Genomic DNA, 106,882 nt, shown 5'->3' on the forward strand with positions numbered 1-106,882 from the left:
CTCCTTGATGTCGTTAGGTCAGCCGTCTTGACGGTTGTCCAAATTATTGCGCCAACCCTCGTCCAGGAACTTGACACTTGTCAAGCCTGAATTTGACAAGTGTCAAAGAGGATGATTGTGAAGAGATGGAGTGCGCTGCGGTTCGCGCGGTATAAGTTGCTGCAGGGAAGAGACAGGAAAGGCACCAGATGGCGCGGCAAGCGACAGGAGCGGCCCAACGCGTGGCGGTGGCGGCCGAGACGCTGCGCGACGAGAAGTTCAACGCACGACGCGTCGAGCTTGCGGAGGCCGCGCTGGAAACACTCGGCGAGCTCGGCTTCGCGCGCACCAGCCTGCGCGAGATCGCGCAGAACTCCGCGTTCACGCACGGCGTGTTTCACTACTACTTCAGCGACAAGCTCGATCTGATCTGCTGCTGCGTCCGTCACTACAAGGCGAAATGCGTGACGCGCTACGACGAGGTGGTGACGACGGCACGAAGCCGCGACGAATTGACCGAAGGCTTCCTCGCCAAGCTCGCGGCGACGTTGCAGGACGAAGCCCGCATGCACCGGCTCTGGTATGACCTGCGCTCGCAGGCGATGTTCGAGCCCGCGTTTCGCAAGGACGTGCTCGAGATAGACAAGAGCCTGGAAGCGATGATCTGGCGCATCGCCACGCGCTACGCCGAGTTGGGCAACAGGAAGCCGGCATCGTCTCCGGCTGCGCTCTACGCGCTATTCGACGGCCTGTTCCAGAGCGCGCTGCTCAGGCACCTCGCCAGCGACGAGAAGGCGATCCCCGATCTGCTCGACGAAGTCCGCCGTCTGCTGCCGACGATCTGTTGAGAGACTTGCGAACGCTTCGTAGCCCGGATGGAGCGCAGCGAAATCCGGGATCCGTACCGACGGCGAGATTCCCGGATTGCGCTTCGCTTCATCGGGGCTACGGACCTGATGGCGACGCATATTGCCGATGCGCAAGCGCGCAACAGCCGACAACTGCTCAGATGATAATCGCGCGCCGAGTGATTACGCCGCGCTCGCCGGCGGCAGCGCGAGCACCGAGTAGATCGCCTGCGCGTCGCGCGAGGCACGCAGCTTCTTGGCGACGTCCTGGTCGCGCAGCAGGCGGGCGATGCGCGCCAGCGCCTTGAGGTGATCGGCGCCGGCGCCTTCGGGCGCCAGCAGCAGGAAGATCAGATCGACCGGCTGGCCGTCCATCGCCTCGAAATCGATCGGGCGCTCGAGACGGGCGAAGAAGCCGAACAGCTTCTCCAGCTTGGGCAGCTTGCCGTGCGGAATGGCGACGCCATAGCCGACCGCCGTGGTGCCCAGCTTCTCGCGCTGCAGCAGCACCTCGAAGATCGCGCGTTCGTTCTGCCCGGTCAAAGCGGACGCACGCGCGGCGAGTTCCTGCAGCGCCTGCTTCTTGCTGATGACTTTCAAAGCCGGGAGAATCGCCTCGGGTGCGACCAAATCGGTAATCGGCATTGGGACGTTCCGAGGTGAATGAACCGTCAGGTTGCGAAATAGGCTTTACAGCGGCGGCGTCAAGAAGTTGAGGTGGGATGCGGGCTTAGCCCGGGTCCAGCTGGCAGGGCTTCTACTCCAACGTATCGGCGGTGCCAACACCTGCGAACCCTGTTCCGCCCCCTTATTGCTGGAGGCGGCGGACCATAAGCAGGGCTGGCTTCGGACGTCAATGCCATGGGCCATATATCCTCAGGGGCTCACCGCCGGCGGGTCGACCCAGCCGACATTGCCGTCCGTACGGCGGTATATGATGTTCAACCGGCCACTGCCGCCATGCTGGAATACCAGGCAGGAGGCGCCGGTCAGATCGAGCTCCATGACGGCTTCGCTGACCGACAGCCGTTTCAGCGCAGTGGTTGCCTCGGCAATGATCACCGGGCTGTATTCGGTGACCTCATCCTCGTTCTCGGGCGCCTCGATGACGTAGCTCGGCGCGTCGAGCCCGACGCCGTTCAATTCGGCAAACGCAGCGTTCGCGGTGTAGGTCTTGCGGGCCGAGCGGTCCTTGAGCCGGCTCTTGTAGCGGCGCAGGCGCTTCTCGATCATCAAGAGCGCGGCGTCCGCGCTGGCATAGGCGTCGGCGGCGTTGGATTCGGCTTCCAGCGTGATGCCGGAATCCAGATGCAGCGAGCAGTCGGTTCGGAAGCCGAAGCCATCCTTGCTCAGCGTGATGTGACCGGAATAGTTGCCATCAAAATACTTTCGCAGGACCTCGTCGGTGCGCTCGCTGACGCGCGCGCGAAGCGCCTCGCCGATGCTGATGCTCTTTCCCGAGATTCGAAGGGTCATTTGATGCCTCAATTGCTGGATGCCTCGATCACTCTTGCAGGAGCATGATGCTTGCTGGGCTTCCGGTCACCTCCCTTGCTGGACGACGCTTCGCCAGGAAAGATTGAGACTATCGCGATTTGACGCGAACGCAACGAGGGCATGATCCTGCCCGTACTCGGACGGGGTCATCCTGACAAAGTAACCTAAACGGGGGCTGTATCGCGCGAGCGGTCGGGCGAGGAGGCAGGAGCCGAAAGGGCATTACCGAGCATGCTCTGTTTGTCACGGCGGCGCTGCACCGAGGATGGTATCCGCATCGCCTCGCGGTACTTCGCGACGGTGCGGCGGGCAATATCAATGCCCGAAGCGCGCAAACGTTCCACGATCGTGTCGTCGGACAGAATCGCCGACGCCGCCTCGCCGTCGATCAATTGCTTGATGTGGTGACGCACCGCTTCGGCCGAATGCGCCTCGCCGCCGTCGGCGGAGGCGATCGACGCGGTGAAAAAATACTTCAATTCAAAACTGCCGCGATTGGTCGCCATGTATTTGTTGGCGGTGACGCGCGACACCGTCGATTCATGCATCTGGATCGCATCCGCCACCGCCTTCAGATTGAGCGGACGTAAGTGCGCGACGCCATAGGTGAAGAATCCGTCCTGCTGGCGGACGATTTCGGTTGCGACCTTCAGGATGGTGCGGGCGCGCTGATCGAGCGCGCGGACCAGCCAGGTCGCGTTCTGCAGGCAGTCGGTGAAGTACGACTTGTCACCGTCCTTGCGGATCGTCTTCGACAGCTCAGAGTAATAGGTCTGGTTGACGAGGACGCGCGGCAGAGTGTCGCTGTTGAGCTCGACATGCCAGCCGCCGTCGGGGCCCGGACGCACGTAAACGTCGGGCACCATGGTCTGCGTCCGCGCGGTGCCGAACTTCAACCCCGGCTTCGGATCGAGCCGGCGGATCTCCGCGATCATGTCGGTGATGTCTTCGTCGTCGACGCCGCACAGCTTTCGCAAGGCCGCGATGTCGCGCTTGGCGAGCAGATCGAGGTGCTCGACCAGCGCCTGCATCGCCGGATCGTAGCGATCGAGCTCGCGCAGCTGGATCGCCAGGCACTCGCTCAGGTTTCGCGCGCACACGCCCGGCGGATCGAACTTCTGCAGCACCGCGACGACCTCGTCGACCGCTTGCTGCGACGCTCCGAGCCGCTCGGCGGCCTGGCCGAGATCGGCCGGCAGGTAGCCGGCGTCGTCGACCAGGTCGATCAGATACTGCCCGATCATGCGCTGCGCCGGCGCCGAGAACGCCACCGCGAGCTGTTCGGCGAGATGGTCGGCGAGCGTCAGCTCAGCGGCCACGAAGGCTTCGAGATTGTATTCGTCGTCGCTGGAGGCGCCGCCACCCCATTCGGTATAGACCGACGGCGGCGCGTCCTGCGCGGCCCGCGCGGCGGCTTCGGCCGGCTCTTCGGAAAACACGTTGTCGAGCCCGGTATCGAGCGTCTGCTCGATCTCGGCGCGGGTGCCGAGGTCGCGGTTCAGCCACTCCTCCTGGCCGGGCTCAAAGCCGGCTTCGCCGCTGGAGCCTGCGGTCATGTCGGACGCCTCGCCCTCGTCTCCGTAGCTCGAGGAACCATCGGAATCGCCGTAGTCCGGCCGCTCCATCGCCGGCTCGCCCGCCACCGGCGGTTCCGGCCCGTCGGCGGCCCGCTCGAGCAGCGGGTTGCGCTCCAGCTCTTCCTCGACAAAGGCCGACAGATCCAGGTTCGACAGTTGCAGCAGCTTGATCGCCTGCATCAGCTGCGGCGTCATTACCAGCGACTGCGACTGGCGGAACTCTAGTCTTTGCGTCAGCGCCATGGAGGCAAGATCGATCCTAAAAATTGGCTCGATTCTTGCTTATCTTAGTCCGCTTGGGATGTACACGGCTTGACGGATGCAAAATTTGGGCTACAGGCGGAATTCCTCGCCAAGGTAAAGCCTGCGTACATCCGGGTCGTTAACGATCTCCTCCGGGCTGCCCTCAGTCAAGATTTCACCGGCATAGACGATATAGGCACGGTCGGTGAGGCCGAGCGTCTCGCGGACGTTGTGGTCGGTGATGAGCACGCCGATGCCGCGGTTGGTGAGATGGCGCACGAGGTCCTGGATGTCGCCGACCGCGATCGGGTCGATGCCGGCGAACGGCTCGTCAAGCAGCATGTAGTTCGGGCGCGTCGCCAGCGCGCGCGCAATCTCGACGCGGCGGCGCTCGCCGCCGGACAGCGCGATCGACGGGCTCTTGCGCAGCCGCGTGATGTTGAACTCGTCGAGCAGCGAATCCAGCTCGTGCTCGCGCTTCTTCTTCGAGGGCTCGACGACCTCGAGCACCGCGCGGATGTTCTGCTCGACCGTCAGGCCGCGGAAGATCGAAGCTTCCTGCGGCAGATAGCCGATGCCGAGTCGCGCGCGCTGATACATCGGCAGCTTGGTGACGTCGTGGCCGTCGAGCTCGATAGCGCCGCGATCGGCCTTGATCAGGCCGGTGATCATGTAGAACACGGTGGTCTTGCCGGCCCCATTCGGCCCAAGCAGGCCGACCGCCTCGCCGCGGCGCACATAGATGCTGACGCCGCGCACGACCTGGCGGCTGCCAAAACTCTTTTCCACGCTATGCACAGCCAGGTAGCCCGGCCGCTTGATAAGCTGCGGCGCCGAAGCGGCGTTGTTCTTAGCCGGATTCCTGGCCGGCCTCGCCCGCGCCGGGGCGGGTGCTGCTGCGGGTTGGGATCGCGGCAGCTCGACGGCGGGAACCGGAGCGGCGCGCGCCATCGGCGGCGCGTCGCGCACCGGTGACGTCAGCATCTCGCCGAACTGATCGCCGAGCGCCGTGATGTCGTCATGCGCGCGCGCAAATCCGGAACTGCGTTTCGCAGGGCGCCGCCGGAACATGCCGAGAAAATCCACCATCCCCGCTTCGCTTCAGCCTTTCACGGTGATCCCGCGACCTTGCCTGCGCACCAATCGATTCGCACGGCAAAGCGCCAGCATGCGCCTTGAATGAATGGATGCCCCTGTCCCGGCCAACATAACTCCCCCTCAAAGGCACATCGTCCGGCCGGGCCGCTGGAGTAGATACAGTCTCGTCCCGCGCGCTTCAACCTCGCGGTCGCAAAATATTATCTAACTTATTGATTCTACTTCACCTTACGTGAAGCTTACTTTGTGAAGCCTATTTCGACTTGCTACCCGGAAGCAGTTGAAGCGGCGACGGGGCTGCTGGGGCCGCACCGGGGGCAGCCGGCGCGCCGCAGCCGCCCTTGCCGTTCTGTCCGCCCTGCGACTGGATGAACAGGCCCTGCACCTTGCCGCTGTCGGATTCCACCCGCGAGACGCCGGTGGTCATGTCGACCAGCAGACGGTCGCCGCGCAGCACGTTCTGGCACTGGGTCAGCACCACCTGGCCGCCACCGCCGCCGAGCATGGTGATCAGGTTGGTCTTGGTGTCGAAGATCGCGGTCTCGCCGGTGACGACCTGATCCTTCTGGGTGACGACGACATTGCCCTTCGCCTCCAGGCGCTTGATCGAGGACGCGCCGCCGGGGCCGGGCGTTGCCGATTGGATCGGCGCGCCTTTCTGAGCGGCGGCAGCCTTGGTGCCGCCCGCAGCCGGCGCCGGCGTCTGGGTCGACTTATCCTCGTAGAACACGACCAGCACCTTCGAGGTCATGGTGGTGTCGCCCTGCACGACCTTCACATTGCCGGCGAAGGTCGCCTCCTTCTTCTTGTCGCGCATTTCGAGCGAGGCGGCCTCGATCTGGATCGGCTGGTCGCGGTTCTGCGAAAATCCCTGCATGGCGTTGGGAACGCCACTCATCGAGCCCTGCGCGGACGCAGCGCCGGCTGCGAACAGCGTGAGCAGAAAGGCCGCAATTGCGATGCCGTGCGGAAAACGTCTCATCATCAAATTCATTTCGGGTTGGCGGACTTGCGCGGCTTCGGTGGCGGCGGAGGTGGCGCGGGCTCGGCGGGCGGGCTCGGATTGTTGTCGCCAAGCTTGTCCAGGTTCATCACGACATTGCCTTCGAACCGCACGAGCTCGCCGCTGTTGTAGATCCTGAGGCGGTCGGCGGTCAGCGTGCCTTCGAGCAGCTTGACATCGACATGCTCGTCCGACGACACGTTGCCCTTGTTGATGTCAACGAAGGCCTGCGTCAGCTTGGCCTCATAGCCGGTGGACGATTGCAGGAAGATATCCTCGCGCAGGTCGAGCAGCTGCTTCTTGTTGTCGAAGAAGCCGGTGCGCGCATCCATCGTCACCGTCGACTGATCCTGCTGCGCCACCTTGGCGCGGATCGTCTTCAGCTCGACATGATCAGGATCGGTGACGTCCTGGATCGCCGCCTTGGCCCACATCTCATAGGGCCGGCCTTCGGCCGAGAAGCCGGCGATATGCGGCGATTCCATCGTGATCTTGGTGCCTGACACCACGAGGTTGTCCATCTCGACCGGCAGCTTGGGGATCATCTCGCGGAATGGATTGTAGACCGAGACGAAGATGATCGAGGCCATCGACAGCCCGACCACCGCGGGCACCGCGATCCGGAGGATCCGCACCATGCGGCTGTGCCGCGCGGCGGCGGCAAAGCGCGCCTCGAGGCCCGTGACATAGCCGGGATTCTGGGCTGGATTCTGAACCGAATTCACCTGAGCTCCAGAGGCGCGAAATTGCCCCTATTCTAGCCGGAGCCGCCCCAATATGCAGCCCGGACCTCGCGTCGCGCCCCCCAAGCCGACTTCAAGGCGGACCACGCGTGAACAGTTTGGCCGAAACGGGGCGGAACCGGCCCCGCTGCGACGAATTCGGCGCCCATCATGAACGGGCGAAATCACGAATGGGCGAAGATGTCCTCGGCCTCCCAGCCGTCGAGATCGAGCCTGGCGCGGGCGGGGAGGAAATCGAAGCAGGCCTTCGCGAGATCCGTGCGTCCCTCGCGCGCCAGCATGACATTCAACTTGTCGCGCAGCGCATGCAGATGCAGAACGTCAGAGGCGGCATAGGCGAGCTGAGCCTCGCTGAGGCTTTGCGCACCCCAGTCGCTCGACTGCTGCTGCTTCGACAATTCGACGTTCAGCACCTCGCGCACCAGATCCTTCAGGCCATGGCGATCGGTATAGGTGCGCGACAGGCGCGAGGCGATCTTGGTGCAATAGACCGGCGCCGGCATCACGCCGAACGTGTTGTAGAGCACCGCGACGTCGAACCGGGCGAAATGGAAGATCTTGGTGATCGCAGGATTGGCGAGCAGCGCCTTCAGGTTCGGCGAGTCGGTGTGCCCCTTCGGAATCTGGATCACGTCGGCGGTGCCATCACCGTTCGACATCTGCACCACGCAGAGCCGGTCACGGTGCGGATGCAGTCCCATGGTCTCGGTGTCGATTGCCACGGAATCGGTGTAGCGGGACAGATCAGGCAGGTCGCCGCGATGCAGGCGGATGGTCATGCTGTCAAAAACCTCGTCGAATCGCTCTCGGGACAAGCTATCGTTCAATTCCCCGACAGGCGAGCGTGCATCAAGCCTCGTTGTCCAAGCCTTGGCTTGCGTCTCGGCGTCAAAGCCCGTCAAGGGCGGAGCGCCGGCAACGCGAACCTCATTGTGCACGCACAGATGGTTCAGGGTTTAGCGCCATTGTGCAGCGGAGACAATGGCTTGGGCAGTCCACAGCGCCCACGCAAGTGCGCCATTATTGCCAGCTGACGCGCAGTCCGAACCGGCCGGTGATGTCGTCACGGCGGGTGCTGTCCACCGACGTCGTGTAACCCGCGCTCGCATAGGCGCTGATCGTGCGATTGAGCTGCGCGGTAACACCGGCGCCGATCTCGACGGCGGTGCCGCGGCTTTGCACGCCGATCAGGTCGGTGGTCGCGAAGGCGATGCTGCGGTCATTCGCAGCCGTGTGCCAGAGATTGGCTTCGAGATAGGGACGCAGTTCGGCGGTGCCGACAATGAAGGTCGCGGGAACGCGCACGCCGAGCCGGCCGGTCAGCGTATCGGCGCTGCCGGGCGCGACGCTGGAGAAGATGTCGTTGAAGCTGTCGAACGACTGGCGCTGCCAGATCAGTTGCGCCTGCGGCTCGATCGCGAGAAAGCGGTTCAGCGGGATCGGCACGCCGGCTTCCAGCGACGCGGCGACGCCGGTGCCCGACACAAGCGCGCCGACCTGACGATCCGACTGCGGGCTTGCACCGTAGAAGCTGCCCATCAGCACGGCGTCGACGTACCAGCCTGAGGGACCGATATGGGTCCAGTAGCCGCCGACATTCTGGCTGTCGATCGAGAGCGTGCCGGTGCGGACGTTGTTCATGCCGAGCGCGAAGCCGTTGATGGTGCCGCTGGCCCAGCCATACGCATAGAACAAGCCCGCGCGATCATGATGCCCGGGCGCCGATTCAAAGCGCAGGATATCGACGCCGACCTGCACGCCGGCCATGGTGCCGTCGAAGGACGGGCTGACCGTGCCAGCCCAGCTCTGCGAGCTATGCGAACCGTACGCGCGCGCCCACGCCGCCGGCTGTTCGCCGCCGGCGGTCAGCATGGCCTGATCGCCCTGGCGCTGATGGAAGGTGCCGAGCGTTGCGAGCCCGAGCTTCTGCGCGACCTGAGGCAACGCCGAATAGACCGCGACTTCCTCGCGGTAGAACTCGACGGGTGCGGCGCCTGCCGGCGGCGGCGTCAGCGACGACAGGTCCTCGGCGGGCAGCATCGCGGGCGGCGGCACCACGTTGGGCGAGGCCGGCGGCGTTGGTGCGGGTGCAGCCGGCGGCGCCGGCGACGAGGTGCCGGGCAATAGCTGCGAGCGCAGATACCAGTTGTCGGCGCTGCCGGCCGAGACGCCGCCGCGAAACAGCAGATATTCGTGCGCGCCGGCCACGACGGCGTTGGAGAGGCCGAATGCACCGGGGGCCGTGCTTCCGCCGTTGACCGCTTGCACCACCATGATGCCGTCCGCGGTGGTCAGCGCGCCAGCGCCGCCGGCATTGGTGACGGTCACCGCGGTCGAGCCCGACGCAGTGCCGCCGGAGATGACGAGCCGATCCGACGGTGAGCCGTCGCCACCGAGCACGGTGCGCAGATAAAGCCCGCCGCCATTGCCGACATAGTTGCCTGCGATCGTCAGGCTGTTCGCTGCGGTGGCGCCGCCATTGGTGAGATTGATGACGCCGGCGTTGGTGACGGTGATCGGCGGCCCGCCCGGAAACGACGTGATCGACGGATTGGCGCCGTTGCCGGCCAGCAGGCTGGTCCCCGCCGCAATCGACACATTGCCGGTCAGCGAGGTCTGCAGCGTCAGCGAACCGCTGTTGATGAAGGTGTTGGCGAAGGTGCCGGTGCCGGCCCAGGTCCAGTCAGTGCCCTCCATCGTCAACGTCTGGAAGCGCGCGAACGCATTGTCGGCCGTGCCGCTGCCTTGCAGCCGCACCTGGTTGTTGCCGCCGCCGCCATCGGCAAGGCCTGATATCTGCGAGCCGGTTTGCAGGATCATCGTCACCGCGCCGCCGCCGCCCGCGAGCGCCGTGCCGCTGTTGCCGGCGATCAGGCCGGCATTGACGATGGTGGTGGCGCCGTTGAGCGTGCGGATCGCGGGCCCGTTCTGGCTGATGATCTTGCCGCCGGCGAGGTTCTCGATGCGCGCGGTGAACGACGAACCGGCGGTGTTGGAGAACACACCGTCGGCATTGACGCCACGCGCCTCGATGGTGCCGCTGTTACGCAGGACGGCGGCATTGCCTTGCATGAAGACGGTGTTGTTGGCGGTGCCGCCGGCATCACCGCCGGTCGTCAGCAGCGTGCCGGTGTTGGTGATGGTCATGAATTGTCCGGCGGAGAAGATCGCACGCGCACCGGCGCCGGCCGTGGTGATGGTGCCGCTATTGGTGAAGCTGTTGCTGTCGCCGGTCTGCACATAGAGGCCGTGCGACTGCGGGCCCTGGGTCGTGATGGTCCCGGTATTGATCAGCGTATTGTTGTTGTGCTGCGTGAGACCGGTGATGGCAAGCCCGCGCGAGGTGCCGTTCTGCGTCGTGATCGTGCCGTTGTTGATCAGCGTGTTGCCGTTGCTGCTGGCGGCGATCGCATTGCTGCCGGCGCCCGTGGTCGTGATCACGCCCGACGCAGCATTGGTGAAGACATTGCCGTCGCCGCTGCCGAGGATTCCGGTGCCGCCGCCGCTGATGGTCAACGTGCCGTTGTTGGTGGCGGCGCTGCTGGAGACAAGGCCGATCGCGGTCGCACCGGCGCCTGGCGTGATGCCGGCGCCCTGCAGCACGTTCACGGTGACGTTCGAGCTGCCGGCTGCGGCCTGCACGCCTGCGGGCGAGGGATTCGGCGTCGTGGTCGAGCATGTCACCGTCTGACCGCTCACCGGCGCAAGACTGTCGCAGGCGGCAAACGCCTGCGAGACCGATAGAAGACAGCCGCCACCCAGAGTGCACGACAGGATCGCCGCAAGCCGCGATGAAACCATGCCCTTACTCCAACCTCGGCGCGAACCCGACCCCGGCCTCACGCCACCTGTACCCCCTGCCCCGCTCTCAGCGTCGGCTGATCCGCTCCGTTCAAGCTTGAGACGTTTTGTGACGATCTGTTGCTGGATCGCCACAGACGGAACCTTCAGCTGTATTACTTCGATTCACATCCTTTGCGTGCATACGCTTTCATGTCCATGATGTACAGAGCGCCCGCGTTGCAGGCCTCCCCGGCCACAACGCGGTACGCGCTTCAACTCTCGCGAAGCCGCTCGGACACAGATTTGCTCGCGCGACGGCCCGTCGACCGGGCCGCTTCCGGTGGAACTTGTGATGTGCAGCCCCGTGAAATCATCCCAAGCGCTCCCTATTTGTTGCCAGCCCGCACTTACCCTTCAGTGAAATGAGCCTCATGTCGGAACAGACCATCGCCGCGCCGATCGACGAGCCGCAGGAACGCGGCTTTTCGCGCTATCAATCGCTCCTGATCGCGCTGCTTGCCTTCACGCAGTTCACCCTGATCCTCGACTTCATCATCATGTCACCGCTCGGCGCCATCCTGATGCCGTCGCTCAACATCACGGCCGGCCAGTTCGGCGTCGCGGTCTCGGCCTATGCGTTCGCGGCGGGCATTTCCGGCATCCTCGCCGCCGGCTTTGCCGATCGCTTCGACCGCAAGCGGCTCTTGCTGTTCTTCTATGTCGGCTTCACGTTCGGCACCGTGCTGTGCGCACTGGCGCAGAATTTCCATATCTTGCTGCTCGGCCGCATCGTCACCGGCCTGTTCGGCGGGGTGATCGGCTCCGTCGTGCTCGCCATCGTCACCGACCTGTTTCCGCTGCATCTGCGCGGCCGGGTGATGGGCTTCATCCAGACCGCGTTCGCCGCGAGCCAGGTGCTCGGCGTGCCCGCCGGACTTTTCCTGGCCAATCACTGGAACTGGCACGTCTGCTTCGTCGCTATCGTCGGCCTGTCGATCGCGGCGATCGCCACCATCGCGCTGGTGATGGAGCCGGTCGACGGGCATCTCAAGCTGCAGCACGACCGCAACCCGTTCCAGCATTTGATCTCAACCGTCGCGCAGCCGCGCTACACGCTGGCCTTTTTGGTCACGACGCTGCTGGCGACCGGCGGCTTCATGCTGATGCCGTTCGGCAGCGCCTTCACCGTGCACAATCTCGGCATCGATATCGTCCATCTGCCGACGATCTATCTGGTCTCCGGGCTGTTCAGCATCCTGATGGGACCGCTGGTCGGCCGCGCCAGCGATGCGTTCGGCAAATATCCGACCTTCATCTTCGGCTGCATGGTGTCGGCCATCATGGTGCTGATCTACACCCACCTCGGCCACGTCTCGCTGCTGACCGCGATCATCGTCAATGTGCTGATGTTCGTCGGCATCTTCTCGCGCATGATCCCGTCGCAGGCGCTGATGTCGGCGATTCCGGACGCCAGCCAGCGCGGCTCGTTCAGCGCGGTCTCAGCGTCGGTGCAGCAATTGTCGGGCGGGCTCGGCTCGGTGGCGGCAGCCGCGATCGTCGCCGAAAATCCGGACGGCTCGCTGCTGCATTTCGACCGCATCGGCTATGTCGTGGTAGCGAGCTCGATGATCTCGCTGATCGCGATGTATTTTGTGCAGCGGCCGATCGCAAAGCGCGCGGGGCGGCGGGTGGTGTGATGGGCGGTCGCGGATCTGGAGGTATGGCGGCCGGGACGAGCTTGAATCGGCCAGCGCGGACCAATTGGTGGCGCGGGCTGGCCGTCTCGTCCGATTGGTCTTGTCGATACTGGATTGATCTCGTTAGGCAGCGACGCAACGATCCGCTTACTTCTAAGATCAGTGCTGCCTGAAGCCCAAACGCCCTCGTCGGTGGCGGGTCACGGCTTCGCCTAACCCGCCCCACGAACGTTAGCGATTTCAATCGCTTAAAAAGGGGGTGGTGCCCAGGAAAGGACTCGAACCTTCACGGCCGTTAAGCCACTGGCACCTGAAGCCAGCGCGTCTACCAATTCCGCCACCTGGGCATGTGGAGCGGCTTAGTAAGGATCGGTTACGCGCTTGTCAAATTCGCGATTGGAAATTCAAATAGCCTGTACAGGATTGGGCTGATGGCGTATCGCGAGAAGCGCTAAATACGCCCAATCGCTCTCGAATCCGGCAGGAATGGACCTCATGGCATCGAACCTGGAAACGCTCGTCACGGTCTTCGGCGGATCGGGTTTTCTGGGACGGAACGTGGTCCGGGCGCTCTGCAAGCGCGATTACCGCGTGCGAGTCGCGGTGCGGCGGCCTGAGCTGGCCGGCCACCTGCAGCCGCTCGGCCGCGTCGGGCAGATTCATGCCGTCCAGGCCAATGTGCGCTACCCGGCCTCGGTCGAGGCGGCGATGCGTGATTCGCATATCGCCATCAACCTGGTCGGCATCCTGGCCGAGGGCGGCGGGCAGAGCTTTGACGCGGTGCAGGTGAAGGGCGCCGAGACCATCGCCAAGGCGGCCGCTACAGCAGGCGCCAAGATGGTCCACGTCTCGGCGATCGGGGCCGATAAGGATTCGCTGTCGGGCTATTACCGCGCCAAGGCGGAAGGCGAGCAGGCGGTGCAGGCGGCCCTGCCGCAGGCCACCATCATGCGGCCGTCGCTGCTGTTCGGGCCCGAGGATCAATTCACCAACCGCTTTGCGGCGCTGGCGCGGATGTCGCCGGTGCTGCCGCTGGTCGGCGGTGGCGTCAACAAGGTGCAGCCGGCCTATGTCGCCGACGTCGCGGACGCCGTGGCCGATGCCGTCGACGGCAAGGCGAAGCCGGGCGCGACCTACGAGCTCGGCGGCCCGGAAGTGCTGACCATGCGCGAGGTGATGCAGATCATCCTTCAGATCACCCAGCGCGACCGCATGCTGGCGCCGCTGCCGTTCGGCCTCGCCAAGCTGCAGTCGTATGTCCTGCAATTCGCGCCGGGGCCGTTCACGTTGACCCCGGATCAGGTCGCGATGCTGCGCTCGGACAATGTGGTGTCCGACGCCGCCAAGGCCGCCGGTCTGACCTTCGCCGGCCTCGGCATCACGCCCGATTCGATGGAAGCGATCGCCCCGCAATATCTCTGGCGCTTCCGCGCGACGGGGCAGTTCCAGAAGAAGAGCGCGTAAGCACTCTCCACCCGCCGTCCCGGCGAAGGCCGGGACCCATAGCCACAAATGTCCGCTTTGTGCGGAGCTGTGGCCCCATCGCGCGTAACCAACAAAGACTTGGGGTTATCGGCCCCTGCTTTCGCAGGGACGACAGCGGAGCGCGCCTTACCGTCCCATCGCCAACGCGATCAGGCCGAGCGTGCCGACGATCACGCGCCACCAGGCGAAGAAGGTGAAGCCGTGGCGGGTGACGTAGTTGAGGAACGTCTTCACCACGACCATTGCAACGATGAAGGAGACCACGAAACCGACCGCGATGACGCTGAGATTGTCCGAGGTGAAGTCGGCGCGGTTCTTGTAGAAATCATAGGCGAACGCGCCGATCATGGTCGGGATCGCGAGGAAGAACGAGAACTCCGCCGCCGAGCGCTTGTCGGCGCCGAGCAGCATCGCCGCCACGATGCTGGCGCCGGAGCGCGACACGCCGGGGATCATCGCCAGGCACTGCGCGACGCCGATCCAGAAATACATCAACAGCGGGAACCGGGTCGCATCGTCCTCGTACACTTTGAGATCGAGCTGATCGACCCAGAGCAGGACGGCGCCGCCGACGATCAGCGTGAAGCAGACCACCCACGGATTGAACAGGAATTCCTTGATGTATTTGCCGGCGATCAGGCCGATCACGACGGCGGGCAGGAACGCCACCAGCACGCCGATCACGAAGCGGCGGTCGTCGGGGTTGGAGAACATGCCGAGCGCGACGCGCCACAATCTGGTGAAGTAGAGCACGAGGATCGCGAGGATCGCACCAAGCTGAATCAGGATCGCGAAACTCTTCCAGAAATTGCCTTCGCCGAGATTGAAGAAGCGTTCCGCGAGCAGCAGGTGGCCTGTCGAAGAAACCGGCAGGAACTCTGTGACGCCCTCGACGATGCCGAGAATCACCGCCCGCAGCATATCCGTCATCATGATCTGATCTGCCCTGTGTGGAAAACCGAATTCTTCTCGCTTATTCGCACATAGGCCGCAATCGCAAAGAATCGTCAAACAATGGGTTACCCGGCCGATTTGCTGGGCTATAGCGTTTTTGTGACCCGCACCATCTGCGGGGGTGGCTACCGGTTTGCGTGCCGACGCGACATAGAGACGAGCGGAACTGGTCTGGCCAAATCACAGGTTCAGGTCACACAGGTTGATGGTTTCTTAAGCGCCACGACACTACCAAGGGCTTCATGTATACGCTGTATCACCATCCGTTCTGTCCGCATTCGCGCTTCATTCGCCTCGTGCTCGGCGAGTATGGCCTCGATCTGCGCCTGGTGGAGGAACGGGTCTGGGAGCGGCGCGAGGCGTACCTCGCGCTCAATCCGGCGGCAACCACGCCGGTGCTGATCGCCGAGGGCTTTCCGCCGATCCCGGGGGCGCCTGTGATCGCCGAATATGTCGACGAGACGCATGGCCTCGATGCCGGCGAACGTCGGCTGCTGCCGACGTCTTCGGCCGAGCGCGTCGAGGTGCGCCGGCTGATGGCGTGGTTCAACGAGAAATTCTTCGAGGAAGCCTCCAACCCGCTGGTGACCGAGCGGATCTACAAACGCTTCATGAGCGAGGATAATGGCGGCGGTCCGCCGGCCCCCGACATCATGCGCGCCGCCAAGGTCAATGTGCGCTATCATCTGAACTATATCGGCTGGCTGGCGAAGACGCGGAACTATCTCGCCGGTGACCGCCTGACCTACGCGGATCTCGCCGCCGCGGCGCATCTCTCGGCGATCGACTATCTGGGCGACGTGCCATGGAGCGAGGACGACGCGGCAAAGTCGTGGTACGCGCGGGTGAAATCCCGCCCGTCGTTCCGCCCGCTGCTCAGCGAATGGCTGGCGGGGGTGCCGGCATCGCGCACCTATGTGGACCTCGACTTCTGAACCAGGCGGTCAGGCTCTCTCCGTCCGATCTCAAGGCCGCACTTGCGCGCGAGGCGCGCGCGCTCGGCTTCGATGCCATCGGCTTTACCGATCCGGATGCGACGCGCGCGGCCGGACAATATTTTTTGGAATTCCTCGGCTCCGGCGGCCATGGCGAGATGGACTGGCTCGCGGCCAATCCGGAGCGGCGCACGGACCCACGCGTGCTGTGGGGTGGCGTGCGCTCGATCATCATGCTCGGCGTCAATTACGGGCCCGACGACAATCCGCTCAACATTCTCGCGCGCCGATCGCATGGCGCGATCTCGGTCTATGCGCAAGGCGACGACTATCACGACGTGATCAAGAAGCGGCTGAAGATTCTGGCGCGCTGGCTCGCAACGATGACCGGCGATGAAGTGAAAGTGTTCGTCGACACCGCCGCGGTCATGGAAAAGCCGCTCGCGCAAGCCGCCGGCATCGGCTGGCAGGGCAAGCACACCAATCTGGTGTCGCGCGAGTTCGGCTCGTGGCTGTTTCTCGGCGCGATCTATTCCGCGACCGAGCTGCCGAGCGATGAGCGCGAAGCCGATCATTGCGGCAGTTGCCGCGCCTGCCAGGACATCTGCCCGACCGCGGCGTTTCCCGCCCCCTACAAGCTCGATGCGCGGCGCTGCATCTCGTATCTGACGATCGAGAACAAGGGTCCGATCCCGCACGAATTCCGCAAGGCCATCGGCAACCGCATCTATGGCTGCGACGACTGCCTCGCGGTGTGTCCGTGGAACAAGTTCGCGATGGCGGGACGCGAGCAGAAGCTTGCGGCGCGCGACGCGTTACGCGCGCCCGCGCTCGCCGATCTCGCACGCCTCGACGATGCCGCGTTTCGCGCGCTGTTCACGAAATCGCCGGTCAAGCGCATCGGCCGCGACCGCTTGATCCGCAATGTGCTGATCGCGATCGGCAATTCTGGCGATGCAAGCCTCGCCGGTGAGGCGCAGCGGCTGCTCGACGATGCAAGCCCGCTGGTGCGCGGCGCCGCGGTGTGGGCGCTGTCGCAACTGATCGCCCGCGATGCGTTCGCGGCGCTGGCGTCACGGGCCGGTGGCGAGCCCGATGCCAGTGTGCAGCTGGAGTGGCGCGCGGCAGCCGCCTCTTGATTTCATCGCGCCGTTCCCGTCATGGTCGACAACCATGACAAACCAGCCCTTCTTCACCAGACATGGCGACGGCTTCATGCCGACGTCAGTTGCCAACGGACCGTGGAGCCCGGAATCGATGCACGGCCGCGTCGTGATCGGCCTGCTCGGCTTCGTCATCGAGGAGCGCCACAGCTCCGCTGATTTCGTCCCCGCACGGCTCACGGTCGACATGTTTCGACTGCCCAACATCACGACACCGGTCGAGGTGACGACGAAGCTCGTGCGCGATGGGCTCCGCATCAAGGTGATCGAGGCCGAGTTTATCTCCGGCGGCACCAGCATGGCGCGCGCCTCCTGCCAATTGTTGCGCAGGACGGAAAATGCGCCCGGCAATGTGTGGTCGCCGCCGAACTGGAAGGTGCCGGCGCCCGCGGAGATCCCGAAGCCGGCCGATCCGAGGCTCGGCATGAACGGCAAATGGGAGACGCGGCCGATCATCGGCCATATGGGCTCGCTCGGCGAGCGCAGGCTCTGGATGAGTGAAGTCCGCGAGCTCGTCGCGGGCGTGAAGATGACGCCGTTCGTCCATGTCGCGACCGGCGCGGATTTCGCCAGCCCGTTCGCAAACGCCGGCGACCAGGGCCTCGGCTACATCAACAGCGACGTCACGATCTATCTGCACCGTTTGCCGGTGAGCAACTGGATCGGCTTCGAGGTCGTCAACCATCACGCCACCGACGGCATCGCGATCGGCGAATGCTGGCTCTATGACGAGCAGGGCCCGATCGGCGCCTCCACCGTCGCGGCGCTCGCCCAGCGCAAGCCGATGACCAATCCGCCGCCGCCGTAGGTCCTCTTCACCGTCATCATTCCGGGGCGCGCCCCTTGGCGCGAGCCCGGAATCCATACTCACGATCGTGGTTATGGATTCCGGGCCTGCGCCTGGCGGCGCATCCCGGAATGACGACAGAGAAATTGCGGCTTCGATCAATCCAAATGCCGCTTCATCTCCGGCCGGGCCCTCAGCGCGGCGCCCTGCTTGCCGACGATCTTCGCGATCCGCTCCGGCGCGAAGTTCAGATCGACGAAGGCCGGCGCCGTGTTGGCGACCTCGTGATAACACGTGATCTTACCGTCGCGCAGCCGCATGATCGCGACGCCCTCGAACATCGCACGCGCGCCGTTGGCTTCCGGCAAGGTCGAGCGGTAGCTGAACGTGTAGCGCGCGTAGAGCGTCGTGCCGTCGCTGACCGGATCGTGCATCACCCAGCGGAAATCGGTCGCGGTCCGGTAGAACCAGTCGTCGATCATCTCGGCGATTCTGGCGCGCCCCTCGAACGCGCCATAGAACACATCGTGATAGACGCCGTCCTCGGTGAAGAGGCTCGCGAAGGCCTTGCCGTTGCGCTGCTCGACCGCGTCGCAGAATGCGCGCAGCATGCTTGTTGTATTATCCATTGGCTTCTCCCTTTACGGAGAGCCTAGCCGATCTCCGCCACCGCGGCGATGATCCGCGCGATGTCCTGCGGACGCGACAATCGGTGGTCGCCGTCCTGGATCATGGTCAGCACCACGTCCTCGGCCGGCAGCCGATGCACCAGCGCGAACGCATGCTTCCACGGCACGTCGGGATCCTGCGCGCCCTGCAGGATGCGCACCGGGCAGCCGACGTCGATCTGGCTGCCGAGCAGCAAGTGGTTGCGGCCGTCCTCGATCAGATTGCGGGTGATCGGATAGGGCGAGCCGTCGCCATATTCGGATGGCCTGAGCCAGACGCCCTTGGTCTCGATCTCGGCGCGGATCTCCGGCGAGAAGCCCTTCCACATCAATTCCTCGGTGAAGTCGGGCGCCGGTGCGATCAGCACGAGACCGGCGAGCCGGGCTGTGCCGTCGCCGCCCGCACTGGCACGTCTGGCGATCTCGCGGGCCAGCAGCAGCGCCATCCAGCCGCCCATCGAGGACCCGATCACGACCTGCGGCCCGCGGCAGAACTGCGAGAACACCGCGACGCTCTCCTCGAGCCAGCGGCCGATCGTTCCGTCGGCGAAGTCGCCGCCGGATTCGCCATGGCCGGAATAGTCGAACCTGACCGAACTGCGGCCATGCTCGGCGGCCCATGCATCGAGCGCGATCGCCTTGGTGCCGGTCATGTCGGACTTGAAGCCGCCGAGCCAGAACAGGCCGGGATTGCTGCCAGCCCGGGCGCGCACCGCGATCCGGCGAGCCGAACTGCCCTCGCCGACCTCGATGAAGGCGGGTTCCTGCTCGGATGTGGCGGTTTGGCTCATGGTTTGGTCACTCGCGTGTCAGATATCCGCTTTTCAATCGTCGCGCGGCAGCGGTCAACGACAGCACGCCCGTCTTGCAGAGCAGGCGCGCCCGCAATATGTGCCGGGCGTGGCCAAAATGCCTCGCAATTGACGGTTTTGCCGCGTAAAAGAGCGAGTTCGCTTGCCCGTCGCAGCGTCTTGCTTCAAAATATCCGCCTTCCCTTTCACAACTTTGGAGAGTTACCCATTCGCCGTCCCAATAGAGCCCCGCCCACAGTCGCAAAAGACGGGCCGCGCACCAATGATGAGATTCGCAACGCGCAGATCCAGCTGATTGATTCAGATGGTGTCAACCAGGGCACCGTCGAAACCATGGTGGCCATCAAGATGGCCATGGAAGCCGGCATGGATCTCGTCGAGATTTCGCCGAACGTCAGTCCCCCGGTCTGCAAGATCATGGACTACGGCAAGTACAAATATTCCGCGCAGAAGAAGGCCGCCGAAGCTCGCAAGAAGCAGAAGGTCGTCGAGATCAAGGAGATCAAGCTCCGCCCGATGATCGACGATCACGACTATGACGTGAAGATGCGCGCGATGCAGCGCTTCTTCGAAGAAGGCGACAAGGTCAAGATCACCTTGCGCTACCGCGGTCGTGAGATGGCGCACCAGGAGATCGGCACCAAGCTCTTGGACAAGGTGAAGGCCGACGTTGCCGAGTTCGCCAAGGTCGAGCAGGACGCGAGGTTCGAAGGCCGCCAGGTCGTGATGGTACTGGCGCCGCGCTAATTCGAATTCGTCGCTTTGCTGAAAATGGAGCAGCCCGTCAGACCTCTGGCGGGCCGTTTCTTTCCAGTAGCCCGGATGGAGCGGAGCGCAATCCGGGGCAGGTCGAGCCGCTGATGCACCGTCCCGGATTTCGCTGCGCTCCATCCGGGCTACGGGCCTCCCTCCTCCTGTGGCGTCTGCGGCTGACCCCATCCCGACCTTCCCCTTTTAGGGAGAAGGAGCAGGCCGAGCTCGGCCCGGTTCCGCCGTCTCAAACGTTGCAAAACCGCCGATCCTCTGTCATAAGCCGGGCCTTCGCCGCCCGGCTGATCAAGGGCTGCCGTGGCGACGTTCAGTGCAGGTTCTTTCAATTCGGAAAAAACCATAGCACTTTCAACGCTCTAACGAGCATTTTAGCCGGCCGAACGCCTCTTTGGGCGATATTCGTGTTGGGCGACAGGAGAGCTAAATGCCCAAGTTGAAGACCAAGTCGGGCGCTAAAAAGCGCTTCAAGGTGACCGCCACTGGCAAAGTCATGCACGCCCAGCGCGGCAAGCGCCACGGCATGATCAAGCGGACGAAGAAGCAGATCCGTCAGCTCCGTGGCACCCGCGTGCTGTTCAAGACCGACGGCGACAACGTCAAGAAGTACTTCTTGCCGAACGCCTGATCGCGCTCATCTGCTTGAACCCGGCCGCGCGTGGCGCGGCGCCCCGTCACTTCTTCTAGATCTCAAGGATTTCCGTCATGTCTCGCGTCAAACGCGGTGTGACCTCTCACGCCAAGCACAAGAAAGTCTTCAAGGCCGCCAAGGGCTATTACGGCCGCCGCAAGAACACGATCCGCACTGCCAAGCAGGCTGTCGAAAAGGCCGGCCAGTACGCCTTCCGCGACCGCAAGCGCAAGAAGCGCACCTTCCGCGCGCTCTGGATCCAGCGCATCAACGCTGCGGTCCGCCCGTTCGGCATGACCTACAGCGTGTTCATCAACGGCCTCTCCAAGTCGGGCGTCGTGGTCGACCGCAAGGTGCTGTCGGATCTCGCGATCCACGAGCCGGTTGCGTTCCAGGCGATCGCCGAAAAGGCCAAGGCCGCGCTGGCAGCCTGATCCTAGCGGGCTGTGGAGCCCGCTTTCAGCGCCTTCTGCGAATAGCGCTGGGCGACCTGCGCCCGGCAGAACGCCGTAAACGAGATGTACATGGTGCCGGATTCATTCCGGTACTTGCGGTCGCAGACCTGCATCTCGTGCCGGTACGCCCGCTTCGGCGCGCCCTTGAGGCCGGACAGGAAGTCCGCCTCGCATTTCTTCTCGACCACCGCACCGAACTGGACGTCTCCGCTGGCGCCGTATTCGCACGCCTCGAAGATCTTCATCGCGCGGTTACAGTTCGGCGCCTTCTCCAGCACCGCGATGATGTCGTCCATCTGGGTCGATTTGGCGGGACATTCCTCGGTCGCGGCCTGCGCCGTGGCAAGCATGAACAGCACCGCCGGCACGGCCAGGCAAGATCGCAGCAACATCGCGTGGGTCTCCTTGCACTCCCCTTGGGTAGCCCGGTCTCTGCGCGGGGTTCAATGCTGCCGGCCACAAGCCCGAAATGACCGGCTTTTTGCTTGACGTTACGGCCTTCGGGCGGCGACAACCCAGCCGAATTTTGGCGCATGGTTCGGAAGCCGGCTCTTCCCACCGGATCATGCTCAGCGCAGGAATTGACCGTGTCCAACCTCGCAACGCTCGAAACATCCATCCTCGACCAGATCGCCTCCGCCGCTGACGAGGCCGCCCTCGAGGCGGTGCGCGTCTCGGCGCTCGGCAAGAAGGGTTCGATCTCGGCGCTCCTTGCGACCCTTGGAAAAATGTCGCCGGAGGAGCGCAAGACCGAGGGCGCAAGGATCAACCTCGCCAAGGATGCGGTGACGCAGGCGCTCGCGGCCAAGCGCGATGTGCTGAAAGCGGCCGCGCTCGATGCGCGCCTCGCCGCCGAGACCATCGACGTCACGCTGCCGCTGCGCGAGGCACCCGCGGAGACCGGCCGCATCCATCCGCTGAGCCAAGTCTGGGACGAACTCACCACGATCTTCGCCGACATGGGCTTTGCGGTCGCCGAAGGTCCCGACATCGAGACCGACGACTACAACTTCACAAAACTGAACTTCCCGGTCGGCCATCCCGCCCGCGAGATGCACGACACCTTCTTCTTCAATCCGAAGGCGGACGGCTCGCGCATGCTGCTGCGGACCCACACCTCGCCGGTGCAGGTGCGCACGATGCTGAGCCAGAAGCCGCCGATCCGCGTGATCTGCCCGGGCCGCACCTATCGCATCGACTCCGACGCGACCCACACGCCGCAATTCCACCAGGTCGAAGGCCTCGTGATCGACAAGGGCTCGCATCTCGGCCACCTCAAATGGATCCTGCACGAGTTCTGCAAGGCGTTCTTCGAGGTCGACCACATCAACATGCGATTCCGGCCGTCGTTCTTCCCGTTCACCGAGCCGTCGCTCGAGGTCGACATCCAGTGTCGCCGCGACAAGGGCGAGATCCGCTTCGGCGAGGGCGAGGACTGGATGGAGATCCTCGGCTGCGGCATGGTGCATCCGAACGTGCTGCGTGCCTGCGGCATCGATCCCGACGTCTACCAGGGCTTTGCCTGGGGCATGGGCATCGACCGCATCGCGATGCTGAAATACGGCATCGCCGATCTCCGCCAGCTGTTCGAGAACGACATCCGCTGGCTCAACCACTACGGCTTCAAGCCGCTCGACATCCCGACGATCGCTGGCGGGCTCAGCACGTGATGTCCGCGCGTGAGCGCGACATTGTGAAACGAGCGACCAAGATAATCTAGTCAACACCAACAAGAACCGAGGCATGCAGCCGTGAAGTTCACCCTCTCCTGGCTGAAGGAACATCTCGAGACCGACGAGCCGCTCGACAAGCTCGCCGACAAGCTCACCATGATCGGGCTTGAGGTCGAGAACATCGAGGACAAGGCGAGGGCGCTCGCGCCGTTCACCATCGCGCGCGTGATCTCGGCCGAGCAGCACCCGAATGCCGACCGGCTGCGCGTCTGCATGGTCGACACCGGCGACGGCGGTGCGCCGGTGCAGGTGGTGTGCGGTGCGCCGAATGCGCGTGCCGGGCTGATCAGCGTGTTCTCGCCGCCCGGCACCTACATCCCGGGCAAGGACATCACGCTCGGCGTCGGCACCATCCGCGGCGTCGAGAGCCGCGGCATGCTGTGCTCGGCGGCCGAATTGCAGATCTCGGAAGACCACGACGGCATCATGGAGCTGCCGGCCGACGCGCCGCTCGGCAAGGGCTATGCCGACTGGGCCGGGCTCGGCGATCCCGTCATCGAGATCAATTTGACGCCGAACCGGCAGGACTGCACCGGCGTGCACGGCATCGCGCGCGATCTGTCCGCCGCCGACATGGGCAAGTTCAAGGACCCGGGCATCAGGCCGATCAAGGGCGAATTCCCCTGCCCGGCTCAGGTGAAGGTGGAAGACGCCGCGCTGTGTCCGGGCTTCGCGCTGCGACTGGTGCGCGGCGTGAAGAACGGTCCGTCGCCGGAATGGCTGCAGAAGCGGCTGACCTCGATCGGCCTGCGCCCGATCAACGCGCTGGTCGACATCACCAACTTCATGACCTACGACCGCGCGCGTCCGCTGCACGTGTTCGACGCCAAGAAGGTCAAGGGCAACCTCACCGTCCGCCGCGCCAAGGACGGCGAGACCCTGCTCGCGCTCGACGGCCGCACCTACACGCTCGACAGCAACGTCTGCGTGATCGCCGACGAGCACGGCGTCGAATCGCTCGCCGGCATCATGGGCGGCGAGGCCTCGGGCTGCGGCGACAACACGACTGACGTGCTGATCGAATCGGCGCTGTGGAACGAGATCAACATCGCGCAGACCGGCCGCAAGCTCGGCATCAATTCGGATGCGCGCTACCGCTTCGAGCGCGGTGTCGATCCGGCCTTCATGGTGCCCGGGCTCGAGCTCGCGACCAAGCTGGTGCTGGAGCTGTGCGGCGGCACGCCGTCCGAGAACGTCGTGGTCGGCAAGCAGTTCGGCGAGGATCGCGTCGTCGACTTCCCGCTCAGCGAGGTCAAGCGCCTCGCCGGCATCGAGGTGCCGTTGGTCGAGGTGAAGCTGATCCTGACCCGGCTCGGCTTCATGCTGGCCGGCAACGGCCCTGTCGTGAAGATCGCGATCCCGTCCTGGCGCACCGACGTGCAGGGCAAGGCCGACATCGTCGAAGAGATCGTGCGTATCGTCGGCGTCGACAAGGTGCCGATGACGCCGTTCGATCGTGGCGAGGAGCCGCGCAAGCCGGTGCTGACGCCGATGCAGCAGCGCACCCGCCGCGCCAAGCGCGCGCTCGGCGCCCGCGGCATGGTGGAGGCCGTGACCTGGTCGTTCATCACCAATGACGCGGCAAAACTGTTCGGCGGCGGCCAGAGCGAGCTCGTGCTCGCCAACCCGATCGCAGCCGATCTCTCCGACATGCGGCCGAGCCTGCTGCCCGGCCTCGTCGCGGCGGCTCAGGCCAACATCAACCGCGGCTATCCCGACGTCGCGCTGTTCGAGGTCGGCCAGGTGTTCCGCGGCGACCGACCCGAGGACCAGCTCGTGGCTGCCTCCGGCGTCCGCCATGGCTACGCCTCGTCGAAGGGGATCGGGCGGCACTGGACCGGCTCGGCCACGGCGGACGCGATGGATGCCAAGGCCGATGCCTTCGCTGTGCTGGCGGCCGCTGGCGCGCCGATGCAGGCGCTGCAGATTGTCCCGGGAGGTCCGGCGTGGCTGCATCCGGGGCGCTCCGGCACCATCCAGATCGGCTCGCAGAACGTGCTCGGCACTTTCGGCGAATTGCATCCGCGTGCCGCCGAGGCGCTCGGCGCCGACGGCCCGATGATCGTGTTCGAGGTGATCCTCGATCGTGTCCCGCAAGGCAAGCAGAGGGCGACCCGCGCCAAGCCGATGCTGGAGCTCTCGGCGTTCCAGCCGGTGTCACGCGACTTCGCCTTCATCGTCGATCGCAGCGTCAAGGCGGGCGACATCGTCCGCGCGGCGCAGAATGTCGACAAGAAGCTGATCACTGACGTGACCGTGTTTGACGTCTATGAAGGCAAGGGCATCGATCCCGACAAGAAGTCGATCGCGATCGCGGTGACGATCCAGCCGCGCGAGAAGACGATGACCGACCAGGAGATCGACGCGATCGCCGCCAAGGTCGTCGCCGAGGTGACCAAGAAGACCGGCGGCACGCTGCGGGCCTGATCGGGCTGCGCACACCGTATTGAAATCGTCACCCTGAGGAGGCCGCGTAGCGGCCGTCTCGAAGGGTCGACGGCCCGACTGCGGCCGTTCATCCTTCGAGGCTCGCTCCGCTCGCACCTCAGGATGACGGTCTGACAGAGGTGCAGTTGCGTTAGAACCGTAGTGCGAGCGCGCGCACCGAACAGCAGATCGAACCTCACTCCCAGCCCCGCATGACCTCCCCCTCCCTCATCCCGTCCGACATCAGCACGAACATCGCGCTTGCGATCTGCGCGATCGCTTTCGTGTCGGGCACAGCGCGCGGCTTCTCGGGCTTCGGCTCGGCGCTGATCTTCATGCCGCTCGCGAGCAGCGTGGCGGCGCCTCGGCTGGTGGCGGCGCTGCTGCTGATCATCGACTTCGTCGCCGCCGCGCCGCTGCTGCCCAACGCCTGGACCCATGCCGATCGCAAGGCGACCGCGGTCATGGTCGCCGGCGCGTTGGTCGGCGTTCCCATCGGCACCTATTTCCTGACGGTGCTCGAGCCCGTGACCACACGCTGGATCATCTCCTGCTTCGTCGCGGCGCTGCTCGCGCTGCTGCTGTCGGGCTGGCGCTATCACGGCAAGGATCACGCCGCGCTCTCGATCGGCGTCGGCGGCCTCTCCGGCTTCTGCAGCGGCCTTGCGCAGACCGGCGGCCCGCCGATCGTCGCCTACTGGCTGGGACGCCCGATCTCGTCGGTGATCTCGCGCGCCAACATCGTGCTGTTCTTCGGCGCCTCGGATTTCTTCTCGCTGGTCAGCTACTGGTTCACCGGATTGATCACGATCGAGTCGATCAAGTTCTCGCTGATCGTCGGCCCCGTCTACGGCATCGGCGTCTGGTTCGGCGCGTCGCTGTTCGGCAAGGCAAGCGAGCAGGTGTTTCGCGCGATCTGCTACGCGCTGATCGCGGCGGCCGTCATCGTCGGCCTGCCGGCGCTTGATGGCATTTTGCGCGGCGGCTAGGCGGACGCTGAACCACCTCGCCCCGCTTGCGGGGAGAGGTCGGATTGCGTAGCAATCCGGGTGAGGGGGCTCTCCGCATACTGACGTCTTTCGAATTTGCGGCGCCACCCCTCACTCCTCCCTCTCCCCGCAAGCGCGGGGCGAGGGAGAAGAAAAGGGGAGGAACACCATGATCGATCGCCGCAATGCATTGAAACTGGCGCTCGGCAGCGCCGCTCTGCTCGCAGCGCCGGCGGTGCGCGCGCAGGGCGCAAAGCCGCGCACGCGGATCGTGTTCCTCGGCACCAAGGGCGGCCCACGGGTCGGCAACGGCGCCTCCAATCCGGCCAATCTCGTCGTCGTCAACGACACGCCGTTCGTGATCGATTGCGGCATGGGAGTCAGCCGGCAGCTGGTCAACGCCGGCGTGCCGATCCCTTCCGTGAAGTACATCTTCATCAGCCACCACCATTCCGATCACAATCTGGAATACGGCAATCTGTTCTACAACGCCTGGGCAGCCGGCCTGTCGACGCCGATCCATTCGTTCGGTCCCAAGGGGATCGAGGCGATGACCAGGGAATATTGGGAGCTGAACAAGTTCGACGTCGAGACCCGGATCGCGGACGAAGGCCGGCCCGATCCGCGCAAGCTGCTGATCGCCAAGGACATCACCGACGACGGTGTGGTGCTGAAGACGCCTGACGTCACCGTCACCGCGTTCCGCACGCCGCATCCGCCCATCACGGACAACTTCGCCTACAAGTTCGAGACCCCGGACGGCACGATCGTGTTCTCCAGCGACACCGCCTACAATCCGAAGCTGGCCGAGTTCGCCAAGGGCGCCGACGTGCTGGTGCACGAATGCCTCTACATTCCCGCGGTCGATCGGCTGGTGGCGAAGACCAAGAACGGCGCGACCTTGAAGAAGCATCTGCTCGACAGCCACACCTCGACCGAAGACGTCGGCCGCATCGCAGCCGCCGCTGGCGTGAAGACATTGGTGCTGAGCCATTTCGTCCCCGGCGACGACCCTGATGTCACCGACGACGACTGGACCAGAGACGTGAAGACGAATTTCAAGGGCCGCATCGTGGTCGCCAAGGATCTGATGGAGCTGAAGCTGCCGGTGTGAGCCGGCGAAACGCTCTGCACTCGTCATTCCGGGGCTCGTGCTTCGCACGCCCCGGAATGACGAGAGAGAGAGAGAGAGTCGCCACCCCTAACCACTGAGTTGCCCGACGGCGCAAGCCCCGCAGCAATATTTCGGTTTACCGGAGGCCAAATCATGTCGCCAGAATGCGGATGTATGACTCTCAGGTCGTGAAACAAATTCCGCGTCGTCCCGGGCAAGCGTAGCGCGACCCGGGACCCATAAACACCGATGGTCATTGCGACGCCACGCTGGGGCTCCAGCTCACTTCGATAACATGGTTCGGTGGTTATGGGTCCCGGCTTTCGCCGGGACGACACCTGTTGCTCGGCGACCTCGTTCTGCCAGCCTGTCAGATCGCGATGCCTGATCTCACACAGCCATCAATTCATCGGCCCGGCAGAACGCGGCGCGCGGCGCTTGTGTTTTGCAGCGGGCGCTGCGGGCTCCGGTGTCGCATCCTTCGCCCCGCCGATCCTGCGCAGCGCGGCGTCGGCGGCGCGCTCGCCGCTTTCCCAGGCGCCGTCGACCGTGCCCCACAGCGTCTCGTGCGTGGCCTCGCCCGCGAGATACATCGCGCCGATCGGCTCGGACAGGATCCTGCGGGAAAGTTGCGCGCCGGGGACAGCCGCCGACATCGCGCCGAGGATGAAGGGCTGTGCATTCCAGCGCGTCGCGCTGGTCTTCTTCACGGCAGCGCCGACCTCGCTGCCATAGAGCTTGGTCAGCCATTCCACCGCGAAGGCGGACATCGCCTTCTCGCCCTGCGCCGACAGGTCGCGGCCGAACGAGCCCGCGACGTCGAGCGTGCACAGCGAGGAGCCCGCGATATTGCCGTAGAGCAGCGCCGTCCTGGTCGAATTGCTCTGCTCGATGATGACGTCGTCGCGCGACAGCCCGAGCGGATTGCCGGGAATCTGCAACGCGATGCGATCGTAGCTGCCGAGGCCGAGCTTGGCGGCGGCGTCGAGCGTGCGCTTCGGGATCTCAGGCGCAAACTTGATATTGCCGCTCGCCAGCACGTTGCTCGACACCGTGACGATGGCGGCGCGCGCGGTGATCTTGCCGGAAGGCGTCTCGACCATCACGTCGCGATTGCTCCAGAGGATGCGCTGCGCCGGTGTCGACAGCGCCAGCGGAAGCTGCTCGCCGAGCTTCGCGATCAGCGCGCCGAGCCCCTGCCGGCAGGCGATCGCGGTGTTGCGATCCTGCGCACGCACCTTGTCGACGGCCGAAAGGTCCTTCAGATCCTTGCCGCTGAAATTGGCGCCGAGCAGGAATTCCGCAGTGCCGGCCCAATCGCCGAGATCCTTCGGCATTGCCGCGGCGCAGGCGATATCGGCCTTGCGCGAGGCGTCGTCGATGGCGCGATTGGCGCGCACCAGCGCCGCCAGAAACTCCTCGGTCTCGCCGGGGCGGGCGTAGCGCCGGCCGATGCGAATCTTCTGCCCTGCAGGCGCGGTGACGATGTCGAGGCCCACGGAGCGCGCCAGCCGGATCATCGGATTGGTTTCGGGATTGTGCATCCAGCGCGCGCCGCGGTCGAACGGCACCTCGAAGGTCGATGCATCGGTCTGGCAGCGGCCGCCGACCTGCCCGGACGCCTCCACCACGATCACCTTGCGGTTCGCAGCGGCGATCCGTCGCGCCGCGGCAATGCCCGCCGCACCCGCGCCGATCACGACGATGTCGGCCTCGCGCGGCAGCGGCGCAGCGACAACCCGGCCGCCCAGCACGGGCGCCAGCGCCAGAGCTGCGGACGCCGACAGGAAATCGCGGCGGGTCACTGTCATGACATAGCTTCTGGCATGGTTTCCGAGGACTTGCAGAGAATGGGAACGCTTCGCGAACTGTGCCGCATCTCACCGACCGCAGCAACCATCATGGTAAATCAATCATGATTGATCCGCCGATGGCATGAACTAAATTGCAACGGCTTGCGACCATGATTAAGTGAACAGAAGCGGTCGTAGAACCGCTGGGGGGAATCCATGGGCGTAATGCTCGATACCGTCGGTAAATGGATCGCGGGGTACCTGCAGAAGGAGGTCCCCGGTTACGAGCCATTCACGCCGAGCGACCCGGACCATCTGCGGGGCATCATGCAGCCCGGCGATGTGTTGCTGGTCGAGGGCAACAACCGGATCTCCGGCATCATCAAATACCTCACGCAATCGACCTGGTCGCATGCCGCGCTTTTCGTTGGACCGATCGACGGCGCGTTCGAGCCTGACGGCGAACAGCATGTGCTGATCGAGGCCAATATCGGCGACGGCGTGACCTCCGCGCCGCTGTCGAAATACCTGTCCTATCACACCCGCCTCTGCCGTCCGGTCGGGCTGTCCTTCGAGGACCGCACCACGGTGTGCCGCTACGCCATCAACCGCATCGGCTTCGGCTACGACACCAAGAACATCGTCGATCTCGCGCGCTATCTGTTTCCGCTGCCGATCCCGCAGCGCTGGCGGCGCCGCATGATCGCGTTCGGCTCCGGCGATCCGACCAAGATCATCTGTTCGGCGCTGATCGCGCAGGCGTTCGACGCCGTGCGCTATCCGATCCTGCCCAAGATCACGCGTGCTGCCAGCCGCAAGGCGCGCCGCGAGATCCTGCACATCCGCGATTCCTCGCTCTACATGCCGCGCGACTTCGACATCTCGCCCTATTTCGAAATCGTCAAACCCACCATCGTGCACGGTTTCGACTACACGGCCCTGCACTGGGCCGACAAGCAGAAGCCGCTCCAGGAGGTAGCGGGCGAATTCAGTGTGTTTCCAGAGTACAAGTCGCCGCCGCTTGCTCCTGAAGCGATTGACGAAGAGGCGACGCTTCCGGCTGCGGAAGTGACGGCGGCAGAAACCGCACCGGTGTGATGGCCGCAGGCGTCAGGCTCGACACGTCGAGCGCTGGCCGCCTCAACCCCGATCTGGAATTCGTCTCGTCATCGGGCTTCGTCGTTGAGTTCTCGCGCTCGTATCACTAGGGTGCGCGCGCTTCACGCCTGCTTTCATTCGGTAGTTTTACGGTGCTTTCGCTTATCAATTTCTCGGCGATGGCTGCCGCGTCGGACAAGGATCCGGCGCGCTGGCGCCGTCCATTGATCAAATGGCTGGAGGGAATCGAGACCGGGTGGTCGATCCCGATTCTGCTCGTCCTCTTTATCGCGACCTGGACCACGTATCTCGTCATCGCCTATCTCGGCGCCGGCCTGCATCCGGACGTGCTCGAGACTTGGACGCTCGGCCGGCACCTCGCATGGGGATACCCCAAGCATCCGCCGTTGATGGGCTGGATCACACGGGGATGGACGGCGATCTTCCCCCTGACCGACTGGTCGCTGCAGCTGATGGCGATGGTCAATGCGGCCGTGGCGCTGTGGGCGGTCGACCTTATTGCCCGCCGCTTTGTCCGTGGCGAGAAGCGGGCGATCGTGCTGCTGCTGCTGATGCTGCTGCCGGTCTATCAATTCCACGCCCAGCGCTTCAATGCGAACACCGTGCTGCTAGCAGTCTGGCCGCTGGCGACTTATTGCTGCCTGCGTGCGTTCGAGGCGCCTAGGCAGCTCGGCTGGGCGATCGCGGCGGGCGCGGCGTGCGCACTGGCGATGCTCGGCAAATATTATTCGATCTTCCTGGTCGCGAGCTTCGTCTTCGCAGCCGTGCTGCATCCGGACCGCCGCCGCTATCTGCTGTCGGCCTCGCCCTGGATCTCGGCGTTGGCTGGCACGCTCGTGCTTGGCCCGCATCTGCACTGGCTCGCCACCACAGGAGCAACGCCGTTCGACTATGCGCTCGCGCATGCCGGCGCCGATCTCGTCGCCGCGTTGTGGGAAGTCACCTACTTCATCACGGGCCTGATCGCGGCCCTTTCGGTCGCGGCGGTGACATGGGTGTTCATTGCCGGCCCGCGGCTGGCGCGGCTGCCGGCCGATTTCCGCGCGATGAACCCAGGGCTCCGTTTGTTGCTGCTGGTCGCAATTGGGACCATCCTGTTTCCGGTGATCGTCTCGCTTGCGATCGGCACCGACCTGCCGTCACTCTGGGCGGTGCAGGGTCTCTTCCTGTTCGTGGTTCTGATCGTGTGCGCAACGAGGTACCCGATCGAGCGCTTCTACGCGGTCAACCTGACCGTCATGGTGGTCGGGATCGCCATTCTCGCCGTCGTCGTCGGCGCTCCGATCCATGCCCTCTATCGCAACGCTTACGGCTATAAGGAAGGCCGCGACTTCTATCGCGCCGCCGCGGCGGAGCTCACCGCGCGATGGCACGACGCGGCGGAGACGCCGCTCGTCGCCGTCAGTGGCGACGACGCGCTCGCCTTCGCTGCCGCCTTCTACAGCCCGGATCATCCGTTCTATGCCCGGCCGTTCGCCTATCAGTACACCTGGGGCTTGCCGCGCAAGACCACGCTCGATCGCGGCTGGGCTGCATTGTGCTTCGCCGACCAGTCGGACTGCCTGAGCTGGATGGAGCGCACGACGTTGCGCGCGACCGACGTCTTTCGCTCCGAGTTTGATGCCCAGGCGACGCTGCTGGGCAGGGCCAGCCGGACACGGCGGGTCGTGATGCTGATCGTACCGCCCTATCGCGAAACACCCCCGGTGCAGCCCGATGTCGAGGATTTCAGCTCAAGCCGCCGCGCGCGCGACTGATCAGAACGTCGCCGCCAGCGTCAGGCGCACGGCAAGCGGCTCGGCGGGATGCAAATGACGGTCGGCGACGCCGTCGATCGGTTCGCCCGGCAGCCGCGACAGATAGTCATATTCGATCTGGTTGGTTTGCGCGTTGAGGAGATTGAGGACGTCGAGCTGCAGCCGCACGCCGTTGTCGAATTTGTAACCCGCGCGGGCGTTGACGATGAAGGACGACAGCGAACGGACGCTGTCGTCCTCGATCAGCGGACGCGGACCGAAATAGCGGGCGCGCAGGCTGCCGAACCAGCCGGTGTCGCGACCGAAGGTGACGCCGCCGCTGGCGACCCAGGCCGGTGCGCCGGGAATGAAGTTGCCGACCGGATCATAATCGGTGAAGCGGGCGCGGGTATAGGCGAGGTCGAAATCGAGGCTCATCCACGGCAGCAGTTTGTACTGGTTGGTCCACTCGACGCCGACCCGCCGGCTCGGCCGGCTGGGCTCGGTGGTGCCGGCATCGCCGACGAACAGCAGCTCGGAATCGAAGTCGAGCACGAAGACCGCAAGCGACGAGGTGAGGCCGTCGATTGCCTTGGTGCGGATGCCGAGCTCGGCACCCTTCGAGCGCACCAGCAGCGGCACGCGATCGAGCGGCGTCACCTTGTCGTTGGGATCGACGGTGATGGTCGCGCCGCGGATATCATTGGAGTGCAGGCCGAAGCCGGCATTGCCGTAGAACTCGGTCTTGGACCAGGGACCGAGCACGATGCCGGCCTTCGGGCTCGTCATCGCCGCCTGCGCGTTGCCGGAATTCTGCGGCATGTCGCTCAGCACGTGGCCGGCAAAATAATCCTCGCGGATGCCGACGGTGGTGCGCAGCCAGTCGGTCCAGCGCGCGGTGGTATCGGCCCATAGCGCGACACTGCCCTCCTGCACCTGGTCATTGCGCACGGTGGACAGGATCTCGCGCTGCGCGGTCTTGAACAGGCCGACATTGATGTTGTCGTAGCGGGTCTGCGCGCCGACCCGCGCCTGTGTGTCGATGCCGGCGATGCGGACATCGGCGGCGTGGCTGGCATCGAAGCCATAGACGGTGCGCTTGTCGGCCTGGCTGAACTGGTCGCCATTGACGGGGTCGTCGAGGAAATAAGTAAAGTCGTTGTAGAGCTGCAACGACGAGCGGATCACATAGGCGTTGAGCCTGGTCTGCCCGTAGTCGCTGGACTGCGCCCAATTGCCCGACAGGCTGAAGCGGCTGGACGTGCCGCCGTCGGTCGGATCGAGCGAACCGTAACGGCCGATCAGGCCCTGATCGATGGTGCGCTGCGCGACCTGGTCGGTCGAATTCCAGCCGTTGGAATAGACCATCGCAGTCAGCGAGAAGCCGTCGGTCGCGGTGCCCTGGCTGTAGCGCACGACGCCGTTCAGCTTGTGGATGTCGTCCGGCACGTCCCACGGGCCGTTGTATCTGTTGGCCTCGAAGGCTGCGAGCAGCGTGCCATCACCGACCCTGGTCGAACCCGCGGCCATCGCGCGCCGATAGCCGAAGCTGCCCGCGGTCAGCTCCACGATGTTCTTGGAAAGCGGGTCGAGATAGTTGATATCGACGGCGCCGGCGGACGCGAAGTCGCCCTTGTCGGCGTAGTACGGACCCTTGCGGACATCCATCGACTGGATCAACTCCGGGATCAGGAAATTGATGTCGGCATAGCCCTGGCCGTGACCATGGGTCGGCATGTTGACCGGCATGCCGTCGACAGTGATGGCGAGATCGGTGCCGTGGTCGAGATTGAAGCCGCGCAGAAAATACTGGTTGGCTTTGCCCTCGCCGGAATGCTGGGTGACGATCAGCCCCGGCACCGCCTCCAGCACTTCGCCGACGCGCGAAACCGGTCGCGCATTCAATTCCTCGCCGCTGATCTGCCGCGCGCTGGCGGCGGTCGGTTGGAGATTGGATGCGGCTACGTTCGCGGAACCGCCGGTGATTCCGCTGGCCGCAGAGATGGGCTGACTCGGTTGCGGCGCGGCCGGCCGGTCGTGATTCGCGGCGACGTGCCGTGGACGCTGCAACGGCTTGGCGCGTTTGGGCGGAGCATGATCGGGCGACGTCACCGTCACCGGCGGCAGCTGATCGGTCGCGGCGGGAAGCGTCTGCGCGTCGGCGACCGGCGCCCATGCCGCAATGGATGCGGCGGCGGGAAATATCCGCCATACAATACGACGCAACGCCCATGCCCCAGCATGATACCTGCTACAGTCACGCGGCGACCGCACCAGCCCAACCAATCCCGGCACGCCAACGCTAGCAAGCGCGGTATGACGTTACAATAGAAATATCATACTGGCGCTCAGCAACACGGATAGTCCATGCAACGCATCACCATCACCATCGAGGATGATCTGCTCGCGGAGATCGACGCCGCCGCCGAGGCGCGCGGCTATCAGAACCGCTCCGAGATCATCCGCGACCTCGCGCGCGCCGGCCTGCAACAGAGCGCGGAGGCGGCGCCGTCAGGGCAATGCGTCGCGGCGCTGGTCTATGTCTATGATCACGCCGCGCGCGACCTGTCGAAGCGGCTGGTACAGAATTTCCACGGCCATCACGATTTGTCGCTGGCGACGCTGCATGTGCATCTCGACGACGACAGCTGCATGGAGGTGACGGCGCTGAAGGGCCCGAGCGGCGAGGTCCGCCATCTCGCCGATCACATCATCGCCGAGCGCGGCGTGCGCTACGGCCGCGTCGTGATGATCCCGACCGCGGCGGACAATAAGCCGCGCAAGCGGGGGCACCGGCACGATTGAGGTCTCGTAGCCCGGATGGAGCGTAGCGAAATCCGGGACGGTCCACCCGCGAACGCAAGACCCCGGATTTCGCTTCATCCGGGCTACGCAATTGAATTCGCTACGCCGCCTTCGCCTTGGCGCCACGCGGCAGGCCGGCGCGGGCGAGGCCGCCATAGAGCTGCTCGTTCGGCATCTCGGACTTCAGGATCGCGCGCACCTCGATGAGGCGGTCGAGATCGATGCCGGTCGGAAATCCCTTGCTCTCGCAGAGGAAGACGAGATCCTCGAACACGACATTGCCGGTGGCGCCCGGTGCGAACGGGCAGCCGCCGAGGCCACCGAGCGAGCCGTCGAGCACACGGGCGCCTTCATCGAGCGCGGCGGAGGCGTTCGCGATGCCCATGCCGCGGGTGTCGTGCAGATGGACACAGACCGGCTTGGAGCCGGCGATCTTCACCGCGCCGCGCGTCAGCTCACCGACCTGCTTCGGCCCGGCATAGCCGACGGTATCGGCAATCGCGACCATGTCGACGCCGACCTCATAGAGCTTCTCGGTGAGGCGCAGCACCTCCTTCGGGTCGACCGCGCCCACAATCGAGCAGCCCAGCCCCATCGAGATCGCGGCATTGACCAGCGGCTTGTGCGCGCTGGCGTCGCGCAATTCACAGAGGCGCTTGATGTTCTCGATCGCCGACTCACGCGAGCGGTTGGCATTGGCCTGGCTGTGCTCCTCGGTCGCCGACACCACCGAGGCGATCTCGGCGACACCCGAGGCCAGCGCTTCGTTGACGCCGCGCTCGTTCAGCGCCAGCGCGACACCATGCGCGCCGGGCAGCGCAGCAATGGTTGCGATGACATCGCGGACATCGACGAATTGCGGGAAAGTCTTGGCCGGCAGGAACGAGCCGACCTCGAAATGCCTGACGCCGGCGGCATATTCGTCGCGCACCCAGCGCTGCTTCGCGGCGGTCGACGGGAATGTCTTCACGAGCTGCAGGCCGTCGCGCAGACCGACTTCGCGCAAGCTTACCTTGTCGTTGGGATAGATATCGTGGACGCGGGTCATGTCAGCCTCACGCAGCGTTTCCGGTTGGTGAAATCTTCTGTTGTGCGAGCTCGGCGCGGACCGCATCGGTATCGGCGCCAAGCACCGGCACTTTCAGGCCTTCGCCGATATGGCTGCCGTTCCATTCGACCGGAAGCGCCGGAACGCGGAACGGCTTGCCGTCGGTGTTGACATTGTTGACGAGCCCGCCGGGCCGCAGCACATGCGGGTCCTGCAGCAGATCCTCCGGCCGGTTGATCGGCGAGAAGCAGATGTTGAGCGCGTCGAGCCTGGCCGAGAGGTCGGCGACGTTCCAGCCTTTGATCACCTCGGCGACGCGAGGAATGATCCGGTCACGCGCCATGATGCGATCCGTGGTCGAGCGCAGCGTCGGATCGTCGGCGAACTCCTGCAGGCCGAACTCGCGGCAAAAACTCTGCCAATGGCCTTCGGTGACGACCCCGATGAAGATGCGCTCGCCGCCGGCGGCATCGAAGATGTCGTAGATCGGCCAGGCATGCTCGCGCTCCGGCATGGAGCGCGGCTTGCGCCCGGTCATCTCGTACTCGACCATGTGCTGGGCGACCAGGAACAGGCAGTTCTCGAACAGGCCGATGCGGATGTCGGCACCGTTCCCGTTGCCGCCACGCTTCTGATAGAGCGCAGCGAGGATCGAGATCACACCGAACATGCCGCCCATGATGTCGTTGGCGGAAGAGCCGACGCGCTGCGGCTTGTCGCGCGTGCCGGTCATCGCCGCGAGCCCCGACATCATCTGCACGACCTCGTCGAGCGCCGGGCGATGATCGTAGGGGCCAGAGAGAAATCCCTTGTGGCCGGCGATGATCAGATGCGGATATTTCGCGCGCAGCTCCTCAGGCCCAAGGCCTTGCTTGTCGAGCTGGCCGTCACGAAAATTCTCCAGGAACACGTCGGCGCCGGCGAGCAGCCGATGCATTGTGTCGCGGTCCTCGGGCCTGGCGAAATCGAGCACGACGCTGCGCTTGCCGCGGTTGAACAGCGGGAAGAACGAGACGCCCATGCCGCCAAGCGAGCGGGTCTTGTCGCCCGCGGGAGGCTCGACCTTGATCACCTCGGCGCCGAGTTGCGCCAGGATCATCCCGCAGGTCGGCCCCATCACCATGTGGGTCATCTCGACGACCCTCACGCCTTCCAGCGGCAGTCCGCTCCCGGTCATCGGTTTCTCCGTGCTCGTTGCGCTCTTTGTTCAGACGCGTTTTCTTCACGCGAACCGGTACCCACTTCGCTCGAAAACGCTTTGTGATCGGCGCAGGTTAGGCTTCCGCACGCTATCTGAAAAATATAATCTGTCGAATAGTGCATTCGTCGTTCTAGAACGCAGAACCCTCATGGATTCGCGCCAGCTTCGCTATTTCATCGCGGTTTACGAGCAACGCAACTTGTCGCGGGCGGCGGATCAGGCCAATGTCGCGCAATCCGCGCTTAGCCACCACATCGCCAATCTCGAGGCGGAATTCGCGACGCCGCTGTTCGAGCGCAAGCCGCGCGGCATGGAACCGACCGCGGCGGGCGAGCGGCTCTACGAGCATGCCCGCATCATCCTGCGCGCGATGGCGGCGGCCGAGCGCGAGATCAAGGAAGGCGGCAGCGCGATTGCCGGTGAGATCTCGATCGGGATGGCCAATTCCGGGATGAAGGCGATCGGCGTGCCGCTGATGCGGACCGTGCTGGCGAAGTATCCGAACCTGAAGCTGTCGCTGACCGAGAGTCTCTCCGGCGCGACGCTGCTGCATTTGATGAGCTCCGATGTCGACCTCGCGCTGGTTTACAATCCGCCGTCGGAAAAGGACCTGATCGCCGAGCCGGTGCTCGAGGAGCAGATGTTCTGCGTCGGCACCGAGAAGCTGATCGGCAAGAAGGGACCGATCACGTTCGAGCAGGTGGCCCAGCTGCCGCTGATCCTGCTGCGGCACGGGCTGTCGGCCCGCGCACTGCTGGACGACCCCGTGCCGCTGAAGCGGCTGGAGGCCAATGCAATCCTGCACCTCAATTCAACCAGCGGCATGATCGGTGCCTTGACCGCGGGCCTCGGCTGCACGATCGCGACGACGCATTTCGTCAGCGAGCCATTGAAAGCGCGCCTGCTGGTCGCACGCGAGGTGATCGAACCCAGGCTGAGCCGCACGCTCTATCTCTGCCGCTTGCGCAACCGGCCAATGACCTATGCCATGGAGGAGATGTGCCGGCTGATCCGCTCCCTGATCGCCGAACAGGTCGGGCGCGGCGCGTGGGAGGCAACGCTGCTGATCTGAAGCGCTTTCAAGCGCATCAGAAACGGCCCTATCGAAAATATCGAACGATCCCTTCGATATGTTCGTCTGGATTTCTGGCACCCGGCTGCCAAACATGCCTAGCCGGCACGCCTTCGCAAGAAAGGCGGCCGTTGAACCATTCGGGGAGGACCATCATGAGCGCTGTCGAACTCGGCTCGGTTGCCGATCTTGCCAACACGACAAGCGGGCCGGACGAGATTTCGCGGCGGCTCGAAGCGCTGCCCACCTCCGGCTACGTCTGGCGGCTGGTGATCCTGCTCTCGCTCGGCGGCTGCTTCGAAATCTACGATCTGTTCTTCACCGGCTATATCGCGCCGGGCCTCGCCCGTAGCGGGCTGATGACCACGACGACACAGGCCTTTTTCGGCTTCTCCGGGATCGGCGCCTTCGTCGCGGCGACTTTCGCCGGACTGTTCATCGGCACCTTCTGCCTCGGCTTCCTCGCCGATCGCTACGGGCGCAAGGCCGTCTTCACCTATTCGCTGCTGTTCTACAGCGCGGCGTCGGTGATCATGGCGTGCCAGACCACCCCCGGCGGCGTGCTGCTGTGGCGCTTCATCGCCGGAATCGGGATCGGCATCGAGGTCATCACCATCGACGCCTACATCACCGAGCTGGTGCCGAGCTGGATGCGCGGCCGGGCGTTTGCGATCAACCAGGCGGTGATGCTTTCGGCGGTGCCGATCGTCGCCGCGCTGTCGTGGTGGCTGGTGCCGCTCTCGCCTTACGGCATCGACGGCTGGCGCTGGGTGGTTCTGATCGGCGCCGCCGCCAGCATGATCATCTGGGTGCTGCGGCTCTACGTGCCGGAAAGCCCGCTCTGGCTGGCCCGCCATGGCCGCCTTGCCGAGGCCGAGACAATCATGCGGACGCTCGAGGCCTCATCGCCTGCGGCCGCGCCGCGCTCTGCCGTTAAAGCCGCGATGGCGCCGGCACGTGCGCCGGTCGAGACCGGCTATGCCGATTTGTTCCGGCCGCCCTACGCCTCGCTCGTCGTGCTCTTCATGATCTTCAATCTCTGCCAGGCGTTCGGCGTCTACGGCTTCTCCAACTGGGTTCCGGCGCTGCTGGTCGAGAAGGGCATCAACGTCACCAAGAGCCTGCAATATTCCTTCATCATCGCCTTCGCCTATCCGCTGGCGCCGCTGCTGGCCGCAACCTTCGCCGACCGCTTCGAGCGCAAATGGATCATTTGCGGCGCGGCGGCCGCGATCTCGGTGTTCGGCCTCGCCTTCGCGCAGCTCACCGAGCCGGTTCTGCTGATCGCCAGTGGCGTGCTGGTGACGGGCGCCAACATGACGCTGTCCTACGCCTATCACGCCTATCAGACCGAGGTGTTCCCGACCGCGATCCGGGCGCGCGCGGCGGGCCTCGTCTATTCGATGAGCCGGCTCAGCGCGACCTTCTCCGGCTTCATCGTGGCGTTCATGTTGAAGGAGGCCGGCGTCAGCGGGGTGTTCGGCCTGATCACCGCGGCGATGGTGATCGTAATTGTTACGATCGGTGTCTGGGGGCCCAACGTCCGCGGCAAGCCGCTCGACGCCTAAAGCGTTTCTTGGCGCGAACCGGCGTCGACCCAGCATCACCTGCGGGGCAGGCTTCGCTCGAAATGGCTGTGACCGCGGCACGAGCGGCACTTGCCGAAGCCATATTGGGTGGCTACCTCTCGCTCGTCATTTTGCAGAGGTAACCCAGTCATGTTCGACGCCGCCGTCAAGGCGCTTTCGCAAATCCTGTCGCCGCCGATGCGCACGATCCTGTGGCGTTCGATCGGACTTGCGCTGGTGCTGATCACCGTGCTCGCAATCGGATTGCAGCGGCTGCTGAGCTGGTTTGCCGACACCGGCGAGGTCTGGGCCGAGGGCATGCTCGGCCCCAACTTCCATTCCACGCTGCACGTGCTGTCGTGGATCATCTCGATCTCGGCGGGCCTCGGTGTCGTGCTCGGTGGCATCTTCCTGATGCCCGCGATCACCTCGCTGGTGGCGAGCCTGTTTGTCGACGACGTCGCTGACCATGTCGAGCGCGAGCACTATCCGGCCGACCATCCCGGCACGGCGCTGCCGGTGACGCTCGCGACCATCGAAGGCGTCAAGACGGCGCTGCTGACGGTCCTGGTTTATTTGGTCGCGCTGCCGTTCGTGCTGTTCGCGGGCGCGGGCTTTATCATCTTCTTCATCGCGACCGCCTGGCTGCTCGGCCGCGAATATTTCGAGCTCGCCGCGATGCGCTTCCGTTCGCCAGAGGATGCCAAGGCGATGCGCAAGGAGAATGCGGCGACCGTGTTCACCGCCGGCCTGTTCATCGCGGCCTTCGTGTCGATCCCGATCGTCAATTTGGCGACGCCGCTGTTCGGCATGGCTTTCATGGTGCACATGTACAAGCGGCTGTCCGGCCCGCGGCGCGAGCTGATCGAACCGGCGCGGCGAAGCAACGTACCCTCAGTCTAGGCCGCGTCCCGAGGCACCGGCAGTGGTGCAGGCGCCCGATCGCGCGCCAATGGCACCAGCAGAAGCCCAACGACGGCCACGCAAGAGAGCATCGCCCATGCCTCGTTGACGCTGAGTGCGAGCGACGCCCGCTCGACCAGCGGCCGGATGAACGCCACCGTCACTTCGTCCGGCGGACCCGGCGGACGGTTGATCAGCAGCATTGGATCGAGGCCGATCGCCTGTGCTGCGTTGAGATCACCTGCCAGCAGGCGTGCACGAAAATCCTCACCATAAATTGGGCTTCGGCCGTAGAGGATGGTGTCGATCAAGGCGATCCCGATCGCGCCACCCAGATTGCGCAGCAGGTTGAACAATCCGCTGGCGTCGGCAACCTCCGCTTCCGGCAGGGTGCCCAGCGCAACGCGCGTCGGCGGCAGCAAGCAGAACATGATCGCGACCCCGCGCACGATCTGCGGCCAGATCATCTCGCCGAAATCAGCGGTGCGCGGCTGAAAGGCGCTCAAGCCAAGACCGAGCGCGAACAAGGCGAAGCCCGTAGCAGTCAATACGAGCGCGCCGACGCGGCTTTCGAGGATTGCCGCCAGCGGCGCCGCGATCAGTTGCGCAACCCCCGTGACCAGCATGATGGTGCCGATCTCGAAGGCATCATGGCGGCGGACGAAGCCGAGGAAGACCGGCATCAGATAGGTCGATCCATACAGGCCGATGCCGAGACAAAAGCTCAGGGCGCAACCGATCGCGAACGAACGCCGCCTGAACAGGGTCAATCGCGCGATTGGATACGCCGCGCGGAGCGTGCGCCGGATCAGCAGCGTGATCCCGGCCATGCTTCCGATCATCAGGCTCAGGCAAGGTATCGAGGCCCAGCCGCGCTGCGGCGCTTCCTTTAAACCGATCATGAGGCTTGCGAGCGCCGCCGCGAGCAGGACCAGCGACCATGTGTCCAATCTCGCGAACGCGCGGAGGTTCACGCCCTGCTTCGGAAGCAGCAGCGGCGTGACCGTGGCCGCAATCGTTCCCGGAACCAGGTTGATCAGGAACAGCCACGGCCACGACCAGGTCTGCGTGATCCAGCCGCCGACGACCGGCCCAACCGTCGGCGCAAGCACCGCGACGACGCCGCCGATCGTGGTGGCCACCGCATGAAGCCGTGCCGGGAACAGCGTGAATACGGCGGAGAACACCGCAGGAATCAGGACACCGCCGGAAAATCCCTGCAGCACGCGAAATGCCAGCAACACGGCAAAGCCGCCACTGAAGGCGCAACCGACCGAGGCGATGGTGAACAGGCTCACGGCGATCGCGAACAGCCATCGCAACGACAGAACATGCGTGAACAGTCCGGTCAGCGGGATCGCGATCACCTCCGCGATCAGATAGGCGGTCTGGATCCAGCTCATCGCGGAAGGCGAGATCGCGAGCGCGCGCTGGATCGTCGGCAACGAGGTCGCGACGACCTGGATGTCGAGGATCGCCATGAACATGCCGAAGCACATCAGGAGGAAGCCTGCCCAGGTCGCCGCCGATGGGCTGTCGGTGTGATGCTCCGCGCGGCCGCTCATGGCGTGCTGACGCGCGGCCAATCCGCCACCGAGAGAGCACGGCTCTCGGCGCGAATTCGGATCGCAAGCACCGTGAGATTGAGCACGGTGAAAATCAGCGCTGGCACCGGCAGATGCAGTGCGAGCGGAAGCAGCGCGATCTCACCGACGACGACGGCATAGTTAGGATGCGGAAAATATCGGTACGGCCCGGATACGACCAGCGGCGCGCCCGGCAAGACGATAATCCGCGTGGTCCATCGCGGTCCGAGCGCAGCGAGGATCCACAGCCGCAGGCCTTGCAGCAGCAGAAAGGCCGCCAGTATGGCCAGGTTGACATCCTGGTTGCGGCCCCAGATCCACAGCGCGGTGAGCCAGCCGGCGTGAACCAGCACAATGAGCGGGTAATGCCCGGCGCCGACCTCGATCGCGCCGCGCGCCAGAAGCCGCTCCGTGTTGCGACGTGACAGCACGAGCTCGCCGAGACGCTGCAGCGCCACCAGCGCAAGGATGACCGAAGCGAAGCTCATGCCGCGTGCCTGAGCGCGACGCAGCTGAGCGTGAAGCCGGGCCCGAGCGCGGTGAGCAGCGAACGCGGCGGCAAGCCCTTGGCGCGGGCGCGTTCGAGGACGAAGAGAACCGTCGGGGCCGACATGTTGCCGCAGGTCGCGATGACGTCGCGTTCGTGATCGAGCGTGCCCTGATCGAGCGCGAGCGCCCGCTCCAGCGCGGCGATGACCTTGGCGCCGCCGGGATGGCAGAGGAAGCGGTCGACGTCATTGGCCGTCAGCTCCACCCGCGCAAGGATTTCGGCAACGGCCGGCCCGACATGGTCGCGGACGAAATCCGGAATGGTGCGCTGAAAGACGACGCCGAATCCTTCCGGATCGACCGTCCAGCCCATGATATCGAGCGTATCCGGCCAAAGCTTTTCACCGGCCGCCTCGATCCGCGTCGTACCGCCGTCTCCGGCGCGCAGCACGATCGCGGCGGCGCCGTCGCCGAACAGACTGGCGGCGACGATGTTCGCCTTGGTGAGCTCATCGTGGCGGACCGCGAGCGTGCAGAGTTCGAGCGCAACCAGCAGCACATTCGCACCCGGCTGCGCCTGCGCCAGCCGCGCCGCGATCGACAGGCCCGACACGCCGCCCGCGCAGCCGAGGCCGAACACCGGCACGCGCGACACATCGGTCCGCAGGCCGAGCTGGCCGGCGACGCGCGCGTCCAGCGTCGGCGTGGCGATGCCCGTCGAGCACACCGTGACCACGATATCGATGTCGCTGCCGGTCAGGTCGGCACGGGCAATCGCCTTGCGGGCGACTTCGACGAACAGCGCTTCCGCGCCTTCCAGGAACGCCTGCGTTCGCTCCGGCCAGCCGCGCCGTTCGAGATACCATTCGATCGGCTTCACGCCGTAGCGATGCTGGATGCCGGTGTTGGCGAACAGGCTGGAGAGCGCCTCGAATTCGGGATAGCGGTCGGCGAGAAGGTCGCGCGCGGCCTGCAGGATTTGTCCCTGATGGAATAGATGCGGTGGAACCGCCGTCGCCATGGAAACTAGCGCGGCCGTCTGCTTGGTCTCGATCATCGTGGCTCCCGTTCCCCCGCTTGTGGAACCACGCGGCGTGCAAAATATTTCAGACGCCCATGAGATAGCTGGGGCGCCGCATTCACTATAAATTGACCCCGGCGGCGGCAAGCCCCCGGCGATACCCGCGCCGCGCCGTTCGCAAGTCAGGAAGCGGCGGCGCCCAACTTGCGCAGCACGTTCTTCACGAAGCCAAGCGGCACCGGCGACAGCGGGCCCTGCGGCGCGCGCGTGATCAGGGCGACCAGGAACAGCGCCAGGATCGCGAGCCAGAAGCACAGCCAGAAGCCATCAATGTAGGCGAGCGTGTTGGCCTCGCGCTGCACCAGCGCCGCGAGCGTGCCGATCGCACGCCCCGCCGCCGCGCCGATGCCGTGGCCGGAAAATTCACCGGCCAATCGCTTCAGCAGGTTCACGACGTCGACGTCGCCGCTCTGGACGTGCTGTCCGAGGTAGTTCGAATGGATCTGCTCGCGGACGCGCAGCCAGGTGCCCATCAGGGCGATGCCGATCTCGGCGCCGCCGAGCCGCATGATCTGGATATAGGCCGCGAACGCCGTCGCCCGCGACGGATCGGAATTCGACAGCGCCATGATGATGATCGGCAGCAGCGTGAGCGCCTGCCCGACCGACGTGAGCAGGACGATGCCGACGAAGTCCTCGCGCGCCCAGACATGGCTCAGCTGCGTGCCCCAGAGATTGGCCGCCGCGAATGCCGAGAATCCGAGCACCACGACGATGCGCGGATCGAGGTGACGCAACAGGACAATCGAGATCGGCACCAGCACGAACATCGGCAGCGCGCCGTAGGTGAACAGCAGCACGCCCGACTGCTCCGGCCGCAGCGCGCCGATGGTGCCGAGGAAATTCGGCACCAGCGACGAGTTCGACAGGCTGGTCAGCGTGTACAGCAGGATCACGATCAGCGAGAGCCCGATATTGCGCGAGAACAGCACGTTGAAATGCGCCCACGGCCGGCGCGCGACCGTCTCGTTGATCATGAAGGCGATGATCAGGAGCCCGCCGCCGATCAGGAGCGCCATCACGGTGCCCGACGACAGCCAGTCCAGCCGGTTGCCCTGATCGAGCCCGGCATAGACCATCCCCAGGCCGGCGCCGAGCAGCAGCATGCCACCCCAATCGGCATGGTGCAGCAGGTCGCGATTGACCGGCTCATTCGGCGTGCCGAGATACACCATCAACCCCATCAGCGGCGCGATCACGACACCCTGCCAGTACAGCCACTGCCAGCCGAGATGCTCGACATAGAATCCGACCAGCGAGCTCGACGAGTCCAGCGCGAAGCCGACGCGGATCGAATACATCGCGATCGCCGGCAGCCACCAGCGGATCGGCAGGTTGCGCAGGATGATCATCAGCGTCGCCGGCACGAAGGTGCCGAGCAGCATGCCGTGGGTGATGCTGAGCGCGATCAGCGTCGTGTAGTCGTGCACGAACGGAATGATCAGCGAGACCACGGCATAGACCAGGCTCGGAATCCCGAGCACGCGGCGCAGACCGAACGCGGTGGCGAGCCAGGCCACCGCGGGCGCGATGAAGATCTGCGAGCCGATCGCAGCGGTCGAGAGCCAGGCACCCTCGTCGAAGGTAAGCGAAAACGCGCCCCGCAGGTCGGGCAGGCCGACCGAGGTCAGGCGGCTGTCGAAATTCGCGAGGAACGCGCCGAGCAGCACGGCGATAACGGCAAACACCGGATAGCGCGCGACGTCGCCGCGCGAGACCGGGCCGCGCTCGCGGTCGTCACTTTCCGCCATTGGCGACCGCCTCGCCGGTGTTGATCCGCGTGACGACCGACATGCCCGGCAGCAGGCGCTCGAGCAACGGCTGGCCCTTGTCGAACTGAATACGCACCGGAATCCGCTGCACCACCTTGGTGAAATTGCCGGTGGCGTTGTCGGGCGGCAGCAGCGCGAATTGCGAGCCGCTCGCCGGCGCGATGCGCTCGACGACGCCGCGCAACGTCTGGCCGGAGAATGTGTCGACGGTGACCTCGACCGGCTGGCCCGGCTTGACGTTGGTCAGCTGGGTTTCCTTGTAGTTGGCGATCACATAGACGTTCGGCAGCGGCACGACATTGATCAGGTTGGTGCCGATGTTGACGTAGTCGCCCGGCTGCACCTGCCGCTCTCCGGTGACGCCGTCGAACGGCGCGACAATCCTGGTGTATCCAAGCTTGAGCTTGGCCGATGCCAGCAGCGCCTTGGCGGCGTCGAGGTCGGCGGCACGCTGCTTCTTGGTGCCTTGCAGGACCTCGAGTTGATGGCGCTGCGCCGCGATCACCGCACGGCTTGCCTGCACATCCGCCTCAGCCTTGGCGTAAGATGCGGTGGCCTGCTCAAGCCGCTGCCGCGTGCCGGCGTCGGTTTGCGACAGCGATTGCTGACGCTCTTGCTCCTGACGCGCCAGGGTCTGCTGCGCCTCCGCAGACAACCGCGAGGCCTCGGCCTGCGCGATGGTCGCATATTGCAGCTCGACCTGGTTGTTGAGGTTATCGAGCGCGGCCTGCGCACCGACCACGCCCGCCTCGGCCTGCGCGACCTGCGCCTGGTAATCGGCAGGATCGATCTGCACCAGGAGATCGCCGGCCTTGACGCGCTGGAAATCGGAGACGGCGACCGTGAGCACTTCGCCGGACACGCGGCTGCTGAGCTGGGTCAACTCGGCGCGCACATAGGCATCATTGGTGGTCTGGATCGTGGCGCTGCCGACCCAGGTATCCCAACGCGTGGTCGCCACCACGACGAACACAAGCGCAGCCAGCACCGCAAACAGCGGGATGGCGAAACGGCCCCAGAAGCCGCTCGCCGCAGGCTGCGGCTTGGCTGGTGTTGTCACTGGTGCGGGCGCGGTCTGGCTGACTTGTGAAGGACCGTCCTGAACCTGCTCTGCCACCGCCACACTCCCCTCAATCACACGCACCGAACGCCGGGCGCGCGTACAGCCTTTTCCGTTCCAATTGAATCGGAACGGGGCTCCAGATTCGTTTCTTGACGCGTTTTCTTCACGCGAACCGGCATCCACTTCGCTCGAAAACGCTCTGGTAGCACATGACGATCATGGCTCAGACGGTTTTCTCCGGCCACCGGCAAAGGTCATTGATCAGACATACGTCGCAACGAGGACCGCGCGCGAGGCAAGTATAGCGGCCATGCAGGATCAGCCAGTGATGGGCGTGCAGCATGAACTCGGTCGGGATCACCTTCTCCAGTCCCAGCTCGACCTCGAGCGGCGTCTTGCCGGGCGCGAGACCGGTGCGGTTGCCGACGCGAAACACATGGGTGTCGACCGCCATGGTGCGTTCGCCGAACGCCATGTTGAGCACGACATTCGCGGTCTTGCGGCCGGCGCCGGGCAATGATTCGATTTCGGCGCGGGTGCGCGGCACCTCACCGCCGAATTCGGCGATCAGCTTCTCCGACAGCGCGATGACATTCCTGGCCTTGTTGCGATAGAGTCCGATGGTCTTGATGTAGTCGCGCACCTTGTCTTCGCCGAGCTCAAGCATTTTCTCCGGCGTGTCGGCGACCGCAAACAGCGCCCGCGTCGCCTTGTTGACGCCGGCATCGGTTGCCTGTGCCGACAGCACCACCGCAACCAGCAGCGTGTAGGGGTTGAGATGCTCGAGCTCGCCCTTCGGCTCGGGATTGGCTTTGCGGAACCGGTCGAAGGCCTCGTAGACCTCCGCCGCCGTCCATGGTTTTGGCTTTGCGGCCTTCTTGGCGGCCTTGGTGGCCGGCTTCTTTGCCGCGCGTTTGGGCTGCGGTGTTGCCGCCTTCGCGGCTTTCTTCTTCGGCGCGGACCGAACGCTTGAGCTGCTGGCGCGTTGAGAGCGGATGATTTTGGCCATGAACGGGATATACTGACACGTCATGACCGCAGGCAACGACTTTGATCCGGGCGAAGACCCCAGGGCCAATGACCTCGACGTCGATGTGCCCGAGGCGGAGCCGAAACTGTTCTCGGCGCTGCTGACGCCGCACCGCTCGCTGAACCGCACCGGCTTCATCGTGCTGATGTCGTTCGTCACCGTGGTCAGCTTCATCGCGGGCGCAGTGTTCTGGTGGCTCGGCGCCTGGCCGATCTTCGGCTTCTTCGGCCTCGACGTGCTGGTGATCTACTGGGCATTCAAGGTCAATTTCCGCACCGCCAAAGCGAGCGAGGAGATCACCGTCACGCCGTCGGAACTGCGGGTGCGCCGGATCAGTCACCGCGGCCATGTGGCCGAATGGGTGCTCAACCCGCTCTGGGTGCGGTTCGAGCAGATCTCGCACGAGGAGTTCGGCATCGAGCGGCTTTACCTGGTGTCCCGGGGCCGCCGGGTCAGCGTCGGCAGCTTCCTCGGCCCGGACGAAAAGGCCAGCTTTTCCAAAGCCCTGACTGCGGCCCTGAACACCGCGAAACGGGGCCCGACCTACAATCCCATCGTTTAGACATGCTTGTCGGAAATCGGGTGGTTTGGACGCGCCATGGCTCCTAAATCAGACAGCATGATGACACTCGCCATCCATGACCAGCGCCTGGCCAAGCCGGGCTTCCACCAGAGCGCCGCGCTGCGCGACTACGATTCGGTGCGGCGCGCCATCGCGTTCATCTCGGAGCACTGGCGCGCGCAGCCGACCATCGAAGCGATGGCCGATGCCGCCGCCGTGACGCCGGATGAACTGCACCATCTGTTCCGCCGCTGGGCCGGGTTGACGCCGAAGGCCTTCATGCAGGCGCTGACCCTCGACCACGCCAAGAACCTGCTGCGCGATTCCGCCAGCGTGCTCGACGCCGCACTCGACTCAGGTCTCTCGGGACCGGGACGGCTGCACGATCTGTTCGTCACGCACGAGGCGATGTCGCCCGGCGAATGGAAGACCGGCGGCGGCGGCATGACGCTGCGCTTCGGCTTCCACCCCTCGCCGTTCGGCACCGCGATCGTGATCGCAACGGACCGCGGGCTCGCGGGGCTTGCCTTCGCCGACCCCGGCGACGAGCAGACCGCGTTTGCCGACATGAAGCGCCGCTGGCCGAACGCCACCTTTGTCGAGGACACCGATGGCACCACCGCATTGGCGCAGCGCGTGTTCGATACGCGGTTGTGGCGCGCGGACCAGCCGCTGCGCGTCGTCTTGATCGGCACCGACTTCGAGGTGAGGGTGTGGGAAACGCTGCTCAAGGTCCCGATGGGCCGCGCGGTGAGCTATTCCGACATCGCCAGCAAGATCAGTAACCCGAAGGCCTCGCGCGCCGTCGGCGCCGCGGTCGGCCGCAATCCGGTGTCGTTCGTGGTGCCCTGCCATCGCGCACTCGGCAAGAGCGGCGCGCTGACCGGCTATCACTGGGGCATCACCCGCAAGCAGGCGATGCTGGGCTGGGAAGCCGGCCAGGTCGGATTGCACTAAGCAAAACCGGTCTCTCACCGTCACCCTGAGGAGCGCGAAGCGCGTCTCGAAGGGTCGACGGCCCCCGCTGGTGGCCGTGCATCCTTCGAGGCTCGCTCCGCTCGCGCCTCAGGATGACGGATCGAGATCCCGTCCTGCTGCGCTTAAGCCGCCAAATCGACCTTGGACGCAACGGTGGAATCGGCGTTGAGCCGATAGACCACCGGCGCACCGGTCGCGAGCTCGCGCTTGAGGATCTGCTCCGGCGTAAGCTTCTCCAGCACCATGATCAGCGCGCGCAGCGAATTGCCGTGGGCGGCGATCAGCGTGCGCTGGCCGCGCAGCACGCCGGGCAGGATCTCCTGCACGTAATAGGGCAGCGTGCGCGCCAGCGTGTCCTTCAGGCTCTCGCCGCCGGGCGGCGGGACGTCGTAGGAGCGGCGCCAGACCAGGACCTGGTCCTCGCCCCACTTCTTGCGGGCATCGTCCTTGTTGAGGCCCGAGAGATCGCCGTAGTCGCGCTCATTGAGCGCCAGATTCTTCGTGGTCGGCAATCCGGTCTGGCCGATCTGCTCCAGCATCAGCTTCAGCGTGTGCTGCGCGCGCGTCAGGTCTGATGTAAAGGCGACGTCGAACGACAGGCCCTGCGCCTTCAGCTTGCGGCCGGCGTCCTTGGCTTCGGCGATGCCCTGCTCGGTGAGATCGGGATCCTTCCACCCGGTGAACAGGTTCTTCAGATTCCATTCGCTCTGACCATGACGAACGAGCACAAGAAGACGATCACTCATTTCAGATTCCGTTTTCGCTTGGCTGGATTTTATTTCGTCGCGCGATCTCAGTCGCTCAACCCGAGAACGTCGGTCATCGAATACATGCCGGGCTTCTTGCCATGCGCCCACAGCGCCGCCTTCAGCGCGCCCTGCGCGAACAGCGCGCGATCCTCGGCATGATGCGACAGCGTGATGCGCTCCGAAGGACCGGCAAAGATCACGCTGTGATCGCCGGCCGCGGTGCCGCCGCGTAACGAGGCAAAGCCGATATCGCCGGGACGCCGCGCGCCGGTCAGGCCATCGCGGCCGCGCGCCGAATGCTGCTCCAGCGCGATCTTGCGTCCGGCAGCGGCAGCTTCGCCGAGCATCAGCGCAGTGCCGGACGGCGCGTCGATCTTGGACTTGTGGTGCATCTCGAGAATTTCGATATCGAAGCTCTCGTCGAGTGATTGCGCGACGCGCTTGACCAGCGCGGCGAGCAGATTGACGCCGAGGCTCATATTGCCCGACTTCACCACGATGGCGCGGTTGGTGACGCTGCGGATCACCGCATCGTCTGACTGCGACAGGCCGGTGGTGCCGATGACGTGAACTAGGCCGCGCTCGGCCGCGATAGCGACATTGGCGATGGTCGCGGCCGGCACCGTGAAATCCAGGATGCCGTCGGCCGCCGCCGACATCGACCACAGATCGGCCGACAGCTTGACGTCATTGGCGGGAAGGCCGGCGAGCACACCGGCGTCCTTGCCGAGCAGTTCCGAGCCCGGCGCTTCCAGCGCGCCGACCAGCACCGCCCCCGGGGTTTCGGAAATCACCCGCGTCAGCGTGCGGCCCATCCGGCCGCCGGCTCCCGCAACAATCAGACGCATGTCAGCCATGGCTCACCTCTCACCGCCGTATAAAGCATGATCCGGCAAAGTGGAAACCGGTTTTCCGGCACCACAACATGCCTAAACGACGGCCATCGGAGGCTTGTTCCGAGCGGCCGAACCGGCGGGCTGGCGTCCGGGCTACGGGCTGTCGTGCCCCTCGATGATAATCAGGTCGGCGATCGAGTGCGGCTGCCGCACCTTGATATTGGCCTGGTATTCCGGCGAGTTGTAGCAGGCCAGCGCGGTCGCGTAATCGGGGAATTCGATCACGACGTTGCGCGAGCGGCTCTGGCCCTCCACGCCGGTGAACTTGCCACCGCGAACAATGAACTTGCCGCCGAATTTCTGGAAGATCGCCGGGTTGGCGGCCATGTAGGGCTTGTAGCCCTCCTCATTGTGAACGTCGACGCGTCCAATCCAGTATCCCTTCGCCATCTCTGTTCTCCCTTGTTGTTGGTTCAGGCGAGCGCCTGGGCGATCTCAGTGTGAATGGCTTCGGCCGCGGCTTTCGGATCGGCGGCTTCCATCACCGGACGTCCGACCACCAGATAGTCGGCGCCGGCGGCAATGGCGCGGGCCGGCGTCATGATGCGCTTCTGGTCGCCGGTCGCCGAGCCCGCGGGGCGGATGCCAGGTGTCACCAGGTTCATCCGATCACCCACGATCTTGCGCAGGGCGGCGGCCTCCTCGGGTGAGCTGACGAGACCGTCGACACCGAGCGCCTGCGCCTGCCTGGCGCGCGCCTCGACGAGATCGGAAACGTTGAGGCGATAGCCCGCCGCGTGCAGGTCGCTGTCGTCGTAGGAGGTCAGCACCGTCACCGCGAGGATCTTCAGGCCGGAGCCGGTACGCGCCTCGACCGCCGCCTTCATGGTCTGCGGATAGGCATGCACGGTGAGAAAGGTCGCGCCGAGAGCGGCGACGCTTTCGACCCCGCGCGCCACCGTGTTGCCGATGTCGTGCAGCTTGAGATCGAGGAAGACCTTCTTGCCGCTGCCCGCAAGCTGCTTCGCCAGCGCGAGGCCGCCCGCGTAACCGAGCTGATAGCCGATCTTGTAGAAGGTGACGCTGTCGCCAAGCCTGTCGATCATCGCCTCGGCGCTGGCGACCGACGGCAAATCGAGCGCCACAATCAACCGGTCTCTTGGAGCGATCTTGGCTGGCTGCATGTCACCTCACATCATGCGTTGGGAATGGTCGATCAGCTGCCGCACCAGCGCCCGCATCGTATCGATGTCGGCCGGGTGCTTCAGACGATCCATGTCGTCATAGGCCTGCTCGGCGAATGACAGCGCGAGCTGGTTCGGGATCACGGCGGCATGGCACGCCGTCAGGATCAGGCGCAGCGCCGCCAGCGCGCGCGTGCCGCCGAGCCGGTTGCCGGATGCCGCAGCTAGCGCGAAAGCGCGGCCATGGAACACCTGGCCACGGGTCTCGTGCGGATCCTGCACGCGGCTCACCCAGTCGATCGTGTTCTTCACCAGCGCCGGCACCGAGGAATTATATTCCGGCGTCACGATCAGCACGCCATGATGGGCGCCGATCATCCGCTTCAGATTGATGGCGTGCTGCGGCACGCCCGATTTGGCCTGCAAATCGCCGTCATAGATCGGCAGCGGAAAATCGCTGAGCGAGATACGGGTGACGTCGGCCCCTGACTGCGCGAGCTCCTGCGCCAGCACGGCAGCCAGCTTCGCGTTGAGCGAGCCTGATCGAAGCGATCCGGGGATCACGAGGATTTTCAGCGCGGACATTTCGAAATCGCGGTTAGGGCACGCGCCCGGCGAGATAACGCTGGGCGAGCATTTTCTCTGAAAATGCTCTTAGCTAATGTTCTGCGCGTATTCCATGCGCAAAACCGGTACCCGCTTTTGCGGAATCCGCGTCAGCCCTTGCGATACACCCAGACCCGCGCGGGCGGAAGGTTCATCCAGATCCGCTCGGACGCCTCTGTGGACACGCCGGGCAGCGACTTCGGAATCGGGGGCGCCACCGAATAGGTGAACTGCACGAACGGCGCACCGGGCGCGAGGGCCAGGAAGGCGTCGCGGACCAGCTTCAGGCGGGTCAGCATCGGCTTGGTGACCAGCGGCAGGCCGGAGACCACGGCCGAGGCCGGAGACTTCATGACGTCCCACAGCGTATCGCGAAGCCTGTAGGCGTCGCCCTGGACCACCTTGGCCTGCGGATAGCGTTCGCGCAGCAGCGCACAGAAGCCGGGATTGTACTCAACCAGGACGAGACGCTTTTGATCGACGCCATGCTCGATCAGCGCATTGGTGATCGCACCGGTGCCGGGTCCGAGTTCGACAACCGGTCCTTCGGCTTCGGGATCGACATATTGCGCCATGGTGCGTGCGAGCAGCCGCCCGGACGGCATCACCGCGCCCATATGCAGCGGCTTCTCGATCCATGAACGGAGAAAACGAACCTCGTCGTCGAGACGGAGGGGCTTCTTCGACGCACGCACGGACGATTGCAGAGGCATGTCGCTACCAGGCGGGACCGCGCACAATCGAGCGGTTGTCAGAAAACAGTCATAAACACGTATAGATCGAAGTCGTTACGGTCAAGCATAACGACTGCGGCTAGACAGAGCGGCTTCCGAAGAAGTCCTTGACCTTAGAGAAGAAACCCGCTGCCTCCGGTTGCGTTGCGCCGGACGACAGTTTTTCGAACTCCATCAGCAATTCTTGCTGCTTCTTGGTCAGATTCTGCGGCGTTTCGACCACAACCTGGACATACATGTCGCCGGTCTGGCGCGAGCGGAGCACCGGCATACCCTTTGATGCGATGCGGAATCGGCGGCTGGACTGGGTCCCGGCCGGCACCTTCACCTTGGTCTTGCTCTTGTCGATGGTCGGCACCTCGAACTCGCCGCCAAGGGCTGCGGTCACCATCGAGATCGGCACGCGGCAGTGCAGGTCGGCGCCGTCGCGCTGGAAGAACTGGTGCGTGGTCAGCGACAGGAAGATGTAGAGGTCGCCGGGCGGCCCGCCGCGGACACCGGCCTCGCCTTCGCCGGCGAGACGAATACGGGTGCCGTCCTCGACCCCCGGAGGAATGTTGACCGACAGCGTGCGCTCGCGCGTCACCCGGCCGGAACCGGCACAGGAGGCGCAGGCGTCCTCGATCATCTGGCCGCGGCCCTGACAGCCGGGGCAGGTCCGCTCCAGCGTGAAGAAGCCCTGGGCCTGCCGGATACGGCCGGCGCCGCCGCAATGCGAGCAGGTCTTCGGCTTGCTGCCGGCCTTGGCGCCGGTGCCGGAGCAGGATTCGCAGGTCACCGAAACCGGGATCTCGATCTGCGCGGTCTTGCCCTGGAAGGCCTCCTCGAGCGTGATCTCCATGTTGTAGCGCAGGTCGGCGCCGCGTTCGCGGCCGCCGCCGCCGCGGCGCTGCCCGGCCATGCCGAACAGATCCTCGAAGATGTCGGAGAAGGAGGAGGCGAAGCCGGCGCCGAAGCCGGGACCGCCGCCGCCCATGCCCTGCTCGAAAGCCGCATGGCCGAAGCGGTCATAGGCGGCGCGCTTGTCGCCGTCCTTCAGCACCTCATAGGCCTCGTTGATTTCCTTGAACCGGACCTCGCTGGTGGCGTCGCCCGGATTCTTGTCCGGATGCCATTTCATTGCCAGTTTGCGGAAAGCTGATTTCAGCTTGGTCTCGTCCGCGTTCCGATCGACCTCGAGGGTCTCGTAATAGCAGCGCTTGGTGGACATCCTTCAATTCCGTCCGAAGTTCGTCGCGATCGCCAAGGATTGCGCAAACGATTGCGCCTGTCTGGAAGATGCAGCGATCGCCTTAAAGAAAAATGACCCCCACTCCTCCGAGACGCGTCGCGTGCTCTTTGGTGTGAGGGCCATGATCGCCAGCCCGCTTAGGCAGACTTCTTGTTGTTCTTGTCGTCGTCGACCTCGGTGAATTCCGCGTCGACGACGTCATCCTTTGCAGCGTCCTTGGCCGCATCGGCCTCGGCCTGCTGCTTGTACATGGCCTCGCCGAGCTTCATCGAAGCCTGCGCCAACGTGTTGGTCTTGGCCTTGATCGCCTCGGCGTCGTCGCCCTTCAGCGCTTCCTTGAGGTCGCTGACGGCGTCCTCGATTGCGCGACGGTCCGTCTCCGGGATCTTCGAACCGTGCTCGGCCAAAGCCTTCTCGGTCGAATGAACCAGGCCATCGGCATGGTTCTTGGCGTCGACCGCCTCGCGGCGCTTCTTGTCCTCGGCCGCATTGGCCTCGGCGTCCTTGACCATCTTGTCGATGTCGGCCTCGGACAGACCGCCGGATGCCTGGATCCGGATCTGCTGTTCCTTGCCGGTCGCCTTGTCCTTGGCCGAGACGTTGACGATGCCGTTGGCGTCGATGTCGAAGGTCACCTCGATCTGCGGCATGCCGCGCGGAGCCGGCGGAATACCCATCAGATCGAACTGGCCGAGCATCTTGTTGTCGGCCGCCATTTCACGCTCGCCCTGGAAGACGCGGATGGTGACGGCGCCCTGATTGTCTTCGGCCGTCGAGAACACCTGGCTCTTCTTGGTCGGGATCGTGGTGTTGCGGTCGATGATGCGGGTGAACACGCCGCCCAGCGTCTCGATGCCCAGCGACAGCGGGGTCACGTCGAGCAGCAGCACGTCCTTGACGTCGCCCTGCAGCACGCCGGCCTGGATCGCAGCGCCGATCGCGACGACCTCGTCGGGATTGACGCCCTTGTGCGGCTCCTTGCCGAAGAACTGCTTCACCACTTCCTGGATCTTCGGCATGCGGGTCATGCCGCCGACCAGCACCACTTCGCCGACCTCACCGGCGGTCAGGCCGGCATCCTTCAGCGCCTTGCGGCACGGCTCGATGGTCTTCTCGACGAGGTCGGCCACCAGCGCCTCGAACTTGGCGCGGGTCAGCTTCATCGTCAGATGCTTCGGACCGGTCTGGTCGGCCGTGATGAACGGCAGATTGATTTCGGTCTGCGTGGTCGACGACAGCTCGATCTTGGCCTTCTCGGCGGCTTCCTTCAGGCGCTGCAAAGCGAGCTTGTCGTTGCGCAGGTTGATGCCCTGCTCCTTCTGGAACTCGTCGGCGAGATAGCCGACCAGGCGCATGTCGAAGTCTTCACCACCGAGGAAGGTGTCGCCGTTGGTCGACTTCACCTCGAACACGCCGTCGCCGATCTCGAGGATCGAGACGTCGAAGGTGCCGCCGCCGAGGTCGTACACGGCGATCGTGCCGGCCTTCGTCTTGTCGAGGCCGTAGGCGAGCGCGGCAGCCGTCGGCTCGTTGATGATGCGCAGCACTTCGAGGCCGGCGATCTTGCCGGCGTCCTTGGTCGCCTGACGCTGCGCGTCGTTGAAATAAGCAGGAACCGTGATGACGGCCTGATCGACCTTCTGGCCGAGATGCGCCTCAGCGGTCTCCTTCATCTTCTGCAGAATGAAGGCCGAGACCTGCGAGGGCGAATAGGTCTTGCCGTCGGCTTCGACCCAGGCATCGCCGTTCGATGCTTTGACGATCTTGTAGGGAACGAGCTTCTTGTCCTTCTCGACCATCGGGTCGTCATAGCGGCGGCCAATGAGGCGCTTCACCGCAAAGAACGTACGCTCGGGATTGGTCACCGCCTGGCGCTTCGCCGGCTGTCCGACAAGGCGCTCGCCATCGTCGGTGAAAGCAACGATCGACGGCGTCGTTCGCATGCCCTCGGCATTCTCGATCACCTTGGCGTTCTTGCCATCCATCACGGCGACGCACGAATTCGTGGTGCCGAGGTCGATCCCAATGACCTTACCCATGGTTTTCATATCCTCTTTGCTACGGCAGGTTGGTTGGGCCCTGACGGCGCTCCGTACCGAACCCCCAGACGTTCACATACTCGCGATATTGCGACGGTGAGCCTGATATAGGAGAGAGGGTCCTGCCCGCAAGGACTGGACGCAACGTTGAGGCCTGAAAAGACTGACGTTTGAAAGATTGTGTCAGCCCGGCCGCGGCACCGGTTCAAGCCCGGACCAAGTTAACAAATCGGCAAGAATGCCGCCCGCGGTCGACCGCGACATTCGCCGCGTGACGCCAGCGCTGTTGAGTGAACGCTCACAAACGTCGTATGCGAGAGCGGCGCACGGGTCGAGGGCGCGCTGTTTGGCCGCTGGCGGCCGCAGGCGGTCGTTCCTGGAAACCTCGGGAAACTGGAAAGTGCCTGCCAATCAAGGCGAAAAGCCCATGGAATTGAACCGGCTGGCCTGGAGCGGAGATTTGGCGGCCTGTTGCAGGGCCATCAAAACCGCTAAAAGCGGTCCGACTGAAGAGGCCATCCAGCCCTGCACCGGCCCCGTTGCGCGGCCACCAAGCAAAACCGGTAGATCCCCCATGACGCCTTTTCGAGTTCTCGTTGCGGTTGCCTTGCTGATTGCTGCCACCTGTCGTGGCTTTGCCGCCGACGTAGTGTTTCCGCCGGGCGCGCATGTCGGGATGAAACCGCTGGTGGGCCTCGTCCGCGCCAAATCCTTCATCGGCTTCGAGACAGAGGACCAGGGCGTCAAGGTCCTGATCGCCGACCTGCCTGCGGACGCCTACAACGAGGTCGTGACTGCCTTCAAGGCCAACCCGGCCGGCACCGGAAACATCAAGCCCGAGAGCCTCGAGACGCCGGCCGGCCTCGCCTACTACACCGTGGAGAGCGCCCGCGTCGGCGCCAGCAATGTGCGGCGCTATTCCATGATCCTGCCTGGGCCGACCTTCTCCGGCTATGTCGCCGTGCAGGTGCCGGAGAACGCGGGCAAGATCTACACCGACGACGCCGTCCGGCAGATGTTCGCCTCCGCCGAAATCCGCAAGGAGGTGCCGGTCGACGAGCAGCTCGCCATGATGCCGTTCAAGGTTACCGAGCTCAGCAGTTTCAAGAATATCCGCATGCTGGCGCCGGGTGCGGCGCTGCTGATGGCCGATGGCGACGACAAGGGCCTGGAGAGCAAGCCCTTCATGCTGCTCGGCGTCATCGCTTCGGCGCCGGCGACGCCCGATGATCGCGGCCGCTTTGCCCAGCAGATCGCCACCACGATCCCCGGCGTGCGCGACGGGCGGATCACCATGTCCGAACCGATCCGGATCGACGGCCAGCCCGGCTTCGAGACCCGGATCGACGCCGTCAGCGGCAAGGACAACACCCCGGTGACCATCGTGCAGTGGCTGCGGTTCGGCGCGCAGACATCGCTGCGGATCATCGGCAGCACGCCGCGCACCGATTGGGAGACCGCCTTCCCACGCTTCCGCGCAGTCCGCGACGGCATCCAGCCGCGCGGCTGATCGGGCCCTTCGCAAGGCCGGTTGGAAAAATCCCACTTTCGCCGTTCGCCGAACGGAACTAGCCTCCTCGCGCGGTATCAAAGCGAGGAGGGGCCCGATGCTGGATCGACGACAGATAGTTGCAGGCCTCGGCACGTTGGCGCTTGCGACCCTGGTTCCCAGGAGGCTCTGGGCGGCTGCGATCAAGCCCGACGAGGGCTCCGCGCTGCTCGTGATCGACGTCCAGAACTGCTTCCTGCCCGGCGGCAGCCTCGCGGTGAAGGACGGTGAGCAGGTGGTGCCGGTGATCAACAAGATCGCCAAGAGCTTTGCCAATGTGGTGATGACGCAGGACTGGCACACGCCCGGACACATCTCGTTTGCCTCGGTCCATGCCGGCAAGAAGCCGTTCGAGACCATCGACCTCGCCTACGGCAAGCAGGTGCTGTGGCCCGACCACTGCGTCCAGGGCACCGACGGCGCCTCGCTGTCGAAGGATCTCGCCATCCCGCAGGCCGAGCTGATCATCCGCAAGGGCTTTCACAAGGACGTCGACAGCTACTCCGCCTTCACCGAAGCCGACGGCAAGACCACCACGGGGCTCGCCGCCTATCTGAAGGCGCGCAATGTCGAGCGGGTTTTCGTGGCCGGGCTCGCCACCGATTTCTGCGTGGCATGGACCGCGCTCGATGCGCGCAAGGCGGGCTTCGAAACCTATGTCGTGGAGGACGCCTGTCGCGGCATCGACACCCAGGGGTCGCTGGCCAAGGCCTGGACCGACATGGACAAGGCCGGCGTCAAGCGGATCCAATCGTCGGATATCGGGTAAGTCGCGGCCTCGCGCGAGATTCGTATGGCCGAGTTTGCGCCACCCGTCGCATTCGAATTCGTGCAGCGCGCACCATCGCTGCGCACCACGGGACTGATTGCTGCGATGACCGGCTATCGCGAGAGCGCGACCGGCCGGTTCGCGCAGCGGCAGACCGCACCGCTGATCGTGCCGCTGATCATCAGCTTCGGCTCCCCATTCCTGATCGCGCTCGGGCGCGAGCCTGAAGCGAGCGACCGCCAGCAGAGCTTTGCTGCCGGTCTCTATGCGGGACCGATCTACATCGAGTCCGATGGCCACGCCGCCTGCGTGCAGGTGGATTTCACCCCGCTTGGGGCTTACAGCTTCTTCGGCGGCGCCGTGACCGAGTTGGCCGGACGCATGATCGAACTCGAGGACGTGCTCGGCCATGATGGCCGTCATCTGCGCCTACAGCTCGGCGCTATGTCGTGCTGGCAGCGCCGCTTCGACCTGATCGAGGCGTTCGTGCTTCGCCGCGCTGGCCACACGCCGTCTCCCGAAATCGCGTTCGCCTATCGAAGACTGGCGCGTTCGGCCGGAGCCATCAGCATCACGGCACTGGCCGGCGAGATCGGCTGGAGCCGCAAGCATCTGGTCGGCCGGTTTCGATCCGAGCTCGGCCTCGCGCCCAAATCGCTGGCGCGCATGATGCGGTTTCATCGGGCGAGCCGGCTTGCGCAAAGCGAATCCAGGCTCGGCTGGGCTGGGATCGCGGCGGAAAGCGGCTATGCCGACCAGGCCCACCTCGCCCGCGAATTCGTCGAATTCGCTGGCGAACCGCCAACAGCCTGGGCGCGCCGCCAGGCGCTGACCGGTGGCCGGCTGGTTCGTTCCGAGGACTGGTAACAAACCTTCAAGCCGAAGCCGGATTGCCTCGTGCAGAGTGGCGCTATCAGCCAAGGAGGCCTGTGACATGACGCACGACATCGAACCCCCGCGCATCTACCCGACCCTGCGCTGCAAGGACGCCGAGGCGATGATCGGCTGGCTCAAGACGGTGATCGGATTCACCGAGCACGTGGTCTACCGCGACAGCAGCGTGATCCACCACGCCGAGCTTGCCTACGGTTCCTCGATGCTGATGCTGGGGCAGAGCCGCGACGATGCCTATGGCAGGCTGGTCGGCGATGTCACCGGCCGCCGCACCGATTCAATCTACATCGCCGTCGACGATCCCGACGCCCTGCATGCGAAGGCCAGAGCGGCGGGTGCCAAGATCGAAATGGAGCTGCATGACACCGACTACGGCAGCCGTGATTTCGCCTGCCGTGACCCGGAAGGAAATCTCTGGAGCTTCGGCACCTATTGGCCGAAGGCTCATGAGAAGCCGCTGCCGTGACACGACAGCAGCAAGCTCACAGCTTCAGGGCCGGCGTCGAAGCGATCAGACCGTGATATCGGCGCTCGGGGCCGCCTTGGCGCCGCCCTTGGAGACGCCGACCAGCGCCGGACGCAGGATGCGGTCGCCGATCATGTAGCCGGCCTGCACAACCTGCACCACGGTGCCCGACGGCACCGAGGTGTCCGGCACCTCGAACATCGCCTGCTGGAAGTTCGGATCGAACTTCTCGCCGATCGGATCGAACTTCTTCACGCCGTTCTTCTCCAGCGCGTTGAGCAGCGAACGCTCGGTCAGCTCGACGCCTTCGATCAGCGCCTTCAGGCCGGGATCGGCGGCTTCCTTGGTCTCGGCCGGCACCGCGTCGAGCGCGCGCTGCAGATTGTCGGCGATATCGAGCACGTCGCGGGCGAAGCCGGTGATGCCGTAGGTCTTGGCGTCGGCAACCTCGCGGCGGGTGCGCTGACGGAGGTTCTCCATCTCGGCCAGCGTGCGCAGCGTGCGGTCCTTCGCCTCGGCGAGTTCCTTGGCCAGCGCCTCGGCCGATCCCACCTCGGGATCGTCGGGCATGATGTAAGGCTTCGAGACCACGGGTTCACCCGTCGGTGCCGAATTCTCGCTGTTGTCATTGGCCCGGTTCGGATCGGTCATGGCTTGCCTTCTCGAAAAACTCGCGTCGGTTCAAATCTTGGGGATTGCTTGCCGGGATATCGTGCTTTGGGCGGCGAAAATCAAGCGTAACATACCCCCTTCGGGCAGCGGGCTCTCCGGCCCGGGTGAACGAAACCCGTCACATGCAGGCCAAATCCGCCCTGATCAGCCGCCCAGCATCTTGCTGACGATGCGCGCGGCATAATCCACGGTCGGGATCACCCGCGCATAGTTCAGCCGCGTCGGTCCGATCACGCCGAGCACGCCGACGATCCGGCCCTGGGCGTCGCCGTAGGGCGCGATGATGGTGGAGGAACCCGACAGCGAGAACAGCTTGTTCTCCGAGCCGATGAAGATCCGTACCCCCTCGCCGCGCTCGGCACGGCCGAGCAGATCGATCACGCCGCGCTTGGTCTCGAGATCGTCGAACAGCGACTTGATGCGCTCGAGATCGTCGAGTGCATGCAGATCCTCGAGCAGATTGGCGTGACCACGCACGATCAGCTGGCGGTCCTCGTTCGCGCCGCCGGACCAACTCGCGATGCCGGCCGCGACGACCTTTTGCGTGAGCTGATCGAGCTCGGCGCGGTTTTGCGTCAATGCCGTCTCGAGCTCGAGCCGCGCTTCGGCCAGCGTCCGGCCGCGGATCCGCGCATTGAGGAAATTGGTCGCTTCGGTCAGGGCCGAGGACGGCACGCCCGGCGGCAGCGCCAGCACCCGGTTTTCGACCTGGCCGTCTTCGCCGACCAGCACGACCAGCGCCTTCTCCGGCTCCAGCCGCACGAATTCAATGTGCTTCAACCGCGCATTCGACTTCTGCGTCAGCACCACAGCCGCGGCACGGGTCAGCCCCGACAGCCGCGTCAGCGCTTCGCCAAGCGCCGCCTCGACCGACTGCGCGCGATCGACGGCCGCCAGCTGGGTCTGGATCGATTGCCGCTCGGCCTCGGTAAGGTCGCCGACCTGCATCAGGGCGTCGACGAAGAAACGCAGGCCGAGTTCGGTCGGCAGCCGGCCCGCCGATGTGTGCGGCGCATAGATCAGGCCGAGCTGCTCGAGGTCCGACATCACATTGCGGACCGAGGCCGGCGACAGCGGTAATGCGATCAGCCGCGAAATATTGCGCGAGCCGACCGGCTCGCCGGTCGCGAGATAGCTTTCGACGATTTGACGAAAAATGTCGCGCGACCGCTCATTGAGCTGGGCAAGCCCGGCATGCGGCGCGATCAGGCCGATCGGATCGTGATGAGTCACACTCCAGTCCCTCACAATTGCTGTCTAATTTGTCGATCCGGCGGGCCGGTGACAAGTATGCATTCAACCCCTTGATACCGGGACGTTACCGGGGCCGAAAACCCTTGCCGCTGCCCCTTCCCCCCCCTACAAGCACGGCCAACTCATTTTCTCGGATTTCTGGAGGATTTCCAATGCGGCCAAGCCGCCGTGCGCCCGATGAACTGCGTCCCGTGTCGCTGGAACGCGGCGTCGTCAAATATGCCGAGGGTTCCTGCATGGTGAAGTTCGGCGACACCCATGTGCTGGTGACCGCCACGCTGGAAGAGCGGTTGCCGCCGTGGCTGAAGGGCCAGGGCCGCGGCTGGGTCACCGCCGAATACGGCATGCTGCCGCGCGCCACTCTGGAACGCACCCGCCGCGAGGCCTCGGCCGGCAAGCAGGGCGGCCGCACGGTCGAGATCCAGCGCCTGATCGGCCGCTCGCTGCGCGCCGCCGTCGACCTCGAGGCGCTCGGCGAGCGCCAGATCACGGTCGATTGCGACGTCATCCAGGCCGATGGCGGCACCCGCACCGCCTCGATCACCGGTGCCTGGGTGGCGCTGGCCGACTGCATCAACTGGATGAAGACCCGCAACATGCTGAAGACCAACGTGTTGCGCGACAACGTGGCGGCGATCTCCTGCGGCATCTACCAGGGCACGCCGGTGCTCGATCTCGACTATGCCGAGGACTCCGAGGCCGACACCGACGCCAATTTCGTCATGACCGGCGACGGCCGCATCATCGAGGTGCAGGGCACCGCCGAGAAGACGCCGTTCTCGGAAGGTGAATTCCTGGCGCTGATGGCACTGGCGCGCAAAGGTGTCGCGCGTCTGGTCGACTTGCAAAAGATCGCGGTGGCGTAGTCAGATTGGTCATGCACCGCCGAATCACCGGAAGGCTCGTCATCGCCACCCATAATCCCGGCAAGCTTGCCGAGATGCGGGAACTGCTGGCGCCGCACGGCGTGGAGGCGGTGTCGGCCGGCGAGCTCGGTCTCGCCGAGCCCGAGGAGACCGGCGACAGCTTTCGCGCCAATGCGGCGATCAAGGCGATCGCGGCCGCGAAGGCCTCCCGACTGCCGGCCTTCGCCGACGATTCCGGCCTCGTGGTCGACGCGCTCGACGGCGCGCCCGGGATCTACTCGGCGCGCTGGGCCGGCGAGGGCAAGGACTTCATGGCGGCGATGACGCGGATCGAGCGCCTGCTGCAGGAGCGCGGCGCCATCGCGCCGGACCAGCGCAGGGCGCACTTCGTCTCCGCGCTGTGCGTGGCCTGGCCCGACGATCACCTCGAGGAGGTCGAGGCCCGCGCCGATGGAACCCTGGTCTGGCCGCCGCGCGGCACCGCCGGATTCGGCTATGATCCGGCTTTCCTGCCCGACGGGTACACGCGGACCTTTGGCGAGATGAGCAGCATCGAGAAGCACGGCCTGCCGCCGCTCGGACTCGGCCTGTCGCATCGCGCCCGCGCCTTCGTGAAGCTCACGGAGATCTGCCTTGAGCCACGCTGAACGAGAAGCTTTCGGCGTCTACGTGCACTGGCCGTTCTGCCTGTCCAAATGCCCGTATTGCGATTTCAACAGCCACGTCCGGCACGCGCCGGTCGACGAGGCGCGCTTCGTGCGCGCGTTCGCCCGCGAGATCGAGACCACGGCCGCGCGGGTGCCGGGCCGCGAGGTCACCTCGATCTTTCTCGGCGGCGGCACGCCCTCGCTGATGCAGCCGCAGACCGTCGGCGCCGTGCTCGATGCGATCGGCAAGCACTGGCAGGTCTCGCGCGACGTCGAGGTGACGCTCGAGGCCAATCCGACCAGCGTCGAGGCGACGCGCTTTCGCGGCTATCGCGCCGCTGGCGTCAACCGCGTCTCGCTCGGCGTGCAGGCACTGGACGATGCTTCGCTGAAGGCATTGGGCCGCCTGCATACCGCGCGCGAGGCGCTCGACGCGGTTGCGATCGCGCGCTCCGCGTTCGACCGTTACTCGTTCGATCTGATCTACGCGCGGCCCGACCAGACGCCGCAGATGTGGGCGGATGAATTGAAGCAAGCGATCTCGGAAGCGGCCGAGCATCTGTCGCTCTATCAGCTCACGATCGAGGAAGGCACGCCGTTCTTCGGGCTGCATGCCGCCGGCAAATTGCAGACCCCGGACGAAGCGACCGCGCGCGCGCTCTACGACGTGACGCAGGAGGTCTGCGCCCGCGAGGGATTGCCGGCCTACGAGATCTCCAACCACGCCCGCACCGGCGCCGAGTGCAAGCACAACCTGGTCTATTGGCGCGGCGAGCAATATGCCGGCATCGGCCCCGGCGCGCATGGAAGGCTCGACATCGACGGCGTCAGGCACGCGACCGCGACCGAGCGGCGCCCCGAGGCCTGGCTGTTGAACGTCGAGGAGCGCGGTCATGGCGTCGTCACCGATGACAGCCTCAACAGCGAAGAACGCGCCGACGAATTCCTCTTGATGGGGCTGCGGCTCGCCGAGGGCATCGATCCCCAGCGCTATGCCAAGCTCTCCGGCCGAAAGCTCGATCCGCACCGGATCGCGATGCTGCGCGAGGAAGGCGCGATCGCCGTCGATGCCGACGGACGGCTGCGCGTGACGAAGTCGGGATTTCCGGTGCTCGATGCCGTCGTCGCGGATCTCGCGGCCTAGGGCCTATCCCGTAGGGCCTATCCCGTTCGGATTGAATCGGAACGGCGCTCTAGATTGTTGTTTTGACGCGTTTTCTTCACGCGAACCGGTATCCACCTCGCTCGAAAACGCTCCAGGCGCTGCCAAAATATCGAAAACAACCCCATGCAAAGTAGCTGGCGGGTTCCGGCGCTCGACAAGGCAGCTTGACCGCCTGACGAAAATCAAGCGCCAAAGCTCTTCGGCGAGCCGGCGACCGGCGTGCCGCCGCCGGACGCCACCTTCATGACGGCAAGGCCGCGTTCATTGGTGCCGTCGGAGCGGAAACGGAACAGACCGTCGATCCCGGCAAAGCCGGATGGATTGGTCAGCGTCTCCGGTGCAAAACGCTGCGCACCCTGGGTACGCGCCAACGCCGCCATCAGCGCGACGGCGTCATAGGCAAGCGTTGCGGTGCGCACCGGCTCGCCGCCGTATTTGGCGCGATAGCGGCCGGCGAAGCTGCGGAAACCGGACGGATCGGGCGCGGCGTAGAGGCCGCCCTGCAGGACCGGGCTCGCGAACACCCGCGGATTGTCCCACAGCCCGGTGCCGAGCAGCTGGATGTTGCGCAGATTGGCACCCGCTGCGGTCAGCGCGTCAGCGGTCGCGACCACCGAATCGCCGTCGTCGGCGAGCAGCAGCGCATCGGCCTGGCCCAGCGCCTGGGCCACGGTCCGCGCCGGCGTCGCGCGATCGGCGCCATATTTCTCGAATGCGACGACGCGGCCGTTCTTGCGGCCGACCGCCTGCTTGAACGCGGCCTCGACCACGTTGCCATAGGCGTTGTCCGGAACCATCGCGGCGAACGAGCGCTTTCCGATCCCGGCGGAGTAGTCGACGATCCGATTGATGTCGGACTCCGGCAGGAAACTCAGCAGATAGACGCCGTGCCCCGCGACGCTCGAATCGGTGGAGAATGCGATCACCGACGTTCCGCGCGGCCGTGTCAGCTGCGCGGTGGGCGGCACCGAGCCTGCGAACAGCGGTCCCAGAATGATCTCGGCGCCTTCGGACAGCGCCTGCTGGGTGCCTTGCGCCGCGCCCTGCGGGCTGCCGCCATCATCCTTGATCAGGAGCTGGATGTTCGGGTTCTGAAATTCCGCGAGCGCCATTTCGGCGGCGTTCCGCATCGATTGCGCGGCGAGCCCGGCATTGCCGGAAGCCGACAGCGGCAGGATCAGCCCGATCTTGACCTGCCCGGTGCCGACCGCCTGCGGCTGTTGCGGCGGGCCGGCCGGACCGGCTTCCTGGTTGCCGCCGAACGGGCTGGAAAACTGGCTCAGGCTCTGCTGGACGCCGGAACAGGCGCTCAGCAACGGCGCGCCAACGAGCAGACCAAGCGCGGTTCGCCGGGTCGTGCCCGACGGCGGGGACATGCGGTGATGCGGGCCTGCCATCGTCTCTCTTCTCTTGACCGACCAGGATCGGCCAGGACTCCATCCAGCTCTGATGAGGCGGGTGGATTCAGGCATATTGTCGGCGAATAGTTAACTAAAACAAAAGGATTATGGCCTCGCGGCGCCGTTGCCGCGGCTCCCGTTTCCCTCGGCAACCGCCTACCGTCATCGCGGTTTCCGGATGTGGCGCAAGTGCTGCCATCCCTCTAGATTGGCATTATGCGCGCAAAAGCCAGTTCCCTCCACCATTCCGATGCCACGACAGGCACAGCGGCCAGGACCTTTTCGATCGCCGGCCAGCAGCTGGCGGCGCCAAAGGCCGCGCCCGGGCTCCATCTGGTGGCGACCCCGATCGGCAACCTCGGCGACATCACCCTGCGCGCGCTGGAAACGCTGGCGGGCGTCGACGTCATCGCCTGCGAGGACACCAGGATCACGCGCCGGCTGACCGAGCGTTATGCAATCACCGTCGAACTGGCGCTCTACCATGAGCACAACGCGGCCCAGGCCCGGCCCAAGATCCTCGAGCGATTGGCGCAAGGTGCTGCCATCGCACTGGTCTCGGACGCCGGCACGCCGCTGATCTCCGATCCCGGCTTCAAGCTGGTGCGCGACGTCTGCGCCGCCGGGCATGCCGTCGTCGCGGTGCCCGGGCCGTCGTCGGTGCTGACGGCGCTATCGGTTGCGGCGCTGCCGACCGATCGGTTCTTCTTCGAGGGATTTTTGCCGGCGAAGGAGCACGCGCGCCACGCGCGGCTTACCGAGCTCGCCCGGATCGATGCGACGCTCGTGATGTTCGAATCGGGCAATCGCGTGCAGGACACGCTGCGCGATCTCGCCGCGATCATGGCTGGGCGCGATGCGGCGATCTGTCGCGAGCTGACCAAGTTGCACGAGGAGGTCAAGCGCGCGCCGGTGGCCGAGCTTGCGGCCAACGCGGACGCGCTGGAGACGCGCGGCGAGTTCGTGCTCGTGATTGGACCTCCGGCCGACGATGCCGGGGTGATGGGCCAGGATGCGCTCGACGATCTCCTGCGCGCGCAGCTTGGCCGCGGCAGCGTCAAGGATGCGGTGGCCCACGCGGTCGAACTGTCGGGCCGGCCGCGCCGCGAGGTTTACGCGCGCGCCCTCGAGCTCGCGAAGACCATCGGGGACGGCGATGGCGAAGACTGACAGCGCCTCGCCCGAACGCGTCGCCGCGTTCCGCACCGGCATCTCGGCCGAGAGCCGCGCGGCGGCCCTTCTGATCGCCAAGGGCTATCGCATCCTGGCGAGACGCTTCCGCACGCCCTATGGCGAGATCGACCTCGTTGCGCGCCGGCGCAATCTCGTCGCCTTCGTCGAGGTCAAGGCCCGTGCCAGCCTCGACGACGCCGCCTATGCGGTGACGCCGCGCCAGCAGCAGCGCATCGTCAACGCCGCGCAGGCCTGGCTGATGGCGCATCCCGAACATGCCGAATTTGACCTCAGATTCGACGCCGTGCTGATTGCGCCGAAGAGCCTGCCGCGCCATCTGTTAGCGGCATTCGACGCAAGCCCTTAAAGTTACCCTCAGACCTCGCGGGACACACTTATGAAATTGAAGATCGCCGTCCAGATGGATCCCATCGCGCGCATCAACATCCGCGGCGATTCGACCTTTGCGCTGCTGCTCGAGGCGCAGAAGCGCGGCCACGGCATTTCCTACTACACGCCCGACAAGCTGTCGCTGCGCGGCGAGGAGCTAGTGGCGCCGGTGCAGCCTCTCACCGTGCGCGACGAGGTCGGCGATCACTTCACGCTGGGCGAGCCGAAGCGGGAGCCGCTCAACGGCTTCGACGTCGTGCTGCTGCGGCAGGACCCGCCGTTCGATCTCGCCTACATCACCTCGACGCACTTTTTGGAGCGCATCCATCCGAAGACCCTGGTCGTCAACAATCCGGCCAGCGTGCGCAACGCGCCGGAAAAGCTGTTCGTGATGAATTTCCCGCAGCTGATGCCGCCGACCCTGATCTCGCGCGACCTCGACGAGATCAACGCCTTCCGCGACCAGCACGGCGCCGTCGTCATGAAACCGTTGCACGGCCATGGCGGCGCCGCGGTTTTCCGCGTGATGCCGCAGGACATGAACTTCGGGTCGCTGTTCGACATGTTCTCGGTCACCTTCAGGGAGCCCTGGGTGATCCAGCGCTTCCTCCCCGAGGTGAAGCATGGCGACAAGCGCATCATCCTGGTCGACGGCGAATTCGCCGGCGCCGTCAACCGCGTGCCGGCGGCGGACGATCTGCGCTCCAACATGGTGCGCGGCGGTGCGGCCAAGGCGACCGAGCTCTCCGATCGCGAGCGCGAAATCTGCGCCACACTCGGACCGGCGCTGCGCGAACGCGGCCTGCTGTTCGTCGGCATCGACGTGATCGACGGCAATCTGACCGAGATCAACGTCACCTCGCCGACCGGCATCCGCGCCATTCAGCGGCTCAATGGCCCCGACGTCGCAGCGATGATCTGGGATACCATCAAGAAGAAGCGCGCCGCGAAATAATCCTCTTCCCTTGTGCGCTGCACATGCAGGTTGAGCTCTAGCCAGAGTTCGACCGCGCTGCCGTTCGCCTTATTCTTCTTGCCAGCTTGCGCAGGCGAAGGCAGCATCCTGTTGCCTGCGTCAGGTCAAGCGGCGGGCCAATGCGGGCGACAACGCGAAAATCTCATAAAAATCTTGGAGGAAGACGTTATGACGCTCAATGTCTCACGACGATCCTTGCTCGCGCTCGGTGCCGGTCTCGGCGCCAGCACACTGCTCGGCGGCACCGCGCAGGCGCGCGCGCCCAAGCTCGGCACGCAGACACCCTATTGGCACCGCTTCGTTCTCGGCGATGCCGAAGTGACGGTCGTCTCCGACGGCCCGCTTCCGCTCGGCGATCCCTCCGGCACCTTCACCGGCGTGCCGAAGGAAGAAGTGAAGAAGATGCTCTCCGACAATTTCCTCTCGCCCGACAATGTCGTGCTCGAGCAGAACTCGCCGATCGTCAACATGGGCGACAGACTGATCCTGTTCGATACCGGCATGGGCACCTCGAAGGCCTTCGGTCCGACCACCGGCCGGCAGCAGAAGAGCATGCAGGAAGCCGGCATCAAGCCGGAGGACATCGACGCCGTCGTGCTGTCGCACGCGCATATCGATCATATCGGCGGCATTGTCGGCGCCGACGACAAGCCGCTGTTCCCGAATGCGCAGTACTACATCGCGCAAAGCGATCTCGATTTCTGGACCGACGAAGGCAAGATGGGCAGTCCGTTGAAGGACTTTGTGGTGCACGCCCGCAAGAACCTGCTGCCGGTGCGCGACCGCATCGTGTTCTTCAAGGACGGCCAGGAATTCCTGCCCGGCGTGCAGGCGATCGCGGCGCCCGGCCACACCGTGGGCCACACCATCTTCATGGTCAGCTCGGGTGGCAAGTCCTTTGCCTTCCTCGGCGACCTCTCGCATCACGCGGTGCTGCTGCTGGAGCGGCCGCGGATGGAGTTCTCCTACGACACCGATCCGAAGCAGGCGGCGAACTCACGGGTCAAGCTGCTCGAGATGCTGGCCGCGAACAAGACGCCGGTGATGTCCTACCACTTCGCCTGGCCCGGCTACGGCCATGTCGCCAAGGCCGGCGAGGGCTTCCACTACTATCCGGAACCGATGCAGATGACGCTCTGACGGCTGATCATCCGGGGACGGCGCGCGTCGCCCCCGGATGTTCCCTTAATGTTCTTGCGCTGGGCAATCCGCTCCGCTACCTTGGGTGGCGGAAGATAGGGGCAGCATGGTCCAGCGGGTTTCCACCGTCGCATTCGAGGGGATCGAGGCTCGCGCGGTCGACGTGCAGGTGCAGGTCGCGCCGGGATTGCCGGCGTTCGCGATTGTCGGCCTGCCCGACAAGGCGGTGTCGGAGGCGCGCGAGCGGGTGCGCTCGGCGCTGATCGCCTCCGGCCTCGCGCTTCCCGCCCGTCGCATTACCGTCAACCTCGCGCCGGCCGACCTGCCCAAGGAGGGCAGCCATTACGACCTGCCGATTGCGCTCGGCCTGATGGCGGCGATCGGGGCGATCCCGCCGGATGCGCTCAGCGGCTTCACCGTGCTCGGCGAACTCGGGCTCGACGGCTCGATCGCGCCCGTGGCAGGCGTGCTGCCCGCGGCGATCGGCGCCAATTCGCGCGATGAGGGATTGATCTGTCCGGCCGCCTGCGGCTCGGAGGCCGCCTGGGCAAGCCCCGACATCCAGATCATTGCGGCGCACTCGCTGATCCAGATCGCCAATCACTTCAAGGGCACGCAAGTGCTGTCGCGGCCGCAGCCGAAGGTGCATGAGCGCGAGGAAGCCTTGCTCGACCTGCGCGACATCAAGGGCCAGGAAAGCGCAAAGCGCGCGCTCGAGATCGCGGCCGCCGGCGGACACCATTTGCTCATGATGGGCTCGCCCGGCGCCGGCAAGTCGATGCTGGCGGCGCGGCTGCCCTCGATCCTGCCGCCGCTGTCGCCGTCGGAGCTGCTCGAAGTCTCGATGATCGCCTCCGTCGCCGGCGAGATCCGCGACGGCGCCCTGACCGCGCGGCGCCCGTTCCGCAGCCCGCATCATTCCGCAAGCATGGCGGCGCTGACTGGCGGCGGCATGCGCGCCAAGCCCGGCGAGATCTCGCTCGCGCATCAGGGCGTGCTGTTCCTCGACGAATTGCCGGAGTTCGATCCGCGGGTGCTGGATTCGCTGCGCCAGCCGCTGGAAAACGGCGAGGTTTCGGTGAGCCGGGCCAACCATCGCGTCACCTATCCGGCGCGCTTCATGCTGGTCGCGGCGATGAACCCGTGCCGCTGCGGCCACGCCTATGAGCCCGGCTATTCCTGCAAGCGCGGCCGGCTCGACCGCTGCACTGCCGACTACCAGATGCGGATCTCCGGGCCGCTGATGGATCGCATCGACCTGCGGATCGAGGTGCCTGCCGTCACCGCGGCGGATCTGATCCTGCCGCCGCCGGCGGAGGGCTCGGCCGAAGTCGCCGCACGCGTCGCGGCCGCGCGCGACATCCAGCTCGCGCGCTACGCTGCCGCCGGCATGCCGCATGTCCGCACCAATGCGGAAGCGCCGAGCGCGCTGCTCGAAACCATCGCGCAGCCTGATGCGCATGGCCAGAAGCTGCTCCGCGAGGCGGCCGAGACCATGCACCTCACCGCGCGCGGCTATCACCGCGTGCTGCGGGTGGCGCGCACGCTCGCCGATCTCGACAACGCCGAGACGATCGGCCGGCTGCACCTCGCCGAAGCGCTGTCCTATCGTGCATTGGCCGACGATTTGCGCCGCGCGGCGTGATCTCCCCCGTTTCCGCCCGGTGCCTGCCGCGTCAACGCGACAGTAACCACTCTCATTTACGCTCCGCAAACCATAAGCACCGCGATCCGCGGCAGACTTGGGTCGAGCGAGTTGTGTCATGTTGCGTATGAAGGTTTTGGCCTCGGTGGTCCCCCTTGCCGTGGCCGCGGTGTTTGCCCGCGCTGAATTCCTGCCGGGCCCCCGGCCCTGCATCGAGGTCGGCGGCGCCACGATGCAGATCGCATCGGTCCCCTGGCAGGCGCGGCTTCACGTCAGCTTCACCGACGACCCCCGCCTTGCCACCGTCCGGGTCCGGGTCGCCGACAGCGCCGAGGCCGCCGACTTCACGGTGATCGACGACATCGACGAGGCCGAGACCGGCGCCTGCGAAGGCAACGCCGTGCCGCAGCTGATCGGGATTTCCAGCGCGCCGACCGCAACCGGCCCCGTGATCTATCTTTCCCATGACGGGCCGTTCGATTACCGCGTCTACGTGCAGTCGAAGACGTTCTCGGTGCGCGATGCCGCGGCCCTGATCGTCAGCGCCCGCGGCGGACACCGCCGCTTCGAAGCGGCATCGCTGGCGCCGCACACACGCTTCCAGGGCCAGACAATGGCGGAGTTAACCCCCCGCTAACCCTGTTCCGAGGGCGGCGCGAAACGGCCACCAACCTCAAGCACTTTTCAAGGTGGCCGACGCATCGTCATCGCCAGATCGGGCACTCTCAGGACCACCATTGATGGGGCGTTTCTTCCGGATCAAGTTGCGCCTTCGCCGCTTCCTGCGACGCCATTCCTGGGTCGCGACGATCGTCCGTTCCTTCACGATCTTCTCCGTCGCATTCGGCGGCGCCTTCGGGTTCATTTCCGGCGCCCTCTCGCAACACAGCGGCTACGATCCCAATACATTCGCGATCGGCGTCAGCTTCCTGTTCGCGCTCGCCTGTCTCTGGATCGTGACGCTCGGCATCCGCCTGCGGCTGATGCGCAGAAGGTTGCGCACCATCGTCATGCACAATGAGGCGATGGCCGACCGCAACTGGGAACTGCAGGAGGCCGAACAGCGCGCCTCCGCCCTGTTCGAGGCGCAGGACGATTTGATCGTGCTGCGCGACCTTGACGGCCTCATCACCTACGCCAACGACGCCTATTGCGCGCTGGCCCAAATCCCCCGCGGCGAATTGATCGGCAGCACCGCCACCCTCAAGGTGCTCGAGCAGGGCGACACCGCGCTCGAATCCAATGGCACGCGGGTCTACGACCAGAAGATCGAGGGACCGCTCGGGCCGCGCTGGATCGCCTGGCGCGAGGGCCTCGTGCGCAACGATGCCGGCGCGCCGGCCGAGATGCAGAGCGTCGGCCGCGACGTCACCGACCGCACCGAGAGCGAGCGCGCGCTGGCCGAAGCCCGCGATCAGGCCGACGCCGCCAACCGTGCCAAATCGCGCTTCCTTGCGATGGCGAGCCACGAGATCCGCACGCCGCTGAACGGCATCATCGGCATGAGCGGACTGCTGATGGACACCCAGCTGACGCCGGAGCAGACGACCTACGTCAAGGCGGTCAAGACCTCAGGCGACGCGCTGCTCGCGCTGATCGAGGAGCTGCTCGACTATTCCAAGATCGAGGCCGGCAAGATCGATCTCGAGCACCGCGCCTTTGCACTGTCCGGCTTGATCGAGGACATCACCGAGCTGCTGGCGCCGCGCGCGCAGGCCAAGGGTATCGAGATCGCCGCCTATGTCGACGAGCGGCTGCCGATGCAGGTGACCGGCGACGCCGCGCGGCTGCGCCAGGTGCTGCTCAATCTCGCCGGCAACGCCATCAAGTTCACCGCGACCGGCGGCGTCGCGCTGATCGTCGAGCCCGGCATCTGGCCGAACGAGATCAGCTTCCTGGTTCGCGACACCGGCATCGGCATCGCACCGGAAGCGCAGCAGCGCATCTTCCGGGAGTTCGAGCAGGCCGACGACCGCATCGCGCGCAGCTATGGCGGCACCGGCCTCGGCCTCTCGATCAGCGACCGCATCGTCAAGCGGATGGGTGGCCGGATCTCGCTCGCAAGCACGCCGGGCGCAGGCTCGACCTTCGAGGTCTCGATCCCGCTCGCCGCCGCCGACACCGGCGAGGCCAATGGCTTCACGGCGCCCGACCTTGCCGGCCAATCCATCATGCTGGTCGCACCGCACAGCATCGAGGCTTCGCTGATTTCGCGGCGGTTGCAGCGCTGGGGCGCGCAGACCTGCATCGTGTCGGATGCCGATGTCGCAGAGGCATTGCTGCCGGAGCGGAGCTGGCACACCGTCCTGATCGATCACACGCTCGGCACGCCGGCGATCGAGGCGCTGGCCAACGCTGCTCGCATCCACGCAACCCATCGCATCGTGATGGTCACGCCGGCGACGCGGCAGGACCTTTCGGCCTCCGATGCAGCCGTGTTCACCGGCTATCTGGTCAAGCCGCTGCGTGCGTCGTCGCTCGCCGCACGCCTGACCGCGTCACCCGAAATCGTCGCGCCAAGCCTCGTGACGCCAAGCCTCGTGACGCCAAGCCTCGTGACGCCAAGCCTTGCGATCGAGACGGTCACGGAGTCCGCGCCCACGGCGCCGGCGGCCGCACCACCGCACAAGGGGCTCTCGATCCTGGTTGCGGAAGACAATGAGATCAACGCGCTCCTGATGCGCTCGCTGCTCGCCCGGCTCGGCCACACCGTGGTCATCACCACCAATGGCGAGCAGGCCATGGAGTCCTGGCTCTCGGCGACGTCGGCCGGCACGCCCTACGATCTCGTGCTGATGGACATCCAGATGCCGCGCCTCAACGGCATCGAGACCACCAAGCAGATCCGCGCCCACGAGTCCGGCGGGCTGGCCGGCCAGTCCGGACGGCGCACGCCGATCCTGGCGCTGACCGCCAACACGCTGGTGGAGGATCGCTACGCCTGCTTCGAAGCCGGCATGGATGGTTTTCTGATCAAGCCGCTCGACCGCGAGAAGCTGGAAGAAGCGCTGGCGGGCCTCGCCGCTGCGCGGCATGTCGCGGCGTAGGCGGCCAAAACCTCTCCAGCGTCGTCCCTGCCTAGTGCGCAATTGCGCACGGGAGCAGGGACCCATAACTACCGAGCTTGGTTTTGCGCCCCGCTGCGGCCACAGCCTTGTAGATTACGGACACCCGTGGCTATGGGTCGCCGCGTTCGCGGGGACGACGGCTGCGATGTGGCTCGTTCGCTGAGATACGGTGACGACTACAGCCGGCGCAGCGCGACCGATTGCACCACGTGGTCGGCGCCCTTCTTCAGGATCAGCGTCGCACGCGGCCGGGTCGGCAGGATGTTGTCCTCGAGATTGGCGAGGTTGGTGCGCTCCCAGATCGCGATCGCGGTTGCGGTCGCTTCCTCGTCCGACAGCAGCGCATAGCGGTGGAAGTAGGACCTCGGATCGGTGAACGCGGTGTCGCGCAGCGCCAGGAAGCGCTTGATGTACCACTGCCGCAGCGCGGACTCGTCGGCGTCGATATAGACCGAGAAATCGAAGAAGTCGGAAACGAACGGCACCGCCTTGCCGTCGCGCGGCAGCCGCCCGGTCTGCAGCACGTTGACGCCCTCGACGACCAGGATATCCGGCTGGTCGATCTCGACCCATTTGTTCGGCACGATGTCATAGGTCAGATGCGAATAGACCGGCGCACGGACGCGGCGCCGTCCAGCCTTGATGTCGCTGAGGAACGACAGCAGGGTCGGCAGGTCGTAGCTCTCAGGAAAGCCCTTCTTCTGCATGATGCCCTGCCGCTCGAGCACGGCATTCGGAAACAGGAAACCGTCGGTCGTGATCAGGTCGACCTTCGGCCGCGGCGACCAGCGCGCCAGCAGCGCCTGCAGCACGCGGGCGGTGGTCGACTTGCCGACGGCCACCGAACCGGCGACGCCGACGATATAGGGCATCTTGCGGTCGCGGATGTTGAGGAACTGGCGCTGCGAATAATACAGCCGCTGGGTCGCATCGACGTAAATGGAGAGCAGTCGCGACAACGGCAGATAGATGTCCTCGACCTCCTGCAAATCGAGGCGGTCGTGCATCGAACGCAGGCGGTCGAACTCACCCGGCTCGAGCGTCATCGGCGTATCGTCGCGCAAATGCGACCATTGCTGGCGCGTGAAGGTGCGGTAGGGGTTGTATTGCTGATCTGGTGCCCGGATGTCCATGAGGCCGCCCCTGTCAATGCGCTCGATCATGTGCGCTAGTCGCGCTTGCGCGCCGCCTTCTCTTCCAGTCCCGACATCGAGGTGCGCTTCTCCAGCGCGGCCTCGACATCCTCCAGTTTCACGCCGCGTGATTTCAACAGAACCAGCAGGTGAAATACGAGATCGGCACTTTCCGCGATGAGATGATCGCGGTCATTCCCGACCGCGGCGATCACGGTCTCGACCGCTTCCTCGCCCAATTTCTTGGCGCAGTGCTCCGCGCCCTTGTCGAGCAGCTTGCGGGTATAGGACGCCTCGCCGCCCGTTGCAGCACGGGCGTCAATGGTGGCAGCCAGATCGTGGACCGTGAAACGCGACATCAACTCAACTCAAGCATGCGCACCGGCACCGCCAAGGTGCCATCCCTAGGTGGGGGCTTAGCATTTTTGTGACAAGGAGTCCCCAACCACGCCGTTTGAGCGTGGTCTTTTCGGAAAACCGGTCTCCACTTTGCGCTAATGCGGCCGTCCCGGTCCGGACCACGCACTAAGGATCGAGGCGCATCGGCAGGCCGGCGCGCACCATGTGATCCTTGGCCTGGCGGATGGTAAATTCCCCGAAGTGGAAGATCGAGGCGGCCAGCACGCCGGTGGCATGACCCTCGCGGACGCCATCGACCAGATGATCGAGATTGCCGACGCCACCGGACGCGATGACCGGTACAGGAACACTGTCCGCGATCGCCCGGGTCAGCGGCAGGTCAAAGCCCTGCCTCGTGCCGTCCCGGTCCATCGAAGTCAGCAGGATTTCGCCGGCGCCGAGCGCGACGACCTCCTGGGCATATTCGATGGCATCGATCCCGGTGGCATTACGCCCACCATGGGTGAAAATCTCCCAGCGCTCCGAGCCGCCGGCGCGCTTGACCCGCTTGGCGTCGATCGCGACCACGATGCATTGCTCGCCGTACTTCTCGGCCGCCTCCTTGACGAATTCGCGCCGGCTGACGGCAGCTGAATTGATCGAGACCTTGTCGGCGCCGGACCGCAGCAGGGTCTTGATGTCGTCGACGGTACGGACGCCGCCGCCCACGGTCAGCGGCATGAAGCAAGCCTCCGCCGTCCGCCGCACCACATCCAGCATGATGCCGCGGTTCTCATGGGTGGCGGTGATGTCGAGGAAGGTGAGCTCGTCGGCGCCGGCGGCGTCATAGGCGATCGCGGCCTCGACCGGGTCGCCGGCATCGCGCAAATCGACGAAGTTGACACCCTTGACCACGCGCCCGTCCTTGACGTCGAGACAGGGGATCACACGAACCTTGAACATGTCTCTGTCTCCTAAGCCGCGCTGCGGATCAGCTTGAGCGCGGCGGCCGGATCAAGCCGTCCGTCGTAGAGCGCACGGCCGACGATGGCGCCGGCGAGCTTTTTGGCACGCGGCTCCAGCAGCGCCTTGACGTCGTCGATCGAGGCAAAGCCGCCGGAGGCGATCACCGGAATCGAGATGCGGTCGGCGAGGGCGATCGTGGCGTCGAGGTTGAGGCCCTTGAGCAGGCCGTCGCGGGCGATGTCGGTGAAGATGATCGCGGCGACGCCGGCGTCCTCGAAGCGCTGCGCGATTTCGAGCGCAGTCACATGCGAGGTCTCGGCCCAGCCCTCGACCGCGACCTTGCCGTCGCGCGCATCGAGGCCCACCGCGACGCGGCCGGGGAATTTCTTCGCCGCACCCCTCACCAGTTCGGGATCGCGCACCGCCGCGGTGCCGATGATGACGCGGGTGATGCCCTTGTCGAGCCAGGCTTCGATGGTCTTGAGGTCGCGGATGCCGCCGCCGAGCTGCACCGGCATGGTGACGGCCTTCAGCATCGCCTCCACCGCATGCGCATTCATCGGCTTGCCGGCGAAGGCGCCGTCGAGATCGACGACGTGGAGATATTCGAAGCCCTGCGCGGCGAAGCTCGCCGCCTGCGCCGCCGGATCGAGATTGAACACGGTGGCGCGCGCCATGTCGCCCTGCTCCAGGCGCACGCACTGGCCGTTCTTCAGATCAACCGCTGGAAAGAGAATCACGGCTTCCACTTCAAGAAATTGGAGATCAAAGCGAGGCCGAAGCGCTGGCTCTTCTCGGGGTGAAACTGGGTGCCGATCGCAGTGTCCTTACCCACGATCGCGGTCACCGGCCCGCCATAGTCGGCGCGCGCCAGCACGTCCGCCTCGTTGGCGGCATTGAGGTGATAGGAGTGCACGAAATAGGCGTGACGCCCCTTCGGCCCGAGCGGCAGCCGCTCCAGCACCGGGTGCTCGCGCACCATGTCGAGCGTATTCCAGCCCATGTGCGGGACCTTCAGGCTCTCGTCGCGCGGCTCGATCCTCACGACATCGCCGGCGATCCAGTTGAAGCCCTCGGTGATGACGTGCTCCTTGCCGCGCGTCGCCATCAGCTGCATGCCGACGCAGATGCCGAAGAACGGCCGCGCCTTGACCCGCACCGCCTCGGTGAGCGCTTCCAGCATGCCGTCGACCGCATCGACGCCGCGGCGGCAATCGGCGAACGCGCCGACGCCCGGCAGCACGATCCGATCGGCGCGATAGACCGCGTCGGGATCGCGCGTCACCTTGATGGCTTGCGGATCCTGCATGCTGCGCGCGGCGCGCTCGAAAGCCTTTGCCGCCGAATGCAGATTGCCGGAGCCGTAGTCGATGATTGCAACCGTCATCGCGATCCTCCTGGCTCTGGAAACAATCCGATGATGCCGCCCTGCGGCATTGGCGGGGGTTTTGAGAACGACTGACCGGGAACGTCCCGGGTCGGCGGTGGTCCGCCGCGATCGACAGACCGCTGGTCGTTGACGGCGCCGCGATGCCGCGCGGTCCAGCGCTCGAAGAAGCGGCGCTCGGCGGCCTCTCTGTTGTCGGCCACGACGATGTCGAGCTGGCGCCATTTGCGCCGCGACAGCGTCCAGCGTTGCAAGGTCGCAGCCTCCAGCCCGATCAGCACCATCAACACCAGGTCGACGAGCAAGATCGCGCCGCGGCCGATCCCGAGCTTGGCCAGCGCAAAATCGATCGCGAAGGTCAGCACCAGCCAGCCGATCAGCGCCAGCCAGAGCCTGTTCCAGGCCAGCCAGACCACACCGGCGACCGCGGCCCAGAAATGGAAGCCGTCGCGCACGAAGACGAACTTGTCGGCCGCCGCGAGATTGGCGCCGTTGGCCACGGGGGCATGCACTGTATAGACCGGCATCGAACGCTCCGCCGAGGATGGACTTTTACTTGCCGCATGATCTCCGGGAAAACCGGTGCCACCGTTTCCGGATCATGCTCCCGGGGTCAGCCGCCGAGCTGACCCTTCGTCGAGGGCACTTCGCCCTGGGCACGCGGATCGATCGCAACCGCGGTCCGGAGTGCCCTCGCCAAACCCTTGAAACAGGATTCGGAAATATGATGGCTGTTCTCGCCATATAGGGTCTCGACGTGGAGAGTCACGCCGGCGTTCATCGCGAAGGCGTTGAACCATTCGCGCACCAGCTCGGTATCGAACTCGCCGATCTTGTCGCGCGGGAACTCGACCTTGAACACCAGCACCGGGCGGCCGGAAATGTCGATCACGACCCGCGACAGCGTCTCGTCCATCGGCATGTGGATCGAGGCGTAGCGGGTGATGCCGGCCATGTTGCCGAGTGCCTGCTTCACGGCCTGCCCGAGCGCGATTCCGACGTCTTCGGTGGTGTGGTGGTAATCGACATGGAGATCGCCATCCGCCTTCACCGTGATGTCGATGCGCGAATGCCGGGCCAGGAGGTCGAGCATATGGTCGAAGAAGCCGATCCCGGTCGAAACCGTGGATACGCCTGCTCCGTCGAGGTTGACCGTCACCTCGATGTCGGTCTCCTTGGTCTTGCGCTTGATGGTTGCCGTGCGCATGAAGATTGAGCTTTCCCGTGCCGAAAACGCCGGTCTTTTAACAGGCTGATGTCACCTTCGCTACTGCGGGATGACCCCGAAACGCCCTAACTTCGGGCCATGGTGACCGGAATTCGTTGCTAAATCGCCCGATTGTAACCCCCTGCCCGACCGCCTAAATCTGCCCGGAAGAGAGGTAACCTATGCAAGCATCCCCAAATGAGCTGCCGGTCTGGCATGGCACCACGATCTGCACGGTCCGCAAGGGCGGCAAGGTGGTGATCGGCGGCGACGGGCAGGTCTCGATCGGTCAGACCGTGATCAAGGCCAATGCCAAGAAGGTCCGCCGGATCGGCAAGGGCGACGTGATCGGCGGCTTTGCCGGCGCCACCGCCGACGCCTTCACCCTGTTCGAGCGGCTGGAAAGCAAGCTGGAGCAATATCCGGGGCAACTGACCCGGGCGGCCGTCGAGCTCGCCAAGGACTGGCGGACCGACCGCTATCTGCGCCGGCTGGAGGCCATGATGATCGTGGCCGACAAGGACGTTTCCCTGGTGCTGACCGGCACCGGCGACGTGCTGGAGCCCGAATCCGGGGTGATGGCGATCGGCTCCGGCGGCAATTATGCCCTCGCCGCGGCCCGCGCGCTGGTCGATACCGACAAGGACGCCGAAACCATCGTGCGCCGCGCGCTGGATATCGCCGCCGATATCTGCGTCTACACCAACCGGAACGTGACGATCGAGACGATCGGCGGCTGAGCATGGCCAGCCCCTATCGTTTCCGCCCGATGGCGACGGCCGACCTGCCGCAGATCAAGCGGTGGCTGGCGCTGCCGCATGTCCGGGAGTGGTGGGGCGATCCGGCCGAGCAATATGCGCTCGTGAGCGGCGACCTCGAGGAGCCTGCGATGGACCAGTTCATCGTTGCCGCCGACGGCAACGATTTCGGTTACATCCAGTGCTACGACCTGACGGCTTGGAATTCCGGCTTCGGCAAACAACCGGAAGGCACCCGCGGCATCGATCTCTTCATCGGCGCGCCCGACATGGTGGCAGGCGGCCACGGCTCGGCGCTGATCCGCGCCTTTGTCGACGACCGGCTGGCGCAAGGCGCGCCACGCATCGTCACCGATCCCGATCCAGCGAATGCACTTGCCGTCCGCGCCTATGCGAAAGCGGGCTTTCGCGAGGCCGGAATGGTCGATACGCCTGATGGGCCTGCGCTGCTGATGATCCGCGACAAATGACCTAGAGCATGATCCGGAAAAGTGCGCAGCGGTCTTCCGAAAAGATCATGCTCAAACAATGAGCTAACGTCGCGGGCGCACACCGGCGCTTGCCGAGACCATCCTTTCAACCTAGCTAGAGCCAATGACCGACTTCTCCCCCCGCGAAATCGTTTCTGAACTTGACCGTTTCATCGTCGGCCAGGCCGATGCCAAGCGCGCGGTCTCGATCGCGCTGCGCAACCGCTGGCGGCGGCTGCAGCTTGCCGGTTCCCTGCGCGAGGAGGTTCTGCCCAAGAACATCCTGATGATCGGGCCGACCGGCGTCGGCAAGACCGAGATCGCGCGCCGGCTGGCCAAGCTTGCGGGCGCGCCGTTCCTCAAGGTCGAAGCCACAAAGTTCACAGAGGTCGGCTATGTCGGCCGCGATGTCGAGCAGATCGTCCGCGACCTCGTCGAGGTGGCGATTTCGCAGACCCGCGAGCGCAAGCGCAAGGACGTCCAGGCGCGTGCCCAGCTCGCCGCCGAGGAGCGCGTGCTGGATGCGCTGGTCGGCCCCGCATCGAGCCCGGCGACGCGGGAGTCGTTCCGCAAGAAGCTGCGCGCCGGCGAGCTCAACGACAAGGAAATCGAGATCGAGACGCAGTCGTCCGGCAGCGGCATGCCGATGTTCGAAATCCCGGGCATGCCCGGCGCCCAGATGGGCGCGATCTCGCTCGGGGACATCTTCGGCAAGATGGGCGGACGCAGCAAGACCCGCCGCCTGACGGTGGAAGGCTCGCACGAGATCCTCGTCAACGAGGAATCCGACAAGCTGCTCGATACCGACCAGCTGGTGCAGGAGGCGATCAACGCCGTCGAGAACAACGGCATCGTCTTCCTCGACGAGATCGACAAGATCTGCGTGCGCGAGAATCGACAGGGCGGCGACGTCTCGCGCGAGGGCGTGCAGCGCGATCTGCTGCCGCTGATCGAAGGCACCACGGTCTCGACCAAGCACGGCGCGGTCAAGACCGACCACATCCTGTTCATCGCCTCGGGCGCCTTCCATATCGCCAAGCCGTCGGACCTGCTGCCCGAACTGCAGGGGCGCCTGCCGATCCGCGTCGAGTTGCAGGCGCTGTCCCGCGACGACATGCGGCGGATCCTGACCGAGCCCGAAGCGTCGCTGATCAAGCAATATGTCGCGCTGTTGAAGACCGAGGGCGTCACGCTGGACATCACCGACAGCGCGATCGACGCGCTGGCCGACGTTGCCGTTGCGGTCAATTCCACGGTCGAGAATATCGGCGCGCGGCGGTTGCAGACCGTGATGGAGCGGGTGCTGGACGAGATCTCCTTCACCGCGCCCGATCGCCACGGCGAGACCATCCAGGTCGACGCCGACTACGTGACCAAGCATGTCGGCGACCTCGCCAAGAACGCCGATCTGAGCCGGTTTATTTTGTAGGCGATATAGCCATCGTCGCCCCGGCGAAGGCCGGGGCCCATGACCCCCGCAGCCCGCAGCAGCCAAGACTCGGGCCGACATTCCTTCTAAAAACTGCCTTCGGTGGTTATGGGTCCCGGGTCGCGCTTCGCTTGCCCGGGACGACGAGAGTGGGCGATCGATGAATCTGCGAGTCTGGGAAAACCCCTGGCGCTTGATGCTGGCCGTCAATGCGGCCGTGCTGGTCGGGGTGTTCCTGCACAAGATCGCGCTGCCGCCCTTCGTCCCCTACATCCATCTCCTGGTCGACTATCACTACGGCTTCACCAAGCGCGCGCTGATCGGCGCGATCGTGTCGCTGTTCACCGACAAGGTGCCGGTGTGGCTGGTGTTCGCGCTGGCCGGCGCGATCTGGCTGGTGACGCTCGCCCTGTTCGCCAAACTGTTCCAGCGGACATTCGGCTTCGACGATGCGCATTGGCCGCTGTTCATTTTCATCGCGGGATCGCCGTTCTTCCTGAAGAATTTCATGCACACGCTCGGCCATTTCGACATCTATGGCTGTGCGCTGACGATCGTGCTGCTGCTGATTCCGTCGCGCTCGGTCCTCTATGTGCTGATCGCGGCGCTGTTCTCGATCCTGCTGATCCTGATCCATCATATCTTCGTCCTGATGTATGTGCCGACCATCGCGGCGATCGTGGTGCTGCGCTTCTATCTGATGCAACGCGTGACGCCGCGGAACATCGCCGTCGGCCTTATGGCGCTCGCGGCGGTCGGCATCCTGTTCCTGGTCGCGCAGTTCGCCGGCACGGTCGAGGTGCCCTACGACGAATTCATCCGTCATCTGCAGAGCCGGATGGCCGATCCGTCGCGGAACGACCTGCTTCAGTTCGGCTACATCTGGTACCAGCCGCTGTCGAAGGAGTTCGCCGACACCTGGGCGCGGATGCCCTCGAACATCCTGGGCGTCCCGGTGTTTGCGCTGCTGATCTGGCTGCACGCGCCGCTGTGGCGCTATTTCGCGCGGCTGATCGGCGCGCTTGCCAATGAGCTGCATCGGCGGATCGTGTTAGCCGCACTCATCATGATCAGCGCCGGCTATTTCGTGATGTTCGTGACCGTGTTCGACTATTCGCGCTGGATCTCGAACTGGGCGGTCTGCATGTTCCTGATGCTGCACGCCACCAGGATGCTGCCGGCGTCGAAAGACGTGCCGCCGATCCCGTCAGACGATCGCAAGACGACGATATCAGGCTGGATCGTTACGCTGATCCCCCGCGTCGGGATCGTGCGGCCGTTCTAGTCATTTTGTTTGCGCATGATCATTCTCGGAAAACCGCTTCACACTTTTCCGGATCATGCTCAGCGCGCGCGCCGGACGCGCACATAGAGTGCGCCCTCGCCGCCATGGCCGACATGCGCTTCCTCGAAGCCGACCACCAGCGAGCGGAATTCCGGCAGGCTGAGCCATTCCGGCACCTGTCGGCGCAGCACGCCGCGTTCGGAATCCGCCCCGCCGACCTTGCCCTTGCCGGTGATGACGAGCACGAAGGTGAGCCCGTCGCTGTGCGCGCGTTGCAGGAAGGTGAACAGCACGCGATGCGCGCGGATCTGCGTCATGCCGTGCAGATCAAGCCGCGCATCGATCTCCTGCCGGCCGCGCGACAGCTTTGCACGTTCGCGGCGGCCGATCGGCGCCAGCGGCGGCACCTGCGGACGCGGCGCCGGCGCAGCCTTGACCGACGTCACCGGCTTGACCGGGATGGACTTGGCGGCGGCGTGGTGCGTGGCCGGGTCAGAGGCTGCGGCGTAGGCTTTCGGTGCGGCCGGCTTCTTGCGAAGCGGCTTGACCTGCTTGGCCACGCTCTCCCAGAGCGCACGCTCTTCCTCGCTCAGCACACGCTTGCGCCGTGACGGAGCGGACAGATCGGGGATCGGCGCGGGTCGTTTCATTGATCGCGGTGATGGCGATAGCGCCGGGTGCGCCGCTTCTCCGGTTGCGGAATGTCAGGCCGGGCGACCGGCAACGGCACCGGTTCTGCCACAGGCGCCGACTGTGCAACAGAGGTCATTGCAGCCGGTGCTGCGGGCGCGGCATCCTTCGCGGCCGGGGTCTTGGCGGCGCTAGCGCCTGGGTCTTTCGCAGCACCCTTGGCAATGCCTGACGTTGCCAGATCCGCCGGCTTGGCCTTCTGCGGATCGGTCTGCGGAAACAGTTTTGCGATCCTGGCCGACGGCCGCTCGTCAGGGATCGGCAGCTTGTGGCCGCGCGCGACGGGATCGAGCGCCTTCGGCACCAGCATCACGAACTGCATGTTGTGCCGCAGCCGGCCCGAGACTTTTCCGGCATCGGCGCCGGCGCCGAAATAGAGATCGGCGCGCGCCGGCCCGACGATCGCCGATCCAGTATCCTGCGCGATCATCAGGCGATGAAACGGCGTCTTGGACTGCTCGGATTCGATCGGCAACTCGCCGGCAATGAAGAACGGCGTGCCGTAGACATGCAGCGCCTTGTCGACCGCGATCGAACGGCCGGGCGTCAGCGGCACGCCCTGCGCACCGACCGCCTCGTCCTTGTCGGACAGCGGCACCTCGCGGAAGAACACATAGGCGCGGTTCTGCCGCCGCAGCTCCTTGGCGCCGTCAGGGTTCTGCTCCATCCACTCCCTGATCTTCTGCATCGACATCTGGTCCTTCGGGATGATGCCGCGGTCGATCAGGACGCGCCCGACCGGCGTATACGGATAGCCATTATGCGCATCGTAATTGATGCGCAACGTGGTGCCGTCCTCGAACTTGATCCGCGCCGAGCCCTGGATTTGCGCGAACAAGAGATCGGTCTGGCTCTTCAGCCAGGCGATCTCCAGCCCGCGGCCGGCGATCGCACCGTCCTCGATCTGGCCGCGGTCGTAATAGGGCACGAGCTTGCGCCGGCCGATCTTGCGATACACCGGACCGCTGTTGGGCAGGCCGACAGAAGCTTGCGTCTTGCCCCGCACGAACAGGTTGGACGGCCGGCGATAGACCGGAACATTGTAGACGTCGGTCTGGGTCCGCGAGCCATCGAGCACCGGCTCGTAATAGCCCGTGACGAAGCCGGCATCCTCGCCGAGGCGCGAGATGCGCAGCGGCACAAAATTCTGCTCGAAGAATTCCTTCGCTTTCGCGCCACTGGCGAGATCGAGTCCCTTGGCGATCCCGCAGGGATCGCGCAGCGAGCTGCCGAGCGCCTTCGAATCCGCGGGCGCGCCCTGCTGGGCCGCGATCGGCTTGCAGCTGGTGCGAAACGCCCTGTAGGCCGCGAGATGATCGTCGTCGCTCCAGCCGGAGACATTGGCCCAGGCGAGCGGCTCATACTGGCTGCCGCTGACCTGCAACGGCAATTCCAGATTGGGATAGGGGATCGGGTGGCTATACTCGTGTCGCGGCGCAGCGTGCCGGCTCGACCTGTAGCGCGCGGCGATCGCCGCGGTGGAGCACACAACCGCGAGCGCGCAGCACGCGATCGCGAGGCGCCCGTAGCTGAGATGTTTAGTGAGCGCTTCCAGTGCCAACCAGCTTCCAATTCGGATCGCGGGAAGTCGAGTCGCGGGCGAATGTCCAGATGTCGGTGATGTCGGCGACCTTGTCCGGGCTGCCATCGACGATCGTTCCCGCCTTGTCGCGCGTGACCGAGATCATCTGCGAGACGAAGCGGACCGTGAGCTGGATCGAGCGATCGCGCGTCTCCGCGCTGACGATCTCGGCCTTGTCGATCGACACGAACCGCGTCTCGGTCTTCTGCTCGTGCTTCTCGCGATCCTTGATCGCGGCCTCGAAGCTTTCATAGACCTCGGCCGACAGCAGGTCGCGCAACGCGCGGCGATCGCCGTTGGCGAAGGCCAGCACGATCATTTCATAGGCCGAGCGGGCGCCCGAGAGGAAATGCCGCGGATCGAACGAGGAATCCTGGGCCACAACCGCGTCGAGACCCTGCGCCAGCGGCGTGCCGGGCTCGGCGATGCCCTTCCAGCGTTCCGTGGGCTCGACCGGTTCGGCGGGCGCGGCCGGGGCCGGCTGATCGATCACCGATCCCGGGATCGGCACAACGTTGTTATCCTGGCCGCGCTGCAGGACGTTGGGTGCTGCACGATCATACGGCGGCCGCTCGCTTCCCGTGCGCTGGCCGAGAACGCTACGCAGGCGCAGAAAGATGAATACGGCCAGCGCCAGGAAGATGATGGTGTAGATATCCACGTCGAATTCGCTTTCTGGTCTCTGCCGGCAACGGGCCGGACATCAAAGCGTTCCCGGTCGGGAACGGCAGAGATTACATCACCGATTGAGTCCGCAGCATGTAGGCACGAAACTATGCCCGGCCAATGGCGCTTTTTGGCACGGGCAAGTGTAGCGCGTTTTGACCCCGGGGGGAAACCCGTTCCTTCCCGGAAATCGCGTATCTTCAATAATTTAGGAAGCCGTTAAGGGATCGGGCGGAGTTGCATTCACCATCCCGTTGCCGGCGATTTGGCCGCAGGGCCGCCGGCCCGCACGCGTTCGTCGTCCTTGTGGACCGAGCCGGGCCTATGATAGCCACTCGCCGGCATCGGCATTCCCAAACCTTAACGCGTGCCGTCGGACATCCAGTCCCGAGCGCCGCTCCAGGAGACATTTCATGACCAATGGCAACGGCGCCCCCGTCGAACAGCCCGCTCCCCAGCTCAACGTACTGGCGCAGTACACCAAGGATCTGTCGTTCGAGAACCCGAATGCGCCGACCTCGCTCGGCCAGCAGCAACAGCAGCCGGCGATCAACATCCAGATCAACGTCTCCGCCAACAATCTGTCGGAAAACGAGTATGAGGTGATCCTCTCGATCGAGGGCAAGGCCGAGTCGGCCGGCAAGGTGATGTTCAGCTTCGACCTCGCCTATGCCGGCGTCTTCCGGATCGTAAACGTGCCGAAGGAGAATTTGCACCCGCTGGTCATGATCGAGTGCCCGCGGCTGCTGTTCCCGTTCGCACGCGAGATCGTCGCGACCTCGGTCCGCGACGGCGGCTTCCCGCCCCTGCTGCTCGACCCCGTCGATTTCGTCGGCCTCTACCGCCAGAACATGGAGCGGCAGGCCGCCGCCCAGGCCGCCTCCGGCGTCAAGCCGAGCTGAGCTGAGCAAGAGAATACCCCGGCATCCTGAGGAGCCCGCGCTTGCGGGCGTCTCGAAGGATCGACGGGCCCAACTGGTGGCCGTGCATCCTTCGAGGCTCGCGCCTCCAGCGACGAAGGCGAAGCCTTTGCACGGGGATGACGGAATACAGATCAAGCCGCCGGTGCTGCAGCGGGCGCTGGCGGCGGCAAATAATCGTTCCAGATCGGCTTGTCGCCGAGCGTCGCGACGAACGCCCGGTGGGCCTCGCGATCCGCGTCGCTGACCCGCGCAACCAGCGCCGTCTCGCGCTGCCGCCGCGGCGTATCGCCATAGCTTCCGCTGCGCGCATCCGAATTTTCCGACGCCAGGATGAGCTGCGACTGCCGCGCTCCGATCAGATCGATATAGACTTCGGCCAGCAGCTCGGCGTCGAGCAAGGCGCCGTGCTTGGTGCGGCGGGAATTGTCGATCTGATAGCGCGAGCAGAGATCGTCGAGCCGGTTCGACACGCCGGGATGCTTGCGTCGCGCCAGCAGCAGCGTATCGACCAGCCGGTCCTTCGGAATGGCCTTCCGCTTGATGCGGTCGAGCTCGGCGTTGATGAAGCTGATGTCGAACGACGCGTTGTGGATCACCAGCGGCGTATCGCCGATGAAGGCGAGGAACTCGTCAACCACCTCATTGAACAGCGGCTTGGAGGCGAGGAATTCGGTCGACAGCCCATGCACGGCAAACGCTTCCGCCGGCATGTCGCGTTCGGGATTGATGTAGACGTGGTAGGTCTGCCCCGTCGGCATGCGGTTGAAGATCTCGACGCAGCCGATCTCGACCAGCCGATCGCCGCGCAGCGGATCGAGGCCAGTGGTTTCGGTATCGAGAACGATTTCGCGCATGGCGTGAGGGAATCCGGAAAAGCGCGGCGAATCAGGTTCGCCGCTCCGGCATCTTAGCAACCTGGGCCAGAATGTCGCGGATGCGCGCCCGCACCGGGTCAAGTCCGTGCGAGGTATCCACGATGAAATCCGCGCGCTTGCGCTTCTCGGCGTCCGGCATCTGCTTGGCGATGATGGCGTCGAGCTTGGCGGCATCCATGGTGCCCCGCGCCAGCACGCGCTCGCGCTGCAGTTCCGGCGAGGTGGTGACGACGACGACCGCATCGACACGCTTCTCGCCGCCGGTCTCATACAGCAGCGGCACATCGACGACGACGATCGGCGCGCCGGCGGCTTCCGCGTCGGCAAAGAATTTCTGCCGCGAGGCGCCAAGCATCGGATGCACGATCTGCTCGAGCTGCCGCATCGCCGCAGGGTCGTGCACCACGCGTGCCGAGAGTTTTGCGCGGTCGACCTTGCCGTTCGCCGTGGTGCCGGGAAAGGCCGCCTCGATCGCAGGTGCCGCTTCGCCTTCATAGAGCTGATGCACGGCCGCATCCGCGTCGTACACCGGCACGCCAGCCTCCATGAAGAGTTTGGCCGTGGTGGATTTTCCCATCCCGATCGAGCCGGTGAGTCCAAGAATCAGCATCGCATCAACATCGGTTCAGCATCTCTCCGTCGCCATGCCTCGGCACCTCACACCGCGAGCAGTTTTTCGCGGCGCAGGAATGCGAGCAGCGACAATAGCGGCAGGCCGAGGATGGTGAAATGGTCGCCTTCGAGCCGCTCGAACAGATGCACGCCGAGGCCCTCGAGCTGGTAGGCGCCGACGCTGGTCGTCACCGCATCGCCGGCCTGGTCGAGATAGGCTTCGATCTCGCCGGCGGCGAGCCGCCGCATCGTCATCCGGGCCACACTGACATCGTCGAACAGGACTTTCTCATCGCGCGCGACCGAGACGGCCGAATGCAATGCGTGCGTCTGTCCGGCGAGCAGACCGAGCTGCTCGGCAGCCTGGGCACGGCCGGCAGGCTTGCTGAACATCCGCTGCCCCAGCGCCAGGGTCTGGTCGGCGCCGACGACATATTGCCCCGGCCTCTGCCTCGATACGAACAGCGCCTTCTCGCGCGCCAGGAGCGAGGCGATATCGCCCGGCGCCGAAAGGCCGGAATTCTTCTGCACCGCGCGTTCATCGATACCGGCCGGCAGCGCCTCGAATTCGAGGCCGGCGTTTTCAAGCAGCATCCTTCGCGCGCGGCTTTGCGATGCAAGGATCAGCTTCTGCGGGCAGCGCCAGATGCTCATGGCCAGATGCTCATGATTTGGCGGTTACTCCGACGGCCGCGCGCGCTGGCGGTCGTTATAGAGCTTCATGATCGCTGCCGCCGTCTCCTCGATCGAGCGACGCGTCACGTCGAGCAATGCCCAGTTGAATTTCGCGCTCAGGCGCCGTGCAAACGCGACTTCGTCGGCCACCGCCTGCTTGTCGATGTAGGTGTCGTTGTCGCGGTCGCCCATCGTCAGCAGGCGGTTCTGCCGGACCTGGATCAAGCGCTCCGGCGTCGCATGCAGGCTGACCACCAACGGCTTCTTCAGGGTCTCGAGCTGGTGCGGCAGCGGGATGCCCGGAACCAGCGGCACGTTCGCGGTGCGGATGCCGCGGTTGGCCAGATAGATCGAGGTCGGGGTCTTCGACGTGCGGGACACGCCGACCAGGACGACGTCGGCCTCCTCGAGGCCTTCGACATGCTGACCGTCGTCATGGATCATCGTGTAATTCAGCGCGTCGATCCGGCTGAAATATTCGGCGTTCAACACATGCTGCGCACCGACGCGTCCCGTCGTCGCAGCACCCAGATACGCCTCGAACAACTGCATCACCGGCCCGATGATCGACAGGCTCGGCACGTTGATCGCCTTGCACTTGCCCTCGAGCCGGCCGACCAGGTCCTTCTCGAGCAGCGTGAACAGGACAATGCCGGGTGATTCCTCGATCTCGTCGAGCACGCGATCGAGCTGCTTTTGGCTGCGCACCAAGGGGTAGACATGCTCGACCGCGGTCACGTTGGCGTATTGCGCGGCGACCGCGCGCGCCACGGTGATCAGCGTCTCGCCGGTCGAATCAGACACCAGATGCAGGTGGAAATAATTGGAGGTCGTCGGCACCGGGGCCCCTGTCTATCCTGTGAATCCCTGTGGAGGTCGAGGAGAAGAATCCGGGTCCGCCGCCAGGTCCCTGTATATCTCGTCCCCTTCTTCACAGCACCGCCGAAAAGGATAAGTCGACGTCATCGGACGGATGATAGTGAACCGGTGTGGATTTGTCTCTTCATAAGCTGGCCACAGAGGTACGCAACCGATTGAGTTGAGCGACAGATTCCGGATGTCCGATCCTGCCGGCCGAAATGTTGAGGGATGTGAACAAGCCCGCAAGAACGGCTGGATTGTTTTGCATGAGTCCAATTCACCGTCACTTAGACTCAAACCTTAGATTCTAAACTTAATTAAGTTTAGGAGAGCCGTGTGAGCGGATATGTATCGGTCCCTCGCAAGCAGGGCTTGGCTCGCAACGCTGAGACCGCCCGAGCTGTTCCCTGAAAGGCATCGCCGCGATGTTGTATGACTGGATCAAGGCCCTGCACATCGTTGCCGTGATCTCCTGGATGGCGGGCATGCTCTACCTGCCGCGGCTGTTCGTCTATCATTGCGAGGCCGAGACAGGCTCGAAGCAGTCCGAGACCTTCAAGGTCATGGAGCGGCGGCTTTTGAAGGCGATCATCAATCCCGCGATGATCGTGACCTGGCTCGCCGGGCTTTATCTGGCCTGGGCCGGACACTGGTACCTATCAGGCTGGTTTCACGTCAAATTTACGCTGGTGCTCGTCATGTCGGGTATCCACGGCTTTTTGTCCCGCTGCGTGAAGGATTTCGCCGCCGACCGGAATCAGCGCACCCAGAAATTCTATCGTATTATCAACGAGGTGCCGACGCTTCTGATGATCCTGATCGTGATCATGGTGGTCGTGAAGCCGTTCTAGACATCGCGATGCTCAAGACGCATGCTTCAGTCCTTCTTGCGAAGAACGAATCGATTTTCTATATAGGTCCTATCCCACCCCACGCAGGCGGATGTGGTCGCGTTTCGGTTCTTTTCGGGCCGGCGCCGCATCAGGTTTGAAAGCCCAAACGGCACTTTCCTGGCTGAGACCTGCGGACCTTCCTTTGGCGTCCGCTTTTTCCAAGCCACCTCGCACCCCTTCCCTACTTACTTCCTCACAGGACGACCCCGATGCGGGAAATCAAGCTCCAGGACCTCAAATCGAAAACACCGGCCGAGCTCGTCTCGTTCGCGGAAGAGAACGGGGTCGAGAATGCCAGCACCATGCGCAAGCAGGAGCTGATGTTCGCAATTCTCAAAAACCTCGCCGCCGCCGAGACCGACATTGTCGGCGAGGGCGTCGTGGAGGTGCTGTCCGACGGATTCGGCTTCCTTCGTTCGCCCGATGCGAACTACCTGCCTGGTCCCGACGACATCTACGTTTCGCCCTCGCAGATCCGCCGCTTCGGCCTGCGCACCGGCGACACCATCGAAGGGCACATCCGCAGCCCGAAGGAAGGCGAACGCTACTTCGCGCTGCTGAAGGTCAATACGCTCAATTTCGAGGATCCCGAGAAGGCCAAGCACAAGGTCAATTTCGACAACCTCACGCCGCTGTTTCCCAATCAGCGTTTCCGCATGGAGCTTGAGGATTCCACCAAGAAGGATCTCTCTGCCCGCGTGATCGACATCGTCGCGCCGATCGGCAAGGGCCAGCGCGCGCTGATCGTGGCGCCGCCGCGCACCGGCAAGACGGTGCTGATGCAGAACATCGCGCACTCCATCACCGCCAATCATCCCGACTGCTATCTGATCGTGCTTCTGATCGACGAGCGTCCGGAAGAAGTCACGGACATGCAGCGTTCGGTGAAGGGCGAGGTGGTGTCGTCGACCTTCGACGAGCCCGCCGTGCGTCACGTCCAGGTCGCCGAGATGGTGATCGAGAAGGCCAAGCGTCTCGTCGAGCACGGCCGCGATGTCGTGATCCTGCTCGACTCGATCACGCGCCTCGGCCGCGCCTACAACACCGTCGTGCCGTCATCCGGCAAGGTGCTGACCGGCGGTGTCGACGCCAACGCCCTGCAGCGCCCGAAGCGCTTCTTTGGTGCCGCGCGCAACATCGAGGAGGGCGGTTCGCTGACCATTATCGCGACCGCGCTGGTCGATACCGGCAGCCGTATGGACGAAGTCATCTTCGAAGAGTTCAAGGGTACCGGTAACTCCGAACTGATCCTCGACCGCAAGGTTTCGGACAAGCGGACCTTCCCGGCGATTGATATTGCCCGCTCCGGCACCCGCAAGGAGGAACTCATCACCGATCCGCAGGTGCTGAAGAAGATGTACGTCCTGCGCCGCATCCTCAATCCGATGGGCACCATGGACGCGATCGACTTCCTGCTCGACAAGCTCCGGAACACGAAGAGCAACTCGGAATTCTTCGATTCCATGAACACCTGAGGCCACGGCCGAAAAGAATAGGGCGCTCCGCACAAACGGGGCGCCTTTTTCGTGCTGCGGATTTGCTGCAGCAGGGCGCAGCATGAATAGTTCTGGTTCGGCTCACCGAATATTCACATAACTATCTGATATAATTTATCTTTATCTCGTAGATACTATGGTCTGGTCGGCGGTGGTGCAGCAAAATTACTGCGCGCCGGGTCGCAACGAGATTAGCCGTGCTGCACCGCAGCATGTTGCCGCGAGGCGTGCGAAATGGAAGCGGCATTGCCTTTGCCGATTTGCTGGAAGAAATAGGCGATGCATCCGCGCGACCAGACCATCTTCGCATTGTCCTCCGGACGGCCGCCGAGTGCGATCGCTATTGTCAGGCTGTCTGGCCCAATGGCCGAGTCGGTCATTGCAGGACTGGCGGGCAAGACCCCGGCCCCGCGGATGGCGACCCGCGCGTTGCTCCGCGATTCGAACCATCGACCGATCGATGATGCGGTCGTGTTGTGGTTCCCGGGACCGGCGAGTGCGACCGGCGAAGATGTGGCCGAATTTCATGTCCATGGAGGACGCGCGGTGTTGGCGGCGCTGTTCGATGCCATCGCGGCGTTCGAGAATGTGCGCCCGGCCGAGCCCGGCGAGTTCACGCGGCGGGCGTTCGAGAACGGCAAGCTCGACCTGACCGAGGCCGAGGGCCTCGACGATCTGATCCATGCCGATACCGATCGCCAACGGCGCCAGGCGCTGCGCCAGCTGAAAGGGTTGCTCGGCGATCGCGCGCGCGACTGGCGCGAGCGGATCATTGCGGCATCGGCGCTGATCGAGGCCGGCATCGATTTCTCCGATGAAGGCGATGTGCCGGCGGAGCTGATCGCGCCGGCGCTCGAGAAGATCCGGACGCTGCATGATGAGATCAAGCAGGTGCTGGCGGGGCAGGGCCAAAGCGAGCGGCTGCGCGACGGCCTGGTGGTCGCGATCGCAGGTCCGCCGAATGTCGGCAAATCGACCCTGATCAATCAGCTCGCCAGGCGCGAGGTCGCGATCGTCTCGCCGCATGCCGGCACCACGCGCGACGTGATCGAAGTGCAGCTCGATCTCGACGGCTATCCTGTCACGGTCATCGACACCGCCGGGATTCGCGAGACCGACGACCCAGTGGAGCAGGAGGGTGTCCGCCGCGCCCGGGCCCGCGCCGCGGAAGCCGATCTCGTGCTGTGGCTGGCCGACAGCCGCGGCGCCAAGGTCGGGCATGGCGGAACGACGCCAACCTGGCTGGTGCGAAACAAGATCGACCTCGTCAGGGTCCCGTCGGGTGACGGGGGCAGTCACCCCGAGTTCAGAATCTCGGCGGCCCGCGGCGACGGCCTCTCCGAACTGATCGCCGCATTGGTCGGTTTCGCTCACGACTATTTCGCGACCAGCGAGGGCGGTCTGATCAGCCGGACGCGGCAGCGCGGGTTGCTCGAGGAGACCGTCGAATCTCTTCGGCGCAGCATCGATGTGGTCGGGCAGGGCGAGGAACTCGCCGCCGAGGAACTTCGCAGGGCCGCTTATTCGCTCGGACGTCTGCTCGGTCGGGTGGATGTTGAGGACATCCTGGACGTCATCTTCCGCGAGTTCTGCGTCGGGAAGTAGCGGGCGCCCGTCTGTTTCACGTGAAACATGGTTTCGATCTGGTTAAGGACACCTCCTCCCGTTTCACGTGAAACAATTGTCGCGGCATGACGGGACCTGTTTCACGTGAAACAGATCCGCCCCCGTTATTGCGAACGAGGCAGCTTATCCGCCGAAGGCTGGGCGAAGGCGGAAGCAATCCATATCTCGACCCAGGATTGGTTCTCGGACTCACGACCCAACTTCGTTCTTCCGGCTTTCATCACTCCGCGATAGAAGTCCCGCCATGATCTCACGGGCAGACTCATTTGACGTCATCGTCATCGGCGGCGGCCATGCCGGCTGCGAGGCCGCGAGTGCGGCTGCCCGGATGGGTGCGAAGACAGCCCTGGTGACCCATCGTTTCGCGACCATCGGCGCGATGTCCTGCAATCCCGCCATTGGCGGCCTCGGCAAGGGCCATCTGGTCCGCGAAGTCGACGCGCTGGACGGTTTGATGGGCCGGGTCGCCGATGCCGGCGGCATTCAGTTCCGCATGCTCAATCGCCGGAAGGGTCCGGCGGTCCGTGGGCCCCGGGCCCAGGCCGACCGCAAGCTCTATGCGGCCGCGATGCAGGCGGCGATCGCCGAGACTGCGAACCTGACCGTCGTCGAAGGCGAGGCGGATGAGCTGATTGTCGTCGATGGGCGCGTGACCGGCATTCGCCTGGGTGACGGCCGTCAGCTTTCAGCGGGTGCGGTTGTCATCACGACCGGCACCTTCTTGCGCGGTCTGATACATCTCGGCGAGAAGAACTGGCCGGCCGGCCGGGTCGGCGAGGCACCGGCGATGGGTCTGTCTGCTTCGTTCGAACGGGCAGGTTTTTTGCTGGGCCGGCTCAAGACCGGGACGCCGCCACGGCTTGACGGCACCACGATCGACTGGTCCGCGGTCGAAATGCAGCCCGGAGACGAGCCTCCAGAGCCGTTTTCGGTCATGACGGACCGGATTACGACCCCGCAGATCCAGTGCGGCATCACCCGCACCACGCCAGCGACCCATGAGGTGATCCGGGCCAATGTGCATCGCTCGCCGATGTATTCCGGCCAGATCAAGAGCTCGGGACCGCGCTATTGTCCTTCGATCGAGGACAAGATCGTCCGCTTTGGCGACCGCGACGGCCATCAGATCTTCCTGGAGCCGGAAGGGCTCGACGACAGCACGGTCTATCCCAACGGCATTTCGACCTCGCTGCCGGAAGAGGTTCAGCTCGCGATCCTCGCCAGCATCCCCGGGCTCGAACGGGTGAAGATGGTCCGGCCAGGCTATGCGATCGAATACGACCACGTCGATCCGCGCGAGCTCGATCCGACCTTGCAGACCAAGCGTCTGCGCGGACTTTTCCTGGCCGGCCAGATCAATGGCACCACGGGATACGAAGAGGCGGCGGGGCAGGGCATCGTTGCCGGGCTCAATGCCGCGCTGGCCGCCAGCGGGACCGATCCGATCGTGTTCGACCGCGCCGACGGCTATCTCGGGGTGATGATCGATGACCTCGTGACCCGCGGGATCACCGAACCCTATCGGATGTTCACCTCGCGGGCCGAATACCGGCTGACGCTGCGGGCCGACAATGCCGATCAGCGGCTGACCGACAAGGGCATCGCGCTTGGATGCGTCGGTACGGCTCGCGCGGAGCGCCATCGGGATAAGATGGCGGCGCTGGACGCCGCCAAGCGGCTTGCGAAGTCGCTTGCAATCACGCCGAATGAGGCCGCCAAGCATGGGCTGGCGCTCAATCGTGACGGTCATCGTCGGTCCGCCTTCGAGCTGCTGGCCTATCCGGAGATCGAGTGGCCCGCAGTCCAGGCGATCTGGCCCGAGCTGTCGGCCATTGACCCTGCGATCGCAGTGCATCTCGAGATCGATGCCAAGTACGATGTCTATCTGAAGCGCCAGACCGCTGATGTCGACGCCTTCCGGCGCGACGAGGGCCTGGTCCTGACCGATGTCGACTATGCCGATGTGCCGGGCCTCTCGAATGAGGCCCGCGCCAAGCTGCAGAAGACGCAGCCGCGGACGGTCGGGCAGGCGGGCCGAATCGACGGCATGACGCCGGCGGCGCTGGGTATCCTGGCGGCCTATCTGCGCCGCGAGGCACGACGGAAATCGGCCAAGGCGACCGCCTGACGTTTCACGTGAAACACGAGGGGTGAGCGTCTATCTTTTGTGAAGGCGAATCGGCCCGAATCGACCTAGGTGCCGCTCGTCGGCGTCGCCGCCGGCTTTCACCACGTCAGACAAACGGCCTGCACCAAGAATGGCTTCAGCCCCGCAATCCGCCGAACTCAGCGTCTCCGCCAAGGACAGGGCCGCAGCGTTCGCACTCACGCCTGTTTCACGTGAAACAGAGGCGCGGCTCGATCGCTACGTCGCCCTCCTTCTGGCGTGGCAGGCCAAGACCAATCTCGTCGCGCCCTCCACGCTTGCGAATCTCTGGACGCGGCATGTCTCCGATTCGCTGCAGCTTCTGAGCCTCGCACCCTCAGCAAAATCCTGGGTCGATCTCGGCAGCGGCGGGGGTTTTCCCGGCGTCGTGCTCGCGTGTGCGTTGGCCGAGACACCCGGCGCACGGATCCATCTGGTTGAACGAATCGCCAAGAAGGCCGCATTCTTGCGCGAGGCGATACGGGTCACGGCGTCACCGGGGACGGTGCATCTGGCTGATATCGGGGATACTGTGGATAGAATCACAGGTCCCATCGATTGCGTCACCGCGCGGGCGCTGGCTCCGTTACATCAACTCATCGGCTTTGCAGAGCCGTGGGTCAAAAAGGGCGCCAAGGCGCTGTTTTTGAAGGGTCAAGATGTAGAGGCCGAATTGACCGAGGCCACTAAATATTGGAATATTGAGCCAAAGCTACACTCCAGCCGGACCGGCGGACAGGGCTGGATCGTCGAACTCGGGTCAATCGAGCGGCGCTAGGGGACTCCGCAAGAGCAAATGGTATTTTGGTATGACTGTGATGGACGAGGTTTATCAAGAGGATAAGGCGTCCCAGCCGCCTGGCCATCCGCGCATCCTGTCGCTCGCCAACCAGAAGGGCGGTGTCGGCAAGACCACCACAGCGATCAATCTTGGCACCGCACTCGCTGCGATTGGCGAGCGCGTCCTGATCGTCGATCTCGATCCGCAGGGCAACGCCTCGACCGGTCTCGGCATCGATCGCCGCAACCGCAGCTGCTCGACCTACGACGTCCTGATCGGTGAAGCGCCGCTGCGCGATGCCGTGGTCGCGACCGCGGTGCCGCGGCTGCATATCGCCGCCTCCACCATGGATCTCTCCGGCCTTGAGCTCGAGCTCGGCACCACACCGGGCCGCGCCTTCCGGCTGCGCGATGCGATCGCCGGGCTGAACAACAACGTCTCGCCCGACTCCGATTATACCTACGTGCTGATCGACTGCCCGCCCTCGCTCAACCTGCTTACCGTGAATGCGATGGCGGCGTCGGATGCGATCCTGGTGCCGCTGCAGTGCGAATTCTTCGCGCTCGAAGGTCTGTCGCAATTGCTGCAGACCGTGGAGCAGGTGCGCTCGACGCTCAATCCGACCCTGTCGATCCACGGCATCGTGCTGACGATGTTCGACTCGCGCAACAACCTCTCCAACCAGGTGGTTGCCGACGTGCGCCAGTTCATGGGCAACAAGGTGTACGACACCATGATCCCGCGCAACGTGCGCATCTCGGAAGCGCCGTCCTACGGCAAGCCCGTGCTGGTCTACGACCTCAAATGCGCCGGCAGCGATGCGTATCTCAAGCTCGCCACCGAAGTGATCCAGCGCGAGCGCGAGCTGCGCGCGCACTGACGATGCCGATGATGGGCGCAGTGAAGCGAACCCCATCCTGGCACGCAACGAGAGCGATGGGTTTCGCGGCGCGCGGCCCATCCGACGATTCTGAAATTCAAGTCTGGAGTACTGCGTGTGAATCCAAGGGAGCTCGCAACAATGGCCGATGAAGCGCGTTCGCGACTGGGGCGCGGGCTGGCAAGCCTGATCGGAGATGTCGGCGGCGAGGCGGCCGCGCATGTCGAGCGGCCGCGCACGCAGCGCAAGGTGCCGATCGAATTCCTCAAGGCCAACCCGCGCAATCCGCGGCGCAGCTTCGCCGATGCCGAGCTCGGCGAACTCGCCGATTCGATCAAGGCGCGGGGCGTGATCCAGCCGATCGTGGTGCGCGCGATCAAGGGCGTGCAGGACCGCTACGAGATCATCGCCGGCGAGCGCCGCTGGCGCGCCTCGCAACTCGCCGGCCTGCATGAAGTGCCGATCGTGCCGGTCGAGGTCAGCGATGCAGACGCGCTCGAGATCATGATCATCGAGAACGTCCAGCGCGAAGACCTCAACGCGATGGAAGAGGCGCTGGGCTATCACGCGCTCGCCGACGAGTTCAAACGCAGCCAGGAAGACATCGCCAAGATCGTCGGCAAGAGCCGCAGCCATGTCGCCAACATGATGCGACTGACCAAGCTTCCCGCCGAGGTGCAGGCGCTGATCTCGAAGGGCGATCTCTCCGCCGGCCACGCCCGCGCGCTGATCGGCGTGCCCGATCCGCTCACCGCCGCGAAGCGCATCGTCGCCGAGGGCCTCAACGTTCGCCAGGCCGAGGCGCTGGCGCATGAGGAGGGCGTGCCGGAGCGCAAGCCGCAGAAGCCGCGGAGCAGCGCCGCGAAGGTCGACAAGGACGCCGACACGCTGGCGCTGGAGAAGCGCGTCAGCGATGCGCTCGGCCTCGCGGTCACCGTCAGCCATCGCGATCCCGGCGGCACCGTCCAGATCAGCTACCGTAACCTCGAGCAGCTCGACGAGGTGGTGCGGCGGCTGGAGGGCGGCTAGCCCGCCGACATCCGTCTCCGTCATCGAGAGGAGCGACAGCGACGAAGCAATCCATCTTTCCGAGCATGCGGGAAGATGGATTGCTTCGCTTCGCTCGCAATGACGTCACTCCAATATCGTGTCTCACCCCCGCCGCTTCGCGTTCGCCGCGATCGACAGCAGCGCGCGCTGCGCGATGACGGCGGCGAGCGCGGCCTGTTTGCGCATGTCGAGCGCCGCGGTCGCGAGCTGGTCGATCACGTTCACCAGCCGCGGCGGCGTGAAATTGCGCAGCGCGATCTCGACCGCCGGTTTGCGCGAGAAGTGCAGCCGGGGGAATCCGCCGTCGAGCACGGTTGACGCCGGCGTGCCGTCCTCGATCGCAAGCGCCGATTTATGCAGCCATGCCGCCTGGCGCTGCGCGGCCGAGATGATCACGCCGGGATAGGTGCCGGCGACCATCGCTTTGGTGAACTCGCTTTCCACCAGCGCGGCATTGCCGGCGAAGGCGCCGTCGACGATCGGATCGAGCTTCAGCTCGGAGGCGTCGGAGACCACGGTCATCACGTCGTCGAGCGTGATCTCGCCCCTGCCATGCGCGAACAGCGTGAGCTTGCGCAGCTCGTTGCGCGAGGCGATGCGATCGCCGCCGAGCAGCGACATCAGCACCGCGCGCGCATCCTGTGCGAGCCGCAGGTTGGAGACGCGCAGCTCGTCCTCGATCAGCTTGGTCAGATCGCGTTCGGTGTCGGGATAGCAGCCGATCGCCACCGCAGTCTTGGCGCGCTCGCAGATCTTGCGCAGCGGCGATTCCGGCCGGAGCTCGCCGGCCTCGATCACGATGCGGCAATCCTTGAGTGCTGGCGTCTCGGTCAGCGTCTCGACGCCGCTTGCGAAATTGCGCGAGCCGGCGCGGACGCGGATGGCGCGGCGGCCGCCGAACAGCGGCACGGTCATGGCCTCGTCGACCAGCCGCGACGGTTCGGCGGCGAGCTCGTCGCCATCGAGCCGCACCAGCGAGAACGGATCGTTGGGATCGTCGACGGCTGAGGCCATCAGCGCGTCGGCGCGCTCGCGCACCAGGCCGAGGTCCGGGCCGTAAAGCAGGATGATCGGACGGCCCGTGTCAGGCCGGGCGAGGAAGCTGTCGATCTCTTTTCCGCGAAGCGCGACCAATGCGGTGATCAGGTCCCGGCTGAGAAGAACGAGGCGAGGCGGGTCTGGATGTTGTCGGCGATCTCCTGCGCGGCGCGGTCCTCGGCGTCGCGAAGGGCGCGGGTACGGGCGAAGCGCTGGTAGGAGCCCGGCATGTCATAGGACACGCGCGAGAAGGTGGTGCCGGTCATGACCGACTTGTTCGAGGCGATCTCGACCAGGTTGAACTGGGCGTCGATGCCGTAGTTCTCGCTGGTCGGCAGCGCGGTGGTCGGATCGATCATCAGCGAGGAGCGGCTGGTGGTGAAGCGCAGCACCAGCCGGTGCGTCGGCGGCGCGCCGGTAGCGGTGCCGTAGAGCTTGAAGGCGAGGGCGTTGCGGACCTCGACGCCGACCCGGGCCTCGCGGGACGCATTCGCCTTGTCGACCGGCGGAACCTCGACGCCCAGCAGCTTTTCGCGCAGGGCGGACGACTGACCGTCGAGGGTGCGCTCGGCATACATCGGCTGGAAGCAACCAGCCGTCAGCGCGGCCAAGGCTGCCACGGCCACCAGCCGGGCGGCGATCCTGATCCTAGCCGACAACATTGACGATCCTCATGGGCACCACGATCACCTTGCGGACGGGTTTGCCGCCCAGTGCGGCTTTTACCGCATCGAGCGCCAAAACGGCAGCCTCTATATCCGCATTTTGCGCCGCCCGTGGCACGGTAACATCACCTCGTTTTTTACCGTTGACCTGGACGACCAGGGTCACGCTGTCTTCGACCAGCAAATCGCGTTCGATTTGCGGCCAATCGGCCTCGGAAACCAGCCCGGACTGGCCCAGAACCACCCAGCACTCCTCGGCCAAATGCGGCATCATCGGCGAGAATAGCTGGACCAGGATGGTCGCAGCCTCTTTCACCGCCCAGGCCACATCCGGGGCAGGCTTGTCACCTTTCGCCAGCACCTCGGACAGCGCATTGGCGAATTCGCGGATATGGGCGAGGCAGACGTTGAAATGCAGCCGCTCGATCCCGGACGACACCTTGTCGAGCGCGCCATGGGCCGCCTTGCGCAACGCCAGCGCCTCGGGCCCGAAGGTGCCGGGCCGGGCCGCCGGCGCCAGCTTGGCGATCTCGGCCGATTCGTTCACCAGCCGCCACAGCCGCTGCACGAAGCGCGAGGCGCCCTGCACGCGTTCGTCGCTCCAGATCACGTCGCGATCCGGCGGCGAGTCCGACAGCATGAACCAGCGCGCCACGTCGGCGCCGTAGCTTGCGATGATGTCGTCGGGGTCGACGGTGTTCTTCTTCGACTTCGACATCTTCTCGATCGGGCCGATTGCGATGTCCTCGCCGGTCGCCATCAGCACCGCGCGGCGGCCATTGCCGCCGACCTCGATCTTGACCTCGGCCGGCGTGACCCAGGCGCCGTCGGCCTTCTGATAGGTCTCGTGCACCACCATGCCCTGGGTGAACATGCCGGCGAACGGTTCACTCATGTCGATGTGGCCGGTGGCCTTCATCGCGCGGGTGAAGAAGCGGCTGTAGAGCAGATGCAGGATCGCGTGCTCGACGCCGCCGATATACTGGTCGACCGGCATCATCCGGTTGGCGACCGCGGGCGTGGTCGGCGCGGTCTCGTTCCACGGGTCGGTGAAGCGCGCGAAGTACCACGACGAGTCCACGAAGGTGTCCATCGTGTCGGTCTCGCGCACAGCCTTGCCGCCGCACTTCGGGCAGCTGACGTGCTTCCAGGTCGGATGATGGTCGAGCGCGTTACCCGGCCTGTCGAAGCTGACATCCTCCGGCAGCGTCACCGGCAACTGGTCGTCTGGCACCGGCACCACGTCGCACTTGGGACAGTGGATCACCGGGATCGGACAGCCCCAATAGCGCTGGCGCGAAATGCCCCAGTCGCGCAGCCGGAAATTCACCTGCCGCTCGCCGACCGGCGCATTGCCGCGCAGCTCGCTCTCGAGGCGCTTCGCAACCTCTTCCTTCGCCTCGTCGATCGTCATGCCGTCGAGGAAGCGCGAATTGATCATGCGGCCGTCACCGTCATAGGCGGTATCGGTGATGAAAAACGTCTTCGGGTCCTGGCCCTCAGGGCAGACCACCGGCACGTTGCCGAGGCCGTATTTGTTGACGAAGTCGAGGTCGCGCTGGTCGTGCGCCGGGCAGCCGAAGATCGCGCCGGTGCCGTATTCCATCAGCACGAAGTTCGCGACATAGACCGGCAGCTTCCAGCTCGGATCGAACGGATGCACCGCCTTGATGCCGGTGTCGAAGCCCTGCTTCTCGGCGGTGTCGATGATCGACTGCGCGGTGCCGATCTTCTTGATGTCGGCGATGAACTCCGTGAGCTTCGGATTCTTTGCCGCGGCCGCCTGCGCCAGCGGATGGTCCGCCGAGATCGCCATGAATTTTGCGCCGAACAGCGTGTCCGGCCGGGTGGTGAAGATCTTCAGCTCGCTCTCGCCGGCCGGCGTCGTCGCCGGATCCAGCGCGAAGCGGATCAACAGGCCCTCGGAGCGGCCGATCCAGTTGCGCTGCATCAGCCGCACCTTGTCGGGCCAGCGGTCGAGACCGTCCAGCGCCTCCAGCAGTTCCTGCGCGTACTTCGTGATCTTGAAGACCCACTGGCTCATCTCACGCTGCTCGACGATGGCGCCCGAGCGCCAGCCGCGGCCGTCGATCACCTGCTCGTTGGCGAGCACGGTCATGTCGACCGGATCCCAGTTCAGCTTGCGCTTCTCGCGCTCGGCGAGGCCGGCGCGCAGCATGTCCAGGAACATCTTCTGCTGATGCTTGTAGTAGCTGGGATCGCAGGTCGCGAACTCCCGGCTCCAGTCGAGCGACAGCCCGATCGACTTGAGCTGCTTCTTCATCGCGGCGATGTTGTCGTAGGTCCAGGCCTTCGGCGCCACCTTGCGCTCGATCGCGGCATTCTCCGCCGGCAGACCGAACGCGTCCCAGCCCATCGGGTGCAGCACGTTAAACCCCTTGGCGCGCATGAAGCGGGCCAGCACGTCGCCGAGCGTGTAGTTGCGGACATGGCCGATATGGATGCGCCCCGACGGATACGGGAACATCTCGAGCACGTAGTATTTCGGCCGCGGATCGTCGTTCTTGGAGGCGAAGATCGCCTTTTCGTCCCAGGTGGCTTGCCAGCGGGGCTCGGATTCACGGGCGTTGTAGCGTTCGGCGGTCATGAAATCGCAGGGATTCTGGTGGCTTTGGGTGATTTTCGGGTCCCATCCGGGGACGGCGGACTAGGCCATAAAATCGCCCATGGGGTCAACGGCTTGGGGGCTCCAAACGCCCGATCCCGTCGCGCAGCCGCCCTGCGCCGTCGCAGGGGGCGTCGCCCTCAGCCTCCCCGTCGTCCTGGCGCAAGCCAGGACCCATAACCACAGGGTTCTGTTGGGATAACGGACCGCGGCCCAAGCTTCGCGCAACCAGCGGGGGTAATGGGTCCTGGCCTTCGCCAGGACGACACCGAAGGTGCGGCGTCACCGGTGGTCATGGTTCCGCATTCGCGCGACGCCGCTCAGCTCGCCAGCGCCATCCCCGCTTCATCCAGCGTCTGCAAGAACCCGTGCTCGATCACCGCATTCCTGCCGCGGCGCTTCGCCGCGTAGAGGGCGGCATCGGCGGCTTCGATCAGGTCGCCGGGGCGCTGGGTCTCGTTCGGCTTGGTCGTGGCGACGCCGACGCTGACGGTGACGACGCAATGGCTCGAGGGCGCGTGCGGCACCGCGAGTCCCAGGACTGCTGTGCGCACGGTCTCGCCGATCGCGAGTGCGTGCGCGGCGTCGGTGTTCGGCAGCAATAGACAAAATTCCTCGCCGCCATAGCGGCCGGCGAAGCCCATGGTGTCGGCGGCGATCCCGGCCAGCGTCTCGCCGATCCGGGTCAGGCAGACGTCGCCTTCGGGATGGCCATAGGTGTCGTTGTAGAGCTTGAAGTGATCGACATCGATCATCATCAGCGACAGCTCGCATTCATACTGCTGCGCCCGCATCCACTCGAAATCGAGCCGGCTCTGGAAGCCGCGGCGGTTGGCGAGGCCGGACAGCGCATCGATCGAGGCCATCACGGTGAGACGATCGTTGGACGCCACGAGCTCGCGCTCGCGCTGGCTGAGCTGCGCCGCCATCGCGTTGAAGGCGCGCGCCAGCGGCACGAATTCCGACGGCAGTCTGTGCTTGGCGACGCGCGCCGACCAGTCGCCCTCGCCAAACCGCCGCGCCATGCTGGTCATCAGCTCGATCGGATGGATGACTAGGCGCTCCGCGCCGACCAGGGCACCGAGCAGCACAAACAGGCAGACGAAGCCGAGCTGCAGATAGGCGGTGCGGATCTCGCGGCTGATCGCCGCCGTCACCTTGGCCTCATCCATGCTCACGATCAGGCGCGATTGCGTTCCGGCGATGCGGGCGAAGCTCAGCGTGCGCTGCGCGCCGTCGGACGCCGTGAACGACACCGAGCCTGACGGTTCGTCGTAGCTCAGCGCCTTCTCCGCAATCGCCGACATCAAGGGGATGGTGTCGAGCGAGCGGCCGATCAGGCTCGCATGATCCGCGGGGGCTGCGACCACGACGCCGGTCGAGTCGACCAGCACGGCCGACATGCCGGGCTGGCCGCCGAGATTAGCCATGATCTGCGACAGCCAGTCGATATTGATGCCGGCAACGACGACGGAGTCGAGCTCCGGATTGATCGCGGCCACCGGATAGGCGGCCATCATCATCGGGCGGCCATTGGTCCTGCCGCGCAGATAGTCGCTGAACACGAAGCCGCGGTTGTCCTGCGCCTTCTTGAAATATTCGCGGTCGCCGAGATTGAGCCCGACCTGGCTGTTGAGCGTCGAACACTGTACCAGCCCGTCTCTCGAGACGAACATGATGCTGCGGATCCATGGCAGCACCGTCGGCAGGCTGGCGCGCAATACTTCGCAGCTCTGTCCGATGCCGCCGGAGGCGCGGATATAGGCGGCCGATTTCAGCATGGTCTCGACCGAGGAGACCACCTCGCGCTGGGTTTCGGCGGCGTGCGCGGTGAGGTTGGCATAGCCTGCCGCGGCCTGCGCGATCTGCGTCGAGCGGAAATTCTCCAGCGTGCGGACGCGATCGAGCATCAAGGGCGCGACCAGCATCACCGCAAGCAAGGCGAGCCGGGCACGAATGCCCAGAACCTTCTTGAGTCTGACCCGGTTGCGGTTGAAAGTGACGCCCGACATTCTGGTCCCTTGCCCGGGCGCAAGGTAGAGTGAAGGGCTTCAAAAAGCCTTTCCCGAATTTGGTAAAATTCGAGCCAACCCCCCGCGCCTGTCAGAGAACGGCACAAGCATGACACAAAGCCCGACCGCGCCGTTATCGGCTGATTCACCACACGGCCTCGCCGTCGTGGAAAAGGAGATCGCGCACGCCTGCAAGGAAGCGCGGCGCGACCGCGCCTCAGTGACCTTGATCGCGGTGTCGAAGACATTCGCGGCCGACGCAATTTTGCCGATTATCGGCGCCGGACAGCGCGTATTTGGCGAAAACCGCGTGCAGGAGGCCAAGGGCAAGTGGCCGGAATTGATCCAGGCTCATCCGGGACTGCAGCTGCATCTGATCGGACCGTTACAGTCGAACAAGGCCAAGGAGGCGGTCGCGCTGTTCGATGCGATCCATTCGGTCGACCGCGCCAGCATTTGCGAAGCGTTAGCCAAGGAAATCAAAAATCAAGCGAAGCATCCGGAGCTCTTCGTCCAGATCAATACCGGCGAGGAGCCGCAGAAGGCCGGCGTCGCGCCGCAGGACGCGGATACCTTCATCGCGGCATGCCGCGACAAATATGGCCTGCAGATTTCAGGGCTGATGTGCATCCCGCCGGTCGACCAGGCCCCGGCGCCGCATTTCGCGCTGTGCGCCAAGATCGCCGCGCGCAATGGGCTGACAAATCTCTCGATGGGCATGAGCGCGGATTTCGCAGTGGCGATCCAGATGGGCGCCACCCATGTGCGGGTGGGCTCGGCGATCTTCGGGACGCGGACGGTGGCGCATATCTAACTGTCGTCCCTGCCTAGTGCGAATTGCGCACGGGGAGCAGGGACCCATACGCCGCGGCCATCGCAAAGGGCACACGGCGAGACATTCATCTTGCAAGCGACAGCGGTGGTTGATGGTGTGGACGGCCCCCTACGGCATCAGTGTGCCAGAATGAGGTTGTTGCAAATCTCAGACAAGGAGACCGTCCGTGAGAAAGATTATCCGTATTGGGATGGATACGTTGAAGCATATTTTTGTGCTGCATGGAGTTGACGCGGCGGAACAGCCGGTGTTGCGCAAGAAGCTGTCGCGCAAGCAGGTGCTTGAGTTTTTTGCCAAGCTTCCGCCGACGGTGATCGGGATGGAGGCC

General features: G+C 65.0%; 99 protein-coding genes, 1 tRNA gene and 1 pseudogene. 49 read left to right on the top strand and 52 right to left on the bottom strand.

Features of this window, described 5'->3' with window-relative positions:
- Positions 1 to 188 precede the first annotated feature (188 nt).
- Positions 189 to 827 (top strand): TetR/AcrR family transcriptional regulator, encoded by a 639-nt coding sequence (locus AC066Y_RS20175; RefSeq protein ID WP_092120837.1) that lies wholly within the window; start codon positions 189 to 191, stop codon positions 825 to 827.
- A 183-nt stretch (positions 828 to 1,010) separates the two neighbouring features.
- On the opposite strand, the gene ptsN is transcribed toward AC066Y_RS20175, so the two are convergent.
- The 8 genes from ptsN to AC066Y_RS20215 all read right to left on the bottom strand — a co-directional run bounded on the left by ptsN (position 1,011) and on the right by AC066Y_RS20215 (position 10,789).
- On the bottom strand, positions 1,011 to 1,472 hold the full coding sequence (ptsN, locus tag AC066Y_RS20180; protein WP_016843543.1) for a PTS IIA-like nitrogen regulatory protein PtsN: 462 nt from the start codon (positions 1,470 to 1,472) through the stop codon (positions 1,011 to 1,013).
- 231 nt (positions 1,473 to 1,703) lie between these two features.
- A complete protein-coding gene (hpf, locus tag AC066Y_RS20185) occupies positions 1,704 to 2,303 on the bottom strand; it encodes a ribosome hibernation-promoting factor, HPF/YfiA family (protein ID WP_176534627.1) in 600 nt (199 codons plus the stop codon).
- 185 nt (positions 2,304 to 2,488) lie between these two features.
- Complete coding sequence (gene rpoN / locus AC066Y_RS20190; protein ID WP_478275407.1) at positions 2,489 to 4,144, bottom strand: RNA polymerase factor sigma-54; 1,656 nt, start codon at positions 4,142 to 4,144, stop codon at positions 2,489 to 2,491.
- A gap of 90 nt (positions 4,145 to 4,234) precedes the next feature.
- The gene (gene lptB, locus AC066Y_RS20195; protein WP_456719787.1) at positions 4,235 to 5,233 is read right to left on the bottom strand and encodes an LPS export ABC transporter ATP-binding protein; all 999 of its coding nucleotides are present in this window, start codon (positions 5,231 to 5,233) and stop codon (positions 4,235 to 4,237) included.
- 262 nt (positions 5,234 to 5,495) lie between these two features.
- On the bottom strand, positions 5,496 to 6,227 hold the full coding sequence (locus tag AC066Y_RS20200) for an LptA/OstA family protein (RefSeq protein ID WP_478275408.1): 732 nt from the start codon (positions 6,225 to 6,227) through the stop codon (positions 5,496 to 5,498).
- A 5-nt stretch (positions 6,228 to 6,232) separates the two neighbouring features.
- Entirely contained in the window at positions 6,233 to 6,970 is a 738-nt protein-coding gene (gene lptC, locus AC066Y_RS20205; RefSeq protein WP_478275409.1) for an LPS export ABC transporter periplasmic protein LptC, read from the bottom strand.
- 182 nt (positions 6,971 to 7,152) lie between these two features.
- A complete protein-coding gene (locus tag AC066Y_RS20210) occupies positions 7,153 to 7,767 on the bottom strand; it encodes a ribonuclease H-like domain-containing protein (protein ID WP_478275410.1) in 615 nt (204 codons plus the stop codon).
- A gap of 241 nt (positions 7,768 to 8,008) precedes the next feature.
- Complete coding sequence (locus tag AC066Y_RS20215) at positions 8,009 to 10,789, bottom strand: autotransporter family protein (protein ID WP_478275411.1); 2,781 nt, start codon at positions 10,787 to 10,789, stop codon at positions 8,009 to 8,011.
- Positions 10,790 to 11,202: 413 nt separating this feature from the next.
- Here AC066Y_RS20215 and AC066Y_RS20220 point away from each other — a divergent pair, with 413 nt between their 5' ends.
- On the top strand, positions 11,203 to 12,468 hold the full coding sequence (locus AC066Y_RS20220) for an MFS transporter (RefSeq protein WP_478275412.1): 1,266 nt from the start codon (positions 11,203 to 11,205) through the stop codon (positions 12,466 to 12,468).
- Between the two features lie 260 nt (positions 12,469 to 12,728).
- On the opposite strand, the gene AC066Y_RS20225 is transcribed toward AC066Y_RS20220, so the two are convergent.
- Positions 12,729 to 12,815: transfer RNA gene (locus tag AC066Y_RS20225), tRNA-Leu, on the bottom strand.
- Positions 12,816 to 12,963: 148 nt separating this feature from the next.
- Between AC066Y_RS20225 and AC066Y_RS20230 the strand changes: the two genes are divergently transcribed.
- On the top strand, positions 12,964 to 13,932 hold the full coding sequence (locus AC066Y_RS20230; RefSeq protein ID WP_478275413.1) for a complex I NDUFA9 subunit family protein: 969 nt from the start codon (positions 12,964 to 12,966) through the stop codon (positions 13,930 to 13,932).
- Positions 13,933 to 14,079: 147 nt separating this feature from the next.
- Here the strand turns inward: AC066Y_RS20230 and AC066Y_RS20235 are convergent, their stop codons facing one another.
- A complete protein-coding gene (locus AC066Y_RS20235) occupies positions 14,080 to 14,886 on the bottom strand; it encodes an undecaprenyl-diphosphate phosphatase (RefSeq protein ID WP_478275414.1) in 807 nt (268 codons plus the stop codon).
- Positions 14,887 to 15,149: 263 nt separating this feature from the next.
- On the opposite strand from AC066Y_RS20235, the gene AC066Y_RS20240 reads away from it, so the two are divergent.
- Genes AC066Y_RS20240 through AC066Y_RS20250 form a run of 3 tightly spaced genes read left to right on the top strand, consistent with a single transcriptional unit; the run spans position 15,150 to position 17,813 of the window.
- A complete protein-coding gene (locus tag AC066Y_RS20240) occupies positions 15,150 to 15,842 on the top strand; it encodes a glutathione S-transferase family protein (protein WP_478275415.1) in 693 nt (230 codons plus the stop codon).
- The gene (queG, locus tag AC066Y_RS20245; protein ID WP_478275416.1) at positions 15,791 to 16,981 is read left to right on the top strand and encodes a tRNA epoxyqueuosine(34) reductase QueG; all 1,191 of its coding nucleotides are present in this window, start codon (positions 15,791 to 15,793) and stop codon (positions 16,979 to 16,981) included. Before AC066Y_RS20240 ends, queG begins: the two co-directional genes overlap by 52 nt.
- Positions 16,982 to 17,015: 34 nt before the next feature.
- Positions 17,016 to 17,813: an acyl-CoA thioesterase domain-containing protein gene (locus AC066Y_RS20250; protein ID WP_478275417.1), complete on the top strand. Its 798-nt coding sequence runs from the start codon at positions 17,016 to 17,018 to the stop codon at positions 17,811 to 17,813.
- Between the two features lie 137 nt (positions 17,814 to 17,950).
- On the opposite strand, the gene AC066Y_RS20255 is transcribed toward AC066Y_RS20250, so the two are convergent.
- Both AC066Y_RS20255 and AC066Y_RS20260 read right to left on the bottom strand, forming a co-directional pair.
- Entirely contained in the window at positions 17,951 to 18,421 is a 471-nt protein-coding gene (locus tag AC066Y_RS20255) for a nuclear transport factor 2 family protein (RefSeq protein ID WP_478275418.1), read from the bottom strand.
- 23 nt (positions 18,422 to 18,444) lie between these two features.
- A complete protein-coding gene (locus AC066Y_RS20260) occupies positions 18,445 to 19,251 on the bottom strand; it encodes an alpha/beta hydrolase (RefSeq protein ID WP_478275419.1) in 807 nt (268 codons plus the stop codon).
- A 228-nt stretch (positions 19,252 to 19,479) separates the two neighbouring features.
- On the opposite strand from AC066Y_RS20260, the gene infC reads away from it, so the two are divergent.
- The 3 genes from infC to rplT all read left to right on the top strand — a co-directional run bounded on the left by infC (position 19,480) and on the right by rplT (position 21,105).
- Entirely contained in the window at positions 19,480 to 20,019 is a 540-nt protein-coding gene (gene infC / locus AC066Y_RS20265) for a translation initiation factor IF-3 (RefSeq protein WP_092126381.1), read from the top strand.
- Positions 20,020 to 20,467: 448 nt separating this feature from the next.
- Positions 20,468 to 20,668, top strand: coding sequence for a 50S ribosomal protein L35 (gene rpmI / locus AC066Y_RS20270; RefSeq protein WP_008539890.1), 201 nt, complete (start codon positions 20,468 to 20,470; stop codon positions 20,666 to 20,668).
- A gap of 77 nt (positions 20,669 to 20,745) precedes the next feature.
- The gene (rplT, locus tag AC066Y_RS20275; protein WP_029081033.1) at positions 20,746 to 21,105 is read left to right on the top strand and encodes a 50S ribosomal protein L20; all 360 of its coding nucleotides are present in this window, start codon (positions 20,746 to 20,748) and stop codon (positions 21,103 to 21,105) included.
- Between the two features lie 2 nt (positions 21,106 to 21,107).
- On the opposite strand, the gene AC066Y_RS20280 is transcribed toward rplT, so the two are convergent.
- A complete protein-coding gene (locus AC066Y_RS20280; protein WP_478275420.1) occupies positions 21,108 to 21,518 on the bottom strand; it encodes a hypothetical protein in 411 nt (136 codons plus the stop codon).
- 195 nt (positions 21,519 to 21,713) lie between these two features.
- On the opposite strand from AC066Y_RS20280, the gene pheS reads away from it, so the two are divergent.
- The 4 genes from pheS (at position 21,714) to AC066Y_RS20300 (ending at position 27,389) form a co-directional block, all read left to right on the top strand.
- Positions 21,714 to 22,796, top strand: coding sequence for a phenylalanine--tRNA ligase subunit alpha (pheS, locus tag AC066Y_RS20285; protein ID WP_478275421.1), 1,083 nt, complete (start codon positions 21,714 to 21,716; stop codon positions 22,794 to 22,796).
- Between the two features lie 81 nt (positions 22,797 to 22,877).
- Complete coding sequence (gene pheT / locus AC066Y_RS20290; protein ID WP_478275422.1) at positions 22,878 to 25,286, top strand: phenylalanine--tRNA ligase subunit beta; 2,409 nt, start codon at positions 22,878 to 22,880, stop codon at positions 25,284 to 25,286.
- 212 nt (positions 25,287 to 25,498) lie between these two features.
- Positions 25,499 to 26,275, top strand: a complete 777-nt coding sequence (locus AC066Y_RS20295; RefSeq protein WP_478275423.1) for a sulfite exporter TauE/SafE family protein — start codon at positions 25,499 to 25,501, stop codon at positions 26,273 to 26,275.
- Positions 26,276 to 26,444: 169 nt separating this feature from the next.
- Positions 26,445 to 27,389 (top strand): MBL fold metallo-hydrolase, encoded by a 945-nt coding sequence (locus AC066Y_RS20300; RefSeq protein WP_478275424.1) that lies wholly within the window; start codon positions 26,445 to 26,447, stop codon positions 27,387 to 27,389.
- A gap of 401 nt (positions 27,390 to 27,790) precedes the next feature.
- On the opposite strand, the gene AC066Y_RS20305 is transcribed toward AC066Y_RS20300, so the two are convergent.
- Positions 27,791 to 29,200 (bottom strand): flavin monoamine oxidase family protein, encoded by a 1,410-nt coding sequence (locus tag AC066Y_RS20305; protein ID WP_478275425.1) that lies wholly within the window; start codon positions 29,198 to 29,200, stop codon positions 27,791 to 27,793.
- A gap of 198 nt (positions 29,201 to 29,398) precedes the next feature.
- Here AC066Y_RS20305 and AC066Y_RS20310 point away from each other — a divergent pair, with 198 nt between their 5' ends.
- Together AC066Y_RS20310 and AC066Y_RS20315 are read left to right on the top strand one after the other, a co-directional pair.
- Positions 29,399 to 30,280 carry a YiiX/YebB-like N1pC/P60 family cysteine hydrolase gene (locus AC066Y_RS20310; RefSeq protein WP_224924146.1) on the top strand — a complete coding sequence of 294 codons (882 nt, stop codon included), beginning with the start codon at positions 29,399 to 29,401 and terminating at the stop codon, positions 30,278 to 30,280.
- A gap of 179 nt (positions 30,281 to 30,459) precedes the next feature.
- Positions 30,460 to 32,058: a glycosyltransferase family 39 protein gene (locus AC066Y_RS20315; protein ID WP_478275478.1), complete on the top strand. Its 1,599-nt coding sequence runs from the start codon at positions 30,460 to 30,462 to the stop codon at positions 32,056 to 32,058.
- Here AC066Y_RS20315 and AC066Y_RS20320 read toward each other — a convergent pair whose 3' ends face one another.
- Positions 32,059 to 34,263, bottom strand: coding sequence for a TonB-dependent receptor (locus AC066Y_RS20320; protein WP_478275426.1), 2,205 nt, complete (start codon positions 34,261 to 34,263; stop codon positions 32,059 to 32,061).
- Positions 34,264 to 34,404: 141 nt separating this feature from the next.
- Here AC066Y_RS20320 and nikR point away from each other — a divergent pair, with 141 nt between their 5' ends.
- On the top strand, positions 34,405 to 34,842 hold the full coding sequence (gene nikR / locus AC066Y_RS20325) for a nickel-responsive transcriptional regulator NikR (protein ID WP_478275427.1): 438 nt from the start codon (positions 34,405 to 34,407) through the stop codon (positions 34,840 to 34,842).
- Between the two features lie 100 nt (positions 34,843 to 34,942).
- Here nikR and AC066Y_RS20330 read toward each other — a convergent pair whose 3' ends face one another.
- Together AC066Y_RS20330 and AC066Y_RS20335 are read right to left on the bottom strand one after the other, a co-directional pair.
- Positions 34,943 to 35,890 (bottom strand): hydroxymethylglutaryl-CoA lyase, encoded by a 948-nt coding sequence (locus tag AC066Y_RS20330; RefSeq protein ID WP_478275428.1) that lies wholly within the window; start codon positions 35,888 to 35,890, stop codon positions 34,943 to 34,945.
- A gap of 7 nt (positions 35,891 to 35,897) precedes the next feature.
- Positions 35,898 to 37,067, bottom strand: a complete 1,170-nt coding sequence (locus tag AC066Y_RS20335; protein ID WP_478275429.1) for a CaiB/BaiF CoA transferase family protein — start codon at positions 37,065 to 37,067, stop codon at positions 35,898 to 35,900.
- A 172-nt stretch (positions 37,068 to 37,239) separates the two neighbouring features.
- Here AC066Y_RS20335 and AC066Y_RS20340 point away from each other — a divergent pair, with 172 nt between their 5' ends.
- The 3 genes from AC066Y_RS20340 to AC066Y_RS20350 all read left to right on the top strand — a co-directional run bounded on the left by AC066Y_RS20340 (position 37,240) and on the right by AC066Y_RS20350 (position 40,634).
- On the top strand, positions 37,240 to 38,163 hold the full coding sequence (locus tag AC066Y_RS20340; protein ID WP_478275430.1) for a LysR family transcriptional regulator: 924 nt from the start codon (positions 37,240 to 37,242) through the stop codon (positions 38,161 to 38,163).
- 155 nt (positions 38,164 to 38,318) lie between these two features.
- Positions 38,319 to 39,731, top strand: a complete 1,413-nt coding sequence (locus AC066Y_RS20345) for an MFS transporter (protein WP_478275431.1) — start codon at positions 38,319 to 38,321, stop codon at positions 39,729 to 39,731.
- Between the two features lie 150 nt (positions 39,732 to 39,881).
- Complete coding sequence (locus AC066Y_RS20350) at positions 39,882 to 40,634, top strand: sulfate transporter family protein (protein WP_478275432.1); 753 nt, start codon at positions 39,882 to 39,884, stop codon at positions 40,632 to 40,634.
- Here the strand turns inward: AC066Y_RS20350 and AC066Y_RS20355 are convergent.
- From AC066Y_RS20355 to nth, 6 genes are all read right to left on the bottom strand, one after another.
- Complete coding sequence (locus AC066Y_RS20355; RefSeq protein ID WP_478275433.1) at positions 40,631 to 42,199, bottom strand: DHA2 family efflux MFS transporter permease subunit; 1,569 nt, start codon at positions 42,197 to 42,199, stop codon at positions 40,631 to 40,633. The genes AC066Y_RS20350 and AC066Y_RS20355 overlap by 4 nt on opposite strands.
- On the bottom strand, positions 42,196 to 42,708 hold the full coding sequence (locus AC066Y_RS20360; RefSeq protein WP_478275434.1) for an isoprenylcysteine carboxyl methyltransferase family protein: 513 nt from the start codon (positions 42,706 to 42,708) through the stop codon (positions 42,196 to 42,198). The genes AC066Y_RS20355 and AC066Y_RS20360 overlap by 4 nt, the downstream gene beginning before the upstream one ends.
- Complete coding sequence (locus tag AC066Y_RS20365) at positions 42,705 to 43,766, bottom strand: type III polyketide synthase (RefSeq protein WP_478275435.1); 1,062 nt, start codon at positions 43,764 to 43,766, stop codon at positions 42,705 to 42,707. Before AC066Y_RS20365 ends, AC066Y_RS20360 begins: the two co-directional genes overlap by 4 nt.
- 146 nt (positions 43,767 to 43,912) lie before the next feature.
- Positions 43,913 to 45,541, bottom strand: a complete 1,629-nt coding sequence (locus AC066Y_RS20370; RefSeq protein ID WP_478275436.1) for an MFS transporter — start codon at positions 45,539 to 45,541, stop codon at positions 43,913 to 43,915.
- Positions 45,528 to 46,622, bottom strand: a complete 1,095-nt coding sequence (locus AC066Y_RS20375; protein WP_478275479.1) for an HlyD family secretion protein — start codon at positions 46,620 to 46,622, stop codon at positions 45,528 to 45,530. Before AC066Y_RS20375 ends, AC066Y_RS20370 begins: the two co-directional genes overlap by 14 nt.
- A gap of 226 nt (positions 46,623 to 46,848) precedes the next feature.
- Positions 46,849 to 47,634, bottom strand: coding sequence for an endonuclease III (gene nth, locus AC066Y_RS20380; protein ID WP_478275437.1), 786 nt, complete (start codon positions 47,632 to 47,634; stop codon positions 46,849 to 46,851).
- Between the two features lie 22 nt (positions 47,635 to 47,656).
- Between nth and AC066Y_RS20385 the strand changes: the two genes are divergently transcribed.
- Together AC066Y_RS20385 and AC066Y_RS20390 are read left to right on the top strand one after the other, a co-directional pair.
- Positions 47,657 to 48,217, top strand: a complete 561-nt coding sequence (locus tag AC066Y_RS20385; protein ID WP_478275438.1) for a DUF2244 domain-containing protein — start codon at positions 47,657 to 47,659, stop codon at positions 48,215 to 48,217.
- Between the two features lie 57 nt (positions 48,218 to 48,274).
- A complete protein-coding gene (locus tag AC066Y_RS20390; protein ID WP_212312991.1) occupies positions 48,275 to 49,174 on the top strand; it encodes a methylated-DNA--[protein]-cysteine S-methyltransferase in 900 nt (299 codons plus the stop codon).
- A gap of 143 nt (positions 49,175 to 49,317) precedes the next feature.
- On the opposite strand, the gene AC066Y_RS20395 is transcribed toward AC066Y_RS20390, so the two are convergent.
- The 8 genes from AC066Y_RS20395 to dnaK all read right to left on the bottom strand — a co-directional run bounded on the left by AC066Y_RS20395 (position 49,318) and on the right by dnaK (position 56,574).
- On the bottom strand, positions 49,318 to 49,941 hold the full coding sequence (locus AC066Y_RS20395; RefSeq protein ID WP_478275439.1) for a 2,3-bisphosphoglycerate-dependent phosphoglycerate mutase: 624 nt from the start codon (positions 49,939 to 49,941) through the stop codon (positions 49,318 to 49,320).
- 47 nt (positions 49,942 to 49,988) lie between these two features.
- Complete coding sequence (gene dapB / locus AC066Y_RS20400) at positions 49,989 to 50,801, bottom strand: 4-hydroxy-tetrahydrodipicolinate reductase (RefSeq protein WP_478275440.1); 813 nt, start codon at positions 50,799 to 50,801, stop codon at positions 49,989 to 49,991.
- A 132-nt stretch (positions 50,802 to 50,933) separates the two neighbouring features.
- Positions 50,934 to 51,230 (bottom strand): DUF1330 domain-containing protein, encoded by a 297-nt coding sequence (locus AC066Y_RS20405; protein WP_194457545.1) that lies wholly within the window; start codon positions 51,228 to 51,230, stop codon positions 50,934 to 50,936.
- A gap of 23 nt (positions 51,231 to 51,253) precedes the next feature.
- Entirely contained in the window at positions 51,254 to 51,964 is a 711-nt protein-coding gene (gene pyrF / locus AC066Y_RS20410) for an orotidine-5'-phosphate decarboxylase (protein ID WP_478275441.1), read from the bottom strand.
- Between the two features lie 6 nt (positions 51,965 to 51,970).
- The gene (locus tag AC066Y_RS20415; RefSeq protein ID WP_478275442.1) at positions 51,971 to 52,549 is read right to left on the bottom strand and encodes an NADPH-dependent FMN reductase; all 579 of its coding nucleotides are present in this window, start codon (positions 52,547 to 52,549) and stop codon (positions 51,971 to 51,973) included.
- 131 nt (positions 52,550 to 52,680) lie between these two features.
- On the bottom strand, positions 52,681 to 53,283 hold the full coding sequence (locus AC066Y_RS20420) for a class I SAM-dependent methyltransferase (protein ID WP_092120946.1): 603 nt from the start codon (positions 53,281 to 53,283) through the stop codon (positions 52,681 to 52,683).
- A gap of 100 nt (positions 53,284 to 53,383) precedes the next feature.
- Entirely contained in the window at positions 53,384 to 54,514 is a 1,131-nt protein-coding gene (gene dnaJ / locus AC066Y_RS20425; protein ID WP_478275443.1) for a molecular chaperone DnaJ, read from the bottom strand.
- 158 nt (positions 54,515 to 54,672) lie between these two features.
- Positions 54,673 to 56,574 (bottom strand): molecular chaperone DnaK, encoded by a 1,902-nt coding sequence (gene dnaK / locus AC066Y_RS20430; protein WP_478275444.1) that lies wholly within the window; start codon positions 56,572 to 56,574, stop codon positions 54,673 to 54,675.
- Positions 56,575 to 57,148: 574 nt separating this feature from the next.
- Between dnaK and AC066Y_RS20435 the strand changes: the two genes are divergently transcribed.
- The 4 genes from AC066Y_RS20435 (at position 57,149) to AC066Y_RS20450 (ending at position 60,252) form a co-directional block, all read left to right on the top strand.
- A complete protein-coding gene (locus AC066Y_RS20435) occupies positions 57,149 to 58,084 on the top strand; it encodes a hypothetical protein (RefSeq protein ID WP_478275445.1) in 936 nt (311 codons plus the stop codon).
- Between the two features lie 97 nt (positions 58,085 to 58,181).
- Positions 58,182 to 58,892, top strand: coding sequence for a bifunctional nicotinamidase/pyrazinamidase (gene pncA / locus AC066Y_RS20440; protein ID WP_478275446.1), 711 nt, complete (start codon positions 58,182 to 58,184; stop codon positions 58,890 to 58,892).
- Positions 58,893 to 58,916: 24 nt separating this feature from the next.
- Positions 58,917 to 59,759: a helix-turn-helix domain-containing protein gene (locus tag AC066Y_RS20445; RefSeq protein ID WP_478275447.1), complete on the top strand. Its 843-nt coding sequence runs from the start codon at positions 58,917 to 58,919 to the stop codon at positions 59,757 to 59,759.
- Between the two features lie 67 nt (positions 59,760 to 59,826).
- On the top strand, positions 59,827 to 60,252 hold the full coding sequence (locus AC066Y_RS20450; protein ID WP_478275448.1) for a VOC family protein: 426 nt from the start codon (positions 59,827 to 59,829) through the stop codon (positions 60,250 to 60,252).
- Positions 60,253 to 60,297: 45 nt separating this feature from the next.
- On the opposite strand, the gene grpE is transcribed toward AC066Y_RS20450, so the two are convergent.
- Together grpE and hrcA are read right to left on the bottom strand one after the other, a co-directional pair.
- Positions 60,298 to 60,903 (bottom strand): nucleotide exchange factor GrpE, encoded by a 606-nt coding sequence (grpE, locus tag AC066Y_RS20455; RefSeq protein WP_478275449.1) that lies wholly within the window; start codon positions 60,901 to 60,903, stop codon positions 60,298 to 60,300.
- A 165-nt stretch (positions 60,904 to 61,068) separates the two neighbouring features.
- Positions 61,069 to 62,157, bottom strand: coding sequence for a heat-inducible transcriptional repressor HrcA (gene hrcA / locus AC066Y_RS20460; RefSeq protein ID WP_092120971.1), 1,089 nt, complete (start codon positions 62,155 to 62,157; stop codon positions 61,069 to 61,071).
- Between the two features lie 173 nt (positions 62,158 to 62,330).
- Between hrcA and rph the strand changes: the two genes are divergently transcribed.
- From rph to hemW, 3 genes are read left to right on the top strand one after another with little or no spacing between them, the layout of a single operon-like run.
- Positions 62,331 to 63,044 (top strand): ribonuclease PH, encoded by a 714-nt coding sequence (gene rph, locus AC066Y_RS20465; RefSeq protein WP_016841497.1) that lies wholly within the window; start codon positions 62,331 to 62,333, stop codon positions 63,042 to 63,044.
- An 11-nt stretch (positions 63,045 to 63,055) separates the two neighbouring features.
- A complete protein-coding gene (gene rdgB, locus AC066Y_RS20470; RefSeq protein WP_478275450.1) occupies positions 63,056 to 63,691 on the top strand; it encodes an RdgB/HAM1 family non-canonical purine NTP pyrophosphatase in 636 nt (211 codons plus the stop codon).
- Positions 63,678 to 64,835: a radical SAM family heme chaperone HemW gene (gene hemW, locus AC066Y_RS20475; RefSeq protein WP_456658418.1), complete on the top strand. Its 1,158-nt coding sequence runs from the start codon at positions 63,678 to 63,680 to the stop codon at positions 64,833 to 64,835. Before rdgB ends, hemW begins: the two co-directional genes overlap by 14 nt.
- Before the next feature lie 203 nt (positions 64,836 to 65,038).
- Here hemW and AC066Y_RS20480 read toward each other — a convergent pair whose 3' ends face one another.
- The gene (locus AC066Y_RS20480) at positions 65,039 to 66,253 is read right to left on the bottom strand and encodes a penicillin-binding protein activator (protein ID WP_478275451.1); all 1,215 of its coding nucleotides are present in this window, start codon (positions 66,251 to 66,253) and stop codon (positions 65,039 to 65,041) included.
- A 219-nt stretch (positions 66,254 to 66,472) separates the two neighbouring features.
- Between AC066Y_RS20480 and rsmI the strand changes: the two genes are divergently transcribed.
- From rsmI to AC066Y_RS20515, 7 genes are all read left to right on the top strand, one after another.
- Entirely contained in the window at positions 66,473 to 67,426 is a 954-nt protein-coding gene (rsmI, locus tag AC066Y_RS20485; RefSeq protein WP_478275452.1) for a 16S rRNA (cytidine(1402)-2'-O)-methyltransferase, read from the top strand.
- Entirely contained in the window at positions 67,413 to 67,796 is a 384-nt protein-coding gene (locus tag AC066Y_RS20490; RefSeq protein ID WP_176534543.1) for a YraN family protein, read from the top strand. The genes rsmI and AC066Y_RS20490 overlap by 14 nt, the downstream gene beginning before the upstream one ends.
- Positions 67,797 to 67,826: 30 nt before the next feature.
- Positions 67,827 to 68,774 carry a glutathione synthase gene (gshB, locus tag AC066Y_RS20495; protein WP_478275453.1) on the top strand — a complete coding sequence of 316 codons (948 nt, stop codon included), beginning with the start codon at positions 67,827 to 67,829 and terminating at the stop codon, positions 68,772 to 68,774.
- Positions 68,775 to 68,963: 189 nt separating this feature from the next.
- Positions 68,964 to 69,935: an MBL fold metallo-hydrolase gene (locus AC066Y_RS20500; RefSeq protein ID WP_478275454.1), complete on the top strand. Its 972-nt coding sequence runs from the start codon at positions 68,964 to 68,966 to the stop codon at positions 69,933 to 69,935.
- Positions 69,936 to 70,041: 106 nt separating this feature from the next.
- Entirely contained in the window at positions 70,042 to 71,580 is a 1,539-nt protein-coding gene (locus tag AC066Y_RS20505) for a YifB family Mg chelatase-like AAA ATPase (protein ID WP_478275455.1), read from the top strand.
- Between the two features lie 118 nt (positions 71,581 to 71,698).
- Positions 71,699 to 72,217, top strand: a complete 519-nt coding sequence (locus AC066Y_RS20510; protein WP_478275456.1) for a hypothetical protein — start codon at positions 71,699 to 71,701, stop codon at positions 72,215 to 72,217.
- Between the two features lie 103 nt (positions 72,218 to 72,320).
- Positions 72,321 to 74,627 carry a PAS domain-containing hybrid sensor histidine kinase/response regulator gene (locus AC066Y_RS20515; RefSeq protein WP_478275457.1) on the top strand — a complete coding sequence of 769 codons (2,307 nt, stop codon included), beginning with the start codon at positions 72,321 to 72,323 and terminating at the stop codon, positions 74,625 to 74,627.
- Positions 74,628 to 74,824: 197 nt separating this feature from the next.
- On the opposite strand, the gene coaA is transcribed toward AC066Y_RS20515, so the two are convergent.
- From coaA to hisB, 7 genes are all read right to left on the bottom strand, one after another.
- Positions 74,825 to 75,781, bottom strand: coding sequence for a type I pantothenate kinase (coaA, locus tag AC066Y_RS20520; protein WP_478275480.1), 957 nt, complete (start codon positions 75,779 to 75,781; stop codon positions 74,825 to 74,827).
- A gap of 35 nt (positions 75,782 to 75,816) precedes the next feature.
- Positions 75,817 to 76,140 (bottom strand): phosphoribosyl-ATP diphosphatase, encoded by a 324-nt coding sequence (locus AC066Y_RS20525; protein ID WP_092120999.1) that lies wholly within the window; start codon positions 76,138 to 76,140, stop codon positions 75,817 to 75,819.
- 166 nt (positions 76,141 to 76,306) lie between these two features.
- Positions 76,307 to 77,083, bottom strand: a complete 777-nt coding sequence (gene hisF / locus AC066Y_RS20530) for an imidazole glycerol phosphate synthase subunit HisF (protein WP_092121002.1) — start codon at positions 77,081 to 77,083, stop codon at positions 76,307 to 76,309.
- Between the two features lie 11 nt (positions 77,084 to 77,094).
- Positions 77,095 to 77,826: a 1-(5-phosphoribosyl)-5-[(5-phosphoribosylamino)methylideneamino]imidazole-4-carboxamide isomerase gene (hisA, locus tag AC066Y_RS20535; RefSeq protein ID WP_478275458.1), complete on the bottom strand. Its 732-nt coding sequence runs from the start codon at positions 77,824 to 77,826 to the stop codon at positions 77,095 to 77,097.
- Positions 77,823 to 78,473 (bottom strand): imidazole glycerol phosphate synthase subunit HisH, encoded by a 651-nt coding sequence (gene hisH / locus AC066Y_RS20540; RefSeq protein WP_478275459.1) that lies wholly within the window; start codon positions 78,471 to 78,473, stop codon positions 77,823 to 77,825. The genes hisA and hisH overlap by 4 nt, the downstream gene beginning before the upstream one ends.
- Positions 78,470 to 79,000, bottom strand: a complete 531-nt coding sequence (locus AC066Y_RS20545) for a DUF2628 domain-containing protein (protein WP_478275460.1) — start codon at positions 78,998 to 79,000, stop codon at positions 78,470 to 78,472. The genes hisH and AC066Y_RS20545 overlap by 4 nt, the downstream gene beginning before the upstream one ends.
- Positions 79,001 to 79,086: 86 nt before the next feature.
- Positions 79,087 to 79,680 (bottom strand): imidazoleglycerol-phosphate dehydratase HisB, encoded by a 594-nt coding sequence (hisB, locus tag AC066Y_RS20550; protein WP_021078165.1) that lies wholly within the window; start codon positions 79,678 to 79,680, stop codon positions 79,087 to 79,089.
- A gap of 182 nt (positions 79,681 to 79,862) precedes the next feature.
- Between hisB and hslV the strand changes: the two genes are divergently transcribed.
- The 4 genes from hslV to AC066Y_RS20570 all read left to right on the top strand — a co-directional run bounded on the left by hslV (position 79,863) and on the right by AC066Y_RS20570 (position 83,622).
- Positions 79,863 to 80,420 carry an ATP-dependent protease subunit HslV gene (hslV, locus tag AC066Y_RS20555; protein WP_057020343.1) on the top strand — a complete coding sequence of 186 codons (558 nt, stop codon included), beginning with the start codon at positions 79,863 to 79,865 and terminating at the stop codon, positions 80,418 to 80,420.
- A gap of 2 nt (positions 80,421 to 80,422) precedes the next feature.
- On the top strand, positions 80,423 to 80,908 hold the full coding sequence (locus AC066Y_RS20560; protein WP_478275461.1) for a GNAT family N-acetyltransferase: 486 nt from the start codon (positions 80,423 to 80,425) through the stop codon (positions 80,906 to 80,908).
- 124 nt (positions 80,909 to 81,032) lie between these two features.
- A complete protein-coding gene (hslU, locus tag AC066Y_RS20565) occupies positions 81,033 to 82,337 on the top strand; it encodes an ATP-dependent protease ATPase subunit HslU (protein WP_478275462.1) in 1,305 nt (434 codons plus the stop codon).
- 160 nt (positions 82,338 to 82,497) lie between these two features.
- A complete protein-coding gene (locus tag AC066Y_RS20570; RefSeq protein WP_478275463.1) occupies positions 82,498 to 83,622 on the top strand; it encodes a hypothetical protein in 1,125 nt (374 codons plus the stop codon).
- 59 nt (positions 83,623 to 83,681) lie between these two features.
- On the opposite strand, the gene AC066Y_RS20575 is transcribed toward AC066Y_RS20570, so the two are convergent.
- From AC066Y_RS20575 to AC066Y_RS20585, 3 genes are read right to left on the bottom strand one after another with little or no spacing between them, the layout of a single operon-like run.
- Positions 83,682 to 84,272, bottom strand: a complete 591-nt coding sequence (locus AC066Y_RS20575; RefSeq protein ID WP_478275464.1) for a Smr/MutS family protein — start codon at positions 84,270 to 84,272, stop codon at positions 83,682 to 83,684.
- Positions 84,269 to 85,873 (bottom strand): murein transglycosylase A, encoded by a 1,605-nt coding sequence (mltA, locus tag AC066Y_RS20580; protein ID WP_478275465.1) that lies wholly within the window; start codon positions 85,871 to 85,873, stop codon positions 84,269 to 84,271. Before mltA ends, AC066Y_RS20575 begins: the two co-directional genes overlap by 4 nt.
- A complete protein-coding gene (locus tag AC066Y_RS20585; protein WP_207834171.1) occupies positions 85,851 to 86,555 on the bottom strand; it encodes a Tim44/TimA family putative adaptor protein in 705 nt (234 codons plus the stop codon). Before AC066Y_RS20585 ends, mltA begins: the two co-directional genes overlap by 23 nt.
- A gap of 418 nt (positions 86,556 to 86,973) precedes the next feature.
- Between AC066Y_RS20585 and secB the strand changes: the two genes are divergently transcribed.
- Positions 86,974 to 87,462, top strand: a complete 489-nt coding sequence (gene secB / locus AC066Y_RS20590) for a protein-export chaperone SecB (RefSeq protein ID WP_092121028.1) — start codon at positions 86,974 to 86,976, stop codon at positions 87,460 to 87,462.
- A gap of 152 nt (positions 87,463 to 87,614) precedes the next feature.
- Here secB and dnaQ read toward each other — a convergent pair whose 3' ends face one another.
- Genes dnaQ through AC066Y_RS20610 form a run of 4 tightly spaced genes read right to left on the bottom strand, consistent with a single transcriptional unit; the run spans position 87,615 to position 90,485 of the window.
- Entirely contained in the window at positions 87,615 to 88,337 is a 723-nt protein-coding gene (gene dnaQ / locus AC066Y_RS20595; protein WP_092121030.1) for a DNA polymerase III subunit epsilon, read from the bottom strand.
- A gap of 31 nt (positions 88,338 to 88,368) precedes the next feature.
- Positions 88,369 to 88,968, bottom strand: a complete 600-nt coding sequence (gene coaE, locus AC066Y_RS20600; protein ID WP_478275466.1) for a dephospho-CoA kinase — start codon at positions 88,966 to 88,968, stop codon at positions 88,369 to 88,371.
- Between the two features lie 47 nt (positions 88,969 to 89,015).
- Positions 89,016 to 89,624 (bottom strand): Maf family protein, encoded by a 609-nt coding sequence (locus tag AC066Y_RS20605; RefSeq protein ID WP_478275467.1) that lies wholly within the window; start codon positions 89,622 to 89,624, stop codon positions 89,016 to 89,018.
- Positions 89,625 to 89,648: 24 nt separating this feature from the next.
- On the bottom strand, positions 89,649 to 90,485 hold the full coding sequence (locus AC066Y_RS20610; RefSeq protein ID WP_092121038.1) for a pyruvate, water dikinase regulatory protein: 837 nt from the start codon (positions 90,483 to 90,485) through the stop codon (positions 89,649 to 89,651).
- Between the two features lie 449 nt (positions 90,486 to 90,934).
- Between AC066Y_RS20610 and hemJ the strand changes: the two genes are divergently transcribed.
- The 7 genes from hemJ to AC066Y_RS20645 all read left to right on the top strand — a co-directional run bounded on the left by hemJ (position 90,935) and on the right by AC066Y_RS20645 (position 99,357).
- Positions 90,935 to 91,357, top strand: a complete 423-nt coding sequence (gene hemJ, locus AC066Y_RS20615; protein WP_229167057.1) for a protoporphyrinogen oxidase HemJ — start codon at positions 90,935 to 90,937, stop codon at positions 91,355 to 91,357.
- A 251-nt stretch (positions 91,358 to 91,608) separates the two neighbouring features.
- Entirely contained in the window at positions 91,609 to 92,874 is a 1,266-nt protein-coding gene (rho, locus tag AC066Y_RS20620) for a transcription termination factor Rho (protein WP_028341998.1), read from the top strand.
- Between the two features lie 300 nt (positions 92,875 to 93,174).
- A complete protein-coding gene (gene mnmE / locus AC066Y_RS20625) occupies positions 93,175 to 94,500 on the top strand; it encodes a tRNA uridine-5-carboxymethylaminomethyl(34) synthesis GTPase MnmE (RefSeq protein WP_478275468.1) in 1,326 nt (441 codons plus the stop codon).
- Between the two features lie 265 nt (positions 94,501 to 94,765).
- Complete coding sequence (gene mnmG / locus AC066Y_RS20630; protein ID WP_478275469.1) at positions 94,766 to 96,649, top strand: tRNA uridine-5-carboxymethylaminomethyl(34) synthesis enzyme MnmG; 1,884 nt, start codon at positions 94,766 to 94,768, stop codon at positions 96,647 to 96,649.
- Between the two features lie 130 nt (positions 96,650 to 96,779).
- A complete protein-coding gene (gene rsmG, locus AC066Y_RS20635; protein WP_478275470.1) occupies positions 96,780 to 97,445 on the top strand; it encodes a 16S rRNA (guanine(527)-N(7))-methyltransferase RsmG in 666 nt (221 codons plus the stop codon).
- A 31-nt stretch (positions 97,446 to 97,476) separates the two neighbouring features.
- A complete protein-coding gene (locus AC066Y_RS20640; protein ID WP_207834163.1) occupies positions 97,477 to 98,328 on the top strand; it encodes a ParA family protein in 852 nt (283 codons plus the stop codon).
- 141 nt (positions 98,329 to 98,469) lie between these two features.
- Positions 98,470 to 99,357 (top strand): ParB/RepB/Spo0J family partition protein, encoded by an 888-nt coding sequence (locus AC066Y_RS20645; protein WP_478275471.1) that lies wholly within the window; start codon positions 98,470 to 98,472, stop codon positions 99,355 to 99,357.
- 123 nt (positions 99,358 to 99,480) lie between these two features.
- On the opposite strand, the gene holA is transcribed toward AC066Y_RS20645, so the two are convergent.
- The 4 genes from holA to AC066Y_RS20665 form a co-directional block, all read right to left on the bottom strand.
- Positions 99,481 to 100,512 (bottom strand): DNA polymerase III subunit delta, encoded by a 1,032-nt coding sequence (holA, locus tag AC066Y_RS20650; RefSeq protein WP_478275472.1) that lies wholly within the window; start codon positions 100,510 to 100,512, stop codon positions 99,481 to 99,483.
- Positions 100,513 to 100,520: 8 nt separating this feature from the next.
- Positions 100,521 to 101,078: an LPS assembly lipoprotein LptE gene (gene lptE, locus AC066Y_RS20655; RefSeq protein ID WP_173639859.1), complete on the bottom strand. Its 558-nt coding sequence runs from the start codon at positions 101,076 to 101,078 to the stop codon at positions 100,521 to 100,523.
- Positions 101,065 to 103,689: a leucine--tRNA ligase gene (gene leuS, locus AC066Y_RS20660; RefSeq protein WP_478275473.1), complete on the bottom strand. Its 2,625-nt coding sequence runs from the start codon at positions 103,687 to 103,689 to the stop codon at positions 101,065 to 101,067. Before leuS ends, lptE begins: the two co-directional genes overlap by 14 nt.
- A 338-nt stretch (positions 103,690 to 104,027) precedes the next feature.
- On the bottom strand, positions 104,028 to 105,719 hold the full coding sequence (locus tag AC066Y_RS20665; RefSeq protein ID WP_478275474.1) for a sensor domain-containing diguanylate cyclase: 1,692 nt from the start codon (positions 105,717 to 105,719) through the stop codon (positions 104,028 to 104,030).
- Positions 105,720 to 105,828: 109 nt separating this feature from the next.
- Between AC066Y_RS20665 and AC066Y_RS20670 the strand changes: the two genes are divergently transcribed.
- The gene (locus AC066Y_RS20670) at positions 105,829 to 106,533 is read left to right on the top strand and encodes a YggS family pyridoxal phosphate-dependent enzyme (RefSeq protein WP_478275475.1); all 705 of its coding nucleotides are present in this window, start codon (positions 105,829 to 105,831) and stop codon (positions 106,531 to 106,533) included.
- 187 nt (positions 106,534 to 106,720) lie between these two features.
- A pseudogene (locus AC066Y_RS20675) lies at positions 106,721 to 106,882 on the top strand (IS110 family transposase); the annotation flags it as partial.

The organism is Bradyrhizobium sp. USDA3010 (assembly GCF_056429065.1).

Excerpts from the sequence above, each read along its gene's own strand:
- AC066Y_RS20175 (WP_092120837.1), top strand. The coding sequence starts at position 189 with ATGGCGCGGCAAGCGACAGGAGCGGCCCAACGCGTGGCGGTGGCGGCC.
- ptsN (WP_016843543.1), bottom strand. The coding sequence starts at position 1,472 with ATGCCGATTACCGATTTGGTCGCACCCGAGGCGATTCTCCCGGCTTTG.
- hpf (WP_176534627.1), bottom strand. The coding sequence starts at position 2,303 with ATGACCCTTCGAATCTCGGGAAAGAGCATCAGCATCGGCGAGGCGCTT.
- rpoN (WP_478275407.1), bottom strand. The coding sequence starts at position 4,144 with ATGGCGCTGACGCAAAGACTAGAGTTCCGCCAGTCGCAGTCGCTGGTA.
- lptB (WP_456719787.1), bottom strand. The coding sequence starts at position 5,233 with ATGGTGGATTTTCTCGGCATGTTCCGGCGGCGCCCTGCGAAACGCAGT.
- AC066Y_RS20200 (WP_478275408.1), bottom strand. The coding sequence starts at position 6,227 with ATGATGAGACGTTTTCCGCACGGCATCGCAATTGCGGCCTTTCTGCTC.
- AC066Y_RS20210 (WP_478275410.1), bottom strand. The coding sequence starts at position 7,767 with ATGACCATCCGCCTGCATCGCGGCGACCTGCCTGATCTGTCCCGCTAC.
- AC066Y_RS20215 (WP_478275411.1), bottom strand. The coding sequence starts at position 10,789 with ATGGTTTCATCGCGGCTTGCGGCGATCCTGTCGTGCACTCTGGGTGGC.
- AC066Y_RS20220 (WP_478275412.1), top strand. The coding sequence starts at position 11,203 with ATGTCGGAACAGACCATCGCCGCGCCGATCGACGAGCCGCAGGAACGC.
- AC066Y_RS20230 (WP_478275413.1), top strand. The coding sequence starts at position 12,964 with ATGGCATCGAACCTGGAAACGCTCGTCACGGTCTTCGGCGGATCGGGT.
- AC066Y_RS20235 (WP_478275414.1), bottom strand. The coding sequence starts at position 14,886 with ATGATGACGGATATGCTGCGGGCGGTGATTCTCGGCATCGTCGAGGGC.
- AC066Y_RS20240 (WP_478275415.1), top strand. The coding sequence starts at position 15,150 with ATGTATACGCTGTATCACCATCCGTTCTGTCCGCATTCGCGCTTCATT.
- queG (WP_478275416.1), top strand. The coding sequence starts at position 15,791 with ATGGCTGGCGGGGGTGCCGGCATCGCGCACCTATGTGGACCTCGACTT.
- AC066Y_RS20250 (WP_478275417.1), top strand. The coding sequence starts at position 17,016 with ATGACAAACCAGCCCTTCTTCACCAGACATGGCGACGGCTTCATGCCG.
- AC066Y_RS20255 (WP_478275418.1), bottom strand. The coding sequence starts at position 18,421 with ATGGATAATACAACAAGCATGCTGCGCGCATTCTGCGACGCGGTCGAG.
- AC066Y_RS20260 (WP_478275419.1), bottom strand. The coding sequence starts at position 19,251 with ATGAGCCAAACCGCCACATCCGAGCAGGAACCCGCCTTCATCGAGGTC.
- rpmI (WP_008539890.1), top strand. The coding sequence starts at position 20,468 with ATGCCCAAGTTGAAGACCAAGTCGGGCGCTAAAAAGCGCTTCAAGGTG.
- rplT (WP_029081033.1), top strand. The coding sequence starts at position 20,746 with ATGTCTCGCGTCAAACGCGGTGTGACCTCTCACGCCAAGCACAAGAAA.
- AC066Y_RS20280 (WP_478275420.1), bottom strand. The coding sequence starts at position 21,518 with ATGTTGCTGCGATCTTGCCTGGCCGTGCCGGCGGTGCTGTTCATGCTT.
- AC066Y_RS20295 (WP_478275423.1), top strand. The coding sequence starts at position 25,499 with ATGACCTCCCCCTCCCTCATCCCGTCCGACATCAGCACGAACATCGCG.
- AC066Y_RS20300 (WP_478275424.1), top strand. The coding sequence starts at position 26,445 with ATGATCGATCGCCGCAATGCATTGAAACTGGCGCTCGGCAGCGCCGCT.
- AC066Y_RS20305 (WP_478275425.1), bottom strand. The coding sequence starts at position 29,200 with ATGACAGTGACCCGCCGCGATTTCCTGTCGGCGTCCGCAGCTCTGGCG.
- AC066Y_RS20310 (WP_224924146.1), top strand. The coding sequence starts at position 29,399 with ATGGGCGTAATGCTCGATACCGTCGGTAAATGGATCGCGGGGTACCTG.
- AC066Y_RS20315 (WP_478275478.1), top strand. The coding sequence starts at position 30,460 with ATGGCTGCCGCGTCGGACAAGGATCCGGCGCGCTGGCGCCGTCCATTG.
- nikR (WP_478275427.1), top strand. The coding sequence starts at position 34,405 with ATGCAACGCATCACCATCACCATCGAGGATGATCTGCTCGCGGAGATC.
- AC066Y_RS20330 (WP_478275428.1), bottom strand. The coding sequence starts at position 35,890 with ATGACCCGCGTCCACGATATCTATCCCAACGACAAGGTAAGCTTGCGC.
- AC066Y_RS20335 (WP_478275429.1), bottom strand. The coding sequence starts at position 37,067 with ATGACCGGGAGCGGACTGCCGCTGGAAGGCGTGAGGGTCGTCGAGATG.
- AC066Y_RS20340 (WP_478275430.1), top strand. The coding sequence starts at position 37,240 with ATGGATTCGCGCCAGCTTCGCTATTTCATCGCGGTTTACGAGCAACGC.
- AC066Y_RS20345 (WP_478275431.1), top strand. The coding sequence starts at position 38,319 with ATGAGCGCTGTCGAACTCGGCTCGGTTGCCGATCTTGCCAACACGACA.
- AC066Y_RS20350 (WP_478275432.1), top strand. The coding sequence starts at position 39,882 with ATGTTCGACGCCGCCGTCAAGGCGCTTTCGCAAATCCTGTCGCCGCCG.
- AC066Y_RS20355 (WP_478275433.1), bottom strand. The coding sequence starts at position 42,199 with ATGAGCGGCCGCGCGGAGCATCACACCGACAGCCCATCGGCGGCGACC.
- AC066Y_RS20360 (WP_478275434.1), bottom strand. The coding sequence starts at position 42,708 with ATGAGCTTCGCTTCGGTCATCCTTGCGCTGGTGGCGCTGCAGCGTCTC.
- AC066Y_RS20365 (WP_478275435.1), bottom strand. The coding sequence starts at position 43,766 with ATGATCGAGACCAAGCAGACGGCCGCGCTAGTTTCCATGGCGACGGCG.
- AC066Y_RS20370 (WP_478275436.1), bottom strand. The coding sequence starts at position 45,541 with ATGGCGGAAAGTGACGACCGCGAGCGCGGCCCGGTCTCGCGCGGCGAC.
- nth (WP_478275437.1), bottom strand. The coding sequence starts at position 47,634 with ATGGCCAAAATCATCCGCTCTCAACGCGCCAGCAGCTCAAGCGTTCGG.
- AC066Y_RS20385 (WP_478275438.1), top strand. The coding sequence starts at position 47,657 with ATGACCGCAGGCAACGACTTTGATCCGGGCGAAGACCCCAGGGCCAAT.
- AC066Y_RS20390 (WP_212312991.1), top strand. The coding sequence starts at position 48,275 with ATGATGACACTCGCCATCCATGACCAGCGCCTGGCCAAGCCGGGCTTC.
- AC066Y_RS20395 (WP_478275439.1), bottom strand. The coding sequence starts at position 49,941 with ATGAGTGATCGTCTTCTTGTGCTCGTTCGTCATGGTCAGAGCGAATGG.
- dapB (WP_478275440.1), bottom strand. The coding sequence starts at position 50,801 with ATGGCTGACATGCGTCTGATTGTTGCGGGAGCCGGCGGCCGGATGGGC.
- AC066Y_RS20405 (WP_194457545.1), bottom strand. The coding sequence starts at position 51,230 with ATGGCGAAGGGATACTGGATTGGACGCGTCGACGTTCACAATGAGGAG.
- pyrF (WP_478275441.1), bottom strand. The coding sequence starts at position 51,964 with ATGCAGCCAGCCAAGATCGCTCCAAGAGACCGGTTGATTGTGGCGCTC.
- AC066Y_RS20415 (WP_478275442.1), bottom strand. The coding sequence starts at position 52,549 with ATGTCCGCGCTGAAAATCCTCGTGATCCCCGGATCGCTTCGATCAGGC.
- AC066Y_RS20420 (WP_092120946.1), bottom strand. The coding sequence starts at position 53,283 with ATGCCTCTGCAATCGTCCGTGCGTGCGTCGAAGAAGCCCCTCCGTCTC.
- dnaJ (WP_478275443.1), bottom strand. The coding sequence starts at position 54,514 with ATGTCCACCAAGCGCTGCTATTACGAGACCCTCGAGGTCGATCGGAAC.
- dnaK (WP_478275444.1), bottom strand. The coding sequence starts at position 56,574 with ATGGGTAAGGTCATTGGGATCGACCTCGGCACCACGAATTCGTGCGTC.
- AC066Y_RS20435 (WP_478275445.1), top strand. The coding sequence starts at position 57,149 with ATGACGCCTTTTCGAGTTCTCGTTGCGGTTGCCTTGCTGATTGCTGCC.
- pncA (WP_478275446.1), top strand. The coding sequence starts at position 58,182 with ATGCTGGATCGACGACAGATAGTTGCAGGCCTCGGCACGTTGGCGCTT.
- AC066Y_RS20445 (WP_478275447.1), top strand. The coding sequence starts at position 58,917 with ATGGCCGAGTTTGCGCCACCCGTCGCATTCGAATTCGTGCAGCGCGCA.
- AC066Y_RS20450 (WP_478275448.1), top strand. The coding sequence starts at position 59,827 with ATGACGCACGACATCGAACCCCCGCGCATCTACCCGACCCTGCGCTGC.
- grpE (WP_478275449.1), bottom strand. The coding sequence starts at position 60,903 with ATGACCGATCCGAACCGGGCCAATGACAACAGCGAGAATTCGGCACCG.
- rph (WP_016841497.1), top strand. The coding sequence starts at position 62,331 with ATGCGGCCAAGCCGCCGTGCGCCCGATGAACTGCGTCCCGTGTCGCTG.
- rdgB (WP_478275450.1), top strand. The coding sequence starts at position 63,056 with ATGCACCGCCGAATCACCGGAAGGCTCGTCATCGCCACCCATAATCCC.
- AC066Y_RS20480 (WP_478275451.1), bottom strand. The coding sequence starts at position 66,253 with ATGGCAGGCCCGCATCACCGCATGTCCCCGCCGTCGGGCACGACCCGG.
- rsmI (WP_478275452.1), top strand. The coding sequence starts at position 66,473 with ATGCGCGCAAAAGCCAGTTCCCTCCACCATTCCGATGCCACGACAGGC.
- AC066Y_RS20490 (WP_176534543.1), top strand. The coding sequence starts at position 67,413 with ATGGCGAAGACTGACAGCGCCTCGCCCGAACGCGTCGCCGCGTTCCGC.
- gshB (WP_478275453.1), top strand. The coding sequence starts at position 67,827 with ATGAAATTGAAGATCGCCGTCCAGATGGATCCCATCGCGCGCATCAAC.
- AC066Y_RS20500 (WP_478275454.1), top strand. The coding sequence starts at position 68,964 with ATGACGCTCAATGTCTCACGACGATCCTTGCTCGCGCTCGGTGCCGGT.
- AC066Y_RS20505 (WP_478275455.1), top strand. The coding sequence starts at position 70,042 with ATGGTCCAGCGGGTTTCCACCGTCGCATTCGAGGGGATCGAGGCTCGC.
- AC066Y_RS20510 (WP_478275456.1), top strand. The coding sequence starts at position 71,699 with ATGTTGCGTATGAAGGTTTTGGCCTCGGTGGTCCCCCTTGCCGTGGCC.
- AC066Y_RS20515 (WP_478275457.1), top strand. The coding sequence starts at position 72,321 with ATGGGGCGTTTCTTCCGGATCAAGTTGCGCCTTCGCCGCTTCCTGCGA.
- coaA (WP_478275480.1), bottom strand. The coding sequence starts at position 75,781 with ATGGACATCCGGGCACCAGATCAGCAATACAACCCCTACCGCACCTTC.
- AC066Y_RS20525 (WP_092120999.1), bottom strand. The coding sequence starts at position 76,140 with ATGTCGCGTTTCACGGTCCACGATCTGGCTGCCACCATTGACGCCCGT.
- hisF (WP_092121002.1), bottom strand. The coding sequence starts at position 77,083 with ATGTTCAAGGTTCGTGTGATCCCCTGTCTCGACGTCAAGGACGGGCGC.
- hisH (WP_478275459.1), bottom strand. The coding sequence starts at position 78,473 with ATGACGGTTGCAATCATCGACTACGGCTCCGGCAATCTGCATTCGGCG.
- AC066Y_RS20545 (WP_478275460.1), bottom strand. The coding sequence starts at position 79,000 with ATGCCGGTCTATACAGTGCATGCCCCCGTGGCCAACGGCGCCAATCTC.
- hisB (WP_021078165.1), bottom strand. The coding sequence starts at position 79,680 with ATGCGCACGGCAACCATCAAGCGCAAGACCAAGGAGACCGACATCGAG.
- hslV (WP_057020343.1), top strand. The coding sequence starts at position 79,863 with ATGCAAGCATCCCCAAATGAGCTGCCGGTCTGGCATGGCACCACGATC.
- AC066Y_RS20560 (WP_478275461.1), top strand. The coding sequence starts at position 80,423 with ATGGCCAGCCCCTATCGTTTCCGCCCGATGGCGACGGCCGACCTGCCG.
- hslU (WP_478275462.1), top strand. The coding sequence starts at position 81,033 with ATGACCGACTTCTCCCCCCGCGAAATCGTTTCTGAACTTGACCGTTTC.
- AC066Y_RS20570 (WP_478275463.1), top strand. The coding sequence starts at position 82,498 with ATGAATCTGCGAGTCTGGGAAAACCCCTGGCGCTTGATGCTGGCCGTC.
- AC066Y_RS20575 (WP_478275464.1), bottom strand. The coding sequence starts at position 84,272 with ATGAAACGACCCGCGCCGATCCCCGATCTGTCCGCTCCGTCACGGCGC.
- secB (WP_092121028.1), top strand. The coding sequence starts at position 86,974 with ATGACCAATGGCAACGGCGCCCCCGTCGAACAGCCCGCTCCCCAGCTC.
- dnaQ (WP_092121030.1), bottom strand. The coding sequence starts at position 88,337 with ATGCGCGAAATCGTTCTCGATACCGAAACCACTGGCCTCGATCCGCTG.
- coaE (WP_478275466.1), bottom strand. The coding sequence starts at position 88,968 with ATGCTGATTCTTGGACTCACCGGCTCGATCGGGATGGGAAAATCCACC.
- AC066Y_RS20605 (WP_478275467.1), bottom strand. The coding sequence starts at position 89,624 with ATGAGCATCTGGCGCTGCCCGCAGAAGCTGATCCTTGCATCGCAAAGC.
- rho (WP_028341998.1), top strand. The coding sequence starts at position 91,609 with ATGCGGGAAATCAAGCTCCAGGACCTCAAATCGAAAACACCGGCCGAG.
- mnmE (WP_478275468.1), top strand. The coding sequence starts at position 93,175 with ATGCATCCGCGCGACCAGACCATCTTCGCATTGTCCTCCGGACGGCCG.
- mnmG (WP_478275469.1), top strand. The coding sequence starts at position 94,766 with ATGATCTCACGGGCAGACTCATTTGACGTCATCGTCATCGGCGGCGGC.
- rsmG (WP_478275470.1), top strand. The coding sequence starts at position 96,780 with ATGGCTTCAGCCCCGCAATCCGCCGAACTCAGCGTCTCCGCCAAGGAC.
- AC066Y_RS20640 (WP_207834163.1), top strand. The coding sequence starts at position 97,477 with ATGACTGTGATGGACGAGGTTTATCAAGAGGATAAGGCGTCCCAGCCG.
- AC066Y_RS20645 (WP_478275471.1), top strand. The coding sequence starts at position 98,470 with ATGGCCGATGAAGCGCGTTCGCGACTGGGGCGCGGGCTGGCAAGCCTG.
- lptE (WP_173639859.1), bottom strand. The coding sequence starts at position 101,078 with ATGTTGTCGGCTAGGATCAGGATCGCCGCCCGGCTGGTGGCCGTGGCA.
- leuS (WP_478275473.1), bottom strand. The coding sequence starts at position 103,689 with ATGACCGCCGAACGCTACAACGCCCGTGAATCCGAGCCCCGCTGGCAA.
- AC066Y_RS20665 (WP_478275474.1), bottom strand. The coding sequence starts at position 105,719 with ATGTCGGGCGTCACTTTCAACCGCAACCGGGTCAGACTCAAGAAGGTT.
- AC066Y_RS20670 (WP_478275475.1), top strand. The coding sequence starts at position 105,829 with ATGACACAAAGCCCGACCGCGCCGTTATCGGCTGATTCACCACACGGC.